Source organism: Arthrobacter sp. Hb9-2, assembly GCF_059091165.1.
This window is the reverse complement of the sequence record NZ_JBNHGJ010000022.1, coordinates 1-83,594: the sequence shown is the minus strand read 5'-3', so window position 1 is coordinate 83,594 and position 83,594 is coordinate 1. Positions and strand designations below refer to the sequence as shown.

At 66.0% G+C, this 83,594-nt stretch carries 84 protein-coding genes; 27 read left to right on the top strand and 57 right to left on the bottom strand.

What is annotated here, in order from left to right; all coding sequences use genetic code 11:
• The 5 genes from AC5RV1_RS13575 to AC5RV1_RS13555 all read right to left on the bottom strand — a co-directional run.
• Positions 1–1,364: allophanate hydrolase (locus tag AC5RV1_RS13575; protein WP_493994913.1), on the bottom strand; the 1,364-nt coding region annotated here is incomplete at its 3' end.
• Complete coding sequence (uca, locus tag AC5RV1_RS13570) at positions 1,361–5,152, bottom strand: urea carboxylase (protein WP_493994912.1); 3,792 nt, start codon at positions 5,150–5,152, stop codon at positions 1,361–1,363. The genes uca and AC5RV1_RS13575, both read right to left, overlap by 4 nt.
• On the bottom strand, positions 5,149–5,826 hold the full coding sequence (locus tag AC5RV1_RS13565; protein ID WP_493994911.1) for an urea amidolyase associated protein UAAP2: 678 nt from the start codon (positions 5,824–5,826) through the stop codon (positions 5,149–5,151). Before AC5RV1_RS13565 ends, uca begins: the two co-directional genes overlap by 4 nt.
• Complete coding sequence (locus AC5RV1_RS13560) at positions 5,823–6,704, bottom strand: urea amidolyase associated protein UAAP1 (RefSeq protein WP_493994910.1); 882 nt, start codon at positions 6,702–6,704, stop codon at positions 5,823–5,825. Before AC5RV1_RS13560 ends, AC5RV1_RS13565 begins: the two co-directional genes overlap by 4 nt.
• A 60-nt stretch (positions 6,705–6,764) precedes the next feature.
• The gene (locus tag AC5RV1_RS13555) at positions 6,765–8,267 is read right to left on the bottom strand and encodes an amino acid permease (RefSeq protein WP_493994909.1); all 1,503 of its coding nucleotides are present in this window, start codon (positions 8,265–8,267) and stop codon (positions 6,765–6,767) included.
• 226 nt (positions 8,268–8,493) lie between these two features.
• Here AC5RV1_RS13555 and AC5RV1_RS13550 point away from each other — a divergent pair, with 226 nt between their 5' ends.
• Both AC5RV1_RS13550 and AC5RV1_RS13545 read left to right on the top strand, forming a co-directional pair.
• Positions 8,494–9,162 carry a TetR/AcrR family transcriptional regulator gene (locus tag AC5RV1_RS13550; protein WP_493945994.1) on the top strand — a complete coding sequence of 223 codons (669 nt, stop codon included), beginning with the start codon at positions 8,494–8,496 and terminating at the stop codon, positions 9,160–9,162.
• A 74-nt stretch (positions 9,163–9,236) separates the two neighbouring features.
• Positions 9,237–10,073, top strand: coding sequence for an alpha/beta fold hydrolase (locus tag AC5RV1_RS13545; RefSeq protein ID WP_493945993.1), 837 nt, complete (start codon positions 9,237–9,239; stop codon positions 10,071–10,073).
• Positions 10,074–10,139: 66 nt separating this feature from the next.
• Here AC5RV1_RS13545 and AC5RV1_RS13540 read toward each other — a convergent pair whose 3' ends face one another.
• From AC5RV1_RS13540 to AC5RV1_RS13530, 3 genes are all read right to left on the bottom strand, one after another.
• A complete protein-coding gene (locus tag AC5RV1_RS13540; RefSeq protein WP_493994908.1) occupies positions 10,140–11,618 on the bottom strand; it encodes a DHA2 family efflux MFS transporter permease subunit in 1,479 nt (492 codons plus the stop codon).
• A gap of 181 nt (positions 11,619–11,799) precedes the next feature.
• Positions 11,800–12,366 (bottom strand): type 1 glutamine amidotransferase domain-containing protein, encoded by a 567-nt coding sequence (locus AC5RV1_RS13535; RefSeq protein WP_493945991.1) that lies wholly within the window; start codon positions 12,364–12,366, stop codon positions 11,800–11,802.
• A gap of 201 nt (positions 12,367–12,567) precedes the next feature.
• A complete protein-coding gene (locus tag AC5RV1_RS13530; RefSeq protein ID WP_493946391.1) occupies positions 12,568–13,158 on the bottom strand; it encodes a TetR/AcrR family transcriptional regulator in 591 nt (196 codons plus the stop codon).
• A gap of 208 nt (positions 13,159–13,366) precedes the next feature.
• Between AC5RV1_RS13530 and AC5RV1_RS13525 the strand changes: the two genes are divergently transcribed.
• Entirely contained in the window at positions 13,367–13,630 is a 264-nt protein-coding gene (locus AC5RV1_RS13525; RefSeq protein ID WP_493945990.1) for a hypothetical protein, read from the top strand.
• A gap of 56 nt (positions 13,631–13,686) precedes the next feature.
• Here the strand turns inward: AC5RV1_RS13525 and AC5RV1_RS13520 are convergent, their stop codons facing one another.
• The 16 genes from AC5RV1_RS13520 to dacB form a co-directional block, all read right to left on the bottom strand.
• Entirely contained in the window at positions 13,687–14,397 is a 711-nt protein-coding gene (locus AC5RV1_RS13520; RefSeq protein ID WP_493994907.1) for an ANTAR domain-containing protein, read from the bottom strand.
• Between the two features lie 9 nt (positions 14,398–14,406).
• Entirely contained in the window at positions 14,407–15,105 is a 699-nt protein-coding gene (locus AC5RV1_RS13515) for a GAF and ANTAR domain-containing protein (RefSeq protein ID WP_493945988.1), read from the bottom strand.
• Positions 15,106–15,840: 735 nt separating this feature from the next.
• Positions 15,841–16,758: a pantoate--beta-alanine ligase gene (gene panC, locus AC5RV1_RS13510; protein ID WP_493994906.1), complete on the bottom strand. Its 918-nt coding sequence runs from the start codon at positions 16,756–16,758 to the stop codon at positions 15,841–15,843.
• 2 nt (positions 16,759–16,760) lie between these two features.
• Complete coding sequence (locus tag AC5RV1_RS13505) at positions 16,761–17,654, bottom strand: Rossmann-like and DUF2520 domain-containing protein (protein ID WP_493945986.1); 894 nt, start codon at positions 17,652–17,654, stop codon at positions 16,761–16,763.
• Positions 17,647–19,179: a PH domain-containing protein gene (locus AC5RV1_RS13500; RefSeq protein ID WP_493994905.1), complete on the bottom strand. Its 1,533-nt coding sequence runs from the start codon at positions 19,177–19,179 to the stop codon at positions 17,647–17,649. Before AC5RV1_RS13500 ends, AC5RV1_RS13505 begins: the two co-directional genes overlap by 8 nt.
• Positions 19,180–19,241: 62 nt before the next feature.
• Positions 19,242–19,754, bottom strand: a complete 513-nt coding sequence (locus AC5RV1_RS13495) for a PH domain-containing protein (RefSeq protein ID WP_493945984.1) — start codon at positions 19,752–19,754, stop codon at positions 19,242–19,244.
• Positions 19,735–20,283, bottom strand: coding sequence for a DUF3180 domain-containing protein (locus tag AC5RV1_RS13490; protein ID WP_493994904.1), 549 nt, complete (start codon positions 20,281–20,283; stop codon positions 19,735–19,737). The genes AC5RV1_RS13495 and AC5RV1_RS13490 overlap by 20 nt, the downstream gene beginning before the upstream one ends.
• On the bottom strand, positions 20,280–20,825 hold the full coding sequence (gene folK, locus AC5RV1_RS13485; protein WP_493945982.1) for a 2-amino-4-hydroxy-6-hydroxymethyldihydropteridine diphosphokinase: 546 nt from the start codon (positions 20,823–20,825) through the stop codon (positions 20,280–20,282). The genes AC5RV1_RS13490 and folK overlap by 4 nt, the downstream gene beginning before the upstream one ends.
• Complete coding sequence (gene folB, locus AC5RV1_RS13480) at positions 20,822–21,214, bottom strand: dihydroneopterin aldolase (RefSeq protein WP_493945981.1); 393 nt, start codon at positions 21,212–21,214, stop codon at positions 20,822–20,824. Before folB ends, folK begins: the two co-directional genes overlap by 4 nt.
• 8 nt (positions 21,215–21,222) lie before the next feature.
• A complete protein-coding gene (gene folP, locus AC5RV1_RS13475) occupies positions 21,223–22,143 on the bottom strand; it encodes a dihydropteroate synthase (RefSeq protein WP_493994903.1) in 921 nt (306 codons plus the stop codon).
• A 10-nt stretch (positions 22,144–22,153) separates the two neighbouring features.
• Positions 22,154–22,798: a GTP cyclohydrolase I FolE gene (gene folE, locus AC5RV1_RS13470; RefSeq protein WP_493994902.1), complete on the bottom strand. Its 645-nt coding sequence runs from the start codon at positions 22,796–22,798 to the stop codon at positions 22,154–22,156.
• Positions 22,799–22,808: 10 nt separating this feature from the next.
• Entirely contained in the window at positions 22,809–24,872 is a 2,064-nt protein-coding gene (gene ftsH / locus AC5RV1_RS13465) for an ATP-dependent zinc metalloprotease FtsH (protein ID WP_493946390.1), read from the bottom strand.
• Positions 24,873–25,134: 262 nt separating this feature from the next.
• Positions 25,135–25,686 (bottom strand): hypoxanthine phosphoribosyltransferase, encoded by a 552-nt coding sequence (gene hpt / locus AC5RV1_RS13460; protein ID WP_041651844.1) that lies wholly within the window; start codon positions 25,684–25,686, stop codon positions 25,135–25,137.
• Positions 25,687–25,716: 30 nt separating this feature from the next.
• Positions 25,717–26,775, bottom strand: a complete 1,059-nt coding sequence (tilS, locus tag AC5RV1_RS13455) for a tRNA lysidine(34) synthetase TilS (RefSeq protein ID WP_493994916.1) — start codon at positions 26,773–26,775, stop codon at positions 25,717–25,719.
• 120 nt (positions 26,776–26,895) lie between these two features.
• Positions 26,896–28,029, bottom strand: coding sequence for a zinc-dependent metalloprotease (locus tag AC5RV1_RS13450; protein ID WP_493994901.1), 1,134 nt, complete (start codon positions 28,027–28,029; stop codon positions 26,896–26,898).
• A gap of 194 nt (positions 28,030–28,223) precedes the next feature.
• The gene (gene dacB, locus AC5RV1_RS13445) at positions 28,224–29,747 is read right to left on the bottom strand and encodes a D-alanyl-D-alanine carboxypeptidase/D-alanyl-D-alanine endopeptidase (protein ID WP_493994900.1); all 1,524 of its coding nucleotides are present in this window, start codon (positions 29,745–29,747) and stop codon (positions 28,224–28,226) included.
• A gap of 155 nt (positions 29,748–29,902) precedes the next feature.
• Here dacB and AC5RV1_RS13440 point away from each other — a divergent pair, with 155 nt between their 5' ends.
• Positions 29,903–30,391, top strand: a complete 489-nt coding sequence (locus AC5RV1_RS13440) for an inorganic diphosphatase (protein ID WP_493945976.1) — start codon at positions 29,903–29,905, stop codon at positions 30,389–30,391.
• A 96-nt stretch (positions 30,392–30,487) separates the two neighbouring features.
• Positions 30,488–31,813 (top strand): carboxylesterase family protein, encoded by a 1,326-nt coding sequence (locus AC5RV1_RS13435; protein WP_493994899.1) that lies wholly within the window; start codon positions 30,488–30,490, stop codon positions 31,811–31,813.
• 9 nt (positions 31,814–31,822) lie between these two features.
• Here the strand turns inward: AC5RV1_RS13435 and AC5RV1_RS13430 are convergent, their stop codons facing one another.
• Positions 31,823–32,653, bottom strand: coding sequence for an alpha/beta fold hydrolase (locus AC5RV1_RS13430; protein WP_493994898.1), 831 nt, complete (start codon positions 32,651–32,653; stop codon positions 31,823–31,825).
• 125 nt (positions 32,654–32,778) lie between these two features.
• Here AC5RV1_RS13430 and AC5RV1_RS13425 point away from each other — a divergent pair, with 125 nt between their 5' ends.
• On the top strand, positions 32,779–33,531 hold the full coding sequence (locus AC5RV1_RS13425) for a DUF429 domain-containing protein (protein ID WP_493994897.1): 753 nt from the start codon (positions 32,779–32,781) through the stop codon (positions 33,529–33,531).
• Between the two features lie 72 nt (positions 33,532–33,603).
• Here AC5RV1_RS13425 and AC5RV1_RS13420 read toward each other — a convergent pair whose 3' ends face one another.
• Positions 33,604–35,985, bottom strand: coding sequence for a phosphoketolase family protein (locus AC5RV1_RS13420; protein ID WP_493994896.1), 2,382 nt, complete (start codon positions 35,983–35,985; stop codon positions 33,604–33,606).
• A 122-nt stretch (positions 35,986–36,107) separates the two neighbouring features.
• Here AC5RV1_RS13420 and AC5RV1_RS13415 point away from each other — a divergent pair, with 122 nt between their 5' ends.
• Positions 36,108–36,707: a hypothetical protein gene (locus AC5RV1_RS13415; protein ID WP_493945971.1), complete on the top strand. Its 600-nt coding sequence runs from the start codon at positions 36,108–36,110 to the stop codon at positions 36,705–36,707.
• 45 nt (positions 36,708–36,752) lie between these two features.
• Here the strand turns inward: AC5RV1_RS13415 and AC5RV1_RS13410 are convergent, their stop codons facing one another.
• The 4 genes from AC5RV1_RS13410 to serS form a co-directional block, all read right to left on the bottom strand.
• Positions 36,753–37,337 carry a histidine phosphatase family protein gene (locus tag AC5RV1_RS13410; RefSeq protein WP_493994895.1) on the bottom strand — a complete coding sequence of 195 codons (585 nt, stop codon included), beginning with the start codon at positions 37,335–37,337 and terminating at the stop codon, positions 36,753–36,755.
• A 106-nt stretch (positions 37,338–37,443) separates the two neighbouring features.
• A complete protein-coding gene (locus tag AC5RV1_RS13405) occupies positions 37,444–37,827 on the bottom strand; it encodes a hypothetical protein (RefSeq protein ID WP_493994894.1) in 384 nt (127 codons plus the stop codon).
• Positions 37,828–37,842: 15 nt separating this feature from the next.
• Positions 37,843–38,703, bottom strand: a complete 861-nt coding sequence (locus tag AC5RV1_RS13400) for an HAD family hydrolase (protein ID WP_493994893.1) — start codon at positions 38,701–38,703, stop codon at positions 37,843–37,845.
• 119 nt (positions 38,704–38,822) lie between these two features.
• Complete coding sequence (gene serS / locus AC5RV1_RS13395; protein WP_493994892.1) at positions 38,823–40,103, bottom strand: serine--tRNA ligase; 1,281 nt, start codon at positions 40,101–40,103, stop codon at positions 38,823–38,825.
• 89 nt (positions 40,104–40,192) lie between these two features.
• Here serS and AC5RV1_RS13390 point away from each other — a divergent pair, with 89 nt between their 5' ends.
• Positions 40,193–41,257 carry a diacylglycerol/lipid kinase family protein gene (locus AC5RV1_RS13390; RefSeq protein ID WP_493994891.1) on the top strand — a complete coding sequence of 355 codons (1,065 nt, stop codon included), beginning with the start codon at positions 40,193–40,195 and terminating at the stop codon, positions 41,255–41,257.
• Between the two features lie 10 nt (positions 41,258–41,267).
• Here AC5RV1_RS13390 and AC5RV1_RS13385 read toward each other — a convergent pair whose 3' ends face one another.
• From AC5RV1_RS13385 to AC5RV1_RS13375, 3 genes are all read right to left on the bottom strand, one after another.
• Positions 41,268–41,474: a hypothetical protein gene (locus AC5RV1_RS13385; protein WP_493945965.1), complete on the bottom strand. Its 207-nt coding sequence runs from the start codon at positions 41,472–41,474 to the stop codon at positions 41,268–41,270.
• Between the two features lie 96 nt (positions 41,475–41,570).
• Positions 41,571–42,548, bottom strand: a complete 978-nt coding sequence (gene pheA / locus AC5RV1_RS13380) for a prephenate dehydratase (RefSeq protein WP_493994890.1) — start codon at positions 42,546–42,548, stop codon at positions 41,571–41,573.
• Positions 42,549–42,617: 69 nt separating this feature from the next.
• Positions 42,618–42,944, bottom strand: coding sequence for a rhodanese-like domain-containing protein (locus AC5RV1_RS13375; RefSeq protein WP_493945963.1), 327 nt, complete (start codon positions 42,942–42,944; stop codon positions 42,618–42,620).
• Between the two features lie 110 nt (positions 42,945–43,054).
• Here AC5RV1_RS13375 and AC5RV1_RS13370 point away from each other — a divergent pair, with 110 nt between their 5' ends.
• The 7 genes from AC5RV1_RS13370 to AC5RV1_RS13340 all read left to right on the top strand — a co-directional run bounded on the left by AC5RV1_RS13370 (position 43,055) and on the right by AC5RV1_RS13340 (position 48,713).
• Entirely contained in the window at positions 43,055–43,789 is a 735-nt protein-coding gene (locus tag AC5RV1_RS13370) for a Type 1 glutamine amidotransferase-like domain-containing protein (protein WP_493994889.1), read from the top strand.
• Entirely contained in the window at positions 43,782–45,206 is a 1,425-nt protein-coding gene (locus AC5RV1_RS13365; protein WP_493946388.1) for an amidase, read from the top strand. The genes AC5RV1_RS13370 and AC5RV1_RS13365 overlap by 8 nt, the downstream gene beginning before the upstream one ends.
• Before the next feature lie 77 nt (positions 45,207–45,283).
• Positions 45,284–45,487: a hypothetical protein gene (locus AC5RV1_RS13360; RefSeq protein ID WP_493945961.1), complete on the top strand. Its 204-nt coding sequence runs from the start codon at positions 45,284–45,286 to the stop codon at positions 45,485–45,487.
• Positions 45,488–45,634: 147 nt separating this feature from the next.
• The gene (locus AC5RV1_RS13355; protein ID WP_493945960.1) at positions 45,635–45,994 is read left to right on the top strand and encodes a hypothetical protein; all 360 of its coding nucleotides are present in this window, start codon (positions 45,635–45,637) and stop codon (positions 45,992–45,994) included.
• An 81-nt stretch (positions 45,995–46,075) separates the two neighbouring features.
• Positions 46,076–46,498, top strand: coding sequence for a lipopolysaccharide assembly protein LapA domain-containing protein (locus tag AC5RV1_RS13350; RefSeq protein ID WP_493945959.1), 423 nt, complete (start codon positions 46,076–46,078; stop codon positions 46,496–46,498).
• Positions 46,499–46,693: 195 nt separating this feature from the next.
• Complete coding sequence (locus tag AC5RV1_RS13345) at positions 46,694–47,053, top strand: hypothetical protein (RefSeq protein ID WP_493994888.1); 360 nt, start codon at positions 46,694–46,696, stop codon at positions 47,051–47,053.
• Between the two features lie 211 nt (positions 47,054–47,264).
• A complete protein-coding gene (locus AC5RV1_RS13340; protein WP_493994887.1) occupies positions 47,265–48,713 on the top strand; it encodes a purine-cytosine permease family protein in 1,449 nt (482 codons plus the stop codon).
• Between the two features lie 76 nt (positions 48,714–48,789).
• Here AC5RV1_RS13340 and AC5RV1_RS13335 read toward each other — a convergent pair whose 3' ends face one another.
• Both AC5RV1_RS13335 and AC5RV1_RS13330 read right to left on the bottom strand, forming a co-directional pair.
• Positions 48,790–49,338: a DUF4190 domain-containing protein gene (locus AC5RV1_RS13335; RefSeq protein WP_493994886.1), complete on the bottom strand. Its 549-nt coding sequence runs from the start codon at positions 49,336–49,338 to the stop codon at positions 48,790–48,792.
• A gap of 58 nt (positions 49,339–49,396) precedes the next feature.
• Positions 49,397–49,993 carry a LysE/ArgO family amino acid transporter gene (locus AC5RV1_RS13330; protein ID WP_493994885.1) on the bottom strand — a complete coding sequence of 199 codons (597 nt, stop codon included), beginning with the start codon at positions 49,991–49,993 and terminating at the stop codon, positions 49,397–49,399.
• Positions 49,994–50,063: 70 nt separating this feature from the next.
• Here AC5RV1_RS13330 and AC5RV1_RS13325 point away from each other — a divergent pair, with 70 nt between their 5' ends.
• A complete protein-coding gene (locus AC5RV1_RS13325) occupies positions 50,064–51,017 on the top strand; it encodes a LysR family transcriptional regulator ArgP (protein WP_493994884.1) in 954 nt (317 codons plus the stop codon).
• Here the strand turns inward: AC5RV1_RS13325 and AC5RV1_RS13320 are convergent.
• Positions 50,983–51,909, bottom strand: a complete 927-nt coding sequence (locus AC5RV1_RS13320; RefSeq protein WP_493994883.1) for an NERD domain-containing protein — start codon at positions 51,907–51,909, stop codon at positions 50,983–50,985. The genes AC5RV1_RS13325 and AC5RV1_RS13320 overlap by 35 nt on opposite strands.
• A 245-nt stretch (positions 51,910–52,154) precedes the next feature.
• Between AC5RV1_RS13320 and pgm the strand changes: the two genes are divergently transcribed.
• On the top strand, positions 52,155–53,819 hold the full coding sequence (pgm, locus tag AC5RV1_RS13315) for a phosphoglucomutase (alpha-D-glucose-1,6-bisphosphate-dependent) (protein ID WP_493994882.1): 1,665 nt from the start codon (positions 52,155–52,157) through the stop codon (positions 53,817–53,819).
• On the opposite strand, the gene AC5RV1_RS13310 is transcribed toward pgm, so the two are convergent.
• Positions 53,816–54,307, bottom strand: a complete 492-nt coding sequence (locus tag AC5RV1_RS13310; RefSeq protein ID WP_493994881.1) for a 2'-5' RNA ligase family protein — start codon at positions 54,305–54,307, stop codon at positions 53,816–53,818. The genes pgm and AC5RV1_RS13310 overlap by 4 nt on opposite strands.
• A 153-nt stretch (positions 54,308–54,460) precedes the next feature.
• A complete protein-coding gene (locus tag AC5RV1_RS13305; protein ID WP_493945951.1) occupies positions 54,461–55,066 on the bottom strand; it encodes a malonic semialdehyde reductase in 606 nt (201 codons plus the stop codon).
• Positions 55,067–55,260: 194 nt separating this feature from the next.
• Between AC5RV1_RS13305 and AC5RV1_RS13300 the strand changes: the two genes are divergently transcribed.
• Positions 55,261–56,613 (top strand): uracil-xanthine permease family protein, encoded by a 1,353-nt coding sequence (locus AC5RV1_RS13300; protein WP_493994880.1) that lies wholly within the window; start codon positions 55,261–55,263, stop codon positions 56,611–56,613.
• A 9-nt stretch (positions 56,614–56,622) separates the two neighbouring features.
• On the opposite strand, the gene AC5RV1_RS13295 is transcribed toward AC5RV1_RS13300, so the two are convergent.
• The 5 genes from AC5RV1_RS13295 to AC5RV1_RS13275 form a co-directional block, all read right to left on the bottom strand.
• Positions 56,623–57,594, bottom strand: a complete 972-nt coding sequence (locus AC5RV1_RS13295) for an SGNH/GDSL hydrolase family protein (protein ID WP_493945949.1) — start codon at positions 57,592–57,594, stop codon at positions 56,623–56,625.
• Positions 57,591–58,451 (bottom strand): GAF domain-containing protein, encoded by an 861-nt coding sequence (locus AC5RV1_RS13290; protein WP_493994879.1) that lies wholly within the window; start codon positions 58,449–58,451, stop codon positions 57,591–57,593. The genes AC5RV1_RS13295 and AC5RV1_RS13290 overlap by 4 nt, the downstream gene beginning before the upstream one ends.
• A gap of 102 nt (positions 58,452–58,553) precedes the next feature.
• The gene (locus AC5RV1_RS13285) at positions 58,554–59,453 is read right to left on the bottom strand and encodes a glycosyltransferase family 2 protein (protein WP_493945947.1); all 900 of its coding nucleotides are present in this window, start codon (positions 59,451–59,453) and stop codon (positions 58,554–58,556) included.
• 181 nt (positions 59,454–59,634) lie between these two features.
• Complete coding sequence (locus AC5RV1_RS13280; RefSeq protein ID WP_493994878.1) at positions 59,635–60,006, bottom strand: hypothetical protein; 372 nt, start codon at positions 60,004–60,006, stop codon at positions 59,635–59,637.
• Positions 60,007–60,055: 49 nt separating this feature from the next.
• Positions 60,056–60,955 carry an SDR family oxidoreductase gene (locus tag AC5RV1_RS13275; RefSeq protein ID WP_163161211.1) on the bottom strand — a complete coding sequence of 300 codons (900 nt, stop codon included), beginning with the start codon at positions 60,953–60,955 and terminating at the stop codon, positions 60,056–60,058.
• Positions 60,956–61,164: 209 nt separating this feature from the next.
• On the opposite strand from AC5RV1_RS13275, the gene AC5RV1_RS13270 reads away from it, so the two are divergent.
• Both AC5RV1_RS13270 and AC5RV1_RS13265 read left to right on the top strand, forming a co-directional pair.
• Positions 61,165–61,662, top strand: coding sequence for a DUF6328 family protein (locus tag AC5RV1_RS13270; protein ID WP_493945945.1), 498 nt, complete (start codon positions 61,165–61,167; stop codon positions 61,660–61,662).
• A 152-nt stretch (positions 61,663–61,814) separates the two neighbouring features.
• Entirely contained in the window at positions 61,815–62,129 is a 315-nt protein-coding gene (locus AC5RV1_RS13265) for a LuxR family transcriptional regulator (protein ID WP_493945944.1), read from the top strand.
• Positions 62,130–62,160: 31 nt separating this feature from the next.
• On the opposite strand, the gene AC5RV1_RS13260 is transcribed toward AC5RV1_RS13265, so the two are convergent.
• From AC5RV1_RS13260 to AC5RV1_RS13240, 5 genes are all read right to left on the bottom strand, one after another.
• Positions 62,161–63,285 (bottom strand): glycerate kinase, encoded by a 1,125-nt coding sequence (locus AC5RV1_RS13260; RefSeq protein WP_493994877.1) that lies wholly within the window; start codon positions 63,283–63,285, stop codon positions 62,161–62,163.
• A gap of 87 nt (positions 63,286–63,372) precedes the next feature.
• Entirely contained in the window at positions 63,373–64,182 is an 810-nt protein-coding gene (locus tag AC5RV1_RS13255) for an SDR family oxidoreductase (protein ID WP_493994876.1), read from the bottom strand.
• A gap of 20 nt (positions 64,183–64,202) precedes the next feature.
• On the bottom strand, positions 64,203–64,622 hold the full coding sequence (locus AC5RV1_RS13250; protein WP_493994875.1) for a hypothetical protein: 420 nt from the start codon (positions 64,620–64,622) through the stop codon (positions 64,203–64,205).
• A 91-nt stretch (positions 64,623–64,713) separates the two neighbouring features.
• Positions 64,714–65,163, bottom strand: coding sequence for a Rho termination factor N-terminal domain-containing protein (locus tag AC5RV1_RS13245; RefSeq protein ID WP_493945940.1), 450 nt, complete (start codon positions 65,161–65,163; stop codon positions 64,714–64,716).
• Between the two features lie 127 nt (positions 65,164–65,290).
• Positions 65,291–66,064, bottom strand: coding sequence for a class I SAM-dependent methyltransferase (locus AC5RV1_RS13240; RefSeq protein ID WP_493994915.1), 774 nt, complete (start codon positions 66,062–66,064; stop codon positions 65,291–65,293).
• 234 nt (positions 66,065–66,298) lie between these two features.
• On the opposite strand from AC5RV1_RS13240, the gene AC5RV1_RS13235 reads away from it, so the two are divergent.
• The 3 genes from AC5RV1_RS13235 to AC5RV1_RS13225 all read left to right on the top strand — a co-directional run bounded on the left by AC5RV1_RS13235 (position 66,299) and on the right by AC5RV1_RS13225 (position 70,724).
• On the top strand, positions 66,299–67,936 hold the full coding sequence (locus AC5RV1_RS13235; RefSeq protein ID WP_493994914.1) for an ATP-binding protein: 1,638 nt from the start codon (positions 66,299–66,301) through the stop codon (positions 67,934–67,936).
• A gap of 17 nt (positions 67,937–67,953) precedes the next feature.
• Entirely contained in the window at positions 67,954–69,489 is a 1,536-nt protein-coding gene (locus AC5RV1_RS13230; RefSeq protein ID WP_493994874.1) for a putative bifunctional diguanylate cyclase/phosphodiesterase, read from the top strand.
• 170 nt (positions 69,490–69,659) lie between these two features.
• Positions 69,660–70,724 (top strand): EAL domain-containing protein, encoded by a 1,065-nt coding sequence (locus tag AC5RV1_RS13225; protein ID WP_493994873.1) that lies wholly within the window; start codon positions 69,660–69,662, stop codon positions 70,722–70,724.
• A 104-nt stretch (positions 70,725–70,828) separates the two neighbouring features.
• On the opposite strand, the gene AC5RV1_RS13220 is transcribed toward AC5RV1_RS13225, so the two are convergent.
• Entirely contained in the window at positions 70,829–71,065 is a 237-nt protein-coding gene (locus AC5RV1_RS13220) for a DUF6480 family protein (RefSeq protein WP_493994872.1), read from the bottom strand.
• 139 nt (positions 71,066–71,204) lie between these two features.
• Between AC5RV1_RS13220 and AC5RV1_RS13215 the strand changes: the two genes are divergently transcribed.
• Positions 71,205–71,675, top strand: a complete 471-nt coding sequence (locus AC5RV1_RS13215) for a hypothetical protein (protein WP_493994871.1) — start codon at positions 71,205–71,207, stop codon at positions 71,673–71,675.
• On the opposite strand, the gene AC5RV1_RS13210 is transcribed toward AC5RV1_RS13215, so the two are convergent.
• From AC5RV1_RS13210 to AC5RV1_RS13185, 6 genes are all read right to left on the bottom strand, one after another.
• Positions 71,672–72,484, bottom strand: coding sequence for a glycerophosphodiester phosphodiesterase family protein (locus AC5RV1_RS13210; protein WP_493994870.1), 813 nt, complete (start codon positions 72,482–72,484; stop codon positions 71,672–71,674). The two genes, AC5RV1_RS13215 and AC5RV1_RS13210, sit on opposite strands and share 4 nt — an antisense overlap.
• Before the next feature lie 49 nt (positions 72,485–72,533).
• Positions 72,534–72,782, bottom strand: a complete 249-nt coding sequence (locus AC5RV1_RS13205; protein WP_493946385.1) for a hypothetical protein — start codon at positions 72,780–72,782, stop codon at positions 72,534–72,536.
• A gap of 110 nt (positions 72,783–72,892) precedes the next feature.
• A complete protein-coding gene (locus tag AC5RV1_RS13200; RefSeq protein WP_493994869.1) occupies positions 72,893–73,711 on the bottom strand; it encodes an HAD family hydrolase in 819 nt (272 codons plus the stop codon).
• 9 nt (positions 73,712–73,720) lie between these two features.
• On the bottom strand, positions 73,721–74,530 hold the full coding sequence (locus tag AC5RV1_RS13195) for an IclR family transcriptional regulator (RefSeq protein ID WP_493945933.1): 810 nt from the start codon (positions 74,528–74,530) through the stop codon (positions 73,721–73,723).
• Positions 74,531–74,667: 137 nt separating this feature from the next.
• Positions 74,668–75,921: an aminopeptidase P family protein gene (locus tag AC5RV1_RS13190; RefSeq protein WP_493994868.1), complete on the bottom strand. Its 1,254-nt coding sequence runs from the start codon at positions 75,919–75,921 to the stop codon at positions 74,668–74,670.
• Between the two features lie 55 nt (positions 75,922–75,976).
• A complete protein-coding gene (locus AC5RV1_RS13185) occupies positions 75,977–77,380 on the bottom strand; it encodes an MFS transporter (RefSeq protein WP_493994867.1) in 1,404 nt (467 codons plus the stop codon).
• 459 nt (positions 77,381–77,839) lie between these two features.
• Between AC5RV1_RS13185 and AC5RV1_RS13180 the strand changes: the two genes are divergently transcribed.
• The 3 genes from AC5RV1_RS13180 to AC5RV1_RS13170 all read left to right on the top strand — a co-directional run bounded on the left by AC5RV1_RS13180 (position 77,840) and on the right by AC5RV1_RS13170 (position 82,023).
• On the top strand, positions 77,840–78,946 hold the full coding sequence (locus AC5RV1_RS13180; protein ID WP_493994866.1) for an S-(hydroxymethyl)mycothiol dehydrogenase: 1,107 nt from the start codon (positions 77,840–77,842) through the stop codon (positions 78,944–78,946).
• On the top strand, positions 78,943–79,563 hold the full coding sequence (locus tag AC5RV1_RS13175) for an MBL fold metallo-hydrolase (protein ID WP_493945929.1): 621 nt from the start codon (positions 78,943–78,945) through the stop codon (positions 79,561–79,563). The genes AC5RV1_RS13180 and AC5RV1_RS13175 overlap by 4 nt, the downstream gene beginning before the upstream one ends.
• A 99-nt stretch (positions 79,564–79,662) precedes the next feature.
• Positions 79,663–82,023, top strand: coding sequence for an FdhF/YdeP family oxidoreductase (locus tag AC5RV1_RS13170; protein ID WP_493994865.1), 2,361 nt, complete (start codon positions 79,663–79,665; stop codon positions 82,021–82,023).
• A gap of 77 nt (positions 82,024–82,100) precedes the next feature.
• Here the strand turns inward: AC5RV1_RS13170 and AC5RV1_RS13165 are convergent, their stop codons facing one another.
• Together AC5RV1_RS13165 and AC5RV1_RS13160 are read right to left on the bottom strand one after the other, a co-directional pair.
• A complete protein-coding gene (locus tag AC5RV1_RS13165; RefSeq protein WP_493994864.1) occupies positions 82,101–82,319 on the bottom strand; it encodes a hypothetical protein in 219 nt (72 codons plus the stop codon).
• 39 nt (positions 82,320–82,358) lie between these two features.
• A partial coding sequence (locus AC5RV1_RS13160; protein WP_493994863.1) for an HNH endonuclease signature motif containing protein occupies positions 82,359–83,594 on the bottom strand: 1,236 nt, incomplete at its 5' end.

The window sequence follows — 83,594 nt, the reverse complement described above, 5'->3', positions numbered from 1 at the left end:
GACGGCGCACGGCCGGCAGACTGCGCGGCTGCCGGCGCCGCCCCCTGGGCGAAGAGTGCGGGAACGTCCGGGGTTGCCTCCAGCAGGCGCGCGATGTGGGCGGCAACAGCATCTTCGAAGGTCCTGCCCACCACGGTCACGCCGAACTGGGCACCGTCCACTTCACCGGCAGGCACAGCCACCGCGCACAGGTCGAACAGGTTGCAGAAGTTCGTGTACGTGCCCATCAACGAGTTCACGCCCACAGGATCAGCGGCTACCTCGGCGAGGGTGGGATGGAAGGGCGCGGTGGGGATCAGCAGGGCGTCGAACCCGTCCAGCCGTGCCATCGCCTTTCGCTTCAGTTCTTCCAGCTTCGCGGTGTCGTTGACGTAGCGGTGGGCGGGCACCATGCCCGCAGCCCGGATGATGCGTTCCACTGTGGGATCGATGCCCGCCTGAGCGTCCGCATCGGCGCCGGCTGTTTCAAGGAAACCGCCGACGGCGGCATAGCGCTCCGCCACCAGCGCACCGTCGTACAGCAGCCGGGCGGCCTCAAGGAAGGCATCAAATTCGATGGCTTCCGTGTCCACTCCCGCATCCCGCAGCCGGTTGATGTTCCGGTGGAATTCCGCCGCCCAGGCCTCCGGCAGTCCCGGCAGGGTTGCCGGATACGCTATCCGCGGTTTTTCCGGCGCGGCCAGCCGGATGTCCGCCGGCCAGGCCCGGGCTCCTCCCGCCATGACGCCCATGGCGAGCTCGGCGGTGGACAGCTGGCGGGCGAAGATGGTGACGGCGTCCCAGGACCGGCAGGCCGGCACCACCCCGGCCATGGAGACGACATGCAGCGTCGGTTTGATGCCCACGATTCCCTGCAGCCCCGCGGGCACGCGGCCTGATCCTGCAGTGTCCGTTCCGATGGCGATATCCGCCAGCCCCAAAGCCACGGCGACGGCCGAGCCGGAGCTGGAGCCGCCGGAGATAAAGTCCGGACGGCGGGAGTCGCAGACTGCACCATGCGGGCTTCGCGTGCCTACAAGGCCTGTCGCAAACTGGTCGAGGTTGGTGGCCCCCAGGACGAGGGCACCGGCGGCACGGAGGCGGGCCACTGCTTCCGCATCCTTGTCCGGCTGGTAAGCGAAGCCGGGGCACGCCGCCGTCGTCGGGATCCCTGCTACGTCAACGTTGTTCTTGACGGCGAGCAGGAGCCCGGCGAGCGGCAGGTCCGCCCCACCGGCAGCGGCCGTGTCAATGGCGGCAGCTTCGGCCAGCAGTTCGTCCGCACTACGGAGGGCGATCCAGATCTCGGGGCGATCCACTGCGTTCAATGCGGTGAGGGCGGCCTGGACCCGCCTGGTGGCAGCGCCGATGGTTCCGTTGCTCATACTGCTGCCGCTTCCAGTTCTGGTGCTTCCAGCGTCGGGGCTCCCGGGACTGCGCCCGGAGTTACAGGCTCGGTTTCGGCACCCAGCCCGCCAAGGATCACCACCGCCTCACCCGCAACCACCTGCGAGCCCGCAGTCGGCAGGACCTGCAGGACCACGCCGTCGCACGGCGCTTCGAGCACGGTTTCCATCTTCATGGCCTCCAAAGACACCAACGGCTGCCCCCGCACCACCCGGTCCCCTACCGCCACGTCAACTTTCCAGACGCTGGCAGCAAACGGTGCGGAGACAAGGGATCCGCCCTCGGGAACGACTACTTCGTCTGCATCCGATGACACGACGGCGGCAAGCGCGTCCGCGCGGTCAAACTCCCCGGCGTCGGCCCAGGCCTGCCGTTCCACCGCGAACGCCGCGCCCTGCTTCTCCCGGAACGCCGTGATGGACTCCCGGTTTTCCTCCAAAAACACCTCGTGGTCAGCCAGCGAGAATGTGCCGTCCTCAATTTCCACGCCGCGGCCCCTGCCTGCGGCCATGTCCGCCCGCAGGTCCAGGAGTTCCTCGGGGCTGACCGGGTACCAGGAGATGCGGTCGAAGAAGCGGAGCAGCCACGGCGAGCCCGGCTCAAACGGGGCGGAGTCCGCGTACCGCGACCAGACCTGCGTGGTGCGGCCCACGAACTGGTAGCCACCGGGCCCTTCCATGCCGTAGATGCACATGTACGCTCCGCCGATGCCCACCGCGTTCTCCGGTGTCCAGGTGCGGGCCGGGTTGTATTTGGTGGTAACCAGACGGTGGCGTGGATCCAGTGGGGTTGCCACCGGGGCGCCAAGGTAGACGTCGCCCAGCCCCAGGACCAGGTATTCGGCATTGAAGACGGTGTCAAACACCTCGTTGACGGAGTCCAGGCCGTTGATCCGCCGGATGAATTCGATGTTCCACGGGCACCAGGGGGCGTCGTCGCGGACACCTGCCATGTAGCGTTCGATCGCTTCACGGGTGGCGGGATCGTCCCAGGAGAGCGGCAGCCGGACGGAGCGGCTGGGAACCACCAGCTCCGAGCTCGCCGGCAGCGCGGCCTCAACTTCCTGGACGAGGTCCAGCAGGCGCTTGGTGGACAGGACGGACGGATCCACCTTGATCTGCAGGGAGCGGATCCCGGGGGTGAGGTCCACTATTCCCGGCACGCGGAGCTGCTCAAGGTGCTGGTGCAGCGCGTGGACCCTGGCCCGGAGCCCAAGGTCCAGGACCATCTCCCCGTACTCGACCAGCAGGTTGTCGTCCCCGGACCGGCGGTAGGTGACCGCGGGCCTGCCGGAACTTTCCGGCACGCGGCCCAGCACGCCGTCGTCGCCATCCCCCCGCGCCGTGCGGCTGGCAGGTGCCGATGCGTGGGCGCCTGCTGCCGTGAGCCGGGAGATGTCCGGGGACCAGCCTGCGCCGCCCGGCAGCACCAACTGCCGGCCAGGTCCCAGATCCTTGGCCGACGGCGCCTGGCGCACCGGAATGGGTACGAACCGGACTTTGTCGCCGGGCCGAAGCTGGCCGAGCTTCCAGCGGTCCGCGGTGACTACCGTGACCGGGCAGACGAACCCGCCCAGGCTGGGCCCGTCGGGACCGAGCAGGATGGGTGTGTCCCCGGTGAAGTCCAGGGCTCCCACCGAATATGCGGTGTCGTGGATGTTGGACGGGTGCAGGCCGGCTTCGCCGCCGTCGGTCCGGGCCCAGCGCGGTTTGGGGCCGATAAGCCGGACACCGGTGCGGGCGGAGTTGAAGTGGACCTCGTACTCGGAGGCGTAGAGCTCTTCGATGTCCTCACGCTGGAAGAACTCCGGTGCGCCGTGCGGCCCTTCCGCGACGGTCAGTTCCCAGGCTGAAGTCAGTGCAGGCCTGCTGTCCAGCGGTACGGCTGCCACCGGCGCTTCTTCACTATTTGCGGCTCCGGAGACGGCCGGGGCAACTGCGCGGAGCACGTCGCCTGCGCGAAGGACGCGCCCGGCATGGCCGCCGAACTGCCCGAGGGTGAAGGTTGAGGCGCTGCCCAGGTACTGCGGGATGTCCAGGCCGCCCTGGAACAGGATGTAGCCGCGAAGCCCGTTGCCGCCGGCGGTCCCGACGTCGAGCGTTCCACCCGCGGGGACCGTGACAGGTGCCCAGGTGGTCACCTCCGTCCCGTCAACTGTCACTGTTACCTCAGTGCCGGTGACGCAGACAGTGGTGCGGTGCGTAAAGGTCAGGCTGGGGCCGGTCATGGTGAATTCCAGGCCGGGAGCACCCTCCGCGTTCCCGAGGGCGGTGTTGCCGAGCCGGAAGGACAGGTCGTCCATGGGCCCGCTGGGCGGTACGCCGATCTGCCACAGCCCTGTCCGGCCCGGCCAGTCCTGCACGGTTGTCTGCAGGCCGGGGCGGCCCACGGTAATGCGTGGCTCCGGGTCCCCCACGTTATCCAAAGTGCTCGTGGAGTGTTGTACGGCACGGACCACGTCCAGTCCCGTTGCGGCGCGGAGCAGGCCGAGGTTGGTCTCGATCCCGTCGATGCGGGTGCCGGCGAGCGCGGTGGCGAGCCGGTCAAGGGCTTCGGAGCGGTCTGCCCCGGCGGTGATGATTTTGCCCAGGAGCGGATCGTAGTTGGTGGAAACCTCGGTGCCGGTCTCGGCCCAGGCGTCCACGCGGACGTCCCCGAACGCGGGATAGACGGCGTTGGTGACGGTGCCGGCGCTGGGCTGGAAGCCGCGGGCGGGGTCCTCGGCGTAGACGCGTGCTTCCACGGCGTGGCCCGAAACCGGCAGGCTGTCCGGTACTTCCGCGAGGACCGTTGCGGCCTCGGTGCCGCCCTGGGCCAGGCGGAGCATCCATTCCACCAGGTCCACGCCGGTGACGGCCTCGGTGACAGGGTGCTCTACCTGGAGCCGGGCGTTGACTTCGAGGAAGGAGGCCTCGCGGCGGACGGAATCGTAGACGAATTCCACGGTTCCGGCGGAGCGGTAGTTGAGGGACGCGCAGAGGGCACGGGAGCTGCGGTGAAGTTCCTCGCGCAGCTCCTCGGTGAGGTCCGGTGCGGGCGCTTCCTCAAGGACCTTCTGATGGCGGCGCTGGAGGGAGCAGTCCCGATCACCGAGGCTGACCACCCGGCCTTCGCCGTCGCCGAAAACCTGGACCTCGACGTGCCGGGCGTTTTCGACGTACCGCTCAGCGAACACTCCGGCGGTGCCGAAGCTGGCGCCCGCCAGGCGGGCCACGCGCGGGAAGCTTTCCACAAGTTCGGCCTCCGTGCGGCAGACCGTCATGCCGATTCCGCCGCCACCGCCGGTGGCTTTGAGCATCAGCGGGAAGCCAATTGCGGCGGCTGCCGCGACGGCGCCGTCCACGTCCGCCAGCAGCCCGGACCCGGCGATCATCGGCACTCCTGCCGCCCGCGCAGCATCCCTGGCGGTGTGTTTGGTGCCGAAAATGCGGAGCTGTTCGGCGGTGGGTCCCACAAAGACCAGGCCCGCGGCCTCGACTGCCTCTGCGAAGGCGGCGTCCTCGGACAGGAAGCCGTAGCCGGGGTGGATGGCTCCGGCACCGGTGGACCTGGCCGCTTCCAGCAGCGCATCCACGCGGAGGTAGGATTCCTTCGCCGGCGCGGGCCCGAGGAGCACTGCTTCGTCCGCCAGCCGGACGTGCTTGGCACCGCGGTCCGCTTCGGAGAACACGGCCACCGTCCGGAGTCCCAGCTTGCGGGCGGATTCGATGATGCGGCAGGCGATTTCGCCGCGGTTGGCAATCAGGAGGGTGTCGAAAGTGCTCACAGGGCTGCCTCCGGCCGGGTGACGATCATGCGGACAGGGGTGGGGTTGAAGCCGTTGCACGGGTTGTTGATCTGGGGACAGTTGGACACCAGCACGAGGGTGTCCACTTCTGCCCGCAGTGCCACGCGCTTTCCGGGTGCGGAGAGTCCGTCGACAATGCCCAGGGCGCCGTCCGGGTCCACCGGAACATTCATGAACCAGTTGATGTTGGACACCAGGTCCCGCTTCCCGAGTCCCCAGCGTGAGCCCTCGATCAGGAAGTTCTCCACGCAGGCGTGCTGTTCGCGGGTGTGCTGCCCGTAGCGGAGGGTGTTTGATTCCTGGGAGCAGGCCCCGCCGATGGTGTCGTGGACGCCCACCTCGTCTGCCACTACGGTCATCAGGGGAACTCCCGTTTCCGCCCGCAGGACCGAACCGGTGGTCAGGACGATGGACTGCTGCCGGGCGATGGTGACGGCGGCGGAGTAACGGACGGTGGTGTCAACCGCGGCGTACAGCAGGCAGTCCACGGCCTGGTTGCCTTCCAGGTCCACGATGGTCAGCACGTCTCCGGCAGGGATCACTGCGGACCAGGGGCCGCGGGCTTCGACGAATTCGTCAAGGACCACTTCGCCCGGTGTGAGGGCAAGGTGGCGGGCGTCCGCGATGGGATCGGTGTAAGTGGCGGTGTTCATCGGGCGTTCCTTGCGGTCAGGTCGTGTTCGGTGTTGTGCAGTGCCTGCAGGTGTTCGGGTGCCAGGGGCCCGGTGAGGGTGCCCTCTCGCAGCGCTGCGAGGTCTTGCGGCGCGTGCCAGGCAACGATGTCGACGGCGGTTCCGGTGAAGTCTGTGCGCGGGTCCAGCGGGTGCGCTGTATTGGCAAGGACCAGGACCGCATCCATCTGGAGCAGAAGTTCGACGGCCGCGCCCGTGCCGGCACTTCCGGTGAAGGTGATACTGCCGGAAGGGTCAACGCTGGCTCCCTTGAACAGGGACAGCGACGGTGCCACGTCGCGGGGACCCAGGCCACTCTTAAGGGCGCCAAGCGTGAGCAGTTCCCGGGCGGCCGGAGATGCGCTGTGGGCGGTTCCTGCACCGTACCTTGCCGTGTTGCCTTCAAGTGTGGTGGCCCCGGTCAGGGCGTCGTGCCGGGTCGAGCTGTCAGCGACGATCGTGGCAATCAGCCGGCCGGCGTCGGAAAGGAGCGGGTGGCCTGCACCAGGGTAGGCCTGCCAAGGGACCTTGACGGTGTCAGCGATGTTGAGCCGTTCGTGCAGGGCTCCGGCGCGGTAGAGCAGGGCATGCACGCAGGCATCCCCCTGGGTATCCGTGAGCCTGATCCTGGTGCCGCGGGCCAGGGCCATGGTGGTGTAGCGGCCGAAGGCCAGGGATTCCGCCCAGGAAAGCTCGGCGATGGCGCCTTCAGGAAGGCCCGCCGTCAGCCGTGCCGGGGCGGAATCAGCCGGAACGAAGCGCATGGTGTCAGTTGTCCTGCCGTGCTGCTCCCTGGCGTGGGCACGGGCGCCAGCGGTGGTGGCCGTACCGGCTGCTGGGCTTTCGGTTACTTGTGTCATGTCAGTCCTATTGGTCCGCGTGGTTGCGTTAGTCGGAAAGCTGGTGAAGTTTTGGGTGGCTTAGGCGTTGGCGGCCAGGTTCCTGCGCCGGACCCAGAGTCCAAGGAGCAGGACCACCGCCACCATGAGCGGTGCTGAGTAGAGGAGGATGCCGTTTTCACCAGTCGGGTCGTACACCTCGGGCCGGGGCCAGGCGAGGTTGACCACCATCAGCGCTCCGTAGAGGACGGCGAGGATGTTGACGGGCAGGCCCCAGCGTCCCAGCGAGAAGAGTCCTGCCGGCAGGGTCTGCCCTACCCGGTTCCAGTCGCCCCGGAGCCGGTTGAGCAGCTGCGGCACGGTGACCAGGAGGTAGGCGATGTAGACCATAACGATGCAGACGCTGCAGAGGGTGGTGAACAGGGCGGCGTTGCCTACGTTGATGGCCAGCACGCCGACGGCCAGGGCGCCGATGACGATCGAGGGCCACATGGGTGTCCCGCGGGTGGGATGGACAGAGGACAGCAGCGCCGAGGCCGGGAGTTTCCCGTCGCGTGCCATGGAGAACACCAACCGCGAACCGGCTGTCTGGATGGCAAGGGTGCACACAAAGATGGCGATGGCCACGTCCACCAGAAGGACCTTGCCCCAGAAGGTGCCCAGGACTGCGGTGAGGACGTAGGGCAGGCCTTCAGTGGCGAGCCGGCCGTCGTCAAGGCTTGGTGCGGCCATCAGGGCGGTGATGATCATCAGTGCTCCGCCGATTCCGGAGATGAGCAGGGCCGAAAGGATGGTGCGCGGCGCGGTACGGCGGGGGTCCTTGGTCTCCTCGGAAAGCTCGCCGGCGGAGTTGAAGCCCACCATGACGTAGGCGGCCATCAGTCCGGATACCAGGAAGGCTCCTACCGCCCCGAGGTCCGAGCCCTGGAGCACGGTGGTGTCCGCAACAACGTCGGGCCCGCGCTGCGCGGCGCTGATGAGTGCAAGGATGACGGCCACGACGCCGACGATTTCGCAGGTGACGCCGACGGAGTTGACGTGGGCCATGAGCTTGACGCCGAGGGAGTTGATAATGGTGGTGGCCACGAGGAGCACTGCTCCCAGGATGACAGCGTTGGCAGCGCCGGTCACGGTATTCAGCGCCGGATCACCGCCCACTATCTGGAACCCGTCCCAAAGCTGGGGGAGCACCACCTGCAGGGCGATCGCAGCGGCGGCCGCGGTAACTACTTGGGCGATGGCCATGAACCAGCCGGCGAACCAGCCCACGCCCTCGCCACCCACACGGCGTGCCCACTGGTACACGGCTCCCGACAGCGGGTAGCGGGCGGCGAGTTCCGCGAAGTTCAGGGCCACAAGAAGCTGGCCCACTAGCACCACCGGCCAGGTCCAGAAGAAGGCCGGCCCGGCGAACGAGTAGCCAAAGGCGAACAGCTGGAAGATGGTGGTCAGGATGGACACGAAGGAAAAGCCGGCGGCGAAGGAAGCGTAGCGGCCGAGTTTCCGGTGAAGCGTGGGCTCGTAGCCAAGGGACGTCAGGTCCGCATCGTCCGCATGGACGGTGGGAAGAACGGTTGAGGTCATCGGATTCTCCGGGGGCTGGAACGGCGTTGGGGTGGAGCCTTCCGGTAGTGCAGCACTCGGCCGATGGCTGCGGAATACCGGTCACTTGATAGTTTTCCAGCGTGATGTCCCCAACGAGTTTCGCCTCTGTAAAAGGCACATAGACATCTTGTTTCCGCTGTATTTCCGTCCCCTCACCTCCAGCCGGAGCGCCGAAAGGCCCGGATGCGGGTGCAAGAATGATGCGGTGACTTCAGCCGGACCGGGGAGACCCCGCAGCCAACAGCCCTCCAGGCCCGGGGCCACCGCCCGTGACGAAATCCTGGACGCGGCGGCCGAGCTTTTCACCACCCAGGGGTTCGCCAACACGTCCACCCGCTCCATTGCCGATGCCGTGGGGATCAGGCAGTCGTCGCTCTATCACCACTTCAAGACCAAGGACGACATCCTCGAAGACCTGCTGGAGGGCACCGTGCTGGGCGGGCTGAAGTTTGCGCGTGCGGTGGCGGAGCTGCCAACTGAAGGGCCGGCCGGAAGCCGGCTCCACGCCGTCGCGCTCTACGACGGAACGCAACTGTGCAGCGCCCGCTGGAACCTCGGAGTCCTCTACCACCTGCCCGAGGCCCGCAGCGCGCGCTTCGCGCGTTTCCTCACGGACCGGCAGGAGCTGCGCAACCTGTACCGGGAGCTGGGAGCGGCGTTGTCCCCCGGTGACCCGGCAGTCGCTCCAGGAGGCGATTCCGGCGATCTCGCCTTCCGCCTGGTCGAATCCCTGATTAACCTTCGCGCTGACGGAATGGCGACATCCGGCTCGCCGCTGCAGGCGGCTGATGCCGGTCTTATCCTCTGCGGGCTTGGCCGGGAGCTGGCCGCCATTCGCGAACAAAGCGCCGCGCTCATCAAAAGCCTCGGCTGACAGCCCTTGTGCACCTCAGGCGGGTGACGGTGTCCATGGTGCCTGTGTTCAGGTTGCTCGGCTAGGCTCGGAACATGACGCGTGAGAACATCAGGACCCCCGACGGCGGCACTCTGGAGCTCTTCTCCACGGGTGGGGAGCTTGCTTCCGCCGGTTCGGGCGTTGTTATTGTCCCGCCCTCAATGGTGACCGCTGCGGACTACACGAGGTTCGCGCAGAAGCTCAGTGCAGCGCTGGGCCGTCCGGTCCACACCTTCAACCGCCGGGGCCGGGGTTCCTCATCGCCCCAGCCCGAGGACTACACCCTTGATGTGGACATCCGCGACCTGGCGACGGTCATGAAGCACACGTCCAGCACGGACGTGTTCGGCCACAGCTTCGGCGGCGCCGTTGCCCTTCACGCCGCCCGCACACTCCCGGTGGAACGGCTCGCTGTCTATGACCCCGCCGTCTCCGTGAACCACAGCGTCAAGGCCGACTGGACCGCCGAGTACGAGCGCGCCGCCGCTGCCGGGGATGACGACCGCGCCCTTGCTGTCCTGCAGCGCGGCCTTGAAGCCGGCGGCGCCTTCTCCTCCCGCATGCCGCTCTCCATGCTGACGCTGGCCAACAAGCTGACCGCCGGGACATCTGAGGGTAAACAACAGCGCGAGATGATGAGGACCGGCGTCCGGGAAATCAAGGCGATCATCGCCGCGGACATGCCGGCAGAGCCGTTCCTGGAACTGCCGCTGGAGACGCTGATCGTGGTGGGCGAGAAGAGCCCGGCCTACTTCGGGGTGGCCTGCGGCCAGATCCACGACGTCCTCTCAGGCTCCAGCTACACCATCCTGCCCGGCCACGGCCACGACGGTGTCATCAAAGCCCCGGACCGGCTGATCAAGGAACTTGCCGACTTCTACGCCGGCTGACCCAAGTAAGTAGCGCCAAGTGTCGTTTTGGGCGGTCAAAACGACGCTTGGCGCTACCTGGTTGGGTCAGTGGCCGGGAGCGTGCCCCGGGCCGGCACCTTCGGTCTTGCGCATCATCGCTGAAAGCACGACGGCGGCGAGGGCTATGACGGTCGCCGTCAGGAAGGCGGCGCTCATCCCTGCAACAAGGCCCGACGTCGCGGAAACGACCGCGAAGATGGACACCAGCAGGGCGGTGCCCGCGGCGCCGGCCACCTGCTGGGTGGTGCTCATGATGGCGGACCCGTGCGAGTAGAGGTGCGGCGGAAGCGGGTTCAGTCCGGTGGTGAACGCCGGGGTGAAGAGCAATGCCAAACCGAAACTCAGCCCCACGTGAAGGGTGACGATCCATGCCACGGAGGTGCCGGCGTCGAGCATTGAGAACTGCCAGAGGGCCAGCACCATGAGGATGGAGCCGGTGATGGTGAGCGGCAGCGGCCCTACCTTGTCGAACAGCCGGCCGATGACCGGTCCCAACAGGCCCATCGCCAGGCCGCCGGGGAGGAGCGCCAGGCCGGTCTCCAGGGAACCAAGGCCGCGAATCTCCTGGAGGTACAAAGGCAACAGGATGACGCCGCCGAACAGCGCCATCATTGCCACCACCATCAGCAGGACCGAAACGGTGAACATACGGAATTTGAAGGCGCGCAGGTCCAGCAGGGGGGCTTCGGCCTTCTGCAGGCGCACCTGGCGAAGGACAAATGCCGTGAGGCCGACGATACCGATAACCAGAGCGGTGATCGCGACGGCGCCCGGGCCGGCCTGGCCGCCGTGGCCGCCGCCGATCTGGCTCAGGCCATAGACCAGTCCGCCGAATGCCGGGACGGTGAGGACAACGGAAAGTGCGTCCAGCTTCGTCTTCTCCACCTCACCGATGTTGGTCAGGTACTTCGCACCAATGGCAAGGGCGGCCAGGGCCACTGGGAGGACGAACACGAACATAAAGCGCCAGGTGAAGTGTTCAAGGATCAGTCCCGAAACCGTGGGGCCCATGGCCGGGGCCACCGAGATTGCGATGCTGACGTTGCCCATTACGGCGCCGCGCTTGGCCAGCGGAACCAGGGTCAGGATGGTGGTCATCAGCAGCGGCAGCATGATGGCCGTCCCGCCAGCCTGGACGATACGGGCCAGCAGGAGCAGCTCAAAGCCGGGAGCTACTGCCGCGAGGGCGGTACCGCCGGCGAATAGGCCCATGGCCAGCATGAACACAGCCCTGGTGGACAGGCTCTGCAGGATGAATCCGGTGGTGGGGATAACCACGGCCATGGTGAGCATAAAGCCAGTGGAGAGCCACTGGACGGTGGGCGCGTCCACCTGCAGTTCCACCATGAGCCGCTGCAGGGCGACGTTCATGATGGTCTCGTTGAGGATCACCACAAACGTTGCCACCAACAGTGTGCTGATGATGGTCACCGATTCGCGGGACATCTTCTCCGGTGCGGCGGGCTTGGTTCCTGCAGCTTTGACGGACTGGCCGCTGGCGTTCGGAGAAACTTCGGTAGACATGCGTGTTCCCTCAGGGAGTTGTGGAAGTGGTGCGCGATAAGCGTCGCTGCAGACTCCAACACTCTACCGCTTGGAGTAATTCCTCCTCGCGGAATTTTTCTTTAACCCTGAGGGAACACTGGGGATTGAGAAGGCCGGCAAGGCCCGGCCTTTGAGGCCAGCCTTGCCGCCGCTGCGGAGATCAGGCGGTCTGGCCGGCGTGCTGGCCCTCCGAGATTTCCTCCACCAGTTTGCCGTTGAAGGCCGGGAGGTCATCCGGGTTGCGGCTGGTGACCAGGCCCTGGTCCACCACCACTTCCTCGTCCGTCCAGTTGGCGCCTGCGTTTTTTAGATCCGTCTGGAGGGTGTGGTAGGACGTGAGGTTCCGCCCGCGCACCACTCCGGCTTCAATGAGCAGCCAAGGTCCGTGGCAGATGGAAGCAACGGGCTTGTGCTGTTCGAAGAAGCTTCGGGTGAAGCTTTGGGCGTCCTTGTCCACGCGGAGGTGGTCCGCGTTAACTACGCCACCGGGAAGGACCAGGGCGTCAAAGTCGGAGGCGTTCGCCTCGGCGACTGTTAGGTCGACGTCGAATGTGTCACCTTTTTCGGTCCCTTTGTAACCCTGCAGCTTTCCGCTCTTGGGGGCCACCAGGAGGGGTTGCCCGCCGGCGTCCTTGACTGCCTGCCAGGGGCTGGTGAGTTCAACCTGTTCGACGCCGTCCGTCAACAGGAATGCGACCTTCTTGCCTGCGATGCTGTGTTCTGACATTCTTTCCTCCTCGCTGGGGGCGGACGCCGCCTTGGGCGATACGCGCGCGGCGGTGCCGCTTCGAGAGTCCTTTGCCTGACGGTTTCCAGCCTAGGAAGGCGGAAAGTAATAAGCAAGCTGAGTATTCTTAGGCCATCCTGCGGCGACGAGAGGCTGGACTGGCACGGGAAAATGCCAGTGCCCCGCTACCTGATGGTTGAGCTAGCTCCGGTGGTGCTCGATCAACCAGCCGGCCATCTGCTGTGCGCGCTTGGCCGCCTGCATGTCGCCCTCGGTAGCAGAGATAATGGAGCCCTTCATGAGGATGTGCCAGGACCGGGCAAACTCCTCGGGACGTTGGAGTCCTGCTTCTTCAGCCAGGACCTGCACATGCCCCCGGATCTTGGCGAGGTAATCGATGCTCGCCTGGCCCAGCGGATGGGCCGGGCCCATCTCCAGCAGGACGTTGATGAAGGAACAGGCTTCAAAATCCTCGCTGAGGAACCAGTCGCCGAAGACGTCGAAAATGGCCAGAAGCTGATCGGTGGGAGTTTCCCCCCTCCGACGCGCCCCCGAGACTATGGCGTCCACGGTCCACTGCTTGTCCCGCTGTTCAAGGAAGGCAAGGACCAGGGAGTCTTTGGAGGGGAAATGCCGGTAAAAAGTTGCCTTGGCTACCCCGGACCGCTCGATCAGCTCGTTGACACCCACGTCACGCACTCCGCGGCGGGAGAAAAGTTCGTAGGCCACGGACATGATCCTGGCCACGGATTTGGCTGCCCCGCTTTCAGGCGCAGCAGCTTCGGTAACCATGGGTGAAGGAGCCGCCGCGGGAAACGTGGCTGAAGAATCGTTGTCCACCGCTGCCGGTGGAAGTTCCGCTTCTGGATACATGGCCTCTCCAGTTTACTCGCCGTTAGGGAAGACAGACCGGTCTTTCCCCCTGTAATGTTTATTCCAGAGCAGTGCTTACGACGCCGTAGGGGCCCCGGCCGCTTCGGACTGGTGCAAGGAGGCCCCGATGTCAGCAGAGCGGATGTTTCAGAGTGTCCCCTCGGACCCTGATCCCTGGATGTCCGGCGATACGCCTGCCGAAGTTCGTCAGCTCGCCCTCGAGTCGCTTCGGTGGCAGGCGCAGGAGATCATCGACGAAGTGCTCTGCGGAAAGACACCCGGCGATGACCTGGCACGGGCCCGGCTGCGCCGCTGCGTCGCACGGCATCCAGGCAAACCCGAGCAGGCGTTGCTGGAGCAACTGGTGTGCAACCGGGAGTTGCTGGGTTAGGGGCGGGCCCGGCCTACTGGCAGGTCCGGCTTACTGGCAGGCCCGGTAGGGTCCGGCTAAAGGGTCAGGCTCCGGTCCACAATACGGCCGGCTGTCTCATGAAGTCCTTCATTGTGGGCACGGGCATGGTCCCGTAGCAGCCTGAACGCCTCGTTCATGTCCACCCCGGACGTGTGCGCGATGACTCCCTTGGCCTGTTCAATCAATACCCGGCTGTTCAACGCCCGCTGCAGCTGCTCGTTGACGACGGCCGCCTCCCGGATGGTGCGTTCGTGAATGAGGCTGATGGTGGCGACGTCGGCCAGCGCCTGTCCGATTGCCGAATCCTCTTCTGTCAGTGACCCCGGGCTGGAGCCGAAGAGTCCCATCGCGCCGATGGTCCGGCCGTGGATGCGCATGGGCACCGCATGCACCGAACGGAAGCCCTGGGACAACGCCGCGGCCTTGAACTCAGGCCAGCGGGCAAGGGATCGAACGTCGTCCACCTCCACCACAAGACCAGTGGCATAGCACTCAACGCAGGGGCCTTCCCCGGCGCGCAATTGGAGGACCTCCACGAGCTGGCTTTCCTCACTCGTTGACGCCAGAACCTGCAGTTCCCCATTGGGATCAGCCAGCACCAGCCCGGCAGCCGCCACATCGAGGAGCCCTACGGACTCTTCGACCAAGGTGTGCAGCAGGTCCAGAACGTCATAGTCCGCAACCAGGGTGTCCGTGAGTTTCACGAACGCCACGCTGACGCGCTCCGCGCGGGTAGTTGATGGCATGGCGCTATTTTACTGCAGAGGGCTGGCCTGAGGGCCGTTTCTGGGGCCTGACTCGAAGGACAACCGGCCTTCAATGACCGCGCCGGCCGTCTCCCGCAGGGTGAGGTCGTGGGCGAAGGCATAAGCCCGCAGCATCAGCAGCGCGTCCGCCGCACTGGCGCCGGATTGGGCAAGGACCATACCCGTGGCCTGGTGAATTTCACGGCGCGACATAAGGACCGGATCCGCGGCTGCATCCGCCTCCGGTGAGCTGACGGTAAGGATCTTTCGGAGGAGGCACCACGAGGTCTGGCCGGCAAGCATAGCCGCTGTTGCCTGCTCAGTCCTGCTGAGTGTTCCCGGTACTGAATGGTAGAGCTCCACTACACCCAGGTCCGCGGCCCCCACCGTCAGCGGGAAGACAAACAGCGCAGCTGCGTCCGTGCCGCTGATCGCCTTGTCAAACATGGGCCAGTCAGGGTGCAGCACGGACTGGGCATCCGGGACGAGCACGGGCAGCCGGGTCCGGACGGCCCGCCAGCGCGGTCCTTCACCCAGACTGAACTGAAGTTCGTCAAGGCGGGCAGCCAGGGCATCGCTCGCACACACCAGTGTTTCAGCCGTGGCACCGCCGAAGAGGGAAACAGCAGCGCCGGTAACGGGCAGTTTGGCGAGATAGGGGCGACACAGGTCTTCTTCACCCGCGGCAAGCCCGGGTGCAACATCCATTGTGAGCCCCTGATCCCTGATTCGGTCCGCTGGCGCAGAGCCGGCTGCTGGCTGAACCGGAACGGCGTGTCCTCACCTAAGGATACTCACCGTCTCTGCCCAGTTTACTTACACAGAATGAGGGCCGCTTTTCGAATTGGCGCGGCTGGATCTCTCCGTCAGGTGGGCAAGCAGCGCCTGCTCAGGGTGGCCGGGATGATTGGCAACGCACGAGCGCAGTCGCAGCTTGATGTCGGCAAGCCCGGGAGAAGGATCATCAAGGATTGAGCTGATGATCTCGAGCGCCTGCACTCCTATCGGGCTTAGGTGGGGCGTCACGGGATGCAACCCTGATGACGTCCGACCGCGACTGGGCGTGGGGGTGGGGAGAGCAATTTCATGACTTGTAGACATCGAGGTCTCCAACAGGGATTCTGTCCCTGGTTGAGCTGATCATGGGAATCTGCTTCTGAAATGGACGTGGCACGTCAGCCACAGGGAGAAATGCACGGTGCATCCGTGCCCGCTGCAGGCACGAACGCGGCTGGGCCGGATGTTGGACGGCCGGGCAGCACAATGCACATAGGCAAATACGGTGTTGGAGTATGGGGTGCCCGCGCAGATAGTTGGTCCTCCTGGTCGCCGAAATAAGGCGATGCCAAGGTCTGGGGCAACAATTTGAGCATACCGGAATGCCCGCCCCGCCAACAGGGGTGGTGGCCTAGTGAAGACCGCCGACCTGCCGTTGGCGCCCGGCTATGAACTCAATGGGAGGTTATCTATCAGCCGCACCGGTCCCACCTTCGCAGCTATTATCGCCAGGGCTTCACCCCGGAACGGTGTCTCGCGGCAGTTCTCGGCCAGCGGTTCCAAGGTGGCCGGGTCAACAACATCGAAGTAGTCCAAACCCACCAGCGGCTGGGACTCCACCATCTCCTGCGCCGACCCAAGATCCAGCGGCTCCCGGGCCTTCGCCCGCTCCTCCAGCAGCCGCAGTGCGCGGAACAGCACCAGTGCCGCCTCGCGCTCTTCCCCGGACAGGAAGCGGTTGCGGCTGGACAGCGCCAGCCCGTCGACGGCACGCACGGTGGGCACTGCCACGATTTCCACCGGGAAGTTCAGGTCGGCCACCATCCGCCGGACCAGCGCCAACTGCTGGGCGTCCTTCTGCCCGAAGTAGGCGCGGTAGGCGGGCAGGCCTGCCTCCGCCACGCCGGAAGCGGGCAGCCCTGCCCCCGGGATTCCATAGTGCAGCAGCTTGGCCACTACCGTGAGGGCGCCGTCGAAGTGGCCCGGCCGTGAAGCACCCTCCCACTTCTCCCCCAGCACTCCGGAGGTGATCCGCACCAGCGGCATGCCGCCCGGGTACACCTCGTCCACCGTCGGGGCAAAGGCCAGGTCGACTCCCTGCTCTTCAAGCAGGGCGAGGTCGGCGTCGAGCGTCCGCGGGTAGCGGTCCAAGTCAGTGGCGTCGCCGAACTGCAGCGGGTTGACGAAGATGGTGGCCACCACAACATCGTTCTGTTCGACGGCGGTCCGGGCCAAGGCGGCATGCCCCTGGTGCAGCGCACCCATGGTGGGCACCAGGCCCTGGGAAGTCCCGCGCTGGGACGCCAGGAGCCGGGCGCTCTCCGCGTGCAGGTCGGCAACAGTTGTGACTAGTTTGATGGGCATTCTCAGTCTTCCTCCGGTTCCAAGGCCTTGCGCAACTCCCGCAGCTGGTCAGGTTTCAGCAGCCCGCGCCCCTCGGCGCGCAGGGCTGTGGCCCGCGCCATCGCCAGGTACGCCGCGAGCACGTCCCCCTGCCCGCCGCCGTCGAACTCCCGCAACGCCTCGGCATGCGCCTTCACAGTTCCCGTGTCGCCGCGGGCTACCGGGCCGGTGAGGGCGGACTCCCCGGAGGCCAGCGCGTTCTCCAGGGTTGCCCGCAACAGCGGACCCAGCATCCGCTCCGGCGCCTCCACTCCCACCTCAGCCAGCAGCTCCGAAGCCTGCGCCACAAGGGTGACGAGATGGTTGGAACCGTGCGCCAGGGCCGCGTGGTACAGCGTCCTGTCCGCCTCGGCAATGGCCACCGGCTCTGCGCCCATTTCCACTACCAGCGCCTGCGCGATGGGCAACATGGCGGCATCCGCGGTGACGCCGAAGGTGCAGTCCAGCAGGCGGGTCAGGTCAAGGCTCATCCCGGTGAAGGTCATGGCCGGATGCAGGGCAAGCGGGACGGCCCCCGCAGCCCGCACCGGATGCAGGACCCCCACCCCGAACCGGCCCGACGTGTGGGCGACCAGTTGGCCGGGCTGCCACGCACCCAGTTTCGCGAGGCCGTCCACGAGGTCCGGCAGGGCGTCGTCCGGCACCGCCAGCAGCACCAGCTCGGCACGCTCCACGATGTCCTGGACTTCCAGGACAGGGACCCCGGGAAGCAGCGTTTCCGCCCGTTCACGGCTTGCTTCGGAAACCGCTGAGACACCGACGACGGCGTGTTCGGCCGCGCGCAGGGCGGCGCCCAGCACCGCGCCCACCTTTCCTGCGCCGACAATTCCGACGCCGAGGCGTCCGGGTTTAGCCATGCTGCGGGCCTTCCTGGGTTGGGACTGGGGTATCGGCGGGCTTGGTTTCGGCAGGCTTGGTTTCGGCGGGCCGGGTTGCAGGCTCAACCCCTGGAGCTACCTGCCGAAGCCATTGCTCAGTGGTCTGCCGCTTTCGTGCCAACCGGGCGCGAGCCGATTGTTCGTCGAAGAGCGCCATCGCCTGCCGCACGTCTGCCTGCCGAAGGCGCGGCGTGACAGGGCCAACCGTGGTGTGCAGCAGCAGGTCGGCTACCCTGAACCGGCGTGCCAGCGGGCCCTGGTGCAATGCCATGGACTGGGTCCGCTGGTGCGGCACCACCACGAGCTCCCGCCACCAGCGGCCTGAGCGGATCAGCAATGCGGTGTCCGTGGCCGTGAATCCGTTCCGGCGCCATCCCAGCGGTGCCAGGAGGCGGGCGCTGCGCGGAGTGGTGACGAAACCGCCGTCGGTATCCAGCCCGTGGAGCCCGGCACCGAACACCACGGCGGGCTGCGCCGTGCCGGGATCCGGAAGCATCAGCGCGAGGATCGACATCACGTCATCGAGCCTGCCCACCGGCAGCAGGGTGGTCCGGCCCGAGCCCTCGCCGGCGCTTTCAATGATGCCGTAGCCAGCCACGTTGACCTGGATCCGGTACCAGCCAAGCGCCCGCCAGAGCGGCGGCTGGATAACTTTCAAAGCTTGGATCCGGCCCGGCGGAAGTGTCTGGGCCTGGGTGTCCAGCAGTCCGTAGCGCAGCCGAATGCCATCGGGCGAGATGGCCGCCGTGAAGTTGTACCCCTTGTTGAACAGCCCCCAGTAGCTGGCTGCCAGGCCGAGCGCAGCGGGAATCAGGTAGAAGTAGAACGCTGCATTGCCCGTGACGGCAGTCAAAAAGACGGATGCCGCGGCGCCCAGCACCACAATGACGCTCTGCTCGCTGAGCAGCAGGGAACCGACAAGGCGCGACGGCGGCACGGACAGTACCGGAAACTCCGGCGCCTCGGGTGCCGGCTCTTCCGGGCGGGAAGGATCAAGGGTCACCCCGGCTGCCCTGGCCAGGATGGTGGCCCGGAGCTGGCGGGCGTCGTCCATCTTCAGGTAGGCCAGCCGGACGGCGGACTCTCCTGCGTCGGCCACCTCGAACTTGAGCTCGGCCAGGCCAAAGATCCGGGCCAGCAGGGGCTGCACGATGTCGATGGCCTGGACGCGGTCCAGCCGCGCCTGGCGCTGCTGCCGGAAAATGAAGCCGGTGTTGACCCGGACGTAGCCACCAGACACTTGGTACTTGGTGAAGTACCAGGTGAGGATAAAGCCCAGCACCGCGATGAGCAGCATCACGGCGCCCCCGGCCAGCAGGAACGGTGCCCGGCCGGCGAATTCATCTTCGAGGATGGGCCTGCCCTGCAGCGCCCGCTCAAAAAAGTCCCGGCCGACGAAAAAGCCGATGGCGGCAAGGGCCACCCAGCCGCGCACGAAGGGGGACGCCGGGTGCACCCGCAGCCATTCGCCGCCGGCCGCGGTGCCGGGCGAAGGGTCCGGCACGGCGCTTTCGGAGGCAGGGACAGTGGCAGGGCCCCCCGGCTCAGGACGCGGCCCCTCTGCCGTCACAGTCCTGCCAGCCTGGCTTCGCCCCGGGCAGCGAGCTGCTCGCGCAGCCGCGCGCCCTCCGCCGCGGGCAGCCCAGGGATCTGGGCGTTCGTTCCCGGCGAGGCGGTGTGCAGCTTCAGCGTGCAGAGGCCAAGTCCGCGTTCCACAGGCCCTACTCCGATGTCCACGTACTGCATCCGGCCGTAGGGTACGGCCATGGTGCGCTGGAAGAAGATGCCGGTCCTGACCAGCAGGTCATCGTCCCGTTCGGCATACCCGATGGCCCGCACCTGGCGCGGGATCAGCACCAGCCGCCAGATGGCGAGGACGAATGCAACGGACGGGACGGTGACGGCCAGCCACAGCGGCGGCCAGGCCCAGACGTCCATGAGCACCAAAACCAGGGGCAGTGACAGGAGGAGGACGGTGATGAGGTTCCCCAGCGCCCACTGCACCAGCCGGACAGTGACGTATTTGGGTGACACCCGCTGCCAGACGATTCCCGGCGGGTCAATCGCCTCGGTATGCATATTCGCCTTCCCCCGCGGCTTCCCCGCGTACCGCGCGGCCCGGTTTTCCGTCTGCACCCGTGGTGTCGCCGTCCTCCGGCGGGATCCTGCAGAACCGTTCAACCAGCAGTCCCACCACGATCATCACCAGTCCGCCACCGGCCATCGCCAGCGCCATCCAGGTGATGCTCTGGTTGCTGCGCAGGCTCCAGATCCGCAGCTGGTCCAGGAAGATCCCCACATGCCAGCCGAGCAGGACCGTCCCGGCATAGGCACAGGCCTGGGCCAACACCAGCGTCCGGGCTGCGAGGAGCGGATCGAGCACCTTTTTCTTTTGCGTGCTGTTGGGCTTGTTGCTGTTGCGCCACCGCAGGACCCGGATGCCCAGGGTCAAGGTAATGGCGACAATGACGCCCATGGTGGCCAGCGCCGTAAGCGGCAGGACCGGAGTGGCCATGCTGTAACGGCTCGTCACCACGGTAGCCGACCAGCCGGCCACGGCCAGGATGAAGCCGATGAGCAGGAGGCGCAGCGGATTGATGGGTTTCATCGGTCCTCCACCGCCCCCGCGGTGGGCAGGCCGTCAAAGTCGCCGAAGCCGTCGAACGGCGCGAGGTCGCCAAAATCCTCCGCCCACGCAGCCAAAGTGCTGATGCGTTCGCCGTCCAGCGTGGCAGCCGGCTCAATGAGCGACCACGGGTAGAGAACGAAGGCACGGGTGGCGGCGCGGGGATGCGGCAGGGTCAGGACCGGATCATCGCTGCGGAGGTCGCCGTAGGTGATGATATCGACGTCGAGCGTACGCGGCCCCCAGCGCACCTCCCGCACTCGGTGGTGCTTGTTTTCCACAGACTGGCAATGTTCCAGCAGCTCGTGCGGGGTCAGGTTGGTTTCCACCGTGATGACCATGTTCAGGAAGTCCGGCTGGCCGGACGGTCCGCCGACGGCCTTGGTCTGGACAATGGGCGACACAGCGAGGAGGCGGATCTCCGGCGGGTCAACGAGATCCGCAACCGCCTCGGTCAGTGTCTCGTTGCGCTCACCCAGGTTGCTGCCCAGTGCCAACACCACCTTGGAATAACCGGAGTTCATGGTCTTTCCCCCTGGACTGGACTCTCCCCGTTGTTCCGGGCACGGTGGACGCTGACGGCCACATCCCCGAAGGGCACCTCGATGGGCGCCTGTGGCTTATGCACCGTGACGTCCACGGCTTGGAGCCGGAATTCATTCAGCAGGCTGTCCGCGATCCGGACGGCCAGCGCCTCTATCAGGTTCAGCGGTTCCCCCGATATCCACTCAGCAATACGCTGAGCCACCTCGCCGTAGTGCGCGGTGTCCCGGACGTCATCGGATTCCGCCGCCTTGGCGAAGTCCAAATAAAGCACCGCGTCCACAACAAAAGGCTGCCCCTCGCGGCGTTCAAAATCAAAGACGCCGTGATGGCCGACGGCGGTGACGCCGGTCAGCGTAATCCTGTCCATGGCTGGGCCTACTGGCTGGTTCTTGGGGCGGCCATGCGCGCGGCAACCTTGACGGCGTCCAGGCTGGGGCCGACGTCGTGCACGCGTACGGCCCAGGCGCCGCGGTAGGCGCTGATGGCAGTGATCGCCGCGGTGGCAGCATCCCGCTCCTGCGGGGCAGCGGATTTACCAGCCACCGTCAGCAGGGTGCCGAGGAACCGCTTGCGGGAGGCACCCACGAGGATCCTGTGGCCCAGGCTTTCCAGCTGGTCCAGGTTCTGCAGGAGCTCCCAGTTCTGGGCATCATTCTTGGCGAACCCCAGGCCTGGATCGATGATGATCTGTTCCTGGCTGACCCCGGCGGCGTAGAGCTTGTCCCGCACCCCGGCCAGTTCAGCCACCACTTCGCCGGCAACGTCCTTGTACTCCGCCAGGGAGTTCATGGTGCGGGCGTCACCACGGCGGTGGGTGAGGATGTACGGGGCCTTGGAGGACGCCACGAGCTCGGCCATCTCCGGTTCAATCGTGAGGCCGGAGACGTCATTGATGATGGCGGCGCCGGCCTGAAGGGCGGCGGCTGCCGTGGAAGCGCGGACGGTGTCGATGCTGACAAGGGCACCGGCTTTCACGAGCGCCTCGATCACGGGGATCACACGCTGTTGTTCTTCTTCCGGGCTGACGTCCTCTGCGCCGGGTCGGGTGGATTCCCCGCCGACGTCGATGATGTCCGCGCCGGAGTAGAACATCCGGAGGCCGGCCGCTATGGCGGTGTCCGCCGTCGCATGCTTGCCGCCGTCGCTGAAGGAGTCCGGGGTGACGTTGACGATGCCCATCACGAGGGTGCGGTCGATTGGCAGGTCTTCAAAACGGGCCACCGGCCGCGGTTTGCGCAGGATGGGCAGCGGAGAGGTTGCGGGGCCGGTTCCCGGCGCTGCAGCTAGTGAATCCATGGTTTGATGATTACCTTCCGAGGATGAGGCTCATGGCTTCGGCACGGGTGGCCGGGTCATGAAGCTGCCCGCGGACCGCACTGGTGACGGTCTTTGCTCCGGGCTTGCGGATACCGCGCATGGACATGCACATGTGTTCGCATTCGACGACGACGATCGCGCCGCGGGGCTTGAGGTGGTTGACCATCGCTTCGACGATTTCCGTGGTGAGGCGCTCCTGCACCTGGGGCCGGCGAGCGTACATGTCCACCAGCCGGGCCAGCTTGCTCAGCCCGGTCACCTTGCCGTCGTGCGAGGGGATGTAGCCTACGTGGGCCACTCCGTGGAACGGCACCAAATGGTGCTCGCAGGTGGAATAGAACGGGATGTCCTTGACCAGGACGAGCTCCTCATGGTCAAGGTCAAAGGTGGTGGCGAGGATCTCGGCCGGGTCGTGGTGCAGCCCGGCAAACATCTCGGCATAGGCCTTGCCCACCCGCTTTGGGGTGTCCACGAGGCCGGCGCGGTCCGGGTCCTCTCCGATGGCCAGGAGAATCTCACGGACCGCTGCCTCGATCCGGGGCCGGTCCACTTTCTGGTGTTTGGAGTGGTGGGCGCCGCCTTCCGCCAGATGTACGGCGGAGGCGGGAACGTCGTCGTCGTCGAAGTGGGTCACGGTAGAAAGCTTAGCCGCGAAGGGCGTCAGGCCCCGAGTCGGGGATGCCTCCCTGGAACGGGGCGTCCTCCGGGACTCCCTGCGGATGCGGCGGCTGGGCGTCCAGCGGCTCGTCCAGGCGCGCTTGCTTGGCTTCCTCCTGGGCCTCGCGCTCCGCCTTTTCCTGGCGGGATTCCACCGGCCCGGCCGTGTGGACCGGGCGGGTTTCCTTGGACAGCCACACCTCGCGGAAGTCACGCTTGCGGATGTCACGGAAGATGTCGGCGATCTCGGACTGGTTCAGCGTTTCACGTTCCAGCAACTCGAGGGCCAGGCGGTCCAGGACGTCCCTGTTCTCGATGAGGATGGCGTAGGCCTCGTCATGGGCCTGGTCAATCAGCCTGCGAACTTCCTCGTCCACCACGTATGCAATCTGGTCCGAGTAGTTGCGCTCGTGCCCGGCGTCGCGGCCCAGGAACGGCTCTCCGCCGCCCTGGCCCAGGCGCACGGCGCCAACTCGTTCGCTCATGCCGTATTCGGTCACCATCTTGCGGGCGGTGCCGGTGGCCTTTTCGATGTCGTTGGAGGCACCGGTGGAGGGATCGTGGAAGACGATTTCCTCGGCGACGCGGCCTCCCATGGCGTAGGCCATCTGGTCCAGCAGCTCGTTGCGGGTCACTGAGTACTTGTCGTTCTCCGGGACCACCATCGTGTAGCCGAGCGCACGGCCGCGGGGAAGGATGGTGATCTTGGTGACCGGCGCAGAGTTCCGCAGCGCGGCTGCCACCAGGGCGTGGCCGCCTTCGTGGTAAGCGGTGATCTTGCGCTCGTGTTCCTTCATTACCCGGCTGCGCTTCTGCGGGCCGGCCATGACGCGGTCGATCGCCTCGTCCAGAGCGCGGTCATCAATGAGGTTGGCATTGGAGCGGGCGGTAAGGAGGGCCGCCTCATTGAGCACGTTTGCCAGGTCCGCACCGGTGTAGCCGGGGGTCTTTTTGGCCACCGCCTTGAGGTCCACTCCGGGCGCCATGGGCTTGCCCTTCGCGTGGACCTGCAGGATCTGGTCGCGGCCGATCAGATCCGGCGCATCCACGCCGATCTGGCGGTCGAAGCGGCCCGGACGCAGCAGCGCGGGGTCCAGCACGTCGGGACGGTTGGTGGCAGCGATCAGGATGACGTTGGTCTTGACGTCGAAGCCGTCCATCTCCACCAGGAGCTGGTTGAGGGTCTGCTCACGTTCGTCGTTGCCGCCGCCGATGCCGGCACCACGGTGGCGGCCCACCGCGTCGATTTCATCCACGAAGATGATGGCGGGCGAGTTCGTCTTGGCCTGCTCAAAAAGGTCGCGGACACGGGAGGCGCCCACGCCGACGAACATTTCCACAAAGTCCGAGCCGGAGATGGAGAAGAAGGGAACGCCGGCCTCGCCTGCGACGGCCCGGGCGAGGAGGGTCTTACCGGTGCCGGGAGGGCCGTACAGCAGCACGCCCTTGGGGATCTTGGCACCAACAGCCTGGAACTTGGCCGGCTCCTGCAGGAATTCCTTGATCTCCTGGAGTTCCTCCACAGCCTCGTCGGAGCCTGCCACGTCAGCGAACGTCACCTGCGGCATGTCCTTGCTGACCATCTTCGCCTTGGACTTGCCGAACTGCATGATCTTGGAGCCGCCACCCTGCATGCGGGTCATGAGGAACCAGAAAAGCGCGCCCAGGAGGATGACCGGAATGAGGAGGGAGAGCAGGCCGGAGAACCAGTTGCTTTCGATCGGCTGGTCCGTGTAACCCCCGCTGGGTGCGGAAGCGGTGACAGCCCGGACAACGTCCTGGGCGCGGGCATCAACGAAGAAGAACTGGACGCTCTTGCCCTTGTCCTGCCCGTCCAGCTGATAGTTTTCCTTCAGCACGAGGTCAACGCGGTTTTCACCATCGAAGATCTTTGCCTGCTCAACGTTATCGCCGGCGAGCAGTTCGAGGCCCTTGTCAGTGTCAATCCGTGCGGCACCGCCGGGAGCCAGCGTTGCAAAAGCCACCAGGAGCATGCCGATCACGACGACGATCCAGATGCCCGGGCCCTTGAAGAAGTTCTTAGCTTTCATCTGTGTCGGGGGCTGGCCCCGTCCCTCCTGGTAGTGCTGCACGGCGAGAAATCTGCGCGCGTGATGGTGCTGCGTCAGCTTCTAGCTATACACCGTCCGGAGTAGATCACGCATGGTGCCGGGCAAAAGTTCCCTCTGGGCGTAGTGGCCGCCGCCACTCGGGCAGGAGGCTGCACGGGCCTGGAACCGGGGGCGCCGGCATCATCTGCCCCCAGACATCGGCCGGCATATGGCGAGGTGGCAATGCCCCCGCCGGCGGATCCTACTCGTAAACGTGCGGCGCGAGGGTTCCCACGAAGTCGAGGTTGCGGTACTTCTCGGCGTAGTCCAGGCCGTAGCCCACCACGAATTCATTGGGGATGTCGTAGCCGACGTACTTGACGTCGATCTCCACCTTGGCGGCCGTGGGCTTGCGGAAGGCCGTGCAGATTTCCACCGAAGCCGTGCCGCGCGATTCCAGGTTGGTCTTCAGCCAGGACAGCGTGAGGCCGGAGTCGATGATGTCCTCGACGATCAGCACGTCCTTGCCCATCAGGTCCGTGTCCAGGTCCTTCAGGATGCGGACCACTCCGGAGGACTGGGTGCCGGAGCCGTAGGAGGAAACAGCCATCCAGTCCATGGAAATGTGGCTGTGCAGTGCCCGGGCAAGGTCAGCCATGACCATGACTGCACCCTTGAGGACGCCCACAATGAGGATCTCGCGGCCCTCGTAGTCCTTGTCGATCTGCGCAGCGAGCTCCGTGATCCGCTGCTGGATCTGCTCCTTGGTGTAGAGAACGTGCTTGAGGTCTGCCTGGACGTCGTTTGAATCCACCAATGGCTCCTGTGTAGATGCGGGGTGCGACTATTTTGCGGGCGGTTTTTGAGGCCGGAGTACTAGCTTCCCACAGCGTGCGCCTCTGCGGGGAACGGGTGTGCCCTTATCCGCGGCGGCCGGGCCACCGGCGGCCGGGAGGTCTTCGAGCTGCGCGAGCGACAACCGGAACACGCTCACTCCCCCGGGCAGTTCAACGGGACCTGCAGAACCCTGCCGCCGCAGCAGTGCTTCCGCCGCCAGAAGGCGCTGGTAGCTGGGCTGCTGCCCCCCAACGTCGGCCGCTGCCTTGGCGATCACGCGGAACCTGATCGCCGGGGCCAAGTCCCGCAACGCGTCCTCCGGGAGGCTCAGTTCCTGGCCGTTCCGCTCCACCAGGGACGCGAAGGTGGCTTCCGCCACATCCTCCAGGTAGTCGGCGTCCAACTGCAGGATGGAAGCCGAGCGGGCGAGGGATTCCGCGACGCCGGGGCCGAGTTTTTCCTCAAGGTGCGGCAGCACCTCCACCCGGGTACGTGACCGGGCGAATGCGGGGTCCGAGTTGCTGGGATCGTGCCAGGGCTGCAGTTCCTCAATGGCGCAGATTTCCTCGGTGTCCGCCCGGCGAAGCCCCAGGAATGGGCGAAGCAGCATGCCGCGGGCAGGCCTCATTCCTGCCAGCGACCGGGTCCCCGAGCCCCGGGCCAGGCCCAGCAGCACCTGTTCGGCCTGGTCGTCCAAAGTGTGTCCCAACAGGATGGCAGCCGCGCCCTGGCTCACGGCCGCCGCCTCAAGCGCTGCATGCCGGGCTTCCCGCGCGGCGGCTTCCGGCCCGAGGCCTTCTCCGGCCACGGTCACGGTCCGGATTTCCACGGGGGCGAGGCCCAGTTCCTGCAGGACGTGGGCTGTCTCCGCAGCCACCTGTGCCGAACCCTCCTGCAGCTGGTGGTCCACCACCACTGCGCCCACTGTTAAGGGGTGGCCGTCGACGTGCCCGCGGCGGGCGAAGTAGGCGGCCACCGACGCCAGGGCGAGGGAATCCGGGCCGCCGCTGCAGGCCACAATGACGTGCTCTGGATATCCGGCCTGGGCCAGGACGTCCCGGAGCATTTTCCGCGCTGTGCCGACGACGGGCGCCAGCCTTCCAGGCCGCCGTCGGCCACTGCGATGGGCAGAAGCGGTGATGCGTGCCGTCGGCGGGGACGCGTCAGGCAGGCTGGCGCCCGGCAATCAGAGCCCCATCCGCTCAAGCCACAGCTTGGCGTCGTGGATTTCAGGTTCCGTGGGCAGGTGGTCGGCCGACTCCCAGACCCTGTTGAAGCCCTCCATTCCCGCGACGTCCACGACGGCGCGGACGAACCGGGCGCCGTCGGAGTACTGGCGCATTTTCGCGTCCAGGCCGAGGAGGTTGCGGAGGAATTTCTCGATCACGCCACGGTCCTTGCCGCGGTCGTTAAAGCGCTGCCGGATGGTTTTCACTGACGGCACGATGCTGGCGTCAACGGCATCCATCACCACGTTGGCGTGGCCCTCGAGGAGGCTCATCACAGCGGTCAGGTGCGAGATGGCGGCCTTTTCCTCCGGGTCCTGCAGGAGGTCCAGGATGGCGCCGCGGCCCGGGGTGTTTCCGTTGCCGGTGCGGTCCTTCAGCGAGCGGGCAGCTGCGGTGGCACGCTCCATCAGGGTGTCAACGTTGCCGAGCAGATGGACGCTGAGCTCGTCGATCTGCTCCAGCATGTGGTGCCGCAGCCAGGGGGCGGCAGCGAACTGCACCCGGTGTGTCTGCTCATGCAGGCACACCCACAGGCGGAAATCCTCAGGGGCGACGTTCAGTTCCCGCTCAACCGCCACGATGTTGGGCGCCACCAGGAGCAGGCGTCCGCCGGAGGGCGCAGTGGAACCTTCGGCCAGGGCGGCAAACGGATCGTACTGGCCCAGGACCTTGCTCGACAGGAACGCCAGGACGGCGCCCAACTGGCTGCCGGTGATGGCGCCGCTGACGCTGGCCGCGGCCGGGGTAAGGTTTCCGCGCCGGTTTTCGAGCATCTTCTCCATGGCCGGCTTCAGCATCACGGCGAAGCTTTGGGTGTTTGCCTTTGCCCACGAGGCCCGGTCAACCACCAGCACGTTTGAATCCCGGAGGTCCCTTGCCGCTTCCAGCCCGGTGATCACATGCACGTGTTCAACCGAAGCGTCGGCAAGCCGGCGGAGGCTTTCCACCGCGTCACCAATAGCCGCCTGGGTCAGGACCGGCCCGGCAGGAACCAGCCGCGCCGCGGTGGAGGCGGCGAGGTCCCAATTAATCAGGGCCGAGGCCTGGCTGGACAACGTTTGGGCTGACGACTCACCTGCAGTGGACTCCATAGTTCCCATCAGAACACAGCAGGCTGGGGATCGCCCTTAAGTTCGCTCACCGGCGAACCGCGGACAGGCCGCTGTCAGCTCAGCATGGAGGGCCCGGGGCCGCACAAGCGGTGCTGGCCCTGGCAGCTCATACGGGGCAGGACCACGCTTGCCGCACCCACGCCCGAGTCCCGAGTCGTAGCGGCAGCAGGGTGCTAGCGGCAGCCGCAGGCCGCGAGCGCGGTGGCAGCCCGGTCAAGGGCCACCCTGTTGCCCGCAGCGCCCGGTGCCAGCCCGTTGCCGATAAAGGAGAAGACCAGGAGGCGGCCGTCGGCATCAACCACGTAGCCGCTGAGCGCCAGCACCGAGTTCAGGGTGCCCGTCTTGGCACGGACCAATCCTGCGCCCCGGGCTGTTGAATCGTCGCCGTAGCGGGTGTCCAGGGTTCCGGTGAGGCCCGCTACCGGAAAGCCGTCCAGCGCGGCACGGAGCCTGCTGTCCGTGCCAGAGGTAATGGCCCGCACCACCTCCGCGAACTGGCGGGCCGAGACCTGGTTGCCCATGGCCAGGCCGCACACGTCCACCAGTTTCATGGCGTCGACGGGTATACCGGCGTCGGCGAGCAGCGCCCGGACGGCAGCCGTGGCGCCGTCATTGCTGCCTGCCTGGCCTGCCGCTATTGCCGCCATCCGTCCCAGGACTTCGGCGAGGTAGTTGTCCGATTCCTGCAGCATATGGTCCACCTGTTCAGCCACCGTTGCCGACTGCACCCCGGCCAGGACCACCGGCTCGCCGCCTGCGCCTTCGGCCGGTTCACCCGCTGGTGCCTGCTGTGGCGAACGCTCGACGGCGGCTGCAACGGTCAGTCCCGCGGCCGCACCCGCCGTCCGCAGCCGGGCCGCGAATTCCTCAGCCACGGTGATGGCCGAGTCCTGGGGGCGGGGGCCGGTGGTGACGGCGGGATCGTAACGGCCCGAGTTCAGGGCCAGCGCATACAGGGGCGCCACTTCCCCGGCGGCCACGTCCCCGCTCTCCCAGGCCGGGTTCAGGGCGGGACCGGTAAACAAGGAATCGTCTACCAGGATCTTTATTTCCCCGGCGGTTCCGGCTGCTGACAGGGCTTGGACCGTTTGGGCAGCCAGCGTGGCCAGGCCGGCATGGCCCATCACCAGGTCCCCGTTCGATTCCCCGGGTCCGAGGAGGACGTCGCCGCCGCCCACCAGCACCACCTGCCCGGCTGCAGGGCCCGCCACCACCTCGGTGGTAAAGCGGTGCCCGGGACCGAGGGAGCGCAAAGCTGCCACCGCGGTCAGCAGCTTCATGTTGGAAGCCGGCACCCGGTTCTCGGAACCCCCGCGGTCAAAAAGGACCTGGCCCGTGAGCGCATCCTGGACCAATCCCGTGAAAGTACCGCCGCCGTCGGTCTTCAACAGGGGTTCCAATTGGGCGGTCACGCTCGCCGCGAGCGGCACGGCCGCCGAGTCATTCAGCGGCGCAAGTCCCTGCTCGGGCGAGAGTGTGGCGGGAGGCTGCTGCCATGCCGGCGCCGGCGGAGCGGGGGCCGGGGGTTCGGGCCCGAGGAAACCCGGGGCAACCAGCAGGGCAGCCGGGACCACGAGGACCACCAGCAGGGCCGTCAGCAAAACCGACGGCCAGGACATCCGCAGCCCAGTAACGCCCACCCGGAGACCCCGGCGGGCACGGTCAAGCCATGGTTCCGCGGCAGTTGGTTTGGTCATGCTGGTGCTGGTCCTCAAGTCCTGAAATATCCCCACAAGTTCCTGATTCCAGGGCCTCTCGCTATATCCTCAATAATAGTCGGCGGCACGGAGACTCAATTTTGGTGAGCCGTCAAGTGTGCCGCGAACCCCCTGCAATTGCCGAGGAGCATTCCATGAAGCATGACGTGACCATCGAGATCCCCAAGGGATCACGCGTCAAGTACGAAGTTGACCACGAGACCGGCCGCGTCCGCCTGGACCGCGTCCTCTTCACCTCCATGCAGTACCCCACGCACTACGGATACTTCGAGAACACCCTCGGCGAGGACGGCGACCCGTTGGATGCACTGGTGCTCCTGCAGGACTTCGACCTGCACCCGGGCGTCATCGTTGAGTCCCGCCCCATCGGCGTTTTCAACATGACTGACGACGGCGGCGGAGATGCCAAGATCCTCTGCGTCCCCGTGGATGCCCGCTTCGACCACATCCAGGAAGTCAGCGACGTCAACGATTTCCTGATCAAGGAGATCGAGCACTTCTTCACCCGCTACAAGGACCTGGAGCCGGGCAAGTGGGTCAAGGCCGAAGGCTGGGGTGACCGCGCTGCCGCTGAGGCCGAGCTGGAAGCCTCCATCAAGCGTTACGTGCCCGCCGGCCACTGATCCCCACCGCATAAATCAACGCGAGGTCACTCCGCGCCCAGTCAACCGCAAGGATAGGGCCGGATGTGACCTCGCGTTGTGGTTTAAAGTGAATCGGTGACTTCCGCGCCAATCTTCCACCCGCCCTGCGGTCCCGTCAGTGGCTGGCGGGACGGCGACGTCGTCCGGGCCACCGGCATCCCGTACGCCAAGGCCGGCCGTTTCCAGCCTCCCGTTCCGGTGCCGGACTGGGACGAACCGTTGTCCGCAACCTCGCTCGCTCCTGCCTGTCCGCAGGGTCCGGTGCCGTTCCTCGACGACGTCCTGGGCACCCGCTACGGGGAGCTGCCGGGTAGCGAGGACTGCCAGAACCTCTCCATCACCATGCCCGGCGATCATGCGCCCGGTGAGCGCCTGCCCGTGATGGTGTGGATCCACGGCGGCTCCTACACCACAGGATCCGGGGATCTGGCGATTTTTGATCCTGCCGTGCTGGTCGCCGAGAACCGGGTGGTCGTGGTCTCGGTAACCTACCGGCTGGGGCTGTTCGGCTTCCTGGCCACGCGAAGCGGCCGGCCCGGGAACCTGGGACTGCTGGACCAGCTGGAAGCCTTCCGCTGGGTGCAGCGGAACATTGCAGCGTTCGGCGGTGACCCGGGCTGTGTGACGGCCTTCGGCCAGTCGGCCGGTGGTGACGCGATCGCCCACCTCATGGCCACTCCCGAAGCGCCGTCCCTGTTCCAGCGGGCCATCATCCAGAGTGCACCGCTGGGCATCTCGCGCGGCCGGGACAAAATGAACCACGCAATGGGCATCGCTGCTGAAGCCGTAACCGAGGAAACGCCAGCGATGGAAGTGGTGGAGCGCGAGGACCACGTGGCCCAGGTAGCCCGGAAGTTCGGCATGCTGGCCGCCATGCCTTTCGGCACCCAGTACGGCCACGCGCCGCTGCCGGAGGAATCCGCGATAGAGGCAGCCTGGAACCGTTCCGCTCCCGGCATTGAGGTGCTGATCGGCCATACCTCCGAGGAGGCGCGGCTGTTCCTGCCACGAAGCCCGTACCTGAGCCGGCTGGCCAAGGTCCCTGTCGCCGGGACCGCGGCCGTCCGGGCCATCGATTGGGTGGTCACTGAAACCGTCTACGGCCGGGCGGCCCGGAAGTTCGCGCGGCGCCATGCCTTGGCTGGCGGAAAGGCTTACCGCTACATCCTGCACTGGCATGCACCCGGGAACATCTTTGGTGCTGCCCACACTATAGATCTCCCATTGCTTCTCGGTAACCGCAAAACGTGGGACGGCGTAGGGCTTATCGCCGGTGCCCCCTGGGAGGACGTGAACGCCGTGGGACGCGAGCTGCGCAGCCTGTGGGCTGCTTTCGCACGGGGAGACACGCTCGGCGACAAGGGCGGGATTCCCGGGGCGCTGACGTATCACGCGGCGTAACCAGCAGGTCTAGGCGGTGGCTGCGGTGTTCCGGATGGTGTCCACCAGGATGTCCCGGCGCTGGAAATAGGCGTTGTGGCCGGCCTCCTCGACAACCAAAAGACGGGCGCCGGGCACCGTGGCCGCAACGTGCTCAGCCCCGCGGCGGATGCGCGGCCTTTCCTCGTCCCCAATCATCACCACCAGCGGGCTGGTTATTGATTCGAGCCCCTGCTGGAACCAGCCGACGTCCGACGGGTCGGCGCTGAGGAACTCCCCCTGGCTTTGTTCGAGGCTGCGCGGGTGGCGGGCCGCTTCAATCGCCGTCGCGGTGGATCGGACACGGATATAGCGGGCGTAATCACGCGGGTTCTCCGCGATCCACCGCTCCGTGAAGGAGTTTCCGACCCCCAGCCAGATCCGTTCATCTGCATCAAGTGAGCTGAACACCACGAATTTCTCCGGCTCGCCGGGTTGTCCCGGGGGCGGCACCACTAACGGCCAGCCCATCCCGCACACCACGAGGGCGGCCGCACCGTCTGGATTCCGGACAGCCCAGCGAAGGGCTGTCATTCCGCCCATGGACTGCCCCACGATGAGGGGATTCTCCAGGCCGAGCGAGTTGACGAAGTGCTCCAGCTCGGCAGCGCGGTCCACCAACGGTCCCTGCCGCGGCGAGTTGGAGGACCAGCCGTGATCGTAGGTGTCATAAGCCAGAACCCGGAAGTCCTGCTCCAGTTCAGCAATAATCGGTTCCCAGCAGGCCGCCGCCGAGGCGTGGCCGTGCAGCAGCACCACCGGCTGCCCGGCGCCTGAGTCCGTGTAGTGGATGTCGTTGCCGAGTACATCAAGCCATGGCATGAAGATGATCCTTTCGGTCACGGTCTGCCGGGACGGCGCACCAGGCACCAGCGTTCCAGAACCAGGGGCCCGGGTCATCCAGTGTCCAGAACGGGCCGGGAAAGCCAGGGGTAGAGTCTGGTCACGTGAGAACGCTCGGAGTGGACCTCGCGGCAGCAGCCAGGAAAACAGCCGTGGCCGTCATCGAATGGGGCCACGGCTCGGCCCGGCTGGTGCATCTGGCACTCGACGTGGATGACCACCACATCGTGGAGCTTTTCGGCACCACGGACGTGACGGGCATTGACTGCCCGGTTGGTTGGCCGCAGGCCCTGGTTCCGTTCCTCACCGGGCACCTGAACTTCGACGCCGGCCCCGTCCTGGCGCACGACGGCATCCAGGGCAGGCGCTTGCTCGCGTACCGGGATACGGACCGCTTCGTCACGGCCCAAACGAACCTGATCCCGCTCAGTGTCTCGGCGGACCGCCTGGCCCACCCCGCCATGAGATGCGCCGTGATCCAGGCGAAAATAGCGGCCGGGCACAGCCCCCAACCACGAGACGGATCGGGCCGCCTGGCTGAAGTCTACCCTGCTGCTTCGTTAAAGCTCTGGGGCTTGAGCGCCCGCGGTTACAAAGGGCGGGGCAGCGCCGAGACGGAACAGCTTTCCCTGCTCCTCCGCCATTTATGCCAGCAGGCACCGTGGCTGGACCTTGGCGGCCACCAGGACCGCCTGGCCGGCTCGGATGACCTGTTCGACGCCGTCGTCGCAGCCCTCACCGCCCGTGCCGTCGCCGTCGGCCTGACCGTGCTCCCGGATGACGTCCACGCCGCGGCGGCCCGCAGCGAAGGCTGGATCCACCTGCCCGCGGGCAGCCTCGACGGACTGATTGCCTAGGAGAGTTTTTGTCCAGATAAGGCGGCTTCGCACTGCCGGAAGTCCGCATATCCGGACAAAAACTCCAAAGGACTAGCCGAGCTGCCAGTTCCGGATTTCCTCCGGATCCTCCCCGTGGGTGCGGGTGTGCTCGCGGGCACGGATCCGGCGGTCCTGGAGCTCCTGCCGCAGCATCGAGTGCTTCTCCGCAAGGCCGGGAACACGGTCGATGGCGTCGATGGCCAGCTGGAAGCGGTCGATGCCGTTCAGCATGGCCATGTCGAAGGGCGTGGTGGTGGTGCCCTCCTCCTTGTAGCCGCGCACGTGCAGCCCTTCCTGGTTGCTGCGGCGGTAGGCGAGCCGGTGGATCAGCGCCGGGTAGCCGTGGTAGGCAAAAATGATGGGCTTGTCGGCGGTGAAGATCCCGTCGAAATCGTGTGCCGGGAGCCCGTGCGGGTGCTCGCCCTCGTCCTGCAGCCGCATCAGGTCAACCACATTCACGACGCGGACCTTCAACCCCGGAGCACCCAGCCGGAGCAGCTCCGCCGCCGCAACAGTCTCCACGGTGGGCACGTCGCCCGCGCAGGCCAGCACGACGTCGGGCTCCTCACCCGGGACTTCGGAGCCGGCGAACTCCCATATTCCCAAGCCCCGCTGGCAGTGCGTGGCCGCGTCGGCCGGTCCCAGCCAGGCGGGAGACGGCTGTTTTCCGCTGACCACGATGTTTACGTAGTCCGTCGACGCCAGGCAGTGCTCCATCACGGACAGCAGCGTGTTCACATCCGGCGGCAGGTACACGCGGATGACCTCGGCTTTTTTGTTCACCGCGTGGTCGATGAACCCCGGGTCCTGGTGGGAGAACCCGTTGTGGTCCTGCTGCCACACGTGAGAGGACAGCAGGTAGTTCAACGACGCCACCGGCTGGCGCCACGGCAGCTTGCGGTGCACCTTCAGCCACTTGGCGTGCTGGTTGAACATCGAGTCGACAATGTGGATGAAGGCTTCGTAGCAGCTGAAGACGCCGTGCCGGCCAGTCAGGAGGTACCCCTCAAGCCAGCCCTGGCACAGGTGTTCGCTCAGCACCTCCATCACCCGGCCGGAGCGCGCGAGGTGCTCATCCACGTCGTCAATCCGGTACTGCCACACTTTATCCGTGACCTCATAAACGTTCTGCAGCCGGTTCGACGCCGTCTCGTCCGGGCCGAAAAGCCGGAACGTTTCCATGTTGAGTTCAATGACGTCCCGCATCCAGGAGCCCAGCGTCACCATCGGGCTGACCCGCTCGCTGCCCGCCCGGGCAACCTCGACGGCGTGGTCCCGGTACGCCGGCAGCTTCAGCGCCCGGCGGAGCAGGCCGCCGTTGGCGTGGGGCGTGGTGCTCATCCGGAATTCCCCGGTGGGCGCCCCCTCGGCGACGTCTGGCCGGAGCCGCCCGTCGCCGTCGAACAGCTCCTGGGGGCGGTACGACTGCAGCCACTGCTCCAGCAGCCGCAGGTGGTCTTCGTTGGTGCGAACCTCGGAGAGCGGCACCTGGTGGCTCCGCCACGTCCCTTCAACCTGCAGCCCATCCACTTCGCGGGGCCCGGTCCAGCCTTTCGGCGAGCGCAGCACGATCATGGGCCAGCGGGGCGCGCCGGCGTCGGCCTCATCCATGCCCGCCTGCGGGGTGCGCCGGGAGTCCTGGATGGCGCGGATGCCGGCCAGGCAGCCCTCCAAAGCTTCGGCGAAGTCCCGGTGCGCCTGTTCGGTGTCGTCCGGGTCCTTCACGGTGACGAAGTGGGGCTCGTGGCCGTAGCCCCGCAGGAGCTGCTCCAGCTGCCCTTCGGGCATGCGCGCCAGGATGGTGGGGTTGGCGATCTTGTACCCGTTCAGGTGCAGGATGGGCAACACGGCGCCGTCCGTGGCGGGGTCGAGGAAGTTGTGCGAATGCCAGCTGGCGGCAAGGGGCCCGGTCTCCGCCTCGCCGTCGCCAATCACGACGGCGGTGACCAGCTGGGGATTATCCAGTACAGAGCCGTAGGCATGGGCCAGGGAATAGCCGAGTTCGCCGCCCTCGCTGATGGAGCCGGGGCTTTCCGGAGCGGCGTGGCTGGGGATGCCTCCGGGGTAGGAAAACTGGCGGAAGAGCTCGGCCATGCCGTCCGCGTCGTTGCCCACGTGGCCGTAGATTTCGGAGTAGGTCCCTTCCAGCCAGGCGTTGGCGACGACGGCGGGGCCGCCATGGCCGGGACCCGCCACAAAGAGCATCTCGGCGGAGTCGCGGCGGATCACGCGGTTCAGGTGGGCGTAGACAAAGTTCAGGCCCGGGGTGGTGCCCCAGTGGCCAAGCAGCCGGGACTTCGTGTGCTCCGCCTTCAACGGTTCGCGCAGCAAGGGGTTGGAGCGGAGGTAGATCTGGCCTACCGATAGGTAGTTGGCGGCGCGCCACCAGCGGTCCACACGTTCGAGTTCGTCCTGCCCCATGCTGCTGGTCATAACCATCCTCACGTCACGTTCGCCCCCAATAGGCGGCCGTTGGTCCATCGCATCAGATGGCTCCGGACGAGGCAACCCCGCTTGCCTGCACTCCGATACCAGCGGGTAGTCTTTGGTTTCAGATGTTCACGCTGACAATCAACCAAACCGACAGCCGCCGCGATGGCGACCGGGTGCCGCAGTTGCTCAAAGACCTGCGGCATATTCCCGCGCGCCTGGATTTCGACCGGTCGGTGGAGGACGAGGTCCAGGGCATCGTGGACAGCCCGCATCAAGCCGTGGAGGCAGCGTTGATCGCGCTGCGCTGCGGTTCCTGGTACGTGGGCATCGGTGTTGGGCCTGTCAACGAGCCGTTGCCCAACCAGATCAAGGACGCTTCCGGCCATGGACTGGTGTACGCCCGGCGCGCGGTGGACCGGATCCGCAGCAGCAAGGAACGGATTCCCGTCGCGGTGGAGGGGCCCCTGGCCGATGTGTCCCATGATGCCGAGGCCGTGCTTCGGCTGCTGGGACATATCGTCCGGGACCGTTCCGATGCCGAGTGGCGGGTCCTTGACCTGCTGACCCCGGGCGTCCGCGGCCAGCAGAAGGCCGTGGCCCACGAACTGGGCATCACCACGCAGGCCGTCAGCAAAGCCGTGGCCCGGGCGCAGTGGAACGAGGAGCATGCGGCCCGGCCCGCGGCTGCCCGGCTGCTGGGGCTGATCCTCGAAGTCCGCTAGATCGCCCACCTGTTGAAAGGCAGGGCCGCTAAGACCGGCCTGTGATCACCGCTGGGTGGCGGCCATCACGGGCTCGCCGTTGAAGTATTCGAGCTGCCAGCCGTCAATTGCGTGGTGGTGCGCAAGGTTCAGGACGGCATTGTCGATGCTCTTCAAAGTGCTCCCCACCGCCCGGCTGAGGCTCACGCGGAGCAGCGTCCCGTGGGCGACAACGAGTAGCCGGCGTCCGCGGAACTCCTCAGCCAAAGCCTCCAGGACGTTTAGTCCCCGTTCTGCTGCCTCGTCCTCGCTTTCGGCGCCGCGGAAGCCCCCGGGGATCCGCAGAGCGTCGAGTTCCGGACCGGCCTGCATGCCCTCAGCGGGCCCGAAGCTGCGCTCAATGAGTTCCGGCACGCGGCGGACCTCGGTGAGCCCGAGCCCGGCGGCGATCAGGTCTGCGGTTTCAGCAGCGCGGCTGAGCGGCGAAGACACAATCGCGTCCCATTCGTAAGCGGACAAAACGGCCACCGCGTCACGCGCCTGTGCCCGGCCGACGTCGTTCAAGGGAATATCCGTGGAACCCTGCAGCCGGCGTTCGGCGTTCCAGTCAGTCTGGCCATGGCGGATGAGGGCGAACGTCGTAAGGGTCATGCCTTCTATTCTGCCCGACGGCCCGCCAACACCCGGACGTCGGCTGGCGTCCGGCATGTGCCATTCTGCCAGCCACCATTCAGCAGCGGTTCACCTCGGGCGGGGATCAGTTGACCGCAAGAACCAGGTAAGCGGCGGCAAGGACCAGCGCCACGGGCGTCATCACGGCACGCTCCGGCTTGCTCCGCGATATGGCGTTCATCAGCACCCCGAGCGCGAAATAGCCTGCCAGCACCCAGGTGGCGACCGACGTGACAGCGCCGTCCGCCAGCAACGGCGCCAAACCGGCTTTGGCAAGGGCGATGTATCCGAAGGCCCCGTACAGGACGATGGACACGGCGCTGCCCACCCGAAGCCCGGTGGGCAGGACTTTGTGCTGTCCGCCCCAGGCGAACCGGCCCAGCGGAGCACCGCCCGCCAGTGCGGCCTGGAGCACGGCCAGGCCGGCCAAAACGGCGCAGGCGGCCCAGGCCGCCAGCTGAACCAGCAACTAAAGCGCCGGCAGCTAGAGGAGGCTGCGCAGCACGTGGGCGGCGCCGTCGTCGAGCACGGAGTGGGTGACCTCGTCAGCGGCCATAATCACTTCCTCCGGAGCCTGGCCCATGGCCACGCCCCGTCCGGCCCAGCTGAGCATCTCGATGTCGTTGCGGCCGTCTCCGACAGCCACGGTAAGGTGCGGTTCGATGCCGAGGCGGCTCCGCAGGTTTTCCAGGGCGCTGGCCTTGGTCACACCAGCAGCGGCAATGTCCAGCCAAGCTGTCCAGCCCACGGAGTAGGTAACGCCGGCAAGGCCAACGTGCTCGATCGCTTCGTTGAACTCTTCCGGTGTGTTTTCGGTGCTGAACACCACTACGCGCACTGCGGTGGCCTCGAGCATGGTGTGGAAGTCCACGCCGACGGCCTCGACGCCGAAGCTTGCGTCCTGGAAGCGTTCGGTGGAAAGGAAGTTTCCGTCCTCATCTTCCAGCGCGTATTTGGCAGATGGGAGCCGCTCGCGGAGCGCACGAAGGGCAGGAGCAGGATCAAAAGTGGCCTTATGGATGACCTCGTAGCCTTTTTCCAGCTCCGGGTGCAGCCGCAGGGTCACGCCGCCGTTGCAGCACACCGCGTAACCGCGCTCGATCCCGATGTTCTCAATGATGGGCAGCATGGCGTTGAGTGAGCGGCCGGTGGCAATCATGACCTCGTGCCCGGCGGCTACTACCGCCTGCGCCGCTTCGCGGACCGCCGGGGACATGTGCCCGTCGTGGTCCACCAGGGTGCCGTCCACGTCCAGGGCGACCATGAACTTCTGGTTTACGGTGTCGTTTTCGTTCTCTCGCCGGTCATCGTTGCCGGCGACTGAGGTTTCAGTCAGCGTTGTCATCCAACAAGTAGACCAGACGCTCCCCCACCCCGCTAGGACGCGCGCCACAGATTTATTGAACTGTTGGTTAACGTCCGAAGCATCCCGCCGGGGTGGATATTCACTCCGGCGGGAAACTTTTAGAGGACCGGGAGGACCTCAAGGCCGCCCAGGTACTTCTGCAGTGCCTTCGGAACGTTGACCGAGCCGTCGGCATTCTGGTGGTGCTCCAGGAGAGCCACGATCCAGCGGGTGGTGGCCAGGGTGCCGTTAAGGGTGGCCACCGCCCGGGTGCCCTTGGCAACACCGGCCTCGTTCACCACGCGCTCACGGATGTTCAGGCGGCGTGCCTGGAAGGTGGTGCAGTTGGACGTCGAGGTGAGCTCACGGTACGCGCCCTGGGTGGGGACCCACGCTTCACAGTCGTACTTCCGCGCAGCAGACGTGCCAAGGTCGCCGGCCGCGGTGTCGATCACGCGGTACGGCAGCTCGCACTTGGCCAGCATCTCCTCTTCCCAGGCCAGCAGCCGCTGATGCTCGGCGGCGGCTTCTTCAACGGTGGTGTAGATGAACATCTCCACCTTGTTGAACTGGTGCACGCGGATGATGCCCCGCGTGTCCTTGCCGTGCGAACCGGCTTCGCGGCGGTAGCAGGAGCTCTGCCCGGCGTACCGGATGGGGCCCTTGGAGAAGTCGAGGATTTCGTCCGCGTGGTATCCGGCCAGGGCCACCTCGGAGGTGCCCACCAGGTACAGGTCGTCTTCGGCGAGACGGTAGATCTCGGCGTCGTGCTTTACATCGAAGCCGGTGCCCTGCATGGTCTCCGGACGCACAAGGGTGGGCGTGATCATCGGGATAAAGCCGGCCTCGATGGCTTGGTCCATCGCCATCTGCAGCAGGGCCATCTCCAGCCGGGCGCCCACGCCGCGGAGGAAGTAGAAGCGGGCGCCGGACACCTTGGCGCCGCGCTCCATGTCGATGGCGCCGATCAGCTCACCGATTTCCAGGTGGTCCTTCGGCTCGAAGTCCGGGAATTCGCGGGGTGTCCCGACGGTCTTGACCACCACGTAGTCGTCCTCGCCGCCCTCGGGAACGCCGTCCTCGATGAGGTTGGGAATGGTGCGCAGCAGCTCTTCCTGCTTCAGTTGCGCCGCGTCTGCCTCAGCGGAGGCAGCCTTGACCGAGTTGGCCAGTTCCTTCACCTCGGCCAGCAGCGCCTTCTTCTCGTCGCCCTTGGCCTGGGCCACCTTTTTGCCAAAGACGTTCTGCTCGGCGCGGAGGTTCTCGAAGCGGATCAGCGCCGCCCGGCGTGCAGAGTCCGCGGAGATGATCGCGTCCACCACTGATTCGTCCGCGCCGCGGGCGCGCTGGCTGGCTCGGAACTTGTCCGGGTTTTCGCTGAGGTCTTTTACGTCGATCACCACACAAGGGTATCCAATCCGAGGGAGTACGACGGCGGCCGCAGGCGTCCAGGCCCGGCGCACCGCCCGCCGGGATACTGTTGGGGACCATGAGCGACCTCATTCTCTACGTGCTGATTGCGGTGGCGCTTGCCTTTGCCATCTCCAGCTGGTGGGGAGTGCGCAGGCTCAAGGCGCTGCATGTGCGCAGCGCCGTGGGCGGGGACGCCCACAAACCGGGGCTCACTGATCAGCGCGTGGTGGTGATCCTCAACCCGATCAAGGCCCGCTCCGACGAAGCCAAAGCCACTATCCAGCGCGCCTGCCTGACGGCCGGTTGGGATGAGCCGGTGTTTTACGAAACGACGGCGGAGGATCCGGGCTTCTCCCAGGTGCAGGCGGCGTTGGAGCACAAGCCCGACGTCGTCGTGGTGGGCGGCGGCGACGGCACCGTCCGGGTGGTGGCTGAGTCCCTCGCCCGCACCGGCGTCGCGATGGGCATCATCCCGCTGGGCACCGGGAACCTCCTGGCCCGCAACGTGGATCTGGACGTCAACGACCTCCACAGCAGCGTGCAAACCGCACTTTTCGGCCACCAGCGGTACATCGACACGGCCCGGATGGGGATTGAAAACTCCCGGACAGGCCATTCGTCCGAGCACGCATTCCTGGTGATCGCGGGAATCGGCATGGACGCCGAAGTCCTGGCCGACACCAACGCCGGCCTCAAAAAAACGTTCGGTTGGCTCGCCTACACGGAGGCCGGCATGCGCCACCTGCCCGGCCGTCGCAAGAGGATCTCAATCTCGCTGGACGGCAGCCCGGACCAGGTCCGGAACATCCGCAGCATCCTTTTTGCCAACTGCGGGCTGGTTCCCGGCGGCATCGACTTCATTCCGCAGGCCATGATCGACGACGGCATGCTGGACGTGGTGGTGATGAGCCCGCGGAGTGCCATCGGCTGGCTGCTGATGTACGTAAAAATCATGTTCAAGCACAGCGGCAAACTGCCCATCATGACCGTTTACAGGTCAGGCAGGGTCGTCATCAAGTGCCCCGAGCCGATGCCCACCCAGCTCGACGGTGACACGGCAGGCGAAGCCACCAAGGTCACTGTGCAGGTGGAGCCGCGTTCGTTACTGATCAGGGTTAAAGGGCAGGGCTTGCTGGTCTGAAGCTGGAGGATCAGGCGTGGGCTTCCTTGCGCGCCTCGGCGGCTGCCTTGGCGGCGGCGCGGGCCTCGGACTGCTCACGGATCATGGCCTGTTCCTCTTCGAAGCGCAGGCGGTCCGCCCGGTCGGCCTCGTCGCCGTCCCAGTCCTGGTTGTCGGCGGTGGGGCGGGGATTAACGATCATCCCCTGGCCGTCGTTGTCAGAGCTGTTGGTAGTCATGACCCGCTCCCTTCGTTAGGGGCCATCCCCCAATTGTGGATCAAGTAAGCATACGCATTGTCCACAGCCCGCGGAAGTGGTAGAAAAGGCAATCACCTACGCTGTGGGCGAAGCGGCGGAACCGATTTCCGGACGACTGGTTTGCGGCTGCAGCCCTTCCACCCAAGCCCGCGCTGCTTCAAATGCGCCATCGGAAGTATGCGGCTCCACCACTGTCTCCTGGCGGTCAGCCCGGGGGTAGGAGCCCAGGAAACGCGTGGCCGGGCTGATGCGGTGGAGCCCCGCCAGGGCGTCCGCGACACGCGCGTCACCGATGTGGCCGTCGGCGTCGATGCTGAAGAAATAATGCCCTAAGTACTGCCCGGTGGGCCGGGATTCGATCCTGCTGAGGTTCACTCCCCGGCTGGCGAACTGGTCCAGGATCTCCATCAGGGCACCTGGACGGTCTTCCGGCAGGGGCACCACCACTGTGGTTTTGTCCGCTCCGGTGCGTTCGGGCAGGATGCCCGGGCGGCTGACCAGGATGAAGCGGGTCACGGCGCCCGGGTTGTCTCCTATGTCCTCGGCGAGCGCGGTAAGTCCCGGCTGTTCCCGGGCCACCAGCGGGGCACAGATCGCGGCGTCATAATGGGATTCCTCCTCCAGCAGCCCCATGGCAGCGGCAGCGGTGGATGAGCCCGGCACGTATTCAGCACCGGGAAGGTGGGTGTCCATCCAGAGCCGGCACTGTGCCCAGGCATGGCCGTGGGTGGACACCCGCTTGATGTCCTGCAACCGCACGCCGGGGCGGGCCACCAGCACAAAACTGATGGGCACCAGGACTTCCCGGATGATCCGCAGTTCCTGGCCGGTGGCGATGGCGTCCAGGGTGGCCGTGACGCCCCCTTCCACTGAATTCTCGATGGGCACCATCGCAGCGTCGGCCGCTCCGCCGCGCACCTTGTCCAATGCAACGTTGACGTTCGACGCCGGGATGCGGGCGGCCTTGCCGGCGCCCGGTACCTTCAGCAGGGCAGCCTCGGTGAAGGTACCTTCGGGCCCGAGGAAGGCGTAGGTGGCAAAGGGCGCAGGCATAGGTATTCCTTCGAAGCATGGGAGCACCCCAGGGCAGGGTGCGCGGAACGCGGAAGCGAACCGGAGGTGCTAGAGCACCAGCGGCTTCAGCCCGTTGTCTGACACCAGCGGCTTACCGGCTTCCAGCCACTGGTCCATGCCGCCGGAGACATTTATTGCGGTGTAACCCTGGCCGGTGAGCCACTGTGCAGCGCGGAAGGACCGGCCGCCGGTCCGGCAAATGACATACAGGTCCTGGTCCGGATCGAGGTCGTCCAGCCGCGAGGGCAACTGGTCCAGGGGAATGTGAAGGGCCCCGTCGGCATGCCCTGCCACCCACTCGTAATCCTCACGCACGTCCAGGATGGCGGCGTCGGCAGGGATGTCGTTGACGGGGACGGAATCAAAATCGCTCATGGAAAGTCCTGTCTGGCTGATCGGGTTCAGCGTTAAGCCTAGCCCCCACAGGCCCTCCCCCGCCCGGAAGAACTGCACGTTAGGCTACTCGGAAGACCCTAGGAGGACCCTTGCCTGCAGAGCAGCCCACCATTCTGGCAACCTCGGGCGGCTTCAAGCCCGGCAGCCGCACCCGACTCGAATTTGACCGGTTGCTGCACTACGCAGTCGAACTCTCCGGCGTCAGCGGCCGGGCACCAAAGGTGACGCACATCGGCACGGCCGCCGGTGACCAACGCGCCTTCAACGCCGAGATGGATGAGGCGTCGCGGCAGGCGGGATTCGACTTCAGCCACCTGAACCTTTTCACCATGCCCAACCACGCCGATCCCGAGGCGCACCTGCTGGACCAGGACGTGGTCTGGGTGAACGGCGGTTCCGTGGTGAACCTGCTGGCCGTGTGGCGGGCCCACGGCCTGGAACACATGCTGCATAAGGCATGGCAAAGCGGCGTGGTTTTGGCAGGCGTTTCTGCCGGGTCCATCTGCTGGTTCCAGGGCGGCACCACGGATTCCTTCGGCCCTGAACTCCGCGCCGTGACCAACGGGCTGGCGTTCCTGCCATTCGCCAACGGAGTGCACTACGACTCGGAGGAGCGCAGGCGCCCCCTGGTGCACCGGCTGGTGGCTGACGGGACGTTGGGCGAAACACACTGCACGGACGACGGCGTGGGGCTGGTTTACCACGGCACGTCACTGATCGAGGCGGTGGCCGAAGTCCGCGGCAAGAGCGCGTACATCGTGACCCGTTCCCAGGACGCAGAGGGCGCCGATGAGGAATGCCTGGAGCCGCGGTACCTTGGCTGAGCTCCACGACCTTTCCGCGGTCGCCCTCCGGGACAGCCTCCGCAAAGGGGAGGTCTCGTCAGTGGAAGCGGCAGCCCACTTCATGGGCCGGATCGAACGGCACAACCCCTTGCTCGGGGCATTTGTCACTGTGACGGCCGAGCAGGCGATGGACAACGCCCGCGCGGCGGACACGCTCCGAAGCAGCGCTCCTGTTGACGAACTGCCACTCCTGCACGGCATGCCCCTGGCGTTCAAGGACCTGACGGACGTGGCCGGCGTGGTGACCAGCCACGGCAGCGCTGCCTTGGAACACAAGCCGGCAGTCAGTGACGGACCGCTGGTGGCGCACCTCCGGGAAGCGGGCGTGGTCTGCCTGGGCAAGACGCAGGTGCCCGAATTCGGACTGACTGCCTACAGCGAAAACCGCGTGGCGCCGCCGTCGCGCAATCCCCATGCTCCCAGCCGAAGTTCAGGAGGATCATCCGGCGGGAGCGCCGCGGCGGTGGCCGCCAAACTTCTTCCGTTCGCACCTGGCACGGACGGCGGCGGCTCCATCCGCATCCCTGCCGCCGCCTGTGGCCTGGTGGGCCTGAAGCCGGGGCGCGGCCTGGTGCCGGCCGGGGAGAGCCTGGGCGACCCCGCACGGCTGGTGGTGGCCGGTCCCCTTGCCCGGAGCGCGGCCGACGCCGCGCTGATGATGGATGCGCTGGTCCCCTCCCCTGCGGATATCAGGGACGGCGCCTACCTCGCGGCTGTGGGCCAGGAGCCGCCGCGGCTGCGGATCGGCGTCACCCTCGACAGCCCCTGGTCCGGCACCTTCCCTTTTACTCCCGACCAGGAGGCGCTGGACGCGCTCCGTACCGGGCAGGAACTTCTGGAGCACGCGGGCCACTCGCTCAGCGACGCCGCCATCCGCTATGACAACCGCTACCCGGACGCCTTCACCACCGTCTGGACGGCTCCGGTGGGCGCGGCCAGAATCAGCCCCCATCGCGAAGCGCTGCTGGCGCCGCTGACCCGGACCTTCCGGCGCCGTGCCCAACAGCGCAGCGCGGCGAAGCTGAATGAAGCACTGGCCTTGCTGCGGCAGTTCCAGCGGGACACGGTGACGCAGTACGCGCAGTGGGACCTGATCCTGATGCCGGCGCTCGCCCAGACACCGCGCCCGGTGGGATGGTTCACCGGAACAGCCCATGGTGATGACCGCTGGCCGTCTGCGCAGTGGGCAGGAGATGCCGACGGCGACTACCGGAAGCAGTGCGAGTTCGCGCCGTGGTCCTCCATGGTCAACGTGTGCGGGCTGCCCGCCATCACGGTTCCGGTTTCCTGGACCGGCGGAGCTCCCGGCCAGGGGTTGCCCATGGGAATCCAACTGGTGGGGCCAAAGGGCTCGGAGACCCTCCTGCTGCAGGTGGCCCACCAGCTGGGGTTCTAGCGGGACGCTTGCAGGGTGTCGACTCTTTGGCATATCGGGAGGACGATTAAGGGGCAGTCACTACAAGGAGGTCTGCGATGTGCTATTCATCCAGCAAGGACTTCGGGTGGGGCGTCAAGAAGGAAACCCACCGCCAGCCTGAAGCCAAGCAGGAAACCCCGGTGGAAACTCCGGAGCAGGAAGTCAAGGCGCAGGATTACAAGTTCTGGGCCTTCCCCAACTGGCGCAGGACGCCACGGCCCAGCACCCCCTCCGGCGAGCGGAGCAAGGAACGGGTCTGACACAGTGCCGGCCTGACGGAATGCCGGGTCCGACACAGCGCCGAAGTCCTCGGAAGGGCCTCCCCAAGGGGCCCTTCCGTTGCGTGCGGGGATGCTCAGGCGGGGCCTGGTCCGGCGGCGGGGCGCCCGTTGCCGGAGAATGGACGCATGCCCGGTTTCTACGTTCACGAAGCCACCCTCCGGATTGACACCGACGCCGACGCGGCGGCCCCCGGAGCTGCGATCACGGTAGCCCTGTGCGGCAGTTGGGAGCATCCCCCGCCATGCCCGCTCGCCGCCCACCACACTGCCGTCCAGCAGGAGGGACAGTCAGTAAGGCTCCGGACAATCTTCGCAGCCGATCCACGGCAGGAAGCCGAGGTCCGCCGTCGTATTGACGCGGCGCTTGCCAAAGGATCGCAGGCCCGCCCCGACGGCACCCTGTCCCGCTGGGCTCTTGTGGGGGCCAAAGCCGCTGAACTGACCAGCGCGGAGCACGAGCATGCGCAACGAATTGCCGGCAGTTAGGAGGCGTGGCGTTGTGCCAGCCGAAACCTCCCCGCTAGAGTGGCATCATAAGCATGCTTAGCATCCTGGAAGGGGACGGCAATGAGTGCTGGACAGTACACGCCGGGGACTGACGGGCCACTGGAGCCACACGACGACGGAATGCCGCCGGTTGACCGGACCGGCACGCCGGGGGTACCCGCCGCGCGCCCCGCAGACTCTTCCCCTGCCACCACACCGCCCGCCCCAGCGGGTGCCGGCGAGCCCAAGGTGACCCGGGCGGGTGTGGTGTGGGCCGCAGTTGTGGCCGCCCTGGTGCTCCTGATCCTGTTGATCATCTTCATCCTCCAGAACCAGGACCTGGTGCTGGTCAGGTTCCTGGGCTTCGAAGGAAGCTTGCCACTGGGCATGGCACTGTTTATCGCCAGCGTGACCGGCGGGGTCCTGGTGGCCGCGGCGGGCGGCGCGCGCATCCTTCAGCTGCGTGCCAACGCCCGCCGGGCGCGGGCAACGCAGCGAAGGTAGCCCCCGAGGCTGCATAAAGAGCAGAGCTTCGTAACGAGCGGGTAGCCCACAGGGCTCAGAAGTTCCCGACGTTGCGGTACTTTCCCGCCCGCGCTGCCACCAGCTCGGGAACGGGGATCCCCCCTCCACCGGCCCCCTGGCACAGCAGCACCGAAACTGACGGCGCTTCCAGCCCGATGGGCTCGTGCAGCGACCGTGCGATTTCACGGCCAGGGCCAGCAGGAGCCCGGGGTCCTTCTCCCCCTGCCCGGCTCCATTCAGCGGCAGCGCGCCGCCCGCACCAAACTTGAGGAGCTGCCGCAAGTCCGGCCGGCGGGGACGCCGGGAAATTCCAATGGACGTCCAGGCATCCACGGAGGCCGGCCGGACAGCCAACGTCTCGGGAGCTTCGGGCCGGGGGCCGCGCCGGGCGCAGAGGATGTCCAAAGCCCTGCCCACCAGTTCGGCAAGGTCCGCAGGCTCAACAACGCCGTCGATCAGCCCCTTGTTGAACAGGTTTTCCGCCACCTGCACATTCTCGGGAAATTGTTCGCGGACGTGGAACTGCTCCGATAAGCGGCGCACCCGCTGGGTCCCGGAGGGCAACTCCCCACCAAACGGTCATTTCCCTTCGGAATGCGCGGGGGAATAGCCCATTCGGAGGGGAATTTTGCGCCGACACGCCGGGCTGTCTGGAGTACGGGACAGCCGGACGGTATTTCCTGTTCTTATCGGGCTGCAAACCCAGTGTGATGGAACCTACGTTTTATCACCCAAGGAGTTGGCCATGGCCGCAACAAGCAGTGCCGTAGAGGCACGTTCTATTGAAATGATTCCGCCCGGCGAGCGCCACGGCCACCCGCGGGGGCAGTTCACGCTCTGGTTCGGCGCCAACGCCCAAATCACCGCCATCGTGGATGGCGCACTCGCCGTTGTTTTTGGTGCCGATGCCTTCTGGGCCATAGTCGGACTGCTGGTCGGCAACGTCGTGGGCGGCGCGGTGATGGCCCTGCACTCGGCGCAGGGCCCCAAGCTGGGTCTTCCGCAGATGATTTCCAGCCGGGCGCAGTTCGGCGTCTACGGGGCGGTGATCCCGCTGGTCTTGGTCATCCTGATGTACATCGGTTTTGCCTCCACGGGCACCGTTCTCTCGGGGCAGGCCATCAACCTGATGCTCGGCGTGGAGGCTCCCGCCGTCGGCATCCTGATCTTCGGCGCGGCCACCGCACTGCTGGCCATCCTCGGCTACAAGTACATCCACGCCCTGGGCCGCATCGCCACCGTAGTGGGACTGGCCGGATTCCTGTACCTGACAGTGGCCGTCTTTACGAAGTTCGATGTGACCCAGGTGATGATGGTCAAGGGTTTCGAATGGCCCACATTCCTTACCGCCATCGCCCTTGGCGCAGGCTGGCAGCTCACGTTTGGCCCCTACGTGGCCGACTACTCCCGGTACCTGCCTGCCGACACCTCCGAGCGGAAGACCTTCTGGTACACCTTCGCCGGATCCGTGGGCGGCGCACAGTGGGCCATGACCCTGGGCGCCATCGCCGGCGGCCTTTCCGCTGCCAAGCTCGGGGGCGACTTCCTGAAGAACCAGGTGGGCTACATGGGCGACCTTGCCGGCGGCGGCCTGATCGCCATCTTCATCTACCTGGTGATCGTCACAGGCAAACTCACCGTCAACTGCCTCAACGCCTATGGCGCCTTTATGTGCGGCGTCACCATCAGCACTGCCGTCAACCGCAGGGATTCCGTGTCCAAGACCGTGCGGATCGTCTTTATCGTTGCGGTGATCGCGGCCAGCGTCCTCATCGCGCTCTTTGCCAGCAAGGACTTCCTGAACCTCTTCAAGAACTTTGTCCTGCTGCTGCTGATGGTGTTCACGCCGTGGTCCGTGATCAACCTCGTGGACTACTACAAGATCTCCCGGGACCGGCTGGACGTTCCCGCGCTCTACAACCCGGACGGCCGCTACGGCCGCTGGAACGCCGCCGCGCTGGCATCCTATGGAATCGGCGTCGTGGTCCAGATCCCCTTCCTCGCGCAGGCGCTGTACACAGGACCCGTCACCCGCTGGCTGGGCGGCGCCGACATCTCATGGCTGGTGGGGATCGCAGTCACCCTCGCCATCTACTACCCATGGGCGAAGGCCACCAACCGTGCCCCCGCCGAATCAATCTATCCGACGGGTCCGGCGGAAAAGCTTCCGCTCCCGGCGGGATCCAAAGCCTAAGAAACTGAAGATGCCCTATCACTTTTGTCCCTAAAACCGCGCAGTGGGGACCAAAGGTGACAGGGCATCCGAGGGTTTAGAAGGTGTTCGTCGACGTCGTGCTGGCGTAGGCCAGACCGATAATGAGCAGCAGCCAGAACGCACCGTAGCCCAGCAGGCACAGGTAGCCCAGGACCAGGCCGGTGATGGACATGCCTTTGCCGGACGGCTCCCGCTTGAGCGCCATGTGGCCCGTCACGATCGCGGCGACCTGCGGCAGGAGGAGGAAACCCATAATCACCGACGCAATGCCGCACACCATGCTCGCGATACTGAGCGTCTTCGGCTCAGCCGGCCCGCCGTAATACCCGGGCTGCCCGTAGGGGCTGGGTTGGGTGTAGAGACCCTGGTTGTACGGGCCTGGCGGCTGACCATACGGGGCACCATACTGGCCGGGTTCGCCATACTGGTTTTGCCCGTAGCCGCCCTGTCCATGGCTGTCCTGCCCATAGCTACCCTGCCCGTACTGCTGCTGGGTCGGGGGCTCCGCGCCGTAGGGCGGGGCAAACCTGGGCGGTTCAAGACCCGACGGCGGGGCGCCATCAGTGCGTTCGGATTCATGCCGCTGGGAAGGCTGGTCAGTCAAGGTTTCCCCCTGGAAGTTTTGATTCCCAGCCTACCGCCGAAGCGCCCTCGGGAAGCGGTCAGTGCACTACAAGACTGACGGCGAGCACCAGCATCAACACCCCGATGGCCAGGTCCACCCAGCGCCAGGTCCGCGGGCTGCTGAGGACCCCCGCCAGACTCCGCGCCCCATACCCCAGGGCGGAGAACCAGAGCACACTGCCGGTGACGGCACCGCCCGCGAAGACCCACCGGGTTCCGGCGCCCTGCTGGTTGGCAAGGCTGCCCAGCAGCACCACCGTGTCCAGGTACACGTGGGGGTTCAGGAAGGTCAGGGCCGCAGCAGTGCCGACCACCGAGTGCTTCGATCGCGGCGGCTGTTCGGTCAGCGAGGAGGGCTTCAACGCCGCGATGAAGGACCGGGCCGCAAACCAGAGCAGGTATGCAGCCCCGCCCCAGCGCAATATCTCCAAGGCCTCGGGAAAGCGGGTGACCAGGACCCCGATGCCGGCCGTGCCGCCGATGATCAGGAGTGCATCACCCGCCATACATACGGCCACGACAGCACCAACGTGTTCCCGCCGGATTCCCTGCCGAAGCACAAAGGCATTCTGCGCCCCGATTGCCACGATCAACGCGAGGCCGGTCAATAGTCCGGTCAGCCCTACAGTCCACATGCTTTGACGTTAGGGGACCGGATATCATGAAGACAAATAAAAGATTCTACTAAGTCATTAGAATATCTTCATGAACTTTGAGCACCTGAGAGCACTGACTGCCGTGGTTGACGAAGGCACCTTCGAGGCCGCGGCGGACGCGCTGCGCATCACCCCCTCAGCCGTGAGCCAGCGGATCAAGGCTCTGGAAGCCTCGGTGGGCCAGGTCCTGGTGCGCCGCCGCGTGCCGTGCACTGCGACCGACGCCGGCATGCTCTTGCTGCGCATGGCCCGCCAGGTGCAGGTGCTCGAGGTCGAGGCATCGAACGCCCTGGGCAGTGGCGGGTCATCCCGGACCCACCTGCCGTTGGCGGTCAATGCGGATTCGCTGGCCACCTGGTTCGTCCCGGTCCTGGCAAAGGCCGCCGGCTGGGATGACACCACCATCGACCTCCATGTCGAGGACCAGGGATACAGCAGCCAGCTCCTGCGGGAAGGGGAAGTGATGGGCGCAGTGACCTCTGATCCCGTCCCGGTGAGCGGCTGCCGGGTGGAGCTGCTGGGACACATGCGCTACATCCCGGTGGCCGCCGCCGAACTGCATGGCCGGTTTACTACTGCCGAGGGCCTGGACTGGGCGGCGATGCCCGTGCTGAAGTTCAACGCCAAGGACACCCTCCAGCGTCAGCTGCTTGATGCCAAAGGCATTGACCCGCTTCCGCCCACCCACACCGTTCCGTCCTCAGAAGGATTCCTCGCCGCTGTCAGGGCCGGGCTGGGGTGGGGAATGATCCCCGAACTGCAGCTCACCGATGAGATCGCCGAAGGGTCCCTGGTCCGCCTGGAGGACAGCCACCAGGACGTTGCCCTCTACTGGCAGTCCTGGACGCTGGACTCCGAACGGCTCAACCGTTTTACGGGGACCGTCCGGCAGGCCAGCAACAAACTGCTGGTTCCTGCCCACTCCAGGGCAGGTACGGAACAGCCGCCGTCATGGGCCGGCCGTGGAGCTAGTACCCCCAGTACGGCAGGATATAAACGGTGAAAATGACTAACGCGGCGAGCAGCGCCAGGCGTCCCGCACCGGATCCGGCGTGCTGGTGGGCCCTGGCGTTCCGGCCCTGCCGCACCCCGGCTGCCTTGAGGTGGCGGCCCGCGGGATTCCGCACAGAGCTCCCGCGCCGGTTTGAGGCGTTCCTGCCCGTCGCGGGCCCGGAGCCACCTTCGGAACGGGAATCCTCAACCGTTGCCCGTCCAGTCGCACCCTCGGTCGCTGGCCCACGTGGCGGCAAGGCACCCGTTGGCTGGACCACGGTCCCTGGCCGGACGTTCCGGAATGCTGTAATCCCGGCCTCCTGTTCATGCGTGAGCTGCTGGCCTAGGTGCGCGTAGATCCCCACTACGGTCTGCTGGTCCAGCACTTGCGGGAGCGATTCGATGGCACCCACCAGCCGCTGGGCACCCGCTACGGCGACGTCGGAGTTTGTCACGCCAAAAAGGTCCGGCTGCGCGGCCATACAGATAAGGGGACGCACCAGCCGGCGGTGCGGCGGGGCCATCACCGAGGCGACTGCGGCGCATTGCGCCAGTGCACCTTCCACGGCCTGGGTCCTGGCGTAGCGGCCCTGCCACAGCACCCCTGAGGAGACTTTGACTTCTCCAGTCCAGTTCTTGGCGTCCACCACCACCACGCCGCCCGGCCCCACCAGGACGTGGTCCAGGTTGGCCTTGGGCCTGCCCGGCCAGTGGACGTCGTGCAACACGTACCAGCCGCGCGGCACCAGTTCGCTCAGCTTCTCTGCCACCACGTGCCCGCCGGCGGCACCGGCATCCCAGGCCTTGGTGGAACGTTCGGCCTGGTCGAGCTGGCGCTTGAGCCTGGCAACCCTTTCCGCAGCCAGCCTGGCCTGCTCCGTTGCCCCGTCCCCTGCCCCCATGGCCGCCCTGCTTCCCTTGCCGTAGGACGACGGCGGGAGGCCGCCGTCGCCCTTTGCTTACGGACATTCCGCCCGATTTTTCGAAAGTAACAGGGCGTGCAGGCGGCGGTATATAAGTACTTTGCGGCCCCGGTACTCAGCTCCGCTACTTGGTTGATGACGTTCTTCCGTCACAGGGCGGGACACAGTGGCCGGATTATGGACGGATCGTTTTGGCTGCGGCCCGGGTCTGGCATGCTGGTGCCATGGCTAGCCGCGCGGGTACAGTTGCCCAACCCCAGGACCTTGTTGACATCACTGCGCTTCTCGACGCGTATTACGACATCACGCCGGATCTGGGTGACCCCGGCCAGCGCGTGGCGTTCGGCACCTCCGGGCACCGAGGTTCCAGCCTCAAGGCGTCATTCAACGAGAAGCACATCGTCGCCATCACCCAGGCCATCGTGGAATACCGGGCCGGGCAGGGCATCACAGGCCCGCTGTTCCTGGCGAAGGACACCCACGCCCTGAGTGAGCCGGCGCAGAACTCCGCGCTCGAGGTGTTGGCCGCCAACGGCGTCCAGGTCCTCATCGACGCCCGTCATGGCTACACCCCCACGCCGGCGCTGAGCCACGCCATCCTCACGTACAACAGAAACGCCGGCGCCGGAGCGCCGCAGGCTGACGGCATTGTGGTCACCCCCAGCCACAACCCCCCGGCCGACGGCGGATTCAAGTACAACCCGCCGCATGGCGGCCCGGCCGATTCTGATGCCACGGGCTGGGTCGCGAACCGCGCCAACGAACTGCTGGAGAACGGCCTCCGCGGCGTCAAGCGCATCCCGCTGGCCGACGCGCTTGCGGCTGACACCACAGGCAAGTTCGACTTCCTCAGCAGCTACGTGGACGATCTCCCCTCCGTGCTGAACCTGGACGCCATCCGCGACGCCGGCGTCCGGATCGGCGCGGACCCCATGGGCGGCGCCGCGGTGGACTACTGGAGCGAGATCGGTGAGCGCCACCACCTGAACCTCACCGTGGTGAACCCGAGCGTGGATCCGCAGTGGGCCTTTATGACGCTGGACTGGGACGAGAAGATCCGCATGGACTGCTCCTCCCCCGCCGCCATGGCCTCGCTGATCAATCGGATGTCAGACGCTTCATCGTCCGGCCAGTCGGCCTTCGACATTGCCACCGGCAACGACGCCGACGCGGACCGCCACGGCATCGTCACCCCGGACGGCGGGCTGATGAACCCCAACCACTACCTCGCCGTTGCCATCGACTACCTGTACCGCAACCGCAGCGGCTGGAACCCGGAGTCAGTGGTGGGCAAGACCCTGGTGTCTTCCTCGATCATCGACCGCGTGGCAGAAAGCCTGGGCCGCAAGCTCGTAGAGGTGCCGGTCGGCTTCAAGTGGTTTGTGCCGGGACTGCTCTCCGGTGAAGGCGCCTTCGGCGGCGAGGAGTCGGCCGGTGCGTCCTTCAACAAAAAGGACGGCAGCGTCTGGACCACGGACAAGGACGGCATCCTGCTGGCCCTGCTGGCCTCGGAGATCACCGCCGTCACGGGCAAGTCCCCGTCCCAGCTCTACAAGGGCCTGACGGACCAGTTCGGCGCGCCCGTTTACGCCCGCATTGATGCAGCAGCCACGCGGGAGCAGAAGTCGGCACTCGGCAAGCTGTCGCCGTCGGACGTGACGGCGACTGAGCTGGCCGGCGAGCCGATCATCGCGAAGCTTACGGAAGCGCCCGGCAACGGTGCCTCCATCGGCGGGCTCAAGGTGGTCACGGAAAACGCCTGGTTCGCCGCCCGCCCGTCCGGCACCGAGGACGTGTACAAGATCTACGCCGAGTCCTTCAAGGGCGAGGATCACCTCAAGCAGGTGCAGGCGGAAGCCAAGGCCCTGGTGGACGGCGTCATCGCCTAGCCCTGCGCTTCGTCCAGGCTCCACAGCCGCAGGACGCGCCGGACGGTGCGGTCACCGTCCGGCGCCATGTCCACCAAGGCGATCCGGTCAAGCACGACGGCGTCGCCCGGGTTCAGGCGCTTGGTGCCGTGGTGTGAGACGTGCGGCCGGTAACCCGACATGGTGTGGGCCGGTGTGAGGATCTTGCCGCCAAGGCTCTCGGCGGCGGTGACCAGCTGCTCATGCAGGGCCTGCAGGTCCGGTTGAGGTTGGATGAGGCTGACGGGCACAGAACCGTTCCGGCCGAAACCGGCGTCCTCCCCCACCGTAAGGGTGGCGCCCAAGGCTGCACCGGCGTACGGCGCGGCGAGGGCTGCCATCTGTTCGGCCGAGCGATCAGTGCCGACGTCGAACCTCACAAGCGTGATGTGCAGGGGCCAGTGCGTCCGCGCGAAAACCAGCCCGTCCGCCACGGGTTCGACGAAGGCAACCAGGATAAGGTTCCGCATCAGCCCAGTCTGCCACCGCACCTCACCGCTCCGCCCCCATCAGACGCTCTCTCAGATAATGCGCCTTAAACACCATCGCTCTCTCACTTTCCTTAGGGAAGTGAGAGAGCGATGGCCGAAAAGACGCGTTAGGTGAGAGAGCGTCCCGGGGGATTAGACGGTGCGGACAACGTCCTCGTAGGCGAACTTGGGCTTGGCTTCGCCCCAGGCGTCCTCGGCCGGCTGGCCAATGTTGACCACCAAGAAGCTCTTCTGGTCACCCGCGGGGAAGAAAGCGGCGTCGATGGCACCGAAGTCGGCACCGGTCATGGGGCCCGCCGCGAAGCCGAGGGAGCGGACGGCCAGGATGAAGTAGCCGGCCTGCAGGTGGGCGTTGTTGTTGCCTGTGGCGGCAGCCAATTCCGGGTTGGCGTCATACATGGCCTTCGGAGCGTTGTAGCCGGGGAGGAAGTTGTCCCACTGCCCAGCCCAGTCTGTGTCGTAGCTGAGGATGGCAACCAGCGGGGCGGAAGCCGTCTTGGCGCGGTTGCCGGGCATCAGGGCGTCCACCAGCTTGGCGCGGGCCTCGTCCGAGCGGACGTACGTGACGCGCAAGGGCTGGGAGTTGAAGGCTGTGGGGCCAAACTTGGTGAGTTCGTAGATCGCCTGGGCCTGCTCGTCGGTTACCTCTCCGGTGAAGGAGTTGGCTGTGCGGGCCTGGGCGAAAATGGCGTCGACGGCGGCCGAATCGATGACTGCTTCTTCGTGGGCAATGGTCATTGGCTTACCTTTCGCTGCGCCTCCCCGCTGCTGGGGTGGCCTTGTTGCTTTCCATAGTTGCAACTTCAAGTAGCCAGGTCCTCTTCCCGTGACGGCAGGTGACGTTGGGCACAGCTGACCGGTATAAAAGGCGGGCGGTATTCTGGAGCCAGTTGCGATCTTCGCCCCCGGCACCCCCTTGAAAGGCCCCCACCATGAGCATGCTCGGAATCAAATGGAAGCTGCATGGCACCGGCAAGTCCATCAAGCCGGGCCATGTGGTGGCCCCGGACGAGCGACTGGCCTGGCCGTTGACCATCGGCGTGGGCATGCAGCACGTGGTGGCGATGTTCGGCGCCACCTTCCTGGTGCCCATCATCACCGGGATGCCCCCGGCCACCACTTTGTTCTTCTCGGGCATCGGCACGCTGCTGTTCCTAGTGATCACGAAGGGCCGGGTGCCCAGCTACCTTGGCTCAAGCTTCGCCTTCATCGCCCCCATCACGGCCTCGCAGCAGCAGTTCGGCGTGCCCGGTGCCCTGGGTGGGGTGGTCCTGGCCGGCGCGGCGCTGGCCATCGTGGGAGCCATTGTGCAGAAGTTCGGCGCGGGCTGGATCAACCGGCTCATGCCTCCGATCGTCACCGGCGCCATCGTGGCGCTCATCGGCCTGAACCTGGCACCCGCCGCCAAACAGAACTTCGACGCCGCCCCCGTCACCGCCGTCGTCACGCTGGCCACCATCATCCTGGTCAGCGTCCTGTTCCGCGGCATCCTGGGCCGCCTCAGCATCCTCGTGGGCGTGGTGGTGGGCTACCTCGTGGCCATGCTCCGGGGCGAGGTCAGCTACGACAAGATGGAGGCAACCGCATGGGTGGGTTTGCCGCAGTTCCAGACCCCGGAGTTCCATGTGGGCGTCCTCGGCCTGTTCGTGCCCGTCGTGCTGGTGCTGGTGGCCGAGAACATCGGCCATGTGAAGTCCGTGGCAGCCATGACGGGCCAGAACCTCGACGGCGTCTCCGGGCGTGCGCTCATGGCTGACGGCGCAGCCACCGTCCTGGCCGGCCTCGGCGGGGGTTCCGGAACCACCACCTATGCCGAGAACATCGGCGTTATGGCCGCCACCAAGGTCTATTCGACGGCGGCCTACTGGGTGGCAGGCGTCTTCGCCATCCTGCTGAGCTTCTCCCCAAAGTTCGGGGAACTCATTGCCACTGTTCCGCCGGGAGTACTGGGCGGCGCCGCCACCATGCTGTACGGCATGATCGGGGTCCTGGGCGTGAAGATCTGGGTGCAGAACAAGGTGAACTTCTCCAACCCGGTAAACCTCACTACTGCCGCCGTTGCCTTGATCATCGGCATCGCGGACTACACCTGGACCATCGGCGACCTCACGTTCACCGGCATCGCGCTGGGCTCGGCCGCTGCCCTTGTGATCTACCACGGCATGAAGGCAATCGCGCAGGCCCGGGGCACTGTAGCCGAGCCGGAGACCGAGCAGGCAGGCCTGCCGCCGGCGGCCAAGGCCGCGATGAACTCGGCCGCCAAGCGGGCACCGAAGAAGCGTTAGGCCAACGCGCTAGGCGACTTCCCCGGATTCGTCTACGTCCTCCCGCTCCGCCCCGTCCTCCAGCAATGCCGTGCCTGCGGTCCCGCCACCGATCGCGGTCACCGCAGCGTCCTCCAGGCTGTCCATCGCCAAGGAGGCGGGGTAGCCGGGAGGGAACGGACCAGGGAGGCCGACGCCGAAGACCGGGCCGGCCTGCGGCCTCTTGGCGGCCAGGGACTCAGGCCGGGGCCGGAGCCGCCGCAGGACCCACGGTAACAGGTATTGCCTGGCCCAGATCAGGTCTTCCGCCCTGGCTTGCGTCCAGCCATGGGATGGAACCGGCCGCGGTTGCAGGGCCTTGAGCGAATGCGGTACTCCCAGCGCGTCCAGGGTGGCAATGGCGACGGCCTGGTGCCCCAGCGGCGAAAGGTGAAGCCGGTCCCTGTCCCACATCCGGGCGTCGTGGAGCCCCGGCAGGCACCACAGGTCAACCATCACGGCGTGGTGGCGCAGCCCGATCGTGTGGAGGTGTTCGTTGTAGATGGCCAGCCTTCCCCGGATCTGGCTGAACACCGGTGTGCTTCCCCAGTCCGGTCCGGCGAAAAGCAGGACCGTGGCGCCGGTTTCGGCCAGCAAGCCCACCGCCTGGTCCATTTTCTCGGCCAGCTTGTCGGGATCGCCCCGGTGGAAAAGAACATCGTTTCCGCCGCCGGACATTCCTACCAGGTCCGGTTTGAGGGCCAGGGCGGGCTCCAGCTGCCGGTCCAGGATTTCCTGGAGCACCAGCCCGCGCACGGCAAGATTGGCATAGGCGAAATCACGCTGGCCGGTGCTGAGTTCCTCCGCCGCCCGGTCAGCCCAGCCGCGGAGCCCACCGATGCTGAGGGGCTCGGGGTCACCCACCCCTTCCGTGTAGGAGTCGCCGAGGGCTACGAAGCGGTGCCAGGGGTGCCGCGTTGCCGGGGGTACCCCTGGCCACATCTCCTGCTGGTGGGTGGTCATGGCCGCCGTCCTCTCGCCCTTGGGGATGGATCCGTTTCCGGTGCCGCGACTGCTTCAAGCGGCTGGTCCAGCTCCGCCGGCGCCACCAGGCGGAAGTCCTCGACGTCTTCGAAGGCCTCCCTCCGCGGCCCGGAAGGATCTCTGCCGGAGACCGGCGCAACGATGGTCAGTGCTGCATCACGCAGACCCAGCTCGTGGTGCGACGCCTCCCTCTGCAGGAACCGCAGGGCGCCCTCGCGCGAGAGTCCGTACTCGTCCATGAGGCTGCGCACCGCCAGGTCCACCAGGACCAGGGAGCTTTGGGCGACGGCGAGGCCCGCTGTCATTTCCGCGCGCTCCGCCACCCGGACTACCACGCGCAGCGCCCGGGCAACCTGCTGAACGTAGCTCCGGATGCGGAGAAGGTCATCACTGGTAAAGGCATGGGGTGAGGACGCGTATAGGTTGATGGCTGCGCTCGTCCCGCTCTCGGCCACGATGGGGACTGACAGGAGCGACTGGACACCATGGCTTGCGGCCGCGCTGGCGTATCCGGGCCAGCGCCGGTCGCGGCTGACGTCGGACAGCAGCACGAACTCGCCGGTCCGCAAAGCCTCGATGACTGGTCCGTCAGCGAAGGAACACTGTTCCCGGTCCGCTTCGCGTGCTTGCTCCGCACTGGCAGCAATGGTGTGCCCTTTTCCCAGGCGGAAGAGGGTGGCTGCCCAGACGATACCGCGGCCTTCGCCCTTGATGTCCGCCATGAAATCATGGGTAACTTCCCAGAGGTAGGTCTCGACGTCCTTACTGTCGAAAACCGGCTCCGGGGGCATGTGAAGCGGTCCCCAGCCAACCTGCCCTGTGGGTTCAGCGGCCATGTTCCCACGCCTTTGTTGAGCGCGTCGGCCTACTGCAAAACCTCGATTTTTAAAGAATACGTCGCCCACCGTGCGGGCGGGAGGGGCAGCGCGTTTGGCTGCCTAGTCTGCGGCTGCGGTATGTCCCGAATACGCCTGTGAATGTGCGCTGAGGACGACGTCGTACGCCTCCACCCGGCGGTCCGTCACGGTGGTGGGGGACTCCAGATGGACGGCTCCGGAGGGCAGGATGCCAGCGGCGCCATACCTTTCCATGACCTGCCATTGGGCCACGACGTCCTCCCCCGCGTGGTCAACGGGAAGGCTGGTCCAGAAGGCAAAGCCGCCTGCGGTGTTCAGGGCTTCCCGCCGGTAGAGCACGCATCCCCCGAGCCAGGCAACGCGGTAGGGCACCCACTCTCCCGGTTCCAGGGAAAGGTCAGCGCTGAGATGGCTGAGGTTGGCGGCGCTATGAAGCGGCCAGCGATCAAAGCCGGGGTCCCCGGGCCGGATGCGCTCCGCCGTCACGGGGCCATCCCAGGCTTCAAAGCCGGCCGTTTGCTCCGGCCGCCTGTCATCGAGGTAGGACAGGCCCTGGGGAGCCATCCCGACAAAACCGCACTCCAGCTCGTCCAGTGCCCGGCTGAGCCGCTCAAGGGCACCCGGTTCCAGCCAGATGTCATCATCAAGGAAAAGGCACTTCTCCGCCGTCGACTGATCCAGCAGGTACTGGCGGTGCTCTGCCAATCCCCGCCGTGGCAGGTGGCGGAGCAGCGTGACCGGGCGGCCTTGGGCTTCGAGGACCCGCACCATCGCCGCGGCTGCAGGATGTTCCCACCCAGGAGTATCAGTGGATTGGTCGCTCACCACCACGCGGAATGCAGGGTCAGCCTGCCCTGCCAGGCCGGCCAGGGTCACGGCCAGTTCTGCCGGGCGGTTGCAGGTGGGAACGAGCACGTCAACTGCCACACTGTCCGGCGCCTCAACACGCCGTGCCCACTGTTCTGATGATCTCCTGCTCACAGCCTTTCCTCCTGGCGCCTGCCTCGGCATTGATAGTGCATGGGGTTCGCTGGTCCTGTACCCAGATCACGGAAATGTATGCCCGGGCACGGCGAAGGCCTCCACCCGCTGCCATCCCGGGGCAGGGGCGGAGGCCTTCAGCGGGTGGGCGCACCGCCCTCGGACGGGGCACCCAAGGCGATTACCCGGCGTCGAAGCTTTCGCCGCCGTCGTCGTTGGGTGATTTCTCCTTCGGCAGGTCGGTGCCGCTGCCGTCCGGAATCCCGGCGGCTTCCTGCCCGGGCTCCGAGGACACCGGGGCAGACCCCTGGGAGTCGTCGTTACCTTCATCCAGTTCCGCCTCACCGGAGGGAAGGTCCACGTCGCGCGGCACGGGGTCCTCGCTGGTACCGGACTGCGGCTCGTTCGTGCCTACACTGCCCGTCTCACCTGTACTGCCGGTGTCCGAGCCACCCGCGGAGGCCTGTGCCCCGCCCAGTTCCTGCTCAGCGGTGGGAGTGCCGTATCCGCCCGGGTCCGTTTCCGGCTGGGCGTGCTGGTTTTCCTGCGTCATGGTTCCTCCTGTTGTGCGTTGGATGAAGCTGAACTGCGGGGGTGGCTGCTCAGAGCCCCTTACCGCCGGTGACCGGGAGTACGGCCCCCGAAATGTAGGACCCGTCTTCCGAGGCCAGCAGGACGTAGGCCGCGGCAAGCTCGGCCGGCTGGCCCGCCCGTTCCAGCGGTGTGTCCTGGCCGAACTTGGGGAGCTTTTCAGGCCACTCAGTAGCCGGAATCAGCGGGGTCCAGATTGGTCCGGGAGCCACGGCGTTAACGCGGATTCCCTTGGGGCCGAGCTCCTGCGCCAGTGCTTTGGTGAACGCCACTTGGGCCGCCTTGGTCATCGCGTAGTCAATGAGGCCCGGCGAAGGGTTGAAAGCCTGGATGGAAGCCGTGGTGATGATCGAGGCACCGGCCTTCAGGTGGGGCACGGCCGCCCGCGCCGTCCACAGCAGCGAGTACAGGTTGGTCTTGAAGACCCGGTCGAATTCCTCCGTGGGCAGTGACTCCAGGCTCTCGCGGTTCTTCTGGTACGCCGCGTTGAGCACCACCACATCGAGGCGGCCGAACTCGGCCGCCGTTTCGTTGGCGATCCGGGTGCTGAATTCCTCTTCACGGCCGTCACCGGCAAAGAGGAGAACCCGCTGGCCCGCCTTACGGATCCAGTCCGCGGTGTCCTGGGCGTCCTCCTCCTCTTCGGGAAGGTAGGAGATGGCAACATCGGCACCCTCACGGGCGAAGGCGATGGCAGCAGCCTTGCCGATGCCCGAATCCCCGCCCGTAATGAGTGCCGCCTTGCCCTGCAGCTTCCCGTGCCCCTCATAGCTGAGTTCGCCGTGGTCCGGTTTCGGCTCCATGGGCGCCGTCAGGCCGGGCTGCTTCTGCTCCTGCTCCGGGAACGGGCCTGCGTGGTAGCCGCCCCGGGGATCCTTTGGCTGGTCTGTCTGCTTGTCCGTGTCGCTCATAGTCCGCCTACTCACTCTGTCGGTTTCCGAGGGCCCCGCCGTGCACCGGCCCTTCGAAGCTATCCCGGCCGGCGGAGCAAAGTCCACCGTTCCGTGCGAATAATCAGTAAACTTATCAAATGTGGGCGGCGGTGCAACGTTATCCCGGTTTCTGGGTACCCGGGGAGTAGAAAGGTAGCCAGGGCAGGATGGCGCAGGAAGGAGAAACAATGTCGGATGTGGAGGATTACACAGGCCGGACGGGCAGGAATGAGACCCGCGAGGAACAGCTGGACCGCAACTGGGCTGAACTGCTCCAGGAGATGCGGGTGCTGCAGATGGGCGTGCAGATCCTGGCCGGCTTCCTGCTGACACTGCCCTTCCAGGAGCGGTTTGAAGACCTTGATGACTTCCAGATTGTCCTCTACCTGACGAACGTGGTGATCGCTGCGCTGACCACCGCACTCATCCTTTTGCCGGTGAGTGTCCACCGGCGGCTTTTCCGGAAGCGCCTCAAGGAAACCCTGGTCTCCAGTGGCGACACCATCGCCAAGATCACCCTTGCCGGAATTGCACTGCTGAGCGCCGGTGCTGCTGCCCTGGTCTTTGACGTGGCCGCCGGACGCTCAGCCGGCCTTACTGCCGGCGGCGCGCTGTTGGCCGTGATGGTGGTCCTGCTGGTCTACGTCCCCATCCATCTGAACAAGCGGGCTGAAGCGGCCAGGTAACTACGAACCCGCAACAGGGCAGCCCGGGCCCACACTCCGGACCTGCCACGGAAGAACCCGTCACCCCGCCCTTTCGCCCAGCTACACCATGCGTCCCGTTACCACCCCACGCGGCCGGACAACCAGCCGCTGACAACCGACAGGAAAACCCTATGAAAGCACTTTTGAGAACCGCTCTGCTGGCCCTGCTGCTGCTTGCCGCACCGGCACTTTCAATCGGCGCCGCCCACGCCTCAATGGCGGCTGACGGTTCGGGAACTACCGTTGCGCTGTCCGCGGCATCTCCCACGCCTTCTCCCGGGGATACCGCCTCCACCGGCCCGGCCAATCCCGGAACGGGTGAGTCGGCCCAGAATGAGTCGACCCGCACCGACAACACGCCCTGGGTGATCGGCGGGGTCATCCTGCTGACGCTGATCGTGATCTTCATCTGGAATCGCCGCCGGGGCAACAAGACCATCGTCTAGGTTCAGGCGCCAGGTGCAGGCGCACACTTGGCTAAGCGCCTTCAAGTACCTGGCTTGTTGCCCAGGCCAGGTACTTGGCTGCGTTGGCCACGGCGTCCTCCGGGCCTGACGCGACATCCAGCAGCTGCGCTGCAGCGACCACGCCATGCCCGGCGAGGTCTTCGGGAGTCACCAGGATCCTGCCGGCCACCACGATGACCGGGATGCCCCGTTCTCTGGCCGCGTCCGCGAGCGCAATGGGGGCTTTGCCGGTCAGCGACTGGACGTCCATGGAGCCTTCGCCGGTGATCACCAGGTCGGCTCCGGACAGTTGGTCGGCCAGTCCGGTCAGTCCCGCCACAAGTGCGAAGCCGCCTTCCAGCGCGGCGTCGGTAAAGGCAAGGAAGGACGCCGGGAAGCCGCCGGCAGCGCCCGCCCCCTCGATGTTGACGTCCCGGCCCGTGGCCTCGCGGAGCAGGGACGCCCAGTTGCGAAGTCCGGCGTCGAGCAGTTCCACGGACTCTTCGTCCGCGCCCTTCTGCGGGGAGAAGACGTGCGCGGCGCCCAGCGTTCCGTAGAGGGGATTGCGTACATCGACGGCGATGCGGAACCTGGCGGCGGCCAGGCGGGGGTCCAGTTCGGAGGAGTCCAGCGTCACCACGTCCGCGAGTGAGCCGCCGCCCAGCGGGACCACGTTTCCGGCCCGGTCGAGGGGCTTCAGGCCCAGGGCGCGCAGGGCACCGCTGCCGCCGTCGGTCATTGCCGATCCGCCGAGCCCCAGCACAATTTCGGTGGCGCCTGCGTCCAACGCCGCAGCAATCAGCTGTCCGCAGCCGTAGCTGTGGGCCCGAAGCGCGTTTGCCGGGGTGGGCTCCATCTCGGCCAGGCCGGAAGCCTGGGCCGTCTCAATGACCGCCGTAACCTTGCCGGCGTCGTCCTTCCGGATGGCCCAGGCAGCGCCCACGGGGGCGAGGATGGGACCCACCACCGCGTTGATCCGTTCCTCGTACCCGGCAGCAACGGCGGCTTCGAGGGTGCCCTCGCCACCGTCCGCGATGGGGAACTGCGTGGCGACGGCGTCGGGGTAGACCCGTAGCGCGCCCTCGGCGATGGCGGCAGCTGCTTCGGCAGCCGTGAGGGAACCCTTGAACTTGTCCGGAGCAATAAGAATGCGCATGGCTCCATCATGCCAGCCCCCTCCTGGAAAGCGCTTGCCCGTGGCGTAATACGGATAAGCACTCCTTAGAGGCCTAGCTGGACGCCCCTACCCCTCGCGCCAATCGTGGCTGGTGATGTGCGAGCCGCCCTGCGGGCCCATCTGCAGCATCCCGCCGTCGACTGCCCAGGAAGCTCCGGTGACGTAGCTCGAGGCCGGCGAAGCGAGGAAGGCGATGACGGCAGCGACTTCCCGCGCGTCCCCGGGCCTGCCCAGCGGGACCCCCGGCCTGTCCTTCGCCGTCGGATCCTCATCCTCCTGGCCCGTCATGGGCGTGGCTATCTCGCCGGGGGCAACACTGTTGGCGGTAATGCCGTGCTCGGCGAGTTCCAGGGCGAGCGTCTTCATCAGGCCGCCCAGGCCGTGCTTGGACGCGTCGTAGGCGGACGACCCCACCCTTGGCTGGAACTCGTGCACACTGGTGACGGCAATCAGCCGCCCGCCCCTGCCTGCCTGCACCATGCGCCGGGCGGCCGCCTGAAGGCACACGAACGCGCCGTTGAGGTTGGTGTCCAGCGTTTGCATCCAGGTGTCGACGTCAAGGTCCAGGAACTTTGTGCCGTCTCCGGTCCCGGCATTGTTGACGAATACGTCCACTCCGCCGAGCTCCCCAGCCAGCTCCTCGATGACGCCGCCCGCAGCCCGGAGCTCTGTGGTGTCCAGCTGCCGGACCACGGCCTTGCGTCCCAGGCTCCGTATTTCTTCGGCGGTGGCTTCGGCGCCCGCCTTGTCCGAATGCCAGGTCACGCCGACGTCCATACCCGCTTTGGCGAGTGCCACGGCTGTGGCCTTGCCGATTCCGGAATCTGATGCGGTGACGATGGCGGTGGCAGGGCTGAAACCTGTGGTGTCCTGCATGGTGGCTCCTTTTGGGGTGATCAGGCGGGGCGGCGGAGTTCCGGCGGCGAGGGGTAGCCGTCATCGTCCCTGTCGGCCGTGTCATCCTGCACGGCCATGAGCGGGACGGCAAAGGTAACAACCGGCCTGGCCTGGGCGTCGTCAGCCGACCTGACTGTCAGGCTCCTTGTTCCCGGCGGCACCGAGGGGGTAAAGACCTGCAGGTTCCGGGAGCCCAGATTCGCGGAGCTGCGCAGCGAATACTCGGTCCCGAAGTGGTCCTGGAGGACGATGTTGGGCTCCGGCTCACTGTCTGAGGCCAGCTGGATGTTGACCACCAGCCCTGTGGCCCAGATTTCGACGGAAAGGACGGTGAATGCGGTGTTGTCCGTGACGTGCCGGCCGTAGGTTGGTGGCAGCAGCATCCCGCGGAGGGAACCGGAAGGGATAAGTTCGCGCATGGTTGTTCCTGTTGGTTTACGCCTGCCGACGACGGGACAGCGCCGGAGGTGACCGGTGCTGCTCTTTCGGGGTACGGCTGGACGGTGCGGCTTAGGCGTCTTCCCGGCCGGGGTTTTCCAGCCGGAAGAAGTTGGATTGCTGGCCGTCGCTGCGCTGTTCCTGGTAAATGAAGTTCAGCTGGCGGGAGTCAAAGGTTTCGAACCATTCTTCCCAGCTGATGTGGCGAAGCTTGTCATTTTCGCCGCCAAAGTCGATCCGCAACACACCAAGGTGGTCACCATGCTCGGTGCCCTCCACTGTGGCCGGAACACCCTCGCGCTCCTCCGCCCACTGCCTGATGACTTCGTGGTGCGTGGTGACCAGGCTCCGGCCCTCGCGCTCCGGTTCGTCGTCCGTTGAGGTGACCTCCTGCGAATACTTCAGGGATTTGGATGATTCAGGGCCCGTGCGGACCTTCCCGCCATCCGGGCCTGCGCCCAGGTCGTCTTCGTCCCGTTCCGCTTCAGCCCCGCGGGCCTTATTGCCTTTGTCCTGTGCCATGGCGGCTATCCTTCCCCTGGAGATAACTAGTAAGTCTACTTACTATGTAGCCTCCGGTTCCGCCCCCGTGTCAAGGGGGCAGGGGGCCGTGCGGATGCAGATCGTACCTCCGCCCGGGCAGCTGCGGCTAGGGCCGGGGGCGCAGCACCGCGTAATAGCCGGGGATCAGGCTTTGTTCGGGCACGTCCGTCATGGGGTTCGTTTCGATGGCCACCGCCCCGTCCTCGAGGAGCTCCCAGGCGTCTTCGGGGAGGACACGGACCCGTTCAGCAGGGCCGAAATGGCCCGGCATGGGCAGTTCGCGGATGGCCCGTTCAAGGGGCGCGGGGATGCCCTTGGTGGTTGCGCCCAAGTGTGAAACGTAGTCCACGGGGTTTCCCTGGAAGTTGGTCTCGGCAAGGAACACGGCGCCGTCCCTGCCGGCCAGCAGCCGAAGGTTTTCCACCAGTGCTACCTGGTCATCAGGGTTCAGCACATGCAGCACCCCGCGGATGAAGACGTTGGCTCCGCTTTCGTCCCCCAACCCGCTCGCGGCGCCGGGCGCTGTCATGTCCCGCACTTCGTAGCGGACGCGTTCCGCGGTATTTCCGTCCACCGCGGATTCCGTGCGGGCACGGGCAACAGCATGGGCGGATACGTCCACCCCTATCACCGCAGGGAAGACGCCGGCCAGGGCACGCGTGAAGCTACCGTGCCCGCATCCCACGTCAACCACGGGAAGTTTCGGGTCCAGGTGGCGCACCAGCACATCCCTGTAGCCCAGGAACTCATTGTCCCTGCCGGAGTCCCAGAGGACCTCGCCCCCTGCACCGGTCACCTTGATGCCTGCCCAGTACCTGTCCCACGCCACGGGCCGGTCCTTGTGCGCGGAACGGGACAGCCGGACGAGTTTGGGGATCATCAGGTACTTCTGCCAGGCAGAGCGCACTGATTTCGCTGGGGAGGACACGCATCAAATATAGGGTGTGCCCCGTGGGGAACACCGCCAAGCGGTGCCGTTTGCGGTGCGCCGCCCCTCCCCGCTCCGGTTGTTTCGTCACTCTTGCGGGATGTACACCTTCTGCGGGTTCATCCAGCCGTCGTCGCCCTACAATGTACTCAACTGGGATCAAAGGGGGGCGTTGTGGCGGCTGACATGCCGTGGGACTCGACTGTGCCTCGCACCGCTGTTGTGGCGGACCCCGACGACGGCAGGCTGGCGGTCAACGCACAGGCACTGCGCGATGCGGGCTACGAGGTTCGCACCGCAGGGGATGCGAGCGGGCTTGCCGCAATGCTCGACGCAGGCGAACCGTCGGTCATCGTGGTTGATACGCTGCTGTCCGCGGTGGAAGCAGAAGCTCCCGTCCTTGTGATGGTGGACCTGGACAGCCCCGCCGAGCTCGCAGCCATGCAGCCTCCCGGCATCCACGACTGCATAGCTAAACCTGTGCCGCCCAAAGAACTGGTGCATCGTGCCACAGCACTCATCAGGCAGGTGGCCCGGCGGGCAGCGGCCCGGCAGGAAGCCGAAGGTCTCCGGGAGCAGCTCAGGCTGGTATCCGCTGCCGTCCGGGGCACCAACGATCCGCAGCAGATTGCCCGCCTCGTGGTGGAGGGATTCGGCCGTACGTTTAAGGCTGACCACGTCCGGCTCTCTACTTTTGAGGACGAGCGGGTCTCCCCGATCGAGGCTACGTGGACACGGCCTGGACTGGAGAAGCTTCCAGCAGCAGCTCTTCCGGATCAGGAATCTGCCAGGCACACTGCGGACATGCTCTGGGAGGCTGCTGAAACGCTATCTTTCGACGGGTCCGAAGAGGATACAAAAGCGGGTGAAGCATCGAGCGGCCCGCGCCTTGCACCGGCTGCGTCGTTACTGGCCGTGCCGATGGGAGAAGGAAGCTCCTCGCTGGGCATTATCTGGATCGTTATGCTGGACGAGCCCCGGCAATGGTCCCGCGCCGAGCTGGGGCTGATCCAGCACGTGGCGGGCAATGCCGCCCATGGGCTGATCCAAAGCCACCTCATCAGCAGCCAGCAGCAGGTTGTTAAGCAGCTTCAACAGCTCGACAAGGCGAAAACAGACTTCCTTGCCACCGTCAACCACGAGCTGAGGACGCCGTTGACGTCCATCATGGCGTACCTGGACATGATTCAGGAGAGCACTGAGCAGCCGGTCTCCCCCGAGGTCCACCAGATGCTGGACATCGTGGTGCGGAACACGGAGCGGCTCCGGACGCTGATCGAAGACATGCTGAGCGTTTCCCGCAACGGCCTCGATGACAACCTGATGCACCTCACCCCGGTGCGCTTGGGGCAGACCCTGGACCTTGTCGCCGGTGCGCTGCGTCCTTTGGCCCAGCTGCAAAACGTCACCATCGCCGTCGACCCGCTCCCTGAAGATCCTGAAATCCTGGCCGATGAGGTACAGCTGCAGCAGGTGTTCACCAACCTGGTGTCCAACGCCATCAAGTTCACCCCCAGCGGTGGCCGGATCGAGGTGGGCAGCGAATCCCACGCAGCGGCGGACGGAACGCGGTGGGCCACCGTCAGCGTCGCCGATAACGGCATCGGCATCTCCAGCGAGGAAATCGACCACGTCTTCACCCGGTTCTACCGCGCCTCCAACGCCATGTCCGGCGCGATTCCCGGAACGGGCCTGGGCCTGGCCATCACCAAGGACATCGTGGCACGCCACGGTGGCCACATCGATGTCGCTTCCACCCTGGGCTCGGGTACAACTGTCACCGTCAGCCTTCCGCTGGATACCGACCGCAGCCAGGCCAACTGAGCAGGGAAGGAGGACTGATGTTTGCTGACAATGACCCCCGGCTCTCACAGTTGCTGGAAGGCATTGTCCGGCTGGCATCGGGAGACCTCGGCTCCCGGATCGAGGTATCCGAAGCCCGCGATGAGCTCGATGCCATCATTATGGGCACGAACCTTCTGGCCGAGGACCTTCAGATCATTTACGAGGAACTTGAACAGCGGGTGCAGGTGCGCACGCAACTGCTGCACGAGGCCCACCTGGAAATGCAGAAGATGGCCATGCAGGACCCGCTGACCGGACTGGCAAACCGCTCGGCGCTCATCGAGGCTTTGCGCGCTGCGATTGACGACGACGGTGCCAACGAAGAAGGCCCAGTCATCCTGCTGATGGACCTCGATGCCTTCAAATCCATCAACGACAGCTTGGGCCATACGGCCGGTGACCAGGTCCTGATCACGGTGGGGGAACGAATCCGCGGCGCAGTGCGCACTACCGACGTCGTGGCACGCCTCGGTGGCGACGAGTTCGCGATCGTTATGCCGGCGGTCTCCGCAGACCAGGCAGCCATCGTGGGCCACCGCATCCTTTCGGCGTTGACCGAACCGATTGAACTGCCGGGGCGAAGTATCCGCTGCGGTGCAAGCATCGGGCTGAGTGTTGGTGGAGCCGGGCAGACCCCCGAGGACATGCTGATGGAGGCCGACGTCGCCATGTACGCCTCCAAGGCCGAGGGCCAGAACAAGCTTCACCGGTTCGAACCCGGCCTCCTGCTGGTCCGCAGGCTCCGCAGCCAGCTCGTGGAGGACCTCCGGGCAGCTATCAAGAGCGACGGCCTGACGCTGCACTACCAGCCGGTGGTGGAACTCAGCTCCGGGCGGATCGAAGGCGTGGAGGCCCTGGTCCGCTGGAACCACCCGACCCGCGGGCTCATCATGCCGGATGAGTTCATTCCACTGGCCGAGGATGCCGGGCTGATCTCCGTCCTGGGGCTGTGGGTGCTTCGCACGGCGGTGCACCAGTTGCGGCAATGGATTGACGAGTCCCTTGTGGACAGCCGTTTCTCCGTCCGGATCAATATCTCCGCCACCGACCTGCAAAGCCTTCAGTTCATTGAGGATGTACGGAATGTCCTAAAGGAGACCCTCGTCCGGCCGGAACAGGTGGTCCTGGAACTGACGGAAGTAGCGATCGTCAAGGGCAACGAACTGGACCGCTACTCGCTGGGCGGGCTGCGCGGCCTGGGCGTGGGGATCGAGATCGACGACTTCGGCACCGGCTACTCATCCATCAGCTACTTGCGCCGGCTGCCGGTGGACCGGGTAAAGGTGGACCGTTCCCTTATCACCGGCCTGGGCACTGATCCCACCCAACCGGCCCTGGTGGCCGCCGTCCTGCAACTCGTCCGCGCATGCGGCCTGGAGGCGGTCTGGGAAGGCGTCGAGACGGCGGAGCAGGCAGAGATATTGCGAAGTTTGGGCTGCCTCAGTGCGCAAGGCTATTACTTCAGCCGCCCTGTCCCGCCTGCCCAGGTTCCGGAACTCCTGGCAGGCCAGCCGGAAAGCGCTAACCAGTAGCAGAAAAGTACTGCACTTTCGTCCGCCCCGATATACGATCATCGTGCTGGGTCTGATTTTCGTCGCCGTGGATGTCGCGGCTGATCAGCAGCACGGGACTTCAGAAGCGGTTGGAAATTGAACAACAAAGGGCCAATGGGTCATTACTTCGTCAACTGGGGGCGTAGCTAATGTCGGTTCGTGTACAGGCGTGGGGAATTATCGCCGCTGTTTTGGCGGACTCGGATCCATCCGGGGCCGCTGTGCGGCAGCGCCTTAGCAACAGTCTCGACGAGAATCCGGGCGTGCCCGAGCGGGCTTTGCTGGAGTATCTCCTCGAAACCCGGCGCAGCGACGCCAACACGGTTGAGACGCTGGACAGCGCCAGGAAAATGCGCCTGGAATCCATCGCCATCCCGCCGAAACTCGCCGAACAGATTGATGCGATTCGAAGCATGTCACGCATCAGTGCTTTGCTTGACAGCCAGATGCTGATGACGGCCTTCCAACCCATTTACGGGCTCGCGGAAGAATCGGTTGTGGGAGTGGAGGCACTGTCCCGCTTTGTCAGCGACGATGGCGCTGCCGCGGAACTCTGGTTTGCGGAGGCGGCGGCGGTGGGCCTGGGCGCGAACCTGGAGTTTTCGGCTCTCGGATCTGCTGCTGCTGCAGCCAGGGATCTCCCCCAAGACCTGTACGTTTCGCTTAACATTTCACCCACCTCATGCCTGGACCCGCGCCTGCCGGAACTGTTCGAGCACATTGACCTTCCCATCAGCCGGGTGGTGCTGGAACTGACGGAGACCATCAGCGATGAGGAGTACCCGCAGTTCATTGCGGCCGTTAGCCCGCTGCGCGACAAGGGCCTGCGTATCGCCGTTGACGACACGCACCCGGAGGCCGGTGCGCTGAGCCGGATGGTGCACCTGCGGCCGGATTTCCTGAAGGTTGGCAGGAATGTCATTGGGGACGTGGACAAGGACGGCATCCAGAGGGCCATGGTCGCCTGCCTTGTGGACTTCGCCGGGCAGATCGGCACCACCTTGGTGGCGGAGGGCATCGAGACCGTCGGCGAACTCGAGGTCCTCACGGAACTTGGCATCAGTGCCGGCCAGGGCTACCTGCTGGGCAGGCCGTCCGTCCGGCCCCAGGACTGGGCAAGCTGGAACTCCCGCCTCGATATGGACGGGCTCAAGCGGCAACTCGTCGGGCCCGAGAAGTCCGGCGGCAGCACCCCATCCGAAGACTCCCTCTGACGATCGGCTGCCGCTGGGACCGGCAGGGCCCGCGGATGGCTGGAACCTAAGCGCCGGCCCGGCGCTGTCTATCCGTGTCCGCCGGGCCGTTCGTGGCGGACGGTTTATTCATCGTGCCCCTGGTCGGCGCTCATCTGGTCTTCCGCCGGAGGAGTCTCACCTGGCGGCACTCCCCCGCCTGGCTCCAGCCCCGTTACGTTGCCTGCCGCGGGGTCCGGATTCGCCGAGCCGGCAGAGTCCCGCCCGCCCTGTTGGGCCGTACCCGCCTCGCTAGGGCCCGGCGGATTCTTGCCAGGCTGGTCAGGGTTGGCGGGATCGTTTTCCGGATGGTAGCTGCTCACAATACTCGTCCTTCCTGTGCCGGGCTGTGGTCTCGTAACCCCAGCTCTGGACTAATTGTAAGCATGCTGATAATTCTGGAAGGGTAATTCCGGAAGTCCACCGGGGCACCGGGCACGCAATGTCAGAAGGAGCAGTCACATGGGTATCGGCGACAGCATCGGCAAGGCAGCAGAGAACGCCATGGAGGACCTTGCAGGAACGAGCAAGCCCACTGAGAAACTGCATGTTCCGGACCCCTCGGATCCCAATGATGACGTGGAAGTCCACTCCTCCCTCAGCGAGGGATCCAACGCCATGGAGGCGGAGAAGCAAAAGTCTCCTGGCCTGAAGGCCGGCGCGGCCCCGGGCCCGGTCTCCGAAGCTCCCCTCGGCGGGGACGTCGAGGAAGGGGAATCGGAGGAGGCAGAAACAGGGTCGGAGGCTCCCGGCACCACCGGGACCGGAGCAAGCGGATTGGCCGGCAATGCGTCCGCATCCACGGGCGGCACGGCAGGGGTTCCGCGCGACGTTCCAGGTTCCGCAGGCTTGCCGGAAGGTGACCCGGATGAGCTGCGCGCAGATCCGTCCGAAGGCGACCAGGACCCTTCCACCAGTACAGGCAGGGGTTAGGCCTCCGGCGGCCCCGGCCACTCGCCGCGTTCCTGCAACACGTCCCGGAGGAGGTCTGCGCGGTCGGTCACAATGCCGTCCACGCCGAGCTGGAGCAGGCGGCGCATTTCCGCGGGCTCATTGACTGTCCAAACGTGGACCACCAGGCCCAAGGCGTGTGCGCGGCGGACAAAACCGGGCGTCACCACTTCGATCATCCCGCGCCGCACGGGAACCTGGAGTGCCTGGACCTCGTGCAGGACCCGGCGCATAAGCCAGCGGAAGGCGGGTCCTGGAAGCACCCGGCCGAGCACCGTAAACAAAGCCACCGGAACCACTCCGGCCGATGACGCCACCGGACGGCTCAGCAGCTTCAGCACCGCCCGTCGCCGCCGGTCCGAGAAGCTGGTGACCAGGACGCGGGAGTGGGCCTGGTGGCGTTCGATGGCGGCAGCGAGGCTCCGGACGGAGTTCCAGTCCTTGACGTCAACATTGAGACGGGCCCCGGGCAGCCCGGTGACCACATCATCAAAAGTCGGGATCGCCTCGCGTCCACTGATCCGCGCGCCGGCAACCTCAGCAGCGGTGAGTGCGGCGATCCGCCCGCTCCCGTCCGTTGCCCGGTCCAAGGTGTCATCGTGGAAGACGAGCACCACGCCGTCCGCCGTGGTGTGCACATCGGTTTCCAGGTAGCGGTAGCCGAGGTCGACGGCGGCACGGAACGCCGCCATCGAATTTTCCAGCCCCTCCCGGGAAAAGCCCCGGTGGGCCATGGCGACAGGCGGCTGGCGACCGGTATTGTCCGGGCTGCTGAAGAACGGCAAACTCACCCTGCGAGCGTACCGGAGCCACCGGGACGCGGAGCCGGGTACGGCCGGCCTAATCCTCTTCGGGAAGGATCTCCACGCCGTCGCTGCAGTGCAGCAGCGTGCGGCCGCGGCCGCCGTCGAGGTTTATCCACACTGCGGTGTGGTCCCCGGTGATGGCGTCCACCAGGCCGCCGCTCTCGAAGCCGGGCGTGAAAACCACGCGGACGCGGTCGCCCTGGCGCAACTGCTTCCAATGCGGCGCGGGCGTTGCCCTGCGCAGCGGCACATCAACTGCGTTGTGCTTGACGTTTTTTGCCATCATTACCCCTTGAGCCGAAAGGGGAACTCTTGGCCCCCTTTCTCCACGGTAGGGAGCAAAAGTGAACGCAAGGTGAGCGTCAGCTGGAAATTAGCCGCTGTCCAGCGGGATCAGGGAAGTTTGACGCCCAGCGACGCCAGGCGGGCCTCCAGGATCTGGGCCACGCCGTCGTCGTCAAAATGGGGTGCCTGCTGCCCGGCGGCGCGGATTGCCTCCGGGTGGCCGCTGGCCATCGCGTAGCCATGGCCGGCCCAGCGGAGCATCTCGATGTCGTTAGGCATGTCCCCGAACGCCACAACGTCGACGGCGTCGATGCCCAGCGCGGCGGCGTACTCCGCCAGCGTCACCGCCTTGTTGACGCCGGGCAGGCACAACTCCAGCATGGAGACCCCGGGCGACGAGTGCGTGGCAGCGGCCAGATGTTCGACGGCGGGCCTCACCTCCGCCAGGAAATCATCGGCGGTCCCCTCCCGGACAATCGCGAGGAACTTCACGACGGCGTCGTCCGTGGTGAGGGTTTCGGCCAGCGGCGCCGGAGTGAATTCCGAGAGCAGTTCGGAGGAACCGTTTTCGATGAAGCCGGGCTCGAGGTGGAAGCCTGTCAGTGTCTCCGCGGCGAAGAGGGCGGCCGGGCGGAGCTCCTTGATGATGCGGCGGATCTCCAGCACGGAATCGATGGCCAGGGTACGGGCGGACACGAGCTGTTCAGCTTCAAGGTCCCAGACCACGGCCCCGTTGGAGCAGATGACGGTTCCGGTATGGCCGAGCTGGTCCTGCAGGGGGTGCAACCAGCGCGGCGGCCGGCCGGTGACAAAAACGAGTTCGACGCCGGCGTCGCGGCAGGCGTGGAAGGCGCGGACGGTCCGGTCGCTGATCTTTCCATCGTGCCCAAGGATCGTTCCGTCAATGTCACTTGCTACCAACCGCATCCTGCCAGTCTACGTGGCGGCCCCGCGCGCCCTGCCGCCCAGCCGGGCAGTGACCTTGGCTGCCGCGGCGGCACAGGATTCGCCGAGCGCCTTTAGCCGGTCCTGGGACACCCGGAACCGTGGCGCCGGGATCAGGACGGCAGCCACCACTTCGCCGCGATGATCGTAAACAGGTGCTGCCAGGCCCACTTCGTCGATGGAGGTTTCCCCGTAGTTAATGGCCCAGCCACGCTTGAGGTCGTCCTTCAGGCGGACCAGGTAGGCGTCCAGGCTCGACTCGTCCAAACCGGGGTAGGTGATGGCACCGCTGCTAAGGAGGGAACGGACGCGGCCTTCGGGTTCCTGCGCCAGAAACACCTGCACCGAGGCGCTGAGGGCGTCGTTATACCGGGCGCCCAGCGGGGTGGTGTGCTTGATCTGGTGGTGGCTGGCGATCTGCTCGACGCAAATGGATTCGTCACCGCTCCAGACCATGAGGGCGCTGGTTTCGCCGGTCTGCTCCGACAGCTCGCGCAGCACGGGGTAAGCGACCCGCCGCTCCTCCAGTTCCGCCAGCAGGGGGCCGGCCACAGCGATCAGACCGAGTCCCAGCCGGAAGCGGCGGGTCTCGGCGTCACGTTCCACCAGGTGTTCCTGTTCGAAGGTGGCCAGGATCCGCGAGACGGTGCTCTTATGCAGCCCTACGCGGTTGGCGATCTCGGTGACCCCCAGCAGTGGCTCGTCCGCGGTGAAGGTGCGGAGGACGGCGATCGCGTTGACGATCACGGAGGCGCCCTTGCTGTCGCCGTTGCCTGTGGTCTCGGGTTCTGTTGCGCTCATGGTGTTACCCATCATTCCTTAGCGGGTGCCGGAAGCGGCGCCATGATGATGACGCCGCTTCCGGTTTGGGCCCTGTTAGGGTTCATGGCCGCGTTCCCTGGCCGCGCCTTCGATGCCAGGGAACGGGCCTGGCGGGACTAGGCGCCGATGATGTTGTACTCGGGCCCGAACGGGAACTTGGTGATGTTCTCCGCGCCGTCCTCCCCCACCACCAGGATGTCGTGTTCGCGGTAACCGCCGGCGCCCGGCTGGCCGTCGAGGACAGTGATCATGGGTTCCATGGACACCACCATGCCCGGTTCGAGCACCGTGTCGATGTCCTCGCGGAGTTCCAGCCCGGCTTCCCGGCCGTAGTAGTGGCTCAGGACGCCGAAGGAGTGTCCGTAGCCGAAGGTGCGGTTGGCCAGCAGGCCGTAGCCGACGTAGATCTCGTTGAGTTCAGCGGCAATGTCCTCGCACACGGCACCGGGCTTGATCAGCTCAAGGCCGCGCTTGTGGACCTCGACGTTGATGTTCCACAGTTCCAGTGAGCGGGCATCAGGTTCGCCGTAGAACAGCGTCCGCTCGAGGGCCGTGTAGTAGCCGGAGGTCATGGGGAAGCAGTTCAGGGACAGGATGTCGTGTTCCTGGATTTTCCGGGTGGTGGCCCAGTTGTGCGCGCCGTCGGTGTTGATGCCGGACTGGAACCACACCCACGTGTCGCGAATCTCGGAATTCGGGAAGGTCCGGGCGATCTCGTGCACCATGGCCTCGGTGCCGATCAGCGCCACCTCGTACTCGGTGATCCCGGCGGTGATGGCGTTGCGGATGGCCTCGCCGCCGAGGTCGCCGATGCGTGCGCCGTGCTTGATGACCTCGATTTCTTCGGCGGACTTGATCATGCGCTGGCGCATGGCTGCCTGGGCGACGTCCACGAGGGCTGCGGACGGGAATGCGGCCTGGATCTTGTTGCGGTTGTCCAGCGGCAGCGAGTCGTCCTCGACGCCGAGGCGGCGCGGGTTGATGCCGCGGGTGCGCAGGACTTCCTGGATGGCGAAGATGTAGTTGTCGCGGCGCCAGTCCGTGTAGACGATGTTGTCGCCGTAGCTTCGGCGCCAAGGCATCCCGGCGTCGATATTGGCCGTGACGGTGACGGTGTCATCCTTGGTGACCACCATGGCGTAGGAGCGGCCGAAGGTGGTGAAAAGGAAGTCGGAGTAGTACTTGATGGAGTGGTAGCTGGTGAGGACGACGGCGTCGAGGTCCTTTTCCGCCATGATCCGGCGAAGCCCGGCGATCCTGCGTTCGAACTCTGCATCGGAGAAGGTGAGGGTGACTTTTTCGCCGTTCTTGAGGACCTTCGTGCGCTCCAGTTCGGCGACGGTGGTTGCGTTCTCGGTGGTGATGGTCATCGTGGTGATGCCTTTCTGTGGTGCATTTCTTCAGTGCGGTTGGTTGGGAGGGAAGCTATTCGTGGCGCAGGGGCTCTTTGCAGGTTTCCCTGGACAGGGCCACGGCGATCAGGGAGACGACGGCGGCAGCCACCAGGTACCAGGCCGGGGCCAGGTCGCTGGCTGTGGCAGCAATCAGCAGCGTTGCCATAAACGGGGCGGTACCGCCGAAAAGGGCGTTGGAGAGGTTGAAGCTGACCGCGAAGCCGCTGTAGCGGACACGGGTGGGGAACATTTCCGCCAGGAAGCTGGGCAGCGTGCCGTCGTTCAGGGTGAGCATGGCGCCCAGGAGGATCTGGACCAGGACGATCACCAGGAAGTTCCCGGTCCCCAGCAGCGCGAAGGCGGGGACAGTAAGGACGATGAAGGCAACCGATGCACTGATCAGCACTTTCTTGCGCCCGTACCGGTCCGAGAGCATGCCCGTGAGGAAGATGAAACCGATGTACGTGACCAGCGCGATGGTTGTGGCCAGGAATGATTCGGTTTCACCCAGGCCCAGCTCCGAGGACAGGTACGTGGGCATGTAGCTGAGGATCACGTAGAAGCCGACGGCGTTGAGCAGCACGGCCCCGACCGCTTGCAGCAACTGCCGCCAGTGGTTCCGGAAGAGGCTGGACACCGGTGCCTTGGCGGCCTGGTCCTCGGCGGCCAGTTCGCGGAACACGGGGGTGTCCTCGAGCTTGGTCCGGATGTAGCGGCCGATCAGGCCCATTGGGGCTGCCAGCAGGAACGGCAGCCGCCAGCCCCAGCTGTGCATCGCTTCGGTTGACAGCAGGGTTGTCAACAGGCCGGCGATGAGTGAGCCGAGGAGCAGGCCGGCGGCGGTGCTGGCCGGGACCACGGCGGCGTAGAGGCCGCGCCTGTTGGCGGGGGCGTATTCCACCAGGAAGGCCGATGCTCCGGCGTATTCACCCGACGCGGAGAAGCCCTGGACCACCCTGATCATCAGGAGCAGGAGGGGCGCCCAGATACCGATCGTGTCGTAGCCCGGAATCAGCGCTATGCAGAAGGTTGCTCCGGACATGATCAGGATCGAAAGGGAGAGTGCGGTCCGGCGGCCCACCTTGTCGCCGATGTGGCCCCAGACGAAACCGCCCAGTGGGCGCACCAGGAATGAAATCGCAAAAAGGGCAAAGGTCAGGAGAAGCCCGGTCTGGGGATCGGACTCCGGGAAGAAGACTGTCGCGATGGTGACGGCCAGGTAGCCGTAGACGGCGTAGTCGAACCATTCGACGAAGTTGCCGATGAAGCTGGCGGCGATGACCCGGCGGCGCGTTTCCTTGCTGACGGCGTTGTCTGCAAGTTCAGGTTGGTTCCCGCTCAGCGTGCCATCGCCGGGCGTGGAGCCTGACTGGCTGCCATTCAGCTCCGGGCCGGGGCGCCGCCCGCGGGCGGGGGAGGAGGTTTCGTTACTCATGGATCCACCAAATTGTTGGGGTTGCAATCAGCGCAACGCTGTTGCAATAGACTAAGCGTGATGGGGACCACAGTCAATGGTCTTTGCGGCGCCGCCTAAAGGGGATCCATGGACTCGCGGCAGGTAGGCCGCCCGCAGGCGCCAACAGGGTGGGTGGGTTGCAGTTGTTGCACCTGACGGATTTACGTTGCACGCAACAGCGAAACTTGGCTTCCGTTAGCAGCTGGCCCCGCGCAGTACTCGGACGTCTATTGACACCCCGCGTGACGCCTGACATATTTTCGAGTACGCGCGATGTGCATCCTGTTGTGTAATACGCAATATGCATGCAGTGAACAGGTCGACTATCCGCCATCCTGCCTGAGGCACGAGAATAAGAAGTCGGGCTGAACTCGGGCCGAACGAACTGCCCGGGGCACCCCCTTAGAGTCCCGGGACTAGGAAAGGACACCCCAGCTAATGGTTCATAAAGTCAAGGCAGTCATTGCCAGGGAAAAGAACGCTCCAGTGTCGGTGGAGACCATCCTGGTCCCGGATCCGGGCCCGGGCGAGGCGCTTGTGGATATCCTCACGTGCGGGGTCTGCCACACGGACCTGCATTACAAGCAGGGCGGCATCAACGACGACTTCCCCTTCCTGCTGGGCCATGAGGCCACCGGTGTGGTCAGTGCGGTCGGTGACGGCGTGACGTCGGTCGCCCCGGGTGACCGCGTCATCCTGAACTGGCGTGCCGTGTGCGGCGAGTGCCGTGCCTGCGCCAAGGGCCAGCCGCAGTACTGCTTCAACACCGCGAACGCCACCCAGAAGATGACGCTGGAGGACGGCACGGAGCTCTCGCCCGCCCTGGGCATCGGTGCGTTCGCCGAGAAGACCCTCGTCGCGGCGGGACAGTGCACCAAGGTGGACCCCGAGGTTGATGCTGCCGCCGTCGGGCTGCTCGGCTGCGGCATCATGGCCGGCATCGGTGCGGCGATCAACACCGGTGAAGTCAAGCGCGGCGAATCCGTGGCTGTGATCGGCTGCGGCGGCGTGGGCATCGCCGCGATCGCCGGGGCCAAACTGGCCGGCGCGACCACCATCATTGCCGTGGACATTGACGCGAACAAGGTGGAGATGGCCAAGTCCCTGGGCGCCACCCACGGCATTGACTCCAGCAAGGAAGACCCCATTGAGGCCATCCGGGCCCTGACCGGCGGCAACGGGGCTGACGTGGTGATTGACGCCGTCGGCCGCCCTGAAACGTACAAGCAGGCGTTCTACGCCCGCGACCTCGCCGGCCGGGTGGTGCTGGTGGGTGTCCCGACGCCGGACATGAAGCTGGAACTGCCGCTGCTGGACGTCTTTGGCCGGGGCGGGTCGCTGAAGTCCTCCTGGTACGGCGACTGCCTGCCCTCCCGTGACTTCCCCATGCTGGTCAGCCACTACAAGCAGGGCAACCTGGACCTGGACGCCTTCGTGTCGGAGCGCATCACCATCGACCAAGTGGAGGAAGCCTTCGAAAGGATGCACGAGGGCAAGGTCCTGCGCTCGGTTGTTGAGATCCCCGCGGCGGGAGCGTCGGCATGAGCGTTAGGATCGAGAATCTGGTCACCTCGGGCACCTTTTCGCTCGACGGCGGCACGTGGGACGTGGACAACAACGTCTGGATCGTGGGTAACGACACCGAATGCGTGATCATTGACTCGCCGCACGATGCCACGGCCATCATCAACCAGGTCCAGGGCCGGAAGGTCCAGGCCATCCTCCTCACCCACGCGCACAACGACCACATTGGCGCGGCACGTGAGGTCGCGGACGCCGTGGGTGCCCCCATTTACCTGAATCCGGAAGACCTGGTCCTCTGGGAGCAGGTCTACCCCGGTTCAAAGCCGGACCGGGAACTGGCCGACGGGGACGTGTTCGACGTGGGCGGGGCAAGCCTGCGGGCAATCCACACCCCTGGCCACTCCCCCGGCTCCACCTGCTTCCTGCTGGAGAGCGAGGGGACCGTCTTCACGGGGGATACGCTCTTCAACGGCGGACCGGGTGCCACGGGGCGCTCCTACAGTGACTACCCCACCATCCTGGCCTCCATCCGGGAACGCCTGCTTCCGCTCCCGGCCGAAACCGTGGTCCGCACCGGCCATGGAGACAACACCACCATCGGCGCCGAGCGGGAGACGCTGGCGAAGGTCGACCAGTAGCCATCGAAGTAACAGAAGTGTTCAGCAAAGGCGCGCCAGGAACCTTGGTGCGCCTTTGCTGGTGCCAGAACTACGTAAGCCGGTAAGGAAGTTGGAACAATGAAGTTCGGTAAGCAGCCCGCACCCGTAGCGGACATCAACGAGGACGAACTCTCCGTCCACAAGCCCAAGACCGAGGCGGCGGGCGTGAAGGCCGTCATGGTGGCGCTGGAGCGTGCGGTGGCGCAGGCCGGGGTTACCCGGACGGCGCAGTCGCTGCTGCGGCTTAACCAGCGCGGCGGGTTTGACTGCCCGGGCTGCGCCTGGCCGGAATCGGACAAGAAGCGCAAGGCGGCCGAGTTCTGCGAGAACGGCGCCAAGGCCGTGGCCGAGGAAAACACGCTCCGCACGGTCGGTGCCGAATTCTGGGCGAAGCACTCGATCGCCGAACTCTCCACCAAGACCGAGTACTGGCTCGGCAACCAGGGCCGGCTGAGCGAACCGGTGGTGATCCGCGCCGGCGAGACGCACTATTCGCCGATCTCCTGGGCTGACGCGTTCGAGCTGATCGGTGAACACGTCCGGGCCACTACGGCAGACCGGTGCGTGTTCTACACCTCGGGCCGCACCGCGAACGAGACCGCGTTCATGTACCAGCTGTACGCGCGGGCGCTGGGCACCAACAACCTGCCGGACTGTTCAAACATGTGCCACGAATCCTCCGGCTCGGCGCTGAACCCCACCATCGGCATCGGCAAGGGCACCGTGTCCCTGGAGGACATCCATGATTCGGAGCTGATCTTCGTGGTGGGGCAGAACCCCGGCACCAACCACCCGCGCATGCTGTCCGCGCTGAAGGAATGCAAGGACAAGGGCGGCAAGGTGGTGGCCGTCAACCCGCTGCCGGAGGCCGGCCTGTTCAACTTCAAGGACCCGCAGACCGTCTCCGGTGTGGTGGGCGGCGGCACGCCGCTGGCCGATGAATACCTGCAGATCAAGGTCGGCGGGGACCTTGCCCTGTTCCAGGCCCTGGGCCACCTGCTCCTTGAAGAGGAAAAGCGGAACCCGGGTTCCGTCGTCGACCATTCCTTCATCACCGCGCAGACCGACGGGTTCGACGCCTACGTCGACGCCCGCCGCAGCCTTGACTGGATGGAGACCGAGAAAGCCACGGGCCTGTCCCGGGAACAGATCGAGACCGTGGCCGGGATGCTTATCAAGTCCAAAGCCACCATCTTCTGCTGGGCCCTGGGCGTGACGCAGCAGCCGCACTCGGTGGACACCATCAAGGAAATGGTCAACGTCCTGCTGCTGCAGGGAAACTTCGGCAAGCCCGGTGCCGGCGCCTGCCCGGTCCGCGGGCACTCCAACGTCCAGGGCGACCGGACCATGGGCATCTGGGAAAAGCCGAAGGAATGGCTCCTGAAGGCCCTCGACAGCGAATTCGGCATCTCCTCCCCGCGGCACCACGGCTACGACGCCGTGGAAGCCATGGAAGCGTTCGAACGCGACGAGGTGGACGTCTTTGTCTCCATGGGCGGGAACTTCTCCCTCGCCTGCTCGGACACCGAAACCCTCGAAGCCGGGATGCAGCGGATCGGCCTCACCGTCCACATCTCCACCAAACCCAACCGCTCCCACATCGTGCACGGGCGCACCTCGCTGATCCTGCCCACGCTCGGCCGGACGGACAAGGACGACAAGCACCCCAAGGGTGCCCAGTTCCTCTCCGTGGAGGACTCCATGTCCGTGGTCCACTCCACCCAGGGCAGGCTGACCCCGGTATCCGAGCACCTCCTCGCCGAGCCCGTCATCGTGGCCCGGATGGCTGAGGCGACCTTCGGCCCGGACCACTCCGTGGACTGGAAGGCCATGGCCGAGGACTACGACGTCATCAGGGACCACATCGAACGGGTCCTGCCCGGGTTTGAGGACTTCAACGCCCGGGTGCGGACCAAAAACGGGTTTGTGCTGCCCAATCCGCCCCGGGACACCCGGTCCTTCAAAACCGACATTGGCCGCGGCCGGTTCACCGTCAGCCCGCTGGAATACCTCACCCCTCCCGACGGTCACCTGGTCCTCCAGACCATCCGCAGCCACGACCAGTACAACACCACCTACTACGGCCTGGACGACCGCTACCGCGGCATCTCGGGCGGCCGCCGCGTCATCCTCATCCACCCGGAAGACCTGGCAGAGCTGGGCTTCCAGGACCGGGACCTCGTGGACGTGGTCAGCACCTTCCGCGGCCACGACCGGACGGCGGACAAGTTCCGGCTCGTGGCCTACCCCACCGCAAAGGGCTGCGCCGCCGCGTACTTCCCCGAAGCCAACGCCCTGGTCCACAAGGAAAACGTGGCCCGCGAATCCAACACCCCCGGATTCAAAGCCATGTTCGTCCGCTTCGTCCCGCACCCGGCGGAAGCCGCGGGCACAACCGCTACCGGCGAGCTCGAGCCAGAGCCAGCCGCGGTGGGCTAGTTCCAAGACCGAGAACAGCGACGGCGACATCCGGCAGGTACCGAATGTCGCCGTCGCCGTTTAGTCACTGGGTTCGCTTACACGGGGTTGTTGCCGTCAGGCTGCGCTTCGGGATCGACGTCTTTGCCGTAGCCGGTAGCCGAAGCAAGCCCGCCGACCTGCTGCCCTGCATTCGTTTGTCCTGGCGTAAAACCGCTGTCTGGAGCTCCTTGGGGTTCTCCCTCGGACTCTGGTGCGACGTCCTGCCGCAGGTGCTCGTCGTCCGGAATGTTCTTAGAAACCTCTTCATCAGCCATCCCACCAGCCAAGCACCAGCCGAAGGTGGCTGCAAGGGTTCAATTGGCCCGGGCGTGCAGGAATCGCTCGATGCCGTCTTCTCCGAGGGATAAACCGGTGCGCACAAGATCCACGTCGCCGCGCGGCGGATCCCCGGGCGCAGACTGCATCAGGTCTGGCCAGTGGGGTGGTTCCCAGTCGTGGTGTTCGGCTTTGTAGTGGCGGCCTGTGGGTGAGGTCCAGCCGGGTGGTTGGTTTTTGGTGGCTTGGGTGGGTGTCCAGCCGGTGGCATGTTTGAGGCGGTGATGTTTGGGGCAGAGTTGTGCCAGGTTGCTGATGCCCGTATGGCCGCCGTGTTGCCAGGCCTGAAGATGGTCTGCCTCGTTGTCCAGGGATGGGTTGTTGCAGCCGGGGAAAGTGCATTTGCCGTCCCTGAGCTGCAGTGCCTTTTTCATGGCTTTGGTAAGGCGGTAGCTGGTGCGGCCGATCTCCAGCGGCGCCCCGTCCCGCGGATCCACCAGCACCCGGTAGAACGAACCCGCACCATTTGCGGCCAGCTGCCGCGCCGTCGACGGCGGGATCGGTCCGTACCCGTCGAGCATCGCGGGTTCGTCGGTGAGGCCCAGCAGTGAGAACACGGGCACGGTGACCAGCACCTGCGCGCGGATCGACGACGACGGGCCGGCATTTGTTCCTGCCTCCGTGTCGGGACCGCCGTTGGTTGTTCCGCCGAGGAGCAGGTTGCCGTAGAGGTCTGCTCGCAGCTGGGTGAGGGTCCGGGCCTCTTCCGGGCCCTGTAGTCCCCTTGCGTCGGCGGTGAGCTTGTTCCAGCCCGCCAGCGCCTGGTCTGCGGGCAGGTAGGCGGAGAGCCAGGCCATTCCGTCCTGATCAGGCCGGTATTCCACCCGCCGGTCCGCGATGCCCTTGGCGTGGCGTTTTTCGATGGACTCGGCGTGGTGGCGCTCCCGCCAGGCCCGGGCCTTGGTTTTGAACCGGTACGCCGGCATTTCCCCGATCGTGGCCGCGGCGGCCGGTTTCGGTGTGTCGGGGTCCAGGAAGTGGTCCTCCAAGGCGGCGGCCCCGGCCGGGTCAAGGCTGGCCGTTTCATCCACCATGACCAGTGCGTGCTGCCAGGAGATCGTCCCGCGTTGCAGGGCCGCCAGCGTCCTGGGCAAGGAAGTGGTCAGGGCGTGGGATGCGGCCAGCAGCGCGCCGGCGGCCCGGTCACTGAGGGCCAGGACGCACCCGATTTCCGCCGCGATCGCCATTTCCTGTCCCTGAACGGGCGCGTCCGG

Excerpts from the sequence above, each read along its gene's own strand:
- AC5RV1_RS13515 (WP_493945988.1), bottom strand. The coding sequence starts at position 15,105 with ATGGATGTTGCACCCGGGCTTGCCGCGGGTGAAGAAGACCTGTGTCGC.
- AC5RV1_RS13165 (WP_493994864.1), bottom strand. The coding sequence starts at position 82,319 with ATGGCTGATGAAGAGGTTTCTAAGAACATTCCGGACGACGAGCACCTG.
- AC5RV1_RS13215 (WP_493994871.1), top strand. The coding sequence starts at position 71,205 with ATGGGTATCGGCGACAGCATCGGCAAGGCAGCAGAGAACGCCATGGAG.
- AC5RV1_RS13350 (WP_493945959.1), top strand. The coding sequence starts at position 46,076 with ATGAGTGCTGGACAGTACACGCCGGGGACTGACGGGCCACTGGAGCCA.
- panC (WP_493994906.1), bottom strand. The coding sequence starts at position 16,758 with ATGCCCATCAAACTAGTCACAACTGTTGCCGACCTGCACGCGGAGAGC.
- AC5RV1_RS13235 (WP_493994914.1), top strand. The coding sequence starts at position 66,299 with ATGCCGTGGGACTCGACTGTGCCTCGCACCGCTGTTGTGGCGGACCCC.
- AC5RV1_RS13260 (WP_493994877.1), bottom strand. The coding sequence starts at position 63,285 with ATGCGCATTCTTATTGCTCCGGACAAGTTCAAGGGTTCCCTCACGGCT.
- AC5RV1_RS13450 (WP_493994901.1), bottom strand. The coding sequence starts at position 28,029 with ATGGAGTCCACTGCAGGTGAGTCGTCAGCCCAAACGTTGTCCAGCCAG.
- AC5RV1_RS13205 (WP_493946385.1), bottom strand. The coding sequence starts at position 72,782 with ATGGCAAAAAACGTCAAGCACAACGCAGTTGATGTGCCGCTGCGCAGG.
- AC5RV1_RS13230 (WP_493994874.1), top strand. The coding sequence starts at position 67,954 with ATGTTTGCTGACAATGACCCCCGGCTCTCACAGTTGCTGGAAGGCATT.
- AC5RV1_RS13565 (WP_493994911.1), bottom strand. The coding sequence starts at position 5,826 with ATGAACACCGCCACTTACACCGATCCCATCGCGGACGCCCGCCACCTT.
- pheA (WP_493994890.1), bottom strand. The coding sequence starts at position 42,548 with ATGCCTGCGCCCTTTGCCACCTACGCCTTCCTCGGGCCCGAAGGTACC.
- AC5RV1_RS13520 (WP_493994907.1), bottom strand. The coding sequence starts at position 14,397 with ATGCCATCAACTACCCGCGCGGAGCGCGTCAGCGTGGCGTTCGTGAAA.
- AC5RV1_RS13305 (WP_493945951.1), bottom strand. The coding sequence starts at position 55,066 with ATGACCATTGCCCACGAAGAAGCAGTCATCGATTCGGCCGCCGTCGAC.
- AC5RV1_RS13440 (WP_493945976.1), top strand. The coding sequence starts at position 29,903 with ATGAAGCATGACGTGACCATCGAGATCCCCAAGGGATCACGCGTCAAG.
- pgm (WP_493994882.1), top strand. The coding sequence starts at position 52,155 with ATGGCTAGCCGCGCGGGTACAGTTGCCCAACCCCAGGACCTTGTTGAC.
- AC5RV1_RS13535 (WP_493945991.1), bottom strand. The coding sequence starts at position 12,366 with ATGTCAGAACACAGCATCGCAGGCAAGAAGGTCGCATTCCTGTTGACG.
- AC5RV1_RS13225 (WP_493994873.1), top strand. The coding sequence starts at position 69,660 with ATGTCGGTTCGTGTACAGGCGTGGGGAATTATCGCCGCTGTTTTGGCG.
- AC5RV1_RS13505 (WP_493945986.1), bottom strand. The coding sequence starts at position 17,654 with ATGGCTAAACCCGGACGCCTCGGCGTCGGAATTGTCGGCGCAGGAAAG.
- AC5RV1_RS13530 (WP_493946391.1), bottom strand. The coding sequence starts at position 13,158 with ATGGTTACCGAAGCTGCTGCGCCTGAAAGCGGGGCAGCCAAATCCGTG.
- AC5RV1_RS13525 (WP_493945990.1), top strand. The coding sequence starts at position 13,367 with ATGTCAGCAGAGCGGATGTTTCAGAGTGTCCCCTCGGACCCTGATCCC.
- AC5RV1_RS13410 (WP_493994895.1), bottom strand. The coding sequence starts at position 37,337 with ATGACCCTTACGACGTTCGCCCTCATCCGCCATGGCCAGACTGACTGG.
- AC5RV1_RS13170 (WP_493994865.1), top strand. The coding sequence starts at position 79,663 with ATGAAGTTCGGTAAGCAGCCCGCACCCGTAGCGGACATCAACGAGGAC.
- AC5RV1_RS13280 (WP_493994878.1), bottom strand. The coding sequence starts at position 60,006 with ATGACGCAGGAAAACCAGCACGCCCAGCCGGAAACGGACCCGGGCGGA.
- AC5RV1_RS13325 (WP_493994884.1), top strand. The coding sequence starts at position 50,064 with ATGAACTTTGAGCACCTGAGAGCACTGACTGCCGTGGTTGACGAAGGC.
- AC5RV1_RS13255 (WP_493994876.1), bottom strand. The coding sequence starts at position 64,182 with ATGCAGGACACCACAGGTTTCAGCCCTGCCACCGCCATCGTCACCGCA.
- AC5RV1_RS13275 (WP_163161211.1), bottom strand. The coding sequence starts at position 60,955 with ATGAGCGACACGGACAAGCAGACAGACCAGCCAAAGGATCCCCGGGGC.
- AC5RV1_RS13265 (WP_493945944.1), top strand. The coding sequence starts at position 61,815 with ATGAAAGCACTTTTGAGAACCGCTCTGCTGGCCCTGCTGCTGCTTGCC.
- AC5RV1_RS13175 (WP_493945929.1), top strand. The coding sequence starts at position 78,943 with ATGAGCGTTAGGATCGAGAATCTGGTCACCTCGGGCACCTTTTCGCTC.
- AC5RV1_RS13420 (WP_493994896.1), bottom strand. The coding sequence starts at position 35,985 with ATGACCAGCAGCATGGGGCAGGACGAACTCGAACGTGTGGACCGCTGG.
- AC5RV1_RS13385 (WP_493945965.1), bottom strand. The coding sequence starts at position 41,474 with ATGACTACCAACAGCTCTGACAACGACGGCCAGGGGATGATCGTTAAT.
- AC5RV1_RS13355 (WP_493945960.1), top strand. The coding sequence starts at position 45,635 with ATGCCCGGTTTCTACGTTCACGAAGCCACCCTCCGGATTGACACCGAC.
- AC5RV1_RS13330 (WP_493994885.1), bottom strand. The coding sequence starts at position 49,993 with ATGTGGACTGTAGGGCTGACCGGACTATTGACCGGCCTCGCGTTGATC.
- ftsH (WP_493946390.1), bottom strand. The coding sequence starts at position 24,872 with ATGAAAGCTAAGAACTTCTTCAAGGGCCCGGGCATCTGGATCGTCGTC.
- AC5RV1_RS13310 (WP_493994881.1), bottom strand. The coding sequence starts at position 54,307 with ATGCGGAACCTTATCCTGGTTGCCTTCGTCGAACCCGTGGCGGACGGG.
- AC5RV1_RS13390 (WP_493994891.1), top strand. The coding sequence starts at position 40,193 with ATGAGCGACCTCATTCTCTACGTGCTGATTGCGGTGGCGCTTGCCTTT.
- AC5RV1_RS13490 (WP_493994904.1), bottom strand. The coding sequence starts at position 20,283 with ATGAAACCCATCAATCCGCTGCGCCTCCTGCTCATCGGCTTCATCCTG.
- AC5RV1_RS13540 (WP_493994908.1), bottom strand. The coding sequence starts at position 11,618 with ATGTCTACCGAAGTTTCTCCGAACGCCAGCGGCCAGTCCGTCAAAGCT.
- AC5RV1_RS13340 (WP_493994887.1), top strand. The coding sequence starts at position 47,265 with ATGGCCGCAACAAGCAGTGCCGTAGAGGCACGTTCTATTGAAATGATT.
- folP (WP_493994903.1), bottom strand. The coding sequence starts at position 22,143 with ATGGATTCACTAGCTGCAGCGCCGGGAACCGGCCCCGCAACCTCTCCG.
- dacB (WP_493994900.1), bottom strand. The coding sequence starts at position 29,747 with ATGACCAAACCAACTGCCGCGGAACCATGGCTTGACCGTGCCCGCCGG.
- AC5RV1_RS13250 (WP_493994875.1), bottom strand. The coding sequence starts at position 64,622 with ATGCGCGAACTTATCCCTTCCGGTTCCCTCCGCGGGATGCTGCTGCCA.
- AC5RV1_RS13290 (WP_493994879.1), bottom strand. The coding sequence starts at position 58,451 with ATGGCCGCTGAACCCACAGGGCAGGTTGGCTGGGGACCGCTTCACATG.
- folB (WP_493945981.1), bottom strand. The coding sequence starts at position 21,214 with ATGGACAGGATTACGCTGACCGGCGTCACCGCCGTCGGCCATCACGGC.
- AC5RV1_RS13555 (WP_493994909.1), bottom strand. The coding sequence starts at position 8,267 with ATGACCTCAACCGTTCTTCCCACCGTCCATGCGGACGATGCGGACCTG.
- AC5RV1_RS13360 (WP_493945961.1), top strand. The coding sequence starts at position 45,284 with ATGTGCTATTCATCCAGCAAGGACTTCGGGTGGGGCGTCAAGAAGGAA.
- AC5RV1_RS13300 (WP_493994880.1), top strand. The coding sequence starts at position 55,261 with ATGAGCATGCTCGGAATCAAATGGAAGCTGCATGGCACCGGCAAGTCC.
- AC5RV1_RS13180 (WP_493994866.1), top strand. The coding sequence starts at position 77,840 with ATGGTTCATAAAGTCAAGGCAGTCATTGCCAGGGAAAAGAACGCTCCA.
- AC5RV1_RS13200 (WP_493994869.1), bottom strand. The coding sequence starts at position 73,711 with ATGCGGTTGGTAGCAAGTGACATTGACGGAACGATCCTTGGGCACGAT.
- AC5RV1_RS13195 (WP_493945933.1), bottom strand. The coding sequence starts at position 74,530 with ATGAGCGCAACAGAACCCGAGACCACAGGCAACGGCGACAGCAAGGGC.
- AC5RV1_RS13190 (WP_493994868.1), bottom strand. The coding sequence starts at position 75,921 with ATGACCATCACCACCGAGAACGCAACCACCGTCGCCGAACTGGAGCGC.
- AC5RV1_RS13295 (WP_493945949.1), bottom strand. The coding sequence starts at position 57,594 with ATGACCACCCACCAGCAGGAGATGTGGCCAGGGGTACCCCCGGCAACG.
- AC5RV1_RS13240 (WP_493994915.1), bottom strand. The coding sequence starts at position 66,064 with ATGATCCCCAAACTCGTCCGGCTGTCCCGTTCCGCGCACAAGGACCGG.
- AC5RV1_RS13415 (WP_493945971.1), top strand. The coding sequence starts at position 36,108 with ATGTTCACGCTGACAATCAACCAAACCGACAGCCGCCGCGATGGCGAC.
- AC5RV1_RS13560 (WP_493994910.1), bottom strand. The coding sequence starts at position 6,704 with ATGACACAAGTAACCGAAAGCCCAGCAGCCGGTACGGCCACCACCGCT.
- AC5RV1_RS13495 (WP_493945984.1), bottom strand. The coding sequence starts at position 19,754 with ATGCATACCGAGGCGATTGACCCGCCGGGAATCGTCTGGCAGCGGGTG.
- AC5RV1_RS13375 (WP_493945963.1), bottom strand. The coding sequence starts at position 42,944 with ATGAGCGATTTTGATTCCGTCCCCGTCAACGACATCCCTGCCGACGCC.
- AC5RV1_RS13245 (WP_493945940.1), bottom strand. The coding sequence starts at position 65,163 with ATGGCACAGGACAAAGGCAATAAGGCCCGCGGGGCTGAAGCGGAACGG.
- AC5RV1_RS13430 (WP_493994898.1), bottom strand. The coding sequence starts at position 32,653 with ATGCCATGGCTTGATGTACTCGGCAACGACATCCACTACACGGACTCA.
- AC5RV1_RS13545 (WP_493945993.1), top strand. The coding sequence starts at position 9,237 with ATGACGCGTGAGAACATCAGGACCCCCGACGGCGGCACTCTGGAGCTC.
- tilS (WP_493994916.1), bottom strand. The coding sequence starts at position 26,775 with ATGCTCCGGGACGTCCTGGCCCAGGCCGGATATCCAGAGCACGTCATT.
- AC5RV1_RS13400 (WP_493994893.1), bottom strand. The coding sequence starts at position 38,703 with ATGACAACGCTGACTGAAACCTCAGTCGCCGGCAACGATGACCGGCGA.
- AC5RV1_RS13270 (WP_493945945.1), top strand. The coding sequence starts at position 61,165 with ATGTCGGATGTGGAGGATTACACAGGCCGGACGGGCAGGAATGAGACC.
- AC5RV1_RS13320 (WP_493994883.1), bottom strand. The coding sequence starts at position 51,909 with ATGGGGGCAGGGGACGGGGCAACGGAGCAGGCCAGGCTGGCTGCGGAA.
- folK (WP_493945982.1), bottom strand. The coding sequence starts at position 20,825 with ATGAACTCCGGTTATTCCAAGGTGGTGTTGGCACTGGGCAGCAACCTG.
- AC5RV1_RS13185 (WP_493994867.1), bottom strand. The coding sequence starts at position 77,380 with ATGAGTAACGAAACCTCCTCCCCCGCCCGCGGGCGGCGCCCCGGCCCG.